Here is a 111,914-nt window from a genome sequence, read left to right as displayed (position 1 = left end):
AGCGCGCGTGCAGCCAGCGGAATGTCCTGGGTCACCACCAGGTCGCCTGCGGCCACCCGTTCGGCGATCGCGTCGTCGGCCGCGTCCGGGCCACCGGGCACCTGCAAGGCGCGGACATGGGGAAGGCTGGGTGTACTCAGATAGTGGTTGGCGATCAGAGTCACGGCAATGCCGGTGCGGGCGGCGGCGCGGAACAGGATGTCGCGGATCACCGCAGGGCAGGCGTCGGCATCGACCCAGATCTGCGCACGTGTGGGAACTTGAGGCGTATTCATCGGGTGATTGTGGATGGGGATGGGCCTGACAGACAGTCGGATTTGGCCTGACTGCAAAAGATTTGACCCAAGGTGTCGCTTTTTGCCGAAAACACGAGTACTGTGCACGCACTGTGTTTGCAAGGGTCACCGTGAATCGTGGCCTGGTGCAGCCGGATCGTTACAGATCTCGCTTCATCGTTCCGCTTTACCAACGCCTGCAACTCAGTCTCAGTTCCGGCTTTTCGGACGCTGCGATTTATCCATCTATAGTTCAGGAGTTTGTAAATGTCAGATCGTCAGAGCGGTACCGTGAAGTGGTTCAACGATGCCAAGGGCTTCGGCTTCATCACCCCGGAAAGCGGCCCGGACCTGTTCGTGCACTTCCGTGCCATCCAGGGCACCGGCTTCAAGTCACTGCAGGAAGGCCAGAAGGTCACCTTCGTCGCCGTGCAGGGCCAGAAGGGCATGCAGGCTGACCAGGTGCAGGCGGTCTAATCCGTCTGCAACCTTCGGGTTGCCAAAAACGCCGGTCGCGCAAGCGACTGGCGTTTTTTATTGTCGGCGCTTTTATTGTCCGGTAGTGATTCTGCGCCGGTGTGGTCGTGTGTGTCTCCACCCCACGGCTGGTCTGCATCCAGGTCGTGCCTTTCCTGTGTTGGATCTGCCGAGTTTCCCGGTCTCCCTGCCGCTTCCAGTCGTCCAACCACGTGAGGTGGCCAGCCTGCCTCTGCGGCGATTGCTCACCGCGTGCGTTGTGTGGGGCGATACGCAAGAACGACCAAGCGACAGACCGACGATTGCTCGGCGGGCGGCAGTGCTTGCGCGCGGCAATGACGTCCAGGTGGGTAGGATGGCGTTTTCCGTGTGCGGCCGCTTGTCATGATCACTGTTCACCACCTCAACAACTCCCGTTCCCAGCGCGTGCTGTGGCTGCTTGAAGAGTTGGCGCTGCCTTATCAGATCGTGCGCCATGAGCGCGATCCCAAGACCATGTTGGCCCCGGCAGAGTTGCGCGCGATCCACCCGCTGGGCAAGTCGCCGGTCATTGTCGATGGCGGCCTGACCATTGCCGAGTCGGGCGCCATTCTCGAGTATCTGACCGAGCGCTACGATACCGAATGCGCGCTGTCGCCGCCTGCGCGGCCGATCGACTCCCCGGAGCGTCAGCAGTTCCGGTACTGGCTGCACTACGCCGAAGGCTCGGCGATGCCGCCGCTGCTGATGACGTTGATCTTCGCTCGCATCCGTAGCGCGCCGATGCCGTTCTTCGCCAAACCCATTGCGCGTGGCATCGTGGACAAGGCGATGTCCGGCTTTGTTGGCCCGCAGGTGAAGTTGCATCTGGACTGGATGGAGCAGTCGCTGCAGGCCACCGCCTGGTTTGCCGGCGAACGTTTTACCGCTGCCGATATTCAGATGAGTTTTCCGGTGCAGGCTGCGGCCGCACGTGGTGGCGGGCTGGAGAACTACCCGCGCTTGCGCGCGTTTCTGCAACGGATCGAGGCGCGCCCCGCATACCAGGCTGCACTGAAGAAAGGCGGCCCCTACGCGCTGATGGGGCGCAACAACAACGACTGACCCCTGGCTTGGCAACGGCGTGTCGCTGGCAGCCACGTCGTTGCTGGATGCGTGATGCTTGTCGGGGTGGCAGCTGCTCAGTCAAGCATGACGGCCGCCAGCCCAGCCTCAGGGCGCCTTGCACTGCCGAAGGAACTGCAGGGTGTCGCGGAGTTGCGGCGAATCGGCCGGCGGCTTGCGGAAGGCGAGTACCAGACGCATATGGCCGAGACCGGGATAGAACTTGACCTGCACGTTTTCTCCCTTACTACGCATGGCTGCGGCCAGCGCAACGCTGTTTTGTGGCTCGACGACGCGGTCGGCGTCGCCGTGCAACAACAGCATCGGCGGCTCATTGCCGTCGACATAGAGAATCGGTTGCGACCTGGCTTGATCGGCTGGCGAGGTGCCGAAGATCTCGACCAGTTCGGGGTCGGTCATCGGAAGAAAGTCATACGGGCCGGCCAGGCCGATAAAGCCGCACAGCTGCTGCGGCTGCAGGCCTTGCGCCTGCAGCCAGTTGCGGTCGGTTGCCAGCAGCCCGGCGATGTGGGCGCCGGCCGAGTGTCCCATCACCGCCAGCCGCTTGGGGTCGCCGCCATACTCCTGTGCGTGCCGGTAGCTCCAGGCAGTTGCGCTGGCGGCGTCGGCCATGAAGCCTTGTAGTCCCACCTGCGGGTACTTGCGGTAGTCGGCCACCATCGCGACCACACCTTGACGGGCCAGCGCCTCACCCATCCAGCGATAGTTGGCGCGCTTGCCGCGTTTCCAGGTGCCGCCATAGAAGAACACCACCACTGGCGCATCGACCGCGCCGCGTGGCTGGTAGACATCCAGCGCCAGACCGTGTTCCGGATCGAACACCTGGTTGGGGTGTTCGACGACGCCATCGCGGCTGGAGACCGCATTGATACCGCTATAGAACACGCTGCTGCAGGCCGTCAGTGTGAGCGAGCCGAGCAGCAGGAGGGCGGGACGGATCCAGCGGAAGGTGCGAACAGGCATGGGAGATGTCGGTCAGGAAGGGGCGTGAGTCGGTCGGGTAGGAACAAGTGGTGCGCGCTGGATCGCATGCACGTCCATCGGCAACGATGTCCGCCAATTGCGCATTGCATCGGCGGCCGTGTGCCGATTGGGACGCGTATTGGCGGTGATCTGTTGTCGCCAGCATGTGCAGGAGTAGCTCGTTTGGTATCGATATGCGAATTGAACCTACGGTGCGTACGCACGCCCGGATGCGGCCCCCCTGCAAGTTCACCATTGGTGGCCTAGGCTTGGCGCATGACAGACCTGCACTTTGATAATCGCCTGCGCCAACAGTTGCCCGGCGACCCGGAACAGGGGCCGCGCCGTCGCGAGGTCAGCGCGGCCTGGTCGTCGGTGTTGCCGACCCCGGTCGCCGCACCGCGCGTGATCGCCTATTCGCCGGAGATGGCGCAGCTGCTTGGATTCGATGCGGCCGAGATGGCTAGTACGCGCTTTGCCGAGGTCTTTGGCGGGAATGCGCTGTATCCGGGCATGCAGCCATGGGCGGTCAACTACGGCGGCCACCAGTTCGGCCATTGGGCAGGTCAACTGGGCGATGGCCGGGCGATTTCGCTGGGCGAGGCGATCGGTGTGGATGGCGGGCGCTACGAGTTGCAGCTCAAGGGCGCCGGCCCAACGCCGTATTCGCGCGGCGCCGATGGCCGCGCCGTGTTGCGTTCGTCGATTCGCGAATTCCTGTGCAGCGAAGCGATGCACCACCTGGGCGTGCCGACCACGCGTGCGCTGAGCCTGGTGACCACCGGCGATGCAGTGGTGCGGGACATGTTCTACGACGGCCGGCCGCAGCGTGAGCTGGGGGCGATTGTGTGCCGGGTGGCGCCGTCGTTCATCCGTTTCGGCAATTTCGAATTGCCGAGCGTGCGCGGCGATGTTGTCCTGTTGCGGCAATGGGTGGAGTTCACCATCGCGCGCGATTTCCCCGAACTGGAAGGCGCGGGCGAGGCGATCTACGCGGCGTGGTTCGCGCAGGTCTGCGAACGCACTGCAGTGATGGTGGCGCACTGGATGCGGGTGGGCTTCGTGCACGGGGTGATGAATACCGACAACATGTCGATCCTGGGCCTGACCATCGATTACGGCCCGTATGGCTGGGTCGACGATTACGACCCGGACTGGACCCCGAACACCACCGATGCGCAGGGCCGCCGCTATCGCTTCGGCACCCAGCCGCAGGTGGCGTACTGGAACCTTGGCCGTCTGGCGCAGGCGCTGGCGCCGCTGTTCGCCGACCAGGCGCCGTTGCAACAGGGGCTGGACCGCTTTCGCGACACGTATCTGGCGTGCGACCGCAACGACACCGCTGCCAAGTTGGGGCTGGCCGACTGCCGCGACGAGGACCTGCAACTGATCGATGCGCTGCGCGCGCTGATGCGCGAGGCGGAAATGGACATGACCCTGACCTTCCGCGCGTTGGTCGACCTCACGCCTGAACAGCCGGACCCACCGCTGCTGCGCGATGCGTTCTACGACGACGACAAGCGGGTAGCGACTGCGTCGCAGCTGCACGACTGGTTGCAGCGCTATGCGGCCCGGGTGCAGCAGGACAGCCTGTCGCCGGAGCAACGGCGCGAGCGGATGCGCCTGGCCAACCCGCGTTACGTGCTGCGCAATTACCTGGCGCAGCAGGCGATCGACAAAGCAGAGCAGGGCGACCCATCGGGCGTGCAGGAAGTGCTGGAGGTCATGCGCCGGCCCTACGACGACCAACCCGGCAATGCCGCGTTCGCAGCCCGCCGGCCGGAGTGGGCACGCGATCGCGCCGGGTGTTCGATGCTGTCGTGCAGTTCCTGACGCGCTCAGACGCATGGACGCCGTAAATGCCGCGTCAAGCCCTGCGCAGCCTAGAATAGGGCGGTCCCCACCGGCAACGACGCCATCCCACCATGACAGACTGCACCCGCTGCGCCGGCACCAACTCCTCCGGCCCCAATCACTGGTCGGAACGGATTCGCGACATTGGCGACTTCCCCAAGCCGGGGATCGTGTTCAAGGACATCACCCCGCTGTTGTCCGACGGCCCGGATTTCGCCTCCGCGCTGGATGAGATGGCGCAGCCCTGGCGCACCACACCGTTGGACGCGGTGCTGGGCATCGAGGCGCGCGGCTTCATCCTGGGGGCGGCCCTGGCGCGCGAACTGCGCACCGGGTTCGTGCCGGTGCGCAAGCCGGGCAAGCTGCCGGGCCGCACCCTGATCCAGGAATATGCCCTGGAATACGGTACCGATCGCATCGAAATGCACGAAGACGCACTGCCGCGCGGCGCGCGCGTGTTGATTGTCGACGACGTGCTGGCCACCGGCGGCACGCTGCGTGCTGCGCTGGGGCTGGCCGCACAGCTGGAACTGGAGATTGTCGGCGCGGCGGTGCTGGTCGAGCTGAAGGCACTGCAGGGCCGCGAAAAATGGGCCAACGATGTGCCGCTGCTGGCGACCTTGGCTTACTGAGGTCGACCGTCTGGCCTGGCGCGCTTGCCGGTAGACAGGCGCGGGGGTGTTCGCAGTGCGCTTGCCAGCAGGCAGGCGCAACGGCCCCCGGGGTGCACAGCGAATGCGTCTGCATCGCAGCTCTCCGCCATGCTCCGGTGCCTGCCCAGAGCTGCGCGCTACGGGGTGTTGGCCGCGCCAATCGTGTATCGCGGCAGTCAATGCTGCGAGCAGGTGCACGCATCGGCGTAACGCCGGCAAGGCCCCGCATGCGGCCGGCATTGCACCGGCCGCCTATCGATCGCGTCTATCGCGTGAGACCCGCTGGACGCGGCCGACGCCGCATCCAGCTGCATGCGCTCGCGCAGGCTGTGACTGTTGCCTAGAGCTTGCTGACCCGGAACCGGCGTCCCTTGATCTTGCCCGCGTGCAGATGCGCCAGCGCCTTGGCGACGTGCGCGCGGGCGATGGCGACGTAGGAGCGCGTGGGGTAGATGGCGATCTTGCCGATGGCCGCGCCCGACAGGCCGGCTTCACCGGTGAGCGCGCCAAGGATGTCGCCGGCACGCAGCTTGTCGGTCTTGCCGCCGTCGATCCGCAATGTGGTCATCGCCGCCTGCGGCAGCTGCGCCGGGCGCGCGGTCGCCAACGGTGCACGCGACCACTTCAGCGGCTGGCCTTGTTCGGCTTCCAGCGCCTGTGTGCGCGCTGTTTCGCGTGAGGCCACCAGGCTGAGCGCAAGCCCACGCTTGCCGGCGCGGGCGGTGCGGCCGATGCGGTGGCGGTAGGTTTCGGTGTCGGTGGGCAGCTCGTAGTTGACCACGGCCGACAGGTCTTCCACGTCCAGCCCACGCGCGGCCACATCGCTGGCCACCAGCACGTTGCAGCTGCGGTTGACGAAACGCACCAGCACCTCGTCGCGGTCGCGCTGTTCCATGTCGCCATGCAGCGCGAGTGCGGAGAAACCGAACTCCTGCAGCGACCCGGCCACTTCATCCACTTCCTTGCGGGTATTGCAGAACACCACGCTGGATTCGGGATTGAAGCGCAGCAGCAGGCCGGCGACGGCCTTCTGCCGATAGGTCGGGTCGACCTCGAAGAACTGCTGATCGATTTCCGGCGCGTTGTCGGCGCCTTCGACGGTGATTTCGATCGGGTCCTTCAGGATCTCGCGCGCCAAGGTGCGGATGATGTCCGGGAAGGTGGCCGAAAACAGCAGGCTCTGACGGTGTTTGTCGCAGCAGCTGGCGATTTCGCGGATGGGTTCTTCGAAGCCCATGTCGAGCATGCGGTCGGCTTCGTCCAGCACCAGCGTGCGTACGCCGCCCAGATGCAGGGCGCGCTTGCGGGCCAGTTCCTGGATGCGGCCGGGCGTGCCGACCACCACTTGCGGGTCGTGCGCTTCCAGCGAGGCCAGCTGCGGGCCCAGCGGCATGCCGCCGGTGAGCACCACCAGCTTCATGTTGGGGATGCCGGTGGCCAGCTTGCGCAGCTGCTTGCCGACCTGGTCGGCCAGTTCGCGGGTGGGGCAGAGCACCAGCGCCTGCGCACGGGTCAATGCAGGGTCGAGCTTCTGCAGCAGGCCCAGCCCGAACGCGGCGGTCTTGCCGCTACCGGTCGGCGCCTGGGCGATGACGTCCAGCCCCTGCAGGATCGGCGGCAGGCTCTGTGCCTGGATGGGAGTAAGGACGGTGTAGCCAAGGGCGTCGATGCCGGGGGCCAGGGCCGGCGACAGCGGCAGCGCGGAGAATTCGTTCATGGCGCATTTTAGCCGGGAATCGGGAGTGGGAATCGGGAATCGCAAAGGCAGTGGCTGCGGCTTTTTCCATTCCCGATTCACCATTCCCGATTCCCGTACAATTGGCACATGCCTTTAATCACTCTGCAAAGCGTCGACTACAGCGTCGGCGGCCCCTTGTTGCTGGAAAAAACCGACCTCACGATCGAGCCGGGCGAGCGTATCGCCCTGATCGGCCGCAACGGCGCCGGCAAATCGACCTTGATGAAACTGATCGCCGGCGAGCTCAAGCCCGACGACGGCGAAGTGCGCGTGCAGCAGGGTGTGCGCATTGCACGGCTGGAGCAGGAGGTGCCGCAAGGTACCGGCGGCAGCGTGTTCGACGTGGTGGCCGATGGCCTGGGCGAACTGGGCCACTGGCTGGCCGAGTTCCATCAGCTCAGCCATGCCGAGGTGTTCGATGCCGAGGCGTTCGGCAAGGTGCAGGCCAAGATCGACGCGGCCGACGGTTGGGCGCTGGATCAGCGCGTCACCGAGACCCTGACCAAGCTGGAACTGGACGGCGATGCGGAGTTTGCGCGGCTGTCCGGCGGCATGAAGCGACGTGTGCTGTTGGCGCGCTCGCTGGTGTCCTCGCCGGATGTGCTGCTGCTGGACGAGCCGACCAACCATCTGGATATCGAAGCGATCGATTGGCTGGAATCGTTCCTGAAAGGCTGGAGCGGCAGCGTGCTGTTCGTGACCCATGACCGGCGCTTTCTGCGTGCGTTGGCGACCCGCATCGTCGAAATCGATCGTGGCCAGGTCACCAGCTGGCCGGGCGACTGGGCCAATTACGAGCGCCGTCGCGAAGAACGGCTCAATGCGCAGGCGCAGGAAAATGCCCGCTTCGACAAGATGCTGGCGCAGGAAGAAGTCTGGATCCGGCAGGGCATCAAGGCGCGGCGTACCCGTGACGAAGGGCGTGTGCGGCGTCTGGAATCGATGCGCAACGAGCGCGTGCAGCGTCGCGACCTGACCGGCAATGTGCGCATGGAAGTCTCGCAGGGCGAGTCGTCCGGCAAGAAGGTGATCGAGGCCAAGGAGGTCGGCTTTGCGTTCGGTGCGCGCACGATGGTCAAGGACTTTTCGACCATCATCCAGCGTGGCGATCGCATCGGTCTGATCGGCCCCAACGGCAGCGGCAAGACCACCTTGCTCAAGTTGTTGCTGGGCGATCTGCAGGCGCAGGAAGGCGAAATCCGCATCGGTACCAATCTGCAGATTGCGTACTTCGACCAGTACCGCTCGACCCTGCGCGAGGATTGGAGCGCGATTGAAAACGTGGCCGAAGGCCGCGATTTCCTGGAGATCAACGGCAAGCGCAAGCATGTGCATGCGTATCTGCAGGATTTCCTGTTCACGCCCGAGCGCGCACGCGCGCCGATCACGCGGCTGTCCGGTGGCGAGCGCAATCGCCTGCTGCTGGCGCGGTTGTTTGCGCAGCCGTCCAACCTGCTGGTGATGGACGAACCCACCAACGATCTGGACGTGGAAACGCTCGAGCTGCTGGAAGAGTTGCTTGGCGAATACACCGGCACCTTGCTGCTGGTCAGCCATGACCGCGACTTCCTCGACAACGTGGTGACCTCGACGCTGGTGATGGAAGGCGATGGTCTGATCGGCGATTACGTCGGCGGTTATAGCGATTCATTGCGTCAGCGGCGGACGCCGGCCACCAATGCGATGGCCGTCGCCAAGGCCTCGGCGACGGCGGCTGCGACGACGCCAACGGCGTCCGCTGCCGCATCAGCGGAAGCCGCGCCCAGGCGCAGGCTCAGCTACAAGGATGCGCGCGAACTGGAGCAGTTGCCGGCCTTGATCGACAGCCTGGAGCAGCAGGTCGCAGCGCTCACCAATGCGATGAACGACCCGGCCTTCTATCAGCGCGACAGCGCAGCGATGGCCGCGCATACCGCCGCGCTGGGAGATGCGCAGGCGCAGCTGGATGCGGCGTTCGCGCGCTGGAGCGAGCTGGATAGTTGATTGCCGGACCGGCGCGCGACTGCGTGCCGGTCTTGTGGGTTTGTAGGCGCGGCAAACACGCATCGCGAGGTGGGCGCGGCCTGCTTCGTGGTTCCATCAGGATTCGACCGCTCTAAGCTTTCAACCTAGGCTTCGACTCCATCTGAGCGCCTTTTTAAGTCGAAAACCCGGTTGTCTTGGAGTGATTGAACAGTGCTGATGGATCACTTGTGGAGCGGTTGATCTGCGGCCTGGTTGCGGCGTCCTTGCCCGCCTACGATCGCGGCGTGTCCCGCGGACGGGGAGCGCACCACACACTCGACCAACCAGGCTTTTGATTGCATCTGAATTTCGCTGCCATTCCCAACACTGCGTCATTTGTGGCCAAGACGTTGCCGCCATCGCAACGGCGTTCGAGAGGGTGTGTTAGCCGCTCTCAATCGCAAGCACTCGCAGGCGCCACAAACGCTGCAAATGTGAGCCCGCGAGCGGCCCAGGCAGTGGCGGCTTCATCGAGAATATCCAGCAAGGTATCGCGCTCGTTCGGCGCTGCCTGCGCCAATGCCTCGGCGCCGTCGATCAACAACGCATAGCCGTGCGGGGAGGGCAACCAGGCCAGATCGCGCAGCGCATCGCTCAATGCATCCCAGTTGCGGCCGAAGTTGGCGGGGAAATCCAGTTGGGTGGCCAGGCGCATCAACAGCATGCGTTTGTCGCTGCAGGTGGCCAGATCCACGCGCAGGATGCGCAAGCTGGCATCGCGCGCCAGCGCTGCCATGGTGTCCAGATCGGCGGTGTCGGCTTGATAGACGCCTGATTGCTGCGGGTCGGACAGGTCCAGCGCAAAGTCGCCCGCGCTCATGGCGCCTGCTCCGGTGTCGGGCCCTGGAACGATTTGAAGGTTTGGTAATGATCGTCGCTGTAGTACCAGGTCTGCGGCGGGGTGCCGCCAGTGACGATGCGGCGTGCGCCGCGATCGGCGCTGCCGGGTGTGTCGACGGTGTATTCGCGGTAATAGCCGCGCGGGCGCTCCGGTAGCCGGTGTTCGCGATTGCCGAACACGCTGCCATCCTGCGGATACGGAAACGGCCCGCCGCGCTGGATCAAGACGATGGTAGCCATGGCTTCGGTCGGCAGAAAGGCAGGCAAGTGCGGCACCCGACGGGCTGGCGATGCTGCGGCGATCGGTGCGTTGAGCTGCGGCGCAAACTGCGGCTTGGGCGTCTGCAGCGTCCGCATGCCCCATAAGCCGGCAATGAGCAGCACGATGGCGACGATCAGCAAAGCGGGCTTGCGCATGAAGACGATCCGGAAGCGAAGAATGTGCGGCAGAGCAAGTATGCCGCTGCGCGACTGTGTCGACTTTGAACGCGGCCGTGTACCTGCGCGATTCACGCCCAAGTAACCGGGGCCTGGTGCAAGGTGTGCAGCCAACAGGGCGCGGCACCCGATGCAATGGGATGAAGTTTCCCTGCCGCTACCCTTGGTAAGCGCCGTCGGCGTCCTTACCATCTACCCCGCAACGCCCGGTCTTCGCCGGGCGGCAAGTCCAGGAGACACCCATGGCCTACACCCTTCCGCAGTTGCCCTACGCCTACGACGCGCTGGAACCGAACATCGATGCGCAGACGATGGAAATCCATCACACCAAGCATCACCAGACCTACATCAACAACGTCAACGCGGCGCTGGAAGGGACCGAGTACGCCGACCTGCCGATCGACGAGCTGGTGTCCAAGCTGAAGAGCCTGCCGGAAAACCTGCAAGGCCCTGTGCGCAACAACGGTGGTGGCCACGCCAACCATTCGCTGTTCTGGACCGTGTTGTCGCCCAACGGCGGCGGCGAGCCCAAGGGCGAAGTTGCCAAGGCGATCGACAAGGACATCGGTGGTTTCGAGAAGTTCAAGGAAGCCTTCACCAAGGCTGCCGTCAGCCGCTTCGGCTCGGGCTGGGCATGGCTGAGCGTGACCCCGGACAAGAAGCTGGTGGTGGAAAGCACCGCCAATCAGGACAGCCCGCTGTTCGAAGGCAACACCCCGATCCTGGGTCTGGACGTGTGGGAACACGCGTACTACCTGAAGTACCAGAACCGCCGCCCGGAATACATCGGCGCGTTCTACAACGCGGTCAACTGGGAAGAAGTCGAACGCCGCTATCACGCTGCGATTGCCTGAGTCTTGAGCTGACGCTGTAACGCAGAAGGCCGGGAGCGATCCCGGCCTTCTGTGTTTGCTGCGGTCTGTCATGTAGGAGCGCACCTGGGCGCGAGAGGCTTTCTGGTGGAAAGCTTCGGTCGCGCCCGGGTGCGCTCCTACTGGTGCCGGCGCACCGGTTAGAACTTGGCGTCGAACTCGCGGGCGTAGCCGGTGTTGACGATGACCTTCTGCAGCGCGTCGCTGATCTTGATGTTGCCGGCCACGATCTGCTGAGTTTCCGGGCCCATGTTGTCCATGCGCGGCGGGGTGGCGCCCTTGTAGTCGCAGACGCGGCCACCGGCTTCGCGCACCAGCAGCACGCCGGCGGCGATGTCCCAGGCTTTGACGCCTGCTTCGAAGTAGGCATCGGCGCGGCCGCAGGCCACGTAGGCCAGATCCAGCGCGGCCGAGCCTGTGCGGCGCACGTCCTCGGCCTGCACCAGCACCGCATCGACGCACTTCAGCTGCGCACTGATGCGTGCGCGCTCGCGCGGCGGGAAGCCGGTGTGGATCATTGCGCCTTCCAGATCCTTGCGCTCGGCAATGCGGATGCGGCGGTCGTTGAGCACTGCGCCGGCACCGCGGCTGGCTGTGAACAGCTCGTTGCGCAGCGGGTCGAAGATCACCGCATCGGTGGGTTCGCCGTTTTCCACCAGCGCGATCGACACGCAGTAATGCGGAAACCCGCGCAGATAGTTGCTGGTGCCGTCCAGCGGGTCGATGACCCAGGTGTAGCGACCACTCTTGCCGCCCTGCACGCCGCCTTCTTCGCCGAACACCGCGTACTCCGGATATCCGCGCTTGAGTTCCTTGATGATGACCTTCTCGGCATCGGCATCGACTTCGCTTGCGTAGTCCATGCGGCCCTTCTGCACCACGTTGAGTGCATCCAGCTTGTTGATACCGCGCAACAGCACATTGCCGGCGAGGCGGGCGGCTTTGACCATGACGGTGACGGCGGGTTTCTGCATGGTTAAAGCTCCCGTGAAGGCAGAATCGGAAATGGCGAAGGTAAAAGAGCGGTCCGGCGCGAAAGCCGGCCGCGCAGTTTACCATCTACGGCCGAATAGCTCCCCAATCTCCGTTCATGTCCGTCAGCCAGCGCATCCGTTTTGTTCTTGTCGGTACCCAGCATCCGGGCAACATCGGCGCCGCCGCGCGCGCGATGAAGACCATGGGTATCTCGCGGCTGGTGTTGGTGGCGCCCGAGCGCGCACTCGATGAAGACGCGTATCGGCGCTCGGCCGGTGCCGAAGACGTGCTGGGCAATGCGCCGCTGTTCGCCACGCTGGGCGAGGCGGTGGCCGACTGCACGCTGGTGATCGGCTGCACCGCGCGCGCGCGCCGGGTGGCCCTGGAAGAATTGCTGCCGGACGCAGGCGCGCAGCGCGCGCTGGCCAAGGCGAGCGAACCGGCCGAGGTGGCGTTCGTGTTCGGCCGCGAGCGCACCGGCCTGACCAACGACGAACTGCAGCTCTGCCACGCGGCGGTGCATATCCCGTCCGACCCGCAGTTCAGTTCGCTCAATCTGGCGGCGGCAGTGCAGGTGCTCGCCTACGAAGTGCGGCGGGCGCAATTGGCCGCCGGCGATGGCGAGCCGGCGCCGACGGCTGCCTCCGGCCTGCGCGACGCGCCCGCCAGCCATGCGCAGCTGGAGGGGATGTTCGGCCAATTGGGCGAGACCCTGGACGAGATCGACTTCCACAAGGGGCGCGCGCCGGAGTCGGCGATGCGCAAGTTGCGGCGGCTGTTGTTGCGCGCGGAAATGACCGAGCAGGAGGTGCGGCTGATCCGCGGCATCCTGTCCGATGCGCAGCGCATGGCGATGCTGGCCAAGCGTGCCGGAAACTGACGTCTGTCACATCTTCACAGATTCGGCTAGGCTGTTGGCGGCTCTAGGGGAGTGTCCGTTTTGCGCGGTCTACAATGGTGTCTGATTGCCTGCTGGCTGTTGGCCGGGGCAGGTTTGGCCGCGACCGCTGCGGCAGCGCCCTCCTCGGTATTGGTACTTGGGCGGATTAGCGATGACCCGGCCACGCATTACGATCAACTCAAGCCGCTGCTGGACTATGTGGTGCCGCGCATGCGCGAGGTGGGCATCCGCCGTGGCGAAATCCTGATGGCGCCGGATGCGCGCCAGATGTCCAGCTATTTGCGGCGTGGCCGGGTCGACTGGGTCAGCGAGACCACTGGTGCGGCGATGTTGCTGGAGCGGCGCGGCGGCGCGCACCCGTTGCTGATGACCGAACGTGGCGGCGTGCGCGAGTTCCACACGGTGTTTTTCGTGCGCCGCGACAGCCCGATCCAGTCGCTCACGCAGCTGCGCGGGCATAGCCTGGCGTTGCAGAATGCATCGTCCACCAGCGGCTATCTGGTGCCGATGCTGGAGCTGGTCCGCAATGGCATCGCCTGCGATGTGCTGCTGTCGCCGGACGACCCGCAGGTGCCTGGCTCGGTGGGCTATCTGATGGTCGGCTCGAAATTGAACATCGCCGCCTTCGTGCACAAGCGCCTGATCGATGCGGGCGCTTTCAGCAATCTCGATTGGGACGACGAGCGGCATCTGCCGCCGGTGTTCAAGCGCGATTTCCGTATCGTGTACCGCAGCGCGCCGGTGCCGCGTGCGGTGGAAATGGTGCGCTCCGGCATGGACCCGGCAGTGGAGCGCCGCCTGCGCGCGGTGTTGCTGCAGGCCGCCTCCGACCCGAAGGCCGCACCGGCGCTCAAGCGTTTCTTCGGCACCACCGCGTTTCACCCGCTCGATAGCGAGAGCCGCAGGCGTCTGGATGCATTGAGCGCCGGCTTGCAGCACGTCAGGAATGAAATGGAATGAGCCAGGTGCGCTTCGGGTTGCAGGCACGTTTCCTGTTGGTCATGGCGTTGACCTTGCTGCTCGTCGGCGCAATCCTGGCGTCGCTGCTGCAACGCCAGAGCGCGATGCAGCGCGAGGTGCGCGTGCTGAGCGGGCAGATCCTGCACGAGCTGTTCGATCGCAGCCTGCGCACCCGCGGCGAGACGCTGGCCACCGAGCTGGCGTCCGGGCTGGCCAACCCGCTGTATTACTCCGACCTGGGCGCGGTGGGCGCGTTGGTGCGCAATGCCTCGCGCCAGCAGGTAGTGACGTATGTGCTGGTGTTCGACCGGCGCGGCCTGCTGGTGCACGACGGCACGCCCAATCTGCAGCGCTACGGCCAGCGCATGAACGACCCGCTCGCCGCCAAGGCGGTAGCGGCGCGGGCGATGTTGCTGCAATCCTCGCCCGAGGTGCTGGACGTGACGGTGCCGATCAAGATCGGCGATCAGCGCATCGGCGGTGTGCGCGTGGGCATGTCGCGCGAGCGCGTGCGCAAGATCGAATCCAGCGCCAACCTGACCCTGGTGCAGAACCTCAATGCGATCGGCAAGCGCGATCTGGGCTGGTTGCTGGTGCTGCTGGCCGCGTTGGTGGCGCTGGGCGTGCTGCTGGCGATCTATGTGCAGCGTACGCTGGTGGCGCCGGTGCGGCTGCTCGCGGCGGCGGCGCGGCAGATCGAGCGCGGCGACTACGCCGTGCAATTGCCGCCGCATCCGCGCAACGACGAAATCGGCGAGCTGATGTCCGCATTCGGCCGCATGAGCGAAAGCATTGCCCGGCACGACCGCGAAGTGCGTCATATGGCCTACACCGATGCGCTGACCGGGCTGACCAACCGCCTGGGTTTTCGCGAAGGTCTGGACTACCTGCTCAATACCGCGCGCAGCAGCAACAGCAAGCTGGCGCTGCTGTTTGCCGATATCGACGACTTCAAACGCGTCAACGATACGCTGGGGCATGAAGCCGGCGACGAGGCCTTGTTGCAGTTCGCCAGCCGGATCAGTCGCGCGGTTTCCGCGCTGGGCGGCGACGATGCGATCCTGGCGCGCTTCGGTGGCGACGAGTTCGTGATCCTGCTGCAAAGCGGGGATGTCACCTTGCTCGCCGCGCAGCTGGCGGACCGCCTGGTGCACGAGTTGAGCCGCCCGTTGAACGTACAGGGCCGCGAAGTGTTCCTGGGCACCTCGATCGGCATCACGTTGTTCCCCGACGATGCCAACGATGCCACCGCGCTGTTGAAGAACGGCGACATCGCGATGTACCAGGCCAAGGTCGCCGGCAAGAACTGCCACCGCTTCTACAGCCGCGCGGCCGACCATGCGGTGGAGCGTCGCGTGCATATGGAGCACGAGCTGCGCGGTGCCTGGGAGCGCGACGAGTTGCGGCTGGTGTATCAGCCGATCTACCGCACCAGCGACCGCCTGCTGGTGGGGGTGGAGGTGCTGCTGCGCTGGCAGCACCCGGCGCTGGGCACGATTGCGCCCTCCACCTTTATCGACATTGCCGAGCAGAGCGGGCTGATCGAGATGATCGGCCCCAAGGTGCTGCGCGCCGCCTGCCTGGAAGCGGCGCAGTGGCCGGAAGTTGGCGAGGGCCTGTTTATTTCGGTCAATGTGTCGCCGCGGCAGTTGCGCAGCGGCGACCTGATCGACACCGTGGCCGAGTGCCTGGCCGAGTCCGGATTGCCGGCCGCGCGCCTGCATCTGGAACTGACCGAGACCGCGGTGATCGGCGACGAGATGATGGCGGCCAGCCTGCTCGATCAGCTGCACCGCACCGGCGTGAAGGTGTGGTTGGACGATTTCGGCACCGGCTTCTCCGGCTTGAGCCATCTGCGCCAGGTGCCGGTGGATGGGGTCAAGATCGACAAGAGTTTCATCGCCGACCTGCAGCGCGACCCGGACGATCTGGCGCTGACCACCGCCATCATCAACATGGCCCACTCGCTGGGAATTACGGTAGTTGCCGAAGGCATCGAGCAAGAGGCGCAGTTCAACCTGCTGCGCGAGCGCGGCTGCGATCTGGGGCAGGGCTACTGGTTCAGCAGGCCGTTGAGCCCGGCAGATATGGTCAAGCTGATCGCGGCGGGCTAAGCACGGTAGGAGCGCACCTGGGCGCAATGTGGTGTTATCGGTAAGGCTTCGTCGCGCCCGGGTGCGCTCCTACGACGAGGAGTGTTTGGGTTTGCGCGGTTACAACGGCCATCGCTCGGCACTTCGCTCATTTGCCGCGTGACCCGATAGCACCGCAGGAGCGCACCTGGGCGCGATGTGGCGTTACCGGCAAGGCTCAGTCGCGCCCGGGTGCGCTCCTACGATCCATCGTGGTTGAGCTGGTTGGTTACAGCGGCCGTTTGCCGGTATCGCCGGGGAGTTCGCGTACCAGGCGCGGGACCAGATAGCCGGACAGGCGCGTGGCCAGTTCCGCATGCAGGGCGCGTGCGCGGGCGTCGTCCACTTCGAAATGCGCCACGCCGGCCACGCGATCGAGCTGATGCAGGTAGTAAGGCAGCACGCCGGCGGCAAAGCTGCGTTCGCTCAATGCGGCCAGCGCGTCCACGCTGTCGTTGACGCCACGCAGCAGCACCGCTTGATTGAGCAGTTGCACGCCGGCATCGCGCAAGGCGTGCATTGCGCTGTCCACGTCGGCATCGAATTCGTTGGCATGGTTGGCATGGATCACAAACGCCACCGGCCACGGCAGGTTGCGCAGCCAGGCCAGCAAGGGCGCGTCAACGCGTGCGGGCAACACCACCGGCAAGCGGCTGTGGATGCGCAGCCGCTTGAGGTGCCCGATGGCAGCCAGGGCGTCGGTGAGTTCAACCAGTTTGGGCGTGGCCAGCGACAGCGGGTCGCCGCCGGATAGCAGCACTTCGTCGATGTCCGGGTCGGCGGCGATCGCCTCCACCGCCTCACGCCAGCCATCGCGCGCGGCGGTTTCTTCCGCATACGGGAAGTGGCGACGGAAGCAGTAGCGGCAATGCACCGCGCAACTGCCGGTGGCGATCAGCAAGGCGCGGCCGCGGTATTTCTGGATCACACCGACGGCCGTCTTGGCGGCGGCGTCGCCCACCGCATCCAGGCCGAAACCCGGCACCGGCTGCATTTCTGCATCCAGCGGCAGCACTTGGCGCAGCAGCGGGTCGTGCAGATCGCCGTGCCGCATCCGTGCCACGAAGGCCTGCGGCACCCGTAGCGGAAACTGCGCGGCTGCGTCTGCACTGATGCCGGCCGCTTGCGCGTCCAGACCCAGCAGTTCCAGCAACGCGCGCGGGTCGCGCACGGCATCGCGCCACTGCTGCTGCCAGCGCGGCGGCTGCAGGGTGGAGGGCGGGGATGGCTGTAAGGCGACGGGGGCTGCGGTTATCATGTGCGGTCACAAAACCAATGCCCGCCGGTTGCGGCGGGCGCCCCATTCTAATCCGACCGGCCACCGTGTGGCGGGTCGTGGTCTTATCGAGGAGCTGCACCATGGCCACTGTTGGCATGAACGACGTCAAGAACGGCATGAAGATCCTGGTCAATAACGAGCCGGCGGTCATCACCGAGACCGAATACGTCAAGCCGGGCAAGGGCCAGGCCTTCACCCGCATGAAGTACCGCTTCATCAAGTCTGGCCGCGTGGTCGAAATGACCATGAAGGCGACCGATGACGTGGAAGTGGCGGACGTGGTCGATACCGACATGCGTTACCTGTACAGCGATGGCGAGTACTGGCACTTCATGGACCCGGAATCCTTCGAGCAGGTGCAGGCTGACAAGGCCGGCATGGGCGGTGCGGAAAAGTGGCTCAAGGGCGAGGAAGACTGCATCGTGACGCTGTGGAATGGCGCGCCGATCTGGGTGCAGCCGCCGAACTTCGTCGAGCTGAAGATCACCGAGACCGACCCGGGCGTGCGCGGCGATACCTCCGGCGGCGGCGGCAAGCCGGCCACGCTGGAAACCGGCGCGGTGGTGCGCGTGCCGTTGTTCGTCAATCAGGACGAAGTGATCAAGGTCGATACGCGTTCGGGCGAATACTCGGCGCGCGTCAAGTAAGCCGGATGTACCCGCGACGCCTGTCTGTTCGAACGGTACGCAGTGCCGGTGTCCTGGTGGGGCTGTGGGCTGCGCTCGTAGCGTGCCCGGCCTTTGCGCAATCGGCCGCCGCAACCTGCGACGCCGGTGACGTGGCCGCCGTTGCGGCCATTGCAACCTCCGGCGTCCTGGGCGGCGCTGCAGCCACGGTGCCGGTCGAGCGTGCGGTGGCGCAGACCTGCAAGCCGTGGCCGAACGATCCGGCGATCCGGCTGGCCGCAATCGCATTTGCCGCCGATGCGGAGAGTGTGCCTGGCGAGCGCGACCTTGAGTTGCGCGTGGCCATGCTCGATGCCGCCAGCGGCAAGGTGCTGGCGTTTTATGCGCAGGAAATGGGCGAGGACGCCGCCTTCGAACTCGCTGCCGACAGCCTGCGCCTGGATACGGCGCGCTACGACCTGACCAAGGGCGTGCGTGCGATCGGCCTGGTAGTGCATAGCGTTGCGCGTGGGCCCAGCTGCCCGGATTTTTACAGCAATCAGGCATTGACCTTGCTGGTACGCGAAGGGCGCAACTTGCGCCCGGTGCTGCAACGCGATCTGTATGCGTGGCAGCGTGTGAAAGGCGAGCCGTGCATGATGGGCAGGGGCGATGTCATCACCGAAGTCGCCAATCTGAGCCTGAGCATGGCGCCGCAGGCACATGCCGTCTATGCGGACATCGTGCTGACAGCTAACGTCGCTACCACGGAGAGCACTGCTGGCAGCGACACCGATACCGAACGCACCCGTCGCGTGCGCCAGGTGCTGCGCTACAACGGCCAGCGCTATGTGCCTGTGGCCGGTGGCGATCGCAGCTGGCCGTTCGACAACTAACCCTTTATGGATACGCTCATGACCAATGCCCCTCCCGAAGCGTGCGACCTGTTGATCGAAGCCGGTTACGTGGTGCCGATCGAACCGCATGCGGTGGTGCTCGAAGACCACGCGGTGGCGGTCAGCAACGGCGTCATCGTGGCGATCCTGCCGACTGCCGAAGCACGCACGCGCTTTGCGCCGAAGCAGACCGTCTCGCGCCCGGAGGCGGCGCTGATGCCGGGTCTGGTCAATGCGCATACGCACAACCCGATGACGCTGCTGCGCGGCATTGCCGACGATCTGCCGCTGATGGTGTGGCTGCAGCAGCACATCTGGCCGGTGGAAGCGGCGGTGATCGGCCCGGAGTTCGTGGCCGACGGCACCACGCTGGCCATCGCCGAGATGCTGCGCGGCGGCACCACCTGCGTCAACGAAAACTATTTCTTTGCCGATGTGCAGGCGGCGGTCTACAAACAACACGGTTTCCGTGCGCTGGTGGGCGCGGTGATCATCGATTTCCCCACCGCGTGGGCATCGTCGGACGACGAATACTTCGCGCGGGCCGGTGAGTTGCACGACCAATGGCGCGACGATTCGTTGATCGGCACCGCGTTCGCACCGCATGCGCCGTATACGGTGAATGACGCCAACTTCGAGCGCGTGCGCATGCTCGCCGATCAGCTGGACATGCCGGTGCATCTGCACACGCATGAAACCGCGCAGGAAGTGGCCGATTCGGTCAAGCAATATGGCCAGCGCCCGCTGGCGCGTCTGGATCGGTTGGGCCTGGTCAACGACCGCCTGATCGCCGTGCACATGACCCAGCTCACCGATGCGGAAATCCATCTGTGCGCCGAGCGCGGCGTCAGCGTGGTGCATTGCCCCGAGTCCAACCTCAAGCTGGCCTCGGGCTTCTGCCCGGCCTGCGCACTGCAACGCGCAGGGGTGAATCTGGCCATCGGCACCGACGGCTGCGCCAGCAACAACGATCTGGACATGTTCAGCGAAAACCGCACCGCCGCGATCCTGGCCAAGGCAGTCGCCAACGATGCCACCGCGCTGGATGCGGCCACCACGCTGCGCGCGGCCACGTTGGGCGGCGCGCGTGCGTTGGGCTTCGGCGACAAGATCGGGTCGATCGAAATCGGCAAGCAGGCCGATCTGGTCTGCGTGGATCTGTCTGCGCTGGAGACCCAGCCGCTGCATCATGTGCTGTCGCAATTGATCTATGCCGCCGGCCGTCATCAGGTCACCGATGTGTGGATCGCCGGCAAGCCCAAGCTGGTGCAGCGCGAGTTGATCGACATGGATACCGCTGCCCTGGTCGCCAATGCGCGGCAATGGCGCGAACGCATCCGCACCGTCCGCGCCTGACCGCGCGTTATCGCATCCCGGAGTTCCGCATGAATCCCACGACCCAATCCACCTCCAGCAATTTCCGTCAGGCCGAGCTGGACAAATTCGCCGCGCTGGCCAACCGCTGGTGGGACGCCGACGGCCCGCAGAAGCCGCTGCATGCGCTCAACCCGGTGCGCCTTGCCTACGTGTCCGCGCGCCAGGAACTGGCCGGCGCCCGCGTGCTGGATGTCGGCTGCGGCGGTGGCTTGCTCAGCGAGTCGATGGCGCGCCTGGGTGCGCAGGTCACCGCAATCGATCTGGCACCGGAGCTGGTGAAAGTCGCCCGGCTGCACAGCCTGGAATCGGGCGTGCAGGTGGATTACCGCGTGCAGTCGGTGGAAGACCTGGCAGCCGAGCAGCCGGGCAGTTTCGATGCGGTGACCTGCATGGAAATGCTTGAACACGTACCGGACCCGACCGCGATCATCCGTGCCTGCGCCAGCCTGCTCAAGCCGGGCGGCAAGCTGTTCCTGTCCACGCTCAATCGCACGCCGGCCGCATTCGCGCTGGCGGTGGTCGGTGCCGAATACATCGCGCGGTTGTTGCCCAAAGGCACGCATCACTACAAGGACTTCATCAAGCCGGCAGAACTTGCGGCGTGGTTGCGCAGCGCCGAACTGCAGCTGCAAGACGTCAGCGGCATGCTGTACGAGCCGTGGCGCAATCGTGCGCGGTTGTCCTCGCGCACCGAGGTCAATTATCTGGCGTACGCGGTGAGGCCGTGACGGGCGGGAATTGGGGCGTGGGGATTCGGCATTCGCAACCGCGGTTGGCTGCGATCTTGATGTCTTTCGATTCCTGCCGCGCTGCTTGTCGTTGGTCGCGGTTGGTGGGCGCGTGAGTTTTCCGCGTGCGGCGTTGTTCGATCTGGATGGCACCTTGCTGGATAGCGCGCCGGATATGCTGGCCACGGTCAACGCGATGCTGGCGGCAAGGGAGCGTGCGCCGATTGCGTTGGAGCAGCTGCGGCCGGTGGTGTCCAAAGGCGCGCGTGCGATGGTGGGTGTCGCCTTTGCCGAACTCGATGACGCTGCGCGCGCCTACCTGGTGCCGTAGTTCCTGCGTCGCTACGAAGGCTTGATCGGGACCCACTCGCAGCTGTTCGATGGTGTCGAAGCGCTGCTGTCGCGGCTGGAAGCGGCCGGCTGCATCTGGGGCGTGGTCACCAACAAGCCCGAATCTCTCGCGCGCCTGATCCTGCCGCAGCTGGGCTGGCAGCAGCGCTGCGCCGTGTTGATCGGCGGCGATACCTTGCCCGACCGCAAGCCGCATCCGCTGCCGTTGCTGACCGCCGCCGAACGCATCGGCGTTGCGCCTGCGCAGTGCGTCTACGTCGGCGACGACGAGCGCGACATTCTCGCGGCACGCTCGGCCAACATGCCGTCGGTGGCGGTGTTGTGGGGCTATCGCCTGCACGACGACGTTCCGGAACGCTGGCAGGCCGACGTGCTGGTGGACCAGCCGCAGCTGCTGTGGAACCCGGCCACGTGGCCGCAGACCTGATTCTTTTGAACTTATTTCTGGACCCGCCATGAGCCAATCCAGCGCTCTCGACAGTTTTCTCGACAAGTGGCGAACCCGCTGGCCGGAGTGGTCGGTTGCCGAGCCGTTCGTTCCCGCAGCGCAGCGCCACCTGACCGCGGCCTGGTTCGCCTTGCTGCAGGAATGGGAGGACATCATGAATATCCCCGGCGACCCGTTGCCGGCCGACGCCAAGCTGGCGTGGTGGCAGCAGGAGCTGCGCGATTGGTCCGGTCAACGCTCGCGGCATCCGTTGGGACGCGTGCTGGAGCCGGTGCGTGCGCCGTGGGCGCAGTTGGCCGAGACCTTGCCGGCGATGCAGGTGGCACGCGCGCAGCCTGCATCGCTGCAGCAGGCGCTGGATCAACTGCGTGGTTTTTCCGAGGCAGTGGTTGCAGTGGAAGCGGTGCTGTTTACGCGCACGGTGCCAAGCGATGCCACTGCGGTATCGGTGCAATGGCTGGACGCGCGGCAGCGCGTGGCCGGCGACAGCGCCGCGCCTGGCGGTGTCACCACGGTGGCCTGGCGCACGCAGCTGTTGCGTGCATGGCCACGCAAGCCGGCATTGGCGCGGCCGCATCGGGTGTGGTCGCGTCTGGCACGGCTACGCTTGCAACGCGAACTAGGCGGCAAGGAGGCCTATCCGCCGCCGGTGCAGCAGCTATGGCATAGCTGGCGCGCAGCCAGCGGCGCGGACTGAGCGCAACTGCGTGGGCCGCAAGCCCGTACCGTGCAAGCGCACTGGTGCGCGCCGCCGGCTGGCCGGGTGCGCGCCCGTTGACGTGTTGGTTTTGGACCGGTGGCTTGCTGCGATCGGTTGATCGCAGCAAGCGATGCATCAGCGTGCAACTGGTGTGCTGCAGCTCAGAGCATTCGACTCAGATCGGCGAATCCGGCAGCACCGAGTGATAGGCAATAAAGGCGTCATTGCATTGCAGTGGCGCGCCCGGGCCAGGTTTTCCTTGTAGCTGCACATCGTTGGGCACCGACTCCGTCAGCTGATCGTAAAAGCTCACCGGGCCGCCCTTGAAAGTGAAGTGCGTCGCGCCCGGGTTGCTCGCAGGCCCGCCGAAATGCGGCTGTGCGAAGCTGACCTTGCCGCCTTCCAGCACGACATTGTCCAGCGAGATGGTGATCGGCAGGGTGGTGCTGGCATCGCGATACCCATAGAAACTCAGTTCGCCGGCGCCCAACGTGGTCGAACCCAGCGAATGCACGTTGCTGAGCGCAATGCCGTTGAACTGCGGGAGCTTGTCGCGGGTGGCCGGGTTGGCGTAGTTGGCGTCGAACACCAGCGGCCGCGCAACGCCGCGCATGCAGATGTTCTCGAAGCTGATGTCGTAGACCTGGCCGCCACGTGAGGCATCGGACTTGATGCGCAGGCCATTGGCCGAGTAGGGATCGCGCTGTACATCGTTGGCGTTGAAGCCATCGATGCTCAACCCGCGCACGGCGATATGGCGCATGCCCGAATCGGTTTCGCTGCCGAGCGAGAACCCGTGGGTGTAGTAGAACTGGTTGTAGGCGAACAGCATGTTTTCCGAGGAAATGCTGCGCTTGCTGTTGGCATGCGCCTTGATCGCCACGCCGTCATCGCCGGTGCCGATGTACGAGTACGCCAGCAGCACATTCTTCGACTGACCGGGGTCGAAACCGTCGGTGTTTTTGGCGGTTTCCGGCGTAAAGCAGGTAGCGTGCGGATTGACGTCCGGGGTGCTGCCTGCCGGGCATTGGTAGCCGGGGCGCGAATAGACCAGGCTGGGTGCCAGGATCTTGATGCCCCACGCGGTCAGGCCCACCACGTTGTCGCTGATGACATGGAAATTGGGCGAGTTTTCCAGGGTGATGTCGTACAAGGTGACGTCGGTGCTGTTGTCGATCTGCAGCAGACGCGGCACATGCTGACTCAATCCTTGAGTAACGTTGAGGTACGCAAGATCCCACCAGCTGGCCTTGCCGGCATTGGGCCCGGCAGTGAGCGTGCTGCCGCCGCGGCCGTCGATCTTGCCCGTACCGACGATGGCGCTCTTGGCCGCATCGGAGATGTGGATCAGCGGATTGCACGACTTGGCCTTGTCGCTGGTGGCGGTGCCGCAGGTGCCCAGGCCGTTGTCGTAGTCCTGCGGATTACGCGAGCCGAATAGGGTGACGCCGCGGTCGATCCACAACGTGACTCCACTCTTGATGGTCAGAGGCCCGCTGAGCAGGCCGGACTCGCCGGCATCGCCGGGGATCAGATGCACGGCGCTGCCGGCAGGACAATCGTCGATGGCCGCCTGCAGGCGTGCGGTATCGCGCTTGGAGTGGGTGGGATCGGGATCCAGCGTGTCCAGCGAACCGGCCACAGGTACCAGCGCCGCCTTGAGCGTGGCGCAGATCTGCGTCGGCAAGCTCGGCTGCTGGACCACGCCCCAACGAGTGGAGATGCTGTGCGCGGTGTCGGGCACATCCTGTCCATGCGGTCGCGCCGCGCCGGCCTGGAAGGTCGTCATGCCGAACAAGGCGAGGGTGAGCGGCGCGATGGCTGGAAAGGGAAACGTAGCTTGCATTGAAGTGCTCCGATGGGGCGCGGCATCGATACGTTGCATGACAACTGGATGACCGTGCGCGGAAGTCACAGTGCATGCAGTGCGGGTATCGATGTCGTTACGTCGATCGCTTAGGGGAGCCGCAAGCGTGGCGCCTCGTGTCGGCTGCCGACGTCAGAGGGGCGAACTCGGCACCGCGTCTCCGAAGCCAACCAACGCGTTGCCTCATCCAGCAAGGCGCCGCCATCAGTGGAGCGGAGACGTGCCAAACAACATCGCCTGCTGGCAGGCCGCATACGCGGGTTGCCAACAGGCGACGAGTGCAGTGCTAAACGCAGGTTTTGCTGCGAGGCTGCTGGAGAGCGACGCAGCTGTCCTGGCTAACGCTCAGTCGGCGGCGCCCGCACCGCTATTGCCGTGCTCGTAAAAGCGGTTTGCCGAATTGGTGCAGCTGCTGCTGCAATAAGGGCGGCTTGCGGTGGAGGCATTCCAGGGTGTGGTCTTGCTGATATGGCTGCCCAGCGTGGAGTTGCGTACCGTCACCTGACCATTGGGCGAGGTGCCGTTGACATAAGCACCCAGATTGCTGATGCCTTCGTCCCAGGCGCGACCCAGATAGGTCTGGTTGTCGGGCGAACCGGACAGGCTGACGAAGGTGCTGTTGATGGCAAGAAAGCCGTACGCGCTGCCGGGGCGCGTGCTGGGTGCAAAGATATAGCCGCCTCGGCTGGTTCCCAGGCGCGCGCCGGTGGAGCGGATGTTGGCATTGTCGAACACGCCGACGCCGGAGCCGAAGATGAAATCCACATCGCCATCGATGGTGCTGTTCTTGAAATACGCACGAATGACATTGGCTGCATTTGTCGCACTGATCAGCAAGGTGTCCTGGTTGCCGGTCACCAGCACATCTTCGAAGCTCGCCTTGTCGCCGCGCACTGCCAGCGCGACAGCCGCCTGGTTGTTGTCCGCGTAGGTGCCTTCGACGTAATTGTTGTCCACACGCAGATGGCGTGCCTGGAAGTCGGCCGCGCGTACCGTCAGCGTGGCGCTGTTGGACGTCCCCACCGTGGTGGCCGAGGCATTGCTGGCACACGCATGGCTCGCCGTCCCGGTGGGCTTGGGCGTGGGGTTGGCATTGTTGAAGCGGATGATGGTATCGGCCTTGGCCGCACCCAGTCCGAACAAGGTCAACGGCGGCGCATTGGTCGGCACGCACACCAGTTCGGTATAGGTGCCCGCCTTGATGCTGATGTAGCGACGCGTGGTGCCGCCTGCGGTCACTGCCGCATCGATCGCCGACTGCACGGTGCGGTAGCGCGTGGAGCCATCCGCGGCCACCGCATAGTCCGCGCTGAGCAAGGCAACGCCGGCAGTGGGATTCCAGTTGTCGGTGACCAATGCAGTGATCGGCCCGGCCTTGGCCAGCGCTTTGGCGATCGTGTACGTGCTTGCTTCGCTGCTGGTGAGCTGCGGACGTGAAGCGGTGCCGGTGAGTGCTGCCGCATCAACGCTGACAAGACTCAATAGTGCAGCGGCGATGCAGGTCGTGCGGATGTGCGAGACGGACATGGTGTGGCGCTCTTTTGGGAAGGGACGCATACAGACACGTGGGGGCGCCGCAGATGTTGTGCGCTGCGTGAGTCGTCGAGCGCGGTTGCCTGCGATGGAGCAGGCGTCGTGGTCGGGTCGGAGTTCACGTCGGTGCCGCCTGCGGTGCAGAGCGATGGTACTGCCGGGGTCGCTTGTTGGCGCCGGCGGCGCCAGGCAATGTGCAGGATGTGCGTTGTGGTCACGCTTTACACCAGCTGCAGGTCGCAATGCGCGCCATTAGAGCGGCTCTCACAACGTAGCGAGTAGCCGTCAGGTGGATGCGGGCGGCGCGAATGAAATGGCGTGTACGCGTGATCCTTGCCTTACTTGGCACCGGTAGCACCCGTCTGGCGGCTGCGCAGTCATGTTGTTAGCCGCTCCTAGTCGTGTTGTCAGTCGAGCTTGGCCGCTGTCTCGATGCGGCTGCCTTGTGCCGATGCGTTGCCTGTGTGTCCTCACATGCCGTGGGCGTGCGGCCTTCCAGACTCAACGGCCCGCGTAAAAGCGCGTATGTCAGGAATCGAAATGGCAGATCCCAAAGAACTGCAGGAAAAATTCTGGAAGGCGTTGAAGTCCGACCGCACCGTGATGCTGGGCCTGGATGGCGTCGAAGACGGCCATGCGCGTCCGATGACCGCGCAGATCGAAGGCGACAGCGGCGGCCCGATCTGGTTTTTCACGTCCAAGGACAATGCATTGATCGCAATGCTGGGGCAGGGCCGTCGTGTCATCGGCGCCTTCAGCAGCAAGGGCCATGATCTATTCGCCAGCATCAGCGGGTCGCTGATCGAGGACACCGACCCGGCCGTGGTCGAGCGGTTGTGGAACCCATATGTCGCAGCATGGTACGAAGGCGGCAAGGACGATCCGAAGTTGGCGCTGTTGCGTCTGGACGCCGACCACGCACAAATCTGGCTCAACGGTTCCAGTCTGCTCGCCGGTATCAAGGTGCTGTTCGGTGTCGACCCGAAGAAGGATTATCACGACAAGGTAGCGGACGTCCCGCTGCGTTGATGTTCAAGCGCATCGGCGGCCGGCATGGCCGCGGACGCGCGCTGATTTCGCTGCATGATGGTCATCGGCACGCGCCGACAGTGCTGGCATCGCTCGCATGGCGTGACAGAATTGGAGCGCTTGGTGGTGCTGTCCGCTCGCTTGTCAGTCGATGCCATGGTGCGTGCACCTACGCGGCGCTGATCTGCGCTTCACCAGCGCAGAACACCGGGCGGCGCGATGATCGTCTACCCGCGATGATCGTCTACCAAGGCGCAGCGCGCTTGTGTCGCGGTGCCCGACCAGGAGATCGACATGCAACAGATCGAAATCGGCCAGATGGTATTCCTGCGCGACGGCGAAGTTGGCATTGGCGCGGTGCGCGAACTTCGCAACGACAGCGCCGAGCTGGTGATCAATATCGAGAACGGCGGCGATTTCGTCCTGCCGGCGTCGGTGGTGCGCGATGTGCATTCTGGCAAGGTGTTACTGGATGTGGATCGGTTGCCCGGGGAGGTGCGCACTGCGCTGCGTCATGTGCATGACAACGAGCTGCAGACTAGTACTTACGCAGCAAGCAATCCGCAGGATGGTGCGCTGAGGTAGACCTCCTGTAGACCCATGATTGCGTCACCGCGCGCTTGCGGCCTGGCGCTTGCCATGCGACGCGCTCGAGAAGGTGTACGTCACGCAGGCCGCATCGCGCACTGTTTGGCCAAGCGAGCGACCGGTTGGCATGGTGACTTCCGGGCGTAACGGACATTGCGCCGATCCGACATCGCGACTGCGACGCGCGCTGATCGATGAAAGCCTGGCGTTCCATCCACTCAAGGATGGATATGCCATCTTGTCGGGCCGCCACCGTTTCTACGTGCAGCAGCGCAATCAGCCAGAACGCCTGGACGGGCAAGCCGATTTCACCACCGTGTGAAAACTCGACGACGGGCACCGGCGCATGCATCGCGTGCTTAGCTATGCGCATGCGCCCGTTGCGTACGTGCCTCCATCTGTCACCGTAATGCTGCCGGCCGCGACCCTGGAGCGCTATGCCGGCCGTTACCATGCGAACCGTGTCGGGAATATTGTGGTCAGCATCGATGGCAACCACCTGAAACTTGTTGCGGGCAGCTTCGTGGCCACGCTTTATGCCGAATCGACCACGCGTTTCTTTGCGATCGAGCGCGATATCCGCTTCGACTTCGAAATAGACGATAACGGGCATCCAGCCACGTTGGCCATTGACGAAAACGGCGTCGTCAGTGAGCGGGCGTTGCGCGAAAAATAGTTGACTGCAGGCGCCAGCCGCGCTCTCGCATTAACCGGCCCGCAATGATCGCGTGTTGCATCTGGCAGGCGGCGGCAAGCGGGCTAGCAAGCACTCGTCATTGATGAGTCGCCTTGCTGACGACCCATCTCCGATCTATCGGCCAAAGCGTTATGCATCCGGTAACAGGAACGTGCGCGGCACCGCATCGGCAGGCGCCGCCGACGGCAATGCCGGTTGCTCCGCCTCATCCTTGAGTTGCACACCTGACAACTGACGGCGGAACGCTTCGCGCAACAGATACGCCAGCTTGTGCGTGGCGTCGGCGTAACTCAGTCCTTCGGCACGGATATTGGAGATGCAATTGCGTGCGGCATCGGTCAAGCTGACGCGTGGCGTGTAGGTGAGATACAGACCGAGACTGTCGGGCGAACTCAGGCCCGGCCGTTCGCCGATCAAGACGATCACCACGCGTGCCTTGAGCAGCTCGCCGACCTCGTCGCCAATCGCGACGCGCCCTTGTGCAACCAACACGACCGGCGCCAACGACCAGGCTTCATGCGCGGCCAAGGCATCGATCTGTTCGAGCATGTGCGCCGCATGCCGATGCACGGCCAGCGCCGAGAGCCCGTCGGCAACCACCACCGCGACATCATGCCCGCCGCCATGCACAGCGGTGAGCCCGCGCAGGTGCGTGGCAGCGTCGTCGGCCAGCCGGCGGCCCAGATCCGGGCGTTGCAGATAGGCATGCCGGTCCAGCGCAGCGCTGTGCAACAGAATGCTGCTGCGCCCACGTTGTTCCAGTGCGGCCTGCAATGGTGCCGGGTCGAATGCCAGATGCACCGCATCGCGCGCCTGCGCATGCGCGAGCTGGAAATCCAGATGCGCGGCAGTGGGCAGACTGGTGCCGACCCGCCCGAGTGCGATGCGCGCAGGGGTGAGCCGACGCAGTTGCGCCCAGGCATCGTGCGGGGGTGTCGTCGGGTCGCTCATTGCGGCGACCCACTGGGGAAGTGCTGCAGCGCACGGCGAAACGCCGCGGGCACCTCGCTACCCAATGCAAACCGCCCATCCTGCTGTAGCCGCAAGATGCCTTGTTGTTCCAGCCATTGCTCGAACTCGGGCGCTGCACGCAGGCCAAGTGCCTGACGCGCATACAGCGCATCGTGGAAAGAGGTTGTCTGGTAATTCAGCATCACATCGTCCGAGCCGGGAATCCCCATGATGAAGTTGATGCCGGCGGTGCCGAGCAGGGTCAGCAACACATCCATGTCGTCCTGGTCGGCTTCGGCATGGTTGGTGTAGCAGATATCGCAACCCATCGGCACGCCAAGCAATTTGCCGCAGAAATGATCCTCCAGCCCCGCACGAATGATCTGCTTGCCATCGTAGAGATACTCCGGGCCGATGAAGCCGACCACGGTGTTCACCAGCAGCGGCTTGAACTGTCGTGCCACCGCGTAGGCGCGCACTTCGCAGGTCTGTTGATCCACGCCATGATGTGCGTTGGCCGACAGCGCGCTGCCCTGGCCGGTTTCGAAATACATCACGTTGTCGCCGACGCTGCCGCGCCGCAAGGACAGCCCCGCCTCGTAGCCCTCCTGCAGTACCGCCAGGTTGATGCCGAAGCTGGCATTCGCAGCCTCCGTGCCTGCGATGGACTGGAACACCAGATCCACCGGTACGCCGCGATTGATGGCCTCGATGGTGGTGGTGATATGCGCCAGCACGCACGACTGCGTGGGGATCTGGTAGCCGGTGATCACCGCATCGAGCATGCGCAACAGCGCGGTGGTGGCCGCCAGGCTATCGCTTGCCGGATTGATGCCGATCACCGCATCGCCATTGCCGTACAACAGCCCGTCGAGCACGCTGGCGGCAATGCCGGTGGCATCGTCGGTGGGATGATTGGGTTGCAGGCGCGTGGATAGCCGCCCACGCAGCCCCAAGGTATTGCGAAAGCGCGTGACCACGCGGATCTTTTGCGCGACCAGGATCAGGTCCTGCACGCGCATCAATTTGGACACCGCGGCCACCATTTCCGGGCTCAGGCCGGGGGCCAGCGCGGCCAGTGCGGCTTCATCGGCCTGCGCGCTCAGCAACCAATCGCGAAACCCGCCGACGGTGAGGTGCGCCACTGCAGCGAATGCATGCGCGTCGTGCTGGTCGACGATCAGCCGGGTGACTTCATCGGTGTCATACGGCACCACGGCTTCATCGAGGAAATGCCGCAACGGCAGGTCTGCCAGCGCCGTCTGCGCCGCGACGCGCTGCAGCTCGGAATCGGCCGCAAGCCCGGCCAGTTGATCGCCCGAACGTGCCGGCGTCGCCTTGGCCAGCAACGTTTTGAGATCGGCAAACCGGAACCGCTCGCCGCCGGCCGTAAACGTAAAGCCGCTCATCTGCCGCCGGCCACGGTTGACGTCTGGCTGCGCAGGCTCAGCACGCAACACAGCGCGCCAAACAGCAGCAGGCCGACAAAGATCAACGCCACGATCGGGTTGAACCACACCATCGCCACCAGACAGACCAACGCGAGCAGCAGCGCAATCGCCGGCACCACCGGATACCCGGGTGCACGGAAGCTGCGCTCCAGCCCAGGTTCAGAGCGTCGCAGCTTGAACAAACTGAGCATGCTCATGACATACATCACGATGGCGCCGAACACCGACATGGTGATCATTGCCGCCGTCAGCGACATGCCCTGAATCTTCACCACGCTGTCGCTGCAGATTGCGGCAATGCCGATCGCGCCGCCGGCCAGGATCGCGCGGTGCGGCGTACGAAAGCGCGACAACTTGGCCAGCCCGTGCGGTAAAAAGCCGGCACGCGCCAGCGCGAAAAATTGCCGCGAGTAACCCAGGATGATGCCGTGGAAGCTGGCAACCAGCCCGAACAAGCCGATCCACACCAGCATGTGCAACCAGGTCGAACTGTTGCCGACCACTGCCTTCATCGCCTGCGGCAGCGGGTCGTTGATGTTGGACAGCTGGCGCCAGTCGCCCACGCCGCCGGCAAACACCATCACCCCCAGCGCCAACACCACCAAGGTGAGAATGCCGGCGATGTAGGCACGTGGGATCGTGCGTTTGGGGTCCTTGGCTTCCTCGGCGGCCATCGCTGCGCCTTCGATCGCCAGAAAAAACCAGATCGCAAACGGAATTGCGGCAAAGATGCCGGAGATGGCCGCCGGGCCGAACACGTCGCTGCCGGCCCAACCATTGGCGGCGAAGCGCGCCACGCTGAAACCCGGTGCCACCACGCCCATGAACACCAACAGTTCGATCACTGCCAGCAAGGTGACGATCAGCTCGAAGGCCGCCGCAATCGCCACGCCGACAATGTTCAAGCTCATGAAGATCACATACGCGCCGATGGCGGCGATGCGCGGGTCCAGCGTGGGGAACTGCACATTCAGATACGCACCGATCGCCATTGCGATGGCCGGTGGCGCGAATACGAATTCGATCAACGTGGCCAGGCCCGCCAGCATCCCGCCATAGGTGCCGAACGCGCGCAGGCTGTAGGCGAATGGCCCGCCTGCATTTGGAATGGCCGTGGTCAGCTCGGTAAAGCTGAAGATGAAGCAGGTGTACATCACAGCGACCAACACGGTGGTGACCAGAAATCCCAGCGTGCCGGCGGTGCCCCAGCCGTAACTCCAACCGAAGTATTCGCCGGAGATCACCAGGCCCACCGCAATGCCCCACAGCTGCCAGGTGCCGAGTGTGGGCTTGAGTTGCTCGTTGCGCATGTCGCACATCTCCTGCAGTCGGGGGAGGGGAGACCAAGCACGTCGGTTGCAAGGGCGTGATCGCCAGCGCGGAGTGACCGTCGCTGGCCGATCCGCCGCTGTCATCGGCAAGGATCGACGCTGTCCCGGTTATACCCCAAAGCCTGGCGACGGACACAAGCGCAACGGGTAGGTGTGTCAGAACGTGGTGGCGTTCCAATCTTTATTAACTTTCCCGATGCCTCCTGGTGATCGACGTACTTGCCGACCACCGCGATGGTGACCTGCGGTTCCGCAGAGACAAGCCCGCTCCCGGTTCCTGGTCTGGTCTGGTCTGGTTTGGTCTGCGAGTTCAGCATGTCTGCCCTGTGCTCGCGCAGTGGTACTGGCGTGTCATCGGCTCACGCTTTTAATGCCGCATAGCCTCGCATGCGCAGCAAGGCCATCCGATCAATCGACAAGTGGGTGGAATCGCCGACAGGCCGATGTGTGCCTGCAATCGCTGAAAGCCCCTCTCCCCTCGGGAGAGGGGTTGGGGTGAGGGTATGGTTACTCAGTTAACCAGCCGCCTCCGCACCCTCATCCGGCGCTACGCCCCACCTTCTCCCGAGGGAGAAGCGAAAGGCCGCCCAACTGCACTTACTTCCCGCGCTCAAGCACCAACAATGGATCGATACGCACATCGAACCAATTCATCCCCCAATGCAGATGCGGCCCGGTCGCCCGCCCGGTCGCTCCCACTGCAGCAATCACCTGGCCTTGTTCCACGCGATCGCCCACTTTGACGTCGATCCGCGACAGATGCAGAAAGTTGGAGCTGATGCCGAAGCCGTGATCGAGCAGCACCGTGCCGCCGGTCAGATACAGATCCGGCGCGGCAAAGGTGACGACTCCAGCAGCCGGCGCCTTGACCGGCGTGCCGCTTGGCACGGCGATGTCCATGCCCGAGTGCCCCGCGCCCGGCTGGCCGTTGTACACGCGCGCATTGCCAAAGCGGCCGCTGATGCGGCCTTGCACCGGCCAGATGAAGGGTTGTGCAAAATCCGTGCGGGCATCGTCGCGATCGCGTGCGGCGGTGACTTGCGCCTGCTCGCGCTTGATGCGCTCGGCAATGGCCGCAGGCGGGTTCACGGTCTTGGGCGGCACGCCGTTGACGCGCTCGGTGGGCCAATCGCGCGGCGTCACTGCGATGCTTCTGGTGCGCTGGGTGCCATCGGGCAGGGTGATGTGCACCTGCAGCGGGCCGGTCGCGTCGCGGCCGATGCCGAACACCACACTGCCGTAGCCACTGACGCGCAAGGTGCGCCCCGCATATTGCACGGTGCTGCCGGCAGGCACCTTGCCGATCACCATCGCTCCTTGCGAGGCGCTGGCCGGGAACACCACGCCAGCTTCGCTTATGGCCTGCGCCTGCACTGCGCCCGCACTCAGCATGGCCGGCACCAACGCCAGCCATGCACCAACCAGTGCTGCGCGCATCAGCGGTCGAAGGTCAGGCGCTGGCCAGCGGCACTGCCGACCAACTGCTCGCCGTCCCACACCTGCTGCCCGTTGACCCAGGTCGCGGCAATGCGCGAACGGAACGTGGTGCCCTCGAACGGCGACCAGCCGCATTTGGACAGCACCTGCTCGCGCTTCACGGTGAACGGGGTGTTGTCGATCATCACCAGATCGGCGAAATAACCTTCGCGCAGAAAGCCGCGCTCTTCCACATCGAACAACTGCGCCGGCGCGTGCGCGAACTTCTGCACGATACGGGTGATCGGCAGCTTGCCTTCATGCACCAGCTCCAGCGCGGCGACCAGCGCGTACTGCACCAGCGGCAGGCCGGACGGCGCCTGCGCGTAGGGCTTCTGTTTCTCTTCCCAGGTATGCGGGGCATGGTCGGTGGCGAGCACGTCGATGACGTCTTCGGCCAGCGCTTGGATCAGGGCCAGGCGGTCGTCGGCGTCCTTGATCGCGGGGTTGCACTTGATCAGGTTGCCCAGCCGCGCGTAATCGCTGCGGTCGAAGCGCAAGAAGTGGATGCAGGTCTCGGCAGTGATGCGCTTGCGCAGCTTGCCGTCGGCGTCCACCAGCGGGCCGGCTTCGAACAGCCCCAGCTCGTCGGCAGTGGAGATATGCAGCACATGCAGGCGGGTGTTGTGCTTGCGCGCCAGCGACACGGCCAGCTGCGAGGACTTCAGGCAGGCCTGCCGCGAGCGGATGTCCGGGTGCATGTCCGGGGTCAGCGCATCGCCGTACGTTTCCTTGTACTGCGCCATCGTCGCGTCGATGGTCGGGGTGTCTTCGCAATGGGTGATGATCGGCGTCGGCGCGTCGCGGAAGATCGCGTCCAGCGTCTGCGGGTTATCGACCAGCATGTTGCCGGTGGAGGCGCCCATGAACACCTTGATGCCCGGCGCGGTCTTGGGGTCCAGCGACTGAATCGCGGCCAGGTTGTCGTTGCTGGCGCCCATGTAGAAGCCGTAGTTGGCCCAGGCGCGCCCGGCGGCGGCATCGTACTTGGACTGCAGCGCGGCCGCGTCCAGCGTGGGCGGGTTGGTGTTGGGCATGTCCATGAAGCTGGTCAGCCCGCCAGCCACGGCGGCGCCGGATTCGCTGGCGATGTCGCCCTTGTGGGTCAGGCCCGGCTCGCGGAAGTGCACCTGGTCGTCGATCATGCCCGGCAGCACCCAGCGCCCGGCCGCGTCCACCACGGTGTCGCCGGCGGCGGGCGTGATCTTGCTGTCGATCCTGGCGATGCGGCCGCCCTCGATCAGGAGATCGGCGTCGAACTCCTTGCCTTCGTTGACCAGGCGGGCGTTGATGATGACGGTTCGGCTCATGGATGAGGTCCTTTGCAACTGCAGGAAGAAGGGGGGGACGGGGCGGCGGAGGCTGGCGCGTCGGGCACCGGATCGAAGCCGCCCGGATGAAAGGGATGACAGCGGCCGAGCCGGCGCGCGGCCAGCCAGCTCCCGCGTAGCGGGCCGAAGCGGCCGATGGCGGTCATCGCATACTCCGAGCAACTGGGCGCAAAACGGCAGCGCGGCCCGAGCAGCGGGCTGATGAACAGCTTGTAGAAGCGCAGCAGCGCGATGAGCAGGCGTCCGATCACTTGCCAATCATATGCCACTTGCATTAATAGGTGGTTGCCGGGGGTCCGTGGCGTACGTTATAAAGGCCCGCTTTCCCGGGCCCCGGGGGAACCAAGGATGAGCGTTTCGTGGCTGCTAAAAAACCTGCAAAAAAGGCCGTCGAGGCCGCCAAGAAGTCCGCCAAACCCGCTGCGAAGAAGGTAGCGGCGCCTGCTGCTGCAAAACCGGCTGCCAAGAAGGCGACTCCGGCTCCTGCGCAACCGGTTGCCAAGAAGGCAGCTGCGACCAAGACCGTTGCCAAGCCGGCGCCGGCCTCCAAGACCGCAGCGACCAAGGCAGCTCCGGCTGCCGCCAAACCGGCTGCCAAGCCGGTGGCGTCCAAGTCCGTACCGAAACCGGCTGCAAAGCCGGTTCCGGCCAAGTCAGTCCCGGTCAAGGCTGAGAAGCCCGCGCCCGCACCGGCCCCCAAGGCCGTCCCTGCGAAGCCGGCAAAGCCTGCGACCCCGTCACTTAAGAATCCCGTGCCCGTTTCGAAATCTTCCGCAAAAACGCCAACCAAAACCGAAGCCCCCGCCAAGCCCGCCGCGACCCGTCCGGTCGGCAAGGTGGCAGTGGCCGTGACTGCAAAGTCGTCCAGCCCGACGCCCAAGACCAAGTACAAGGTGGTCGACTACAAGATCGACGAGACCACCGGTCGCCCGATCCTCCCGCAGGGCTACAAGCCCTCGGCGGACGAGGAGTACATGAGCAAGCTGCAGCAGGAATACTTCCGTCAGCGTCTGCAGAGCTGGCGCAACGAGATGGTCGAGGAATCCAAGCAGACCATCGAAAACCTGCGCGAAGAAGTCCGCGATATCGGCGACGAAGCCGAACGCGCCACGCGTGAGACCGAAAACTCGCTGGAACTGCGCGCACGCGACCGTGCACGCAAGCTGATCTCCAAGATCGACAGCACGCTCAAGCGCCTGGAAGATGGCGACTACGGCTATTGCGTGGACACCGGCGAAGAGATCGGCCTGGACCGCCTGGACGCGCGTCTGACTGCCGAGCGCACCATCGACGCGCAAGAGCGTTGGGAGCATCTGCAGAAGCAGCAGGGCGACTGATCGTCTTCCGCCGTTCGCATAAAACCCCGCCATGTGCTGGGTTTTTTGTATGGGTGGCGGGTTGTTGCGGGACGTTGTCGTCATGCGCCGTTGCAGTGCGCCAGGCGACGCGGTGTGATGCGGAATCCGGTGGATCCCGTTGCATCGACCGTCGCGGCGCGAGTACGCGCAAGCGGCGCAGGGCACTGGCGGCATCTGCAACCAGCGCCTCGCCAGACTTGGCCTGGAGCGGCTGACAACACGTCGCGGGCACACCGGCAGCAGTTGCAGCCGATGCCTCGCCAGACTTGGCTTGAAGCGGCTGACAACACGCAGCGAGCAGTCATCAGGCAGACTTGGCCGTAGTGCTCAGAACCCACGTGCACACGTTGTACCTACCGTGCCGAGCACCGACTGCGCCCGTGTTGCAGTGAGCGCAGTCGTCTTGTCGGCTGCGCTTATTGCAGATCGCGCAAGTCCAGCTTGCGCAACCGCGGCGCCTTCCAGGCCGTGGTTGCCACCACGCCCAGGGTGACGCAGCCGCCGATGACGACCGCCGGCACCAGCCCGACCAGCCGTGCCATGACGCCGTCGTAGAACGCGCCCAGTTCGTTGGACGAGCCGATGAAGATGCCGTTGATCGACGACACCCGGCCACGCATCGCGTCCGGTGTGGCGAGCTGCAGGATGGTTTGCCGCACCACCACCGACACGCCGTCGCACATGCCGTAGACCAGCAGGATCGCCGCCGACAGCCAGAAGTGCCGCGACAGCCCGAAGGCGATGGTGCACAGTCCGAAGCCGGCCACCGACAGCATCAGGATGCGGCCGGCATTGCGCTGCAGCGGGTGCCGCGCCAGCCACACGCCGACCACGATCGAGCCCAGCGCCGGCGCACCGCGCAGGATGCCCAGTCCCTCGGGGCCGTAATGCAGGATTTCCTGGATGAAGGCGGGCAACATCGACACCGCGCCGCCCAGCAACACCGAAAACATGTCCAGCGCCATCGCGCCCAGCATGATCTGGTTGGAGAGCACGAACTGCGCCCCTTCGGCGATGCTGCGGAAGATCGGCGCACGCGGGCCGGCGTTGACCGGCTCGCTGACGCGCAACAACGCCAGGGCCAGGATCGCCACCAACGCCACGCCTGCGGCCACGCCATAGGCCAGGCCCTTGCCGCCCCAGCCGACCAGCACGCCGCCCAGCGCCGGGCCGATCACCATGCCGGCCTGGAAGGTGACGCTGCCGATGCTGGCGCCGCGTGCGAACGCTTCGCGCGGCAGCGCACGCGCGAACAAGGCGTTGTAGACCGGCGACAGGAACGAGCGCGCCGCGCCGGTCAATGCGATGGCGGCGTAGATCGGCCACACGCCTTGGATGGGCAGCCAGCCCTGCGCGACGGCCATCAACAGCAGCGCGGTAGCGACTAACCCCAGCACTGCGATCATGCCCAGGCGCCTGCGTGGCAGATGGTCGACCAGGTAGCCGGCAAACGGCGCGATGCAGAAGAACGGCAGGATTTCGGCAAGGCCGATCAGCCCGAGCGACAGCGGATTGCGCGTGATCTCATAGATGTGCCAACCGACCGTGACCGCCACGATCTGGTACGACAGCATCGCCGCGACGCGGTACAGCAACACCAGGCCGAAGCCCGGATGGGCGAACAGCGTGCGCAGCGAGTCGGTGGGCGAGGGCGTCGGTGTGCTCACTGTTGTGCGCGTGCGGTTTCACGGATGAAGGCCAACATGGCGGCCACACCGTTGCTGCGCGTTGGCGACAGATGCTTGGCCAGGCCAATGCCTGCGATGTAGTCCGGTTCGGTGGCCAGGATTTCCTGTGCGCTACGCCCGGAATACACGCGCAACGCCAGATAGATCAGCCCGGACACGATGGCCGAATCGCTGACGGCATGGAAGTCCAGCCGCTCGGCATTGCCTTCCGGCACGATCCACACCATCGACTGGCACCCGTGCAAGCGGTGTTCTTCGGTCTTCCACTGCTCGGGGAATGTGGGCAGCTTGCGGCCCAGATCGATCAGGTACTGGTAACGCTCGGACCAGTCGCCGAAGAAGGAGAACTCGTCGGCAATGGCGGCCTGCGCTTCGACGGCAGTGGGTTCAAGCGGGAAGGGGGTGGTGGTCATCAAAATTCCAGAATCGTTCGCAAAATCTAGGGGCATTCGGTCAAAGCCCCTCTCCCACCGGGGCGAGAAGGCGCGGTTTGCGCGCCATTGGCGCGCGTGCCTTGGAGCGCCCGCGCCGCCAGCGCGGGCCGGGGCGCGGAGCGGGGGTTGGGGTGAGGGTACGGGCGAAGCCTCGCTGGAATTCGATGCGGACTTCGTCCAGCCCTCAAAAAAGCGGTACACGCGGCTTCGCCTGCACCCTCATCCGCCCCTTCGGGGCACCTTCTCCCGCGCGCGGGAGAAGAAATCTGACGGACGCAGGCAAGAGGTCAGCTGCGCTTCCAGCGCACGCCTTGCGGGGTGTCTTCCAGCACGATGCCTTCGTCGGCGAGTTGCTTGCGAATGGCGTCGGCACGGGCAAAATCCTTGGCTTTCTTCGCCGTGCTGCGTTCTTCGACCAGGGCGGCGATGCGTGCATCGTCGCCGGCATCGGTGCCGCGCGAGAACCAGGCGGCCGGGTCTTGCTGCAGGAGCCCCAAGGCCAAGCCGGCGCCAAGCAGATCCGCCTTCTTAGAGCTTATTGCTGCATTTAATTCTGCTTTTAGCATCTCGAAAAAATCAAGTTCCGGCGTAAATTCCCGATCAACCCAGGCTTGTAACCTGAAGGGGTTAGTGAACTCTGGGAAACAATCTTTAAAATGTTGTTCGGCGTTGGGGCGTGACACTCGTCCTGATCGTTGGCGCTCTGCTAGTGCCGCACCAAGCGCAGCCTTGGAATAGCCCAGCTTGCCTCTAATGGATTTGGCGATTAGAGACAGTTCCGACAACGCAAGCGGAGTGTTGAGGTCGTCGTCCAAAGCAGTTTCTATCGGAGCTGGAATCACAGGTTCAGCAGTCACGTCTGCCAAGTCGCGCAGCGTCCCGTACAGGCCATCGAGCCGGGCGATCTGTGCCTGGATCAAGCCATCGGACCAATCCAGCGGCTGCCGGTAATGCGCGCTCAGCAACGCAAGACGCAGTGCTTCCGGCGGGTGTTTTGCGATCAGGTCGTGCACGGTCTCGATGTTGCCCAGCGACTTGCTCATCTTGGCGCCGCTGAAGTTGAGCATGCCGTTGTGTAGCCAGAAGCGGGCGAAGGTGGCGCCGCCATGCGCGCACTCGCTTTGGGCGATTTCGTTTTCGTGATGCGGAAACTGCAGGTCCACGCCACCGGCATGGATGTCGATGGTCGGGCTCAGGTGCGCGGCGGCCATCGCCGAGCATTCGATATGCCAGCCGGGGCGGCCGCGGCCCCACGGCGACTCCCAGCCGGGCAGGTCGTCGGTGGACGGCTTCCACAACACGAAGTCGCCGGGGTCGCGCTTGTACGGCGCCACGTCCACGCGTGCACCGGCCAGCATTTCATCGGGGTCGCGACGCGACAGCTTGCCGTAGCCGTCGAAACTGGCCACCGCAAACAACACGTGGCCTTCGGCGGCATAGGCATGGCCGTTGGCGATCAGCTGCTCGATCATCGCCACGATCTGCGGGATATGCGCGGTGGCTTCCGGTTCGATGTCCGGCGGCACCACGCCGAGCGCGGCCATGTCCTGGCGATAGATCGCCGCGAAGCGGTCGGTGATGGTGGAGATCGGGACGCCCTGCGCCTGCGCGGCGGCATTGATCTTGTCGTCCACGTCGGTGATGTTGCGTGCGTAGCGCAGCGCGCCATAACGGCGCCGCAACAGCGCGGCAAGCACGTCGAACACCACCGGGCCGCGGGCGTTGCCGATATGCGCGTAGTTGTAGACGGTGGGGCCGCACACATACAGCGTGGGGCAGGACGGATCGAGCGGCGCGAACGGTTCGACCCGCCGCGTCAGGTTGTTGTGCAGGCGCAGGCTCATCGGCATCTGAAAAAGGGTAACCACACGATTCTAGCCCCTTGCGGCAGGATGGCGAACCGGCACGCCGACACCGGCGACCGGATGGGCTGCGTTCAGCCCAGGAGATCGCAAGCTCCATACACTTACGTATTGCCTGGCTTCGCCACTTCGGTCCTGATGCGACTTCTTCTGTTCCCCACGCTGTGTGTGTTGGCCTGGCAGGCACTGCCGGCACATGCGGCAGAGCCCGATGCCAAGAACCGGGTCGTCGTCATCGAAAACGTCAAGCTGGACTACGCGCAGGTGCTCAATGTCGAGCCGGTCTATCAGACCCTGCGCGCCACGCGTATCGAAGAGCAGTGCGAGGCCGAACAGGCGACGCCGGTGCCGGTTGCGGCGATCGAGGACGAGGGCCGCATCAACCGCATGGTGGATTCGGTCAAGGAGATGTTCTCGCGGCGACCCGAGCTGGCCACGCCGGCGGCAGTGCCGCCGACCAGTACGCGCCGTAACTGCAAAGTGGTGGAAGTGCCGCGCGAGTTCCGGCGCCCGATCGCCTTCGACGTGGACTACGTCTACAAGGGCACCAAGTACCGCTCGCGGCTGCCGGAAGATCCGGGCAACCGGCTGCGCATCCGGGTGTCGGTGACCCCATACATTCCCGACGCCATCGTCGCGCCGCCGCGCTGAGGCGCATGGCGGTTGCGCCGTGCCCGCATGCATGCGAGGATTCGCGCCCTATGCAAGCAATCCCCTTTCAGCACGACACCAGCGCCGCCCGGATGGCCTCCGGCATGACCTCGCGTGCCCGCCGACCGGAATCCCACATTTTCGCTGGGTAACCGGGGCGTTTTGCTGTCCGTTCTGAAGACCCAGCCCACCGGCTGGGTTTTTTCGTTTTGGCGTCACAAAAGTTTCAACCGCAAGAAACGCGCATGTCGCGCACCCCGTCGCTCCTGGCGGACCACGCAGCAGAAGCACGCAGCAAAGGATCGATCGATGTCACTGAAGCACTTCTTGAACACCCAGGACTGGAGCCGCGCCGAACTGGACGCGCTGTTGACCCAGGCCGCGTTGTTCAAACGCAACAAGCTGGGAAGCGAGCTGAAGGGCAAGTCGATCGCGCTGGTGTTTTTCAACCCGTCCATGCGCACGCGGACCAGCTTCGAGCTGGGTGCGTTCCAGCTGGGCGGGCATGCGGTGGTGCTGCAGCCGGGCAAGGATGCCTGGCCGATCGAGTTCAACCTGGGCACGGTGATGGACGGCGATACCGAAGAGCACATCGCCGAAGTGGCGCGTGTGCTGGGCCGCTATGTCGATCTGATCGGCGTGCGCGCGTTTCCCAAGTTCGTCGACTGGTCCAAGGACCGCGAAGATCAGGTGCTGAAGAGTTTTGCCAAGTATTCGCCGGTGCCGGTGATCAACATGGAGACCATCACCCACCCGTGCCAGGAACTGGCGCACGCGATGGCATTGCAGGAACACTTCGGCACGCAGGATCTGCGCGGCAAGAAGTACGTGCTGACCTGGACCTATCACCCCAAGCCGCTCAACACCGCGGTGGCCAATTCCGCGTTGACGATTGCCACGCGCATGGGCATGGACGTGACCCTGCTGTGCCCGACGCCGGACTACATCCTGGATCAGCGCTATATGGACTGGGCAGCGCAGAACGTGGCCGAAAGCGGCGGCTCGCTGCAGGTGAGCCACGACATCGCAAGCGCCTACAGCGGCGCCGATGTCGTCTACGCCAAGAGCTGGGGCGCGCTGCCGTTCTTCGGCAACTGGGAGCCGGAAAAGCCGATCCGCGACCAGTACCAGCACTTCATCGTCGACGAAGCCAAGATGGCGCTGACCAACAACGGCGTGTTCTCGCACTGCCTTCCGCTGCGTCGCAACGTCAAGGCCACCGACGCGGTGATGGATTCGCCCAACTGTATCGCCATCGACGAGGCGGAAAACCGCCTGCATGTGCAGAAGGCGATCATGGCTGCCCTGATAGGCCGGGACCCGGGACCCGGGACCCGGGACCCGTAACAGCGTCGCTGGTGCGATCGCACTTTATTTTCAGTTCCAATCAATCGCCACAGGAGTTTTCTAATGTCGCAATCCAATGCTTCCCCGGGTCCCCGGTCCCCGGTCCCCGGTCCCGGCACCAAAGATATCGTCCTGGCGTTCTCTGGTGGCCTCGATACCAGCTTCTGCATTCCGTATCTGCAGGAGCGCGGCTATGCGGTGCACACGGTGTTTGCCGATACCGGCGGTGTGGATGCCGACGAGCGTGATTTCATCGAGAAGCGCGCCGCTGAGCTGGGTGCGGCCAGCCATGTCACCGTCGATGGTGGCCCGGCGATCTGGGAAGGCTTCGTCAAGCCGTTCGTGTGGGCGGGCGAGGGCTACCAGGGCCAGTATCCCTTGCTGGTGTCGGACCGTTACCTGATCGTCGATGCCGCGCTCAAGCGCGCCGAAGAGCTGGGCACGCGCATCATCGCGCACGGCTGCACCGGCATGGGCAACGACCAGGTGCGTTTCGACCTGGCGGTGAAGGCGTTGGGCGACTACCAGATCGTCGCGCCGATCCGCGAAATCCAGAAAGAACACACCCAGACCCGCGCCTATGAGCAGAAGTATCTGGAAGCGCGCGGCTTCGGCGTGCGTGCCAAGCAGCAGGCTTACACCATCAACGAGAACCTGCTGGGCCTGACCATGTCCGGCGGCGAGATCGACCGTTGGGAAGCGCCGGGCGAGGGGGCACGTGGCTGGTGCGCGCCGCGCAGTGCGTGGCCGATCGAAGCATTGACGGTGACCTTGAAGTTCGTCGAAGGCGAAGCGGTGGAACTGGATGGCAAGCCGCTGCCGGGCGCCAAGATCCTGGCCAAGCTCAACACCTTGTTCGCGCAGTACGGCGTGGGCCGTGGCGTGTACACCGGCGACACCGTGATCGGCTTGAAGGGCCGCATCGTGTTCGAAGCACCGGGCCTGATCTCGCTGCTCACCGCGCACCGCGCGCTGGAAGATGCGGTGCTGACCAAGCAGCAGAACCGCTTCAAGCCGGACGTGGCGCGCAAGTGGGTGGAGCTGGTCTACGAAGGCTTCTATCACGACCCGCTCAAGACCGATATCGAAGCGTTCTTGCAGTCCTCGCAGTCCAAGGTCAACGGCGAAGTGACGCTGGAAACCCGCGGCGGCCGCGTCGATGCGGTGGCGGTGCGTTCGCCGCACCTGCTCAACACCAAGGGCGCGACCTACGCGCAGTCGGCCGACTGGGGCGTGGAAGAGGCGGAAGGCTTCATCAAGCTGTTCGGGATGAGCTCGACGTTGTATGCGCAAGTGAATCGCTGAAGATCCAACGCCCCTCTCCTGCCAGGAGAGGGGTTGGGGTGAGGGGACGTGCGAAGCTCAGCAATGTTCGATTGCACGAAGCCTCGTTCGTCTGCTCATCCGCCCTTGCAACATCCGATTTCACCAGGCTTCGCCCGTACTCTCATCCGCTCCCTTCGGGGCACCTTTTCCCGCTGGGAGAAGTCGTTGTCGCAATGGAACCCATGACCGCACTGCGCATCAGCACCGACAAGCAGGAACTGGATCTGCCCTTGATCCATCACTTCCTCAGCGAGCAGGCCTATTGGTGCCTGGGTATCCCGCTGGACACGGTGCAGCGGGCGATCGCCGGTTCGCTGTGCGTCGGCGGCTATGTCGAGGGCGCAGGGCAGGTCGCGTTCGCACGGGCGATCACCGACGGCGCGACCTTCGCCTATCTGGCCGACGTGTTCGTGCTCGACGCGTACCGCAGCCGCGGCTACAGCAAGCAGTTGGTGGCAGCGATCATGGCCCACCCGCAGCTGCAGGGCCTGCGCCGCTTCATGCTCGCCACCTCCGACGCACATGCGCTGTACGCCCAGTACGGCTTCGCTGCGCCGACTCATCCGCAGTCGCTGATGGAAATCGCCCATCACGACCTCTACCGCACCAGTCCCCCGGCTGCCTGACCCACCATGACCGACCTGCTCCAATCCACCCTCGAACACCTGGAAACGCTGGTGTCCTTCGACACCCGTAATCCGCCGCGTGCGATCGCTGCCGAGGGCGGCATCTTCGATTATCTGCGTGCGCAGCTGCCCGGTTTCCAGGTCGAGGTGATCGACCACGGTGCCGGCGCGGTGAGCCTGTATGCGGTGCGTGGAAAGCCCAACTATCTGTTCAACGTGCATCTGGACACGGTGCCGGATTCGCCGCACTGGAGTGCCGATCCGCACGTGATGCGGCGCACCGACGATCGCGTGATCGGTCTGGGTGTCTGCGATATCAAAGGTGCGGCGGCGGCGCTGGTGGCGGCGGCCAATGCTGGCGATGGCGATGCCGCGTTCCTGTTTTCTTCCGACGAAGAGGCCAACGACCCGCGTTGCATCGCCGCGTTTCTGGCGCGCGGTTTGTCGTATGAGGCGGTGCTAGTGGCCGAGCCGACCATGAGCGAGGCGGTGCTGGCGCATCGCGGCATCAGTTCGGTGTTGATGCGCTTTGCCGGCCGTGCCGGGCATGCGTCGGGGAAGCAGGATCCGTCTGCAAGTGCCTTGCATCAGGCGATGCGGTGGGGCGGCAAGGCGCTGGATCATGTCGAGTCGCTGGCGCATGCGCGCTTCGGCGGCTTGACCGGCCTGCGCTTCAACATCGGCCGCGTCGACGGCGGCATCAAGGCCAACATGATCGCGCCGGCAGCCGAAGTGCGGTTCGGGTTTCGTCCGCTGCCGTCGATGGATGTGGATGGATTGCTGGCCACCTTCGCCGGATTTGCCGAGCCGGCTGCAGCGCAGTTCGAAGAAACCTTCCGGGGACCGAGCCTGCCGTCTGGTGATATCGCGCGTGCAGAAGAACGCCGCCTGGCCGCGCGCGATGTGGCCGATGCGCTGGACCTGCCGATCGGCAACGCAGTGGACTTCTGGACCGAAGCCTCGCTGTTTTCCGCTGGCGGCTATACCGCGCTGGTCTATGGCCCGGGCGACATCGCCCAGGCGCACACCGCCGACGAGTTCGTGACGCTGGAGCAGTTGCAGCGTTACGCCGAATCGGTCAACTGCATCATCAACGGCGCGCACTGACGCCGATTCCTGCGCCTGGCGCATCCTTCTCCTCTTTCGATCACGGCAATGTCCCTCTCCGCGCAGCCCCACAAACAGACCCGCCAGACCATCGTGCGCCTGCTTTCGAGCATGGCCAGCGCCAAGGAAATCAGCCAGTACCTCAAGCGCTTTTCGCAGCTGGACGCCAAGCGCTTTGCGGTGGTCAAGGTGGGCGGCGCAGTGCTGCGCGACGACCTGGACGCGCTGACGTCGTCGTTGTCGTTTCTGCAGGAAGTGGGCTTGACCCCGATCGTGCTGCATGGCGCCGGCCCGCAGCTGGATGCCGAGCTGTCTGCAGCGGGCATCGAAAAGCAGACCGTCAATGGCTTGCGGGTGACCTCGCCGCAAGCGCTGGCGATCGTGCGCAAGGTGTTCCAGGCGTCCAATCTGAAGCTGGTGGAAGCGCTGCAGCAGAACGGTGCGCGTGCGACATCGATTACCGGCGGCGTATTCGAAGCGGAGTATCTGGACCGCGACACCTACGGCCTGGTCGGTGAGGTCAAGGCGGTGAATCTGGCGCCGATCGAGGCCAGCCTGCAGGCCGGTTCGATCCCGGTGATCACCAGCCTGGGCGAAACCCCGAGCGGGCAGATCCTCAACGTCAATGCGGATTTTGCCGCCAACGAACTGGTGCAGGAACTGCAGCCGTACAAGATCATCTTCCTCACCGGCACCGGCGGGCTGCTGGATGCCGATGGCAAGCTGATCGATTCGATCAACCTGTCCACCGAATACGATCACCTGATGCAGCAGCCGTGGATCAATGGCGGCATGCGCGTTAAGATCGAACAGATCAAGGATCTGCTCGATCGCCTGCCGCTGGAATCGTCGGTGTCGATCACCCGGCCTGCAGACCTGGCCAAGGAACTGTTTACCCATAAGGGCTCGGGCACGCTGGTGCGGCGGGGCGAGCGCGTGCTGCGCGCGACTTCGTGGGCTGAACTGGATCTGCCGCGGTTGACGTCGCTGATCGAATCCAGCTTCGGCCGCACCCTGGTGCCGGATTACTTCGCCAACACCACGCTGCTGCGCGCCTACGTCAGCGAGAACTATCGTGCCGCGGTGATTCTCACCGACGAAGGTCAGTTCGGTGCAGGCCGGCTGACCTACCTGGACAAGTTCGCCGTGCTCGACGATGCGCAAGGCGAAGGCCTGGGCCGTGCGGTATGGAATGTGATGCGCGAAGAAACCCCGCAGCTGTTCTGGCGCTCGCGTCACAACAACCAGGTCAACATCTTCTACTACGCCGAATCCGACGGCTGCATCAAGCAGGAAAAGTGGAAGGTGTTCTGGTACGGGCTGGAGAATTTCGAACAGATCCAGCACTGTGTGGCGCACTGCGCGACGCGTCAGCCGACCTTGCTGGGCTGAGCGCAATGACACCCGCCGCCTTGCCACCGACTTGGAGCGAGATGCCCATCTTGCGCGGGCAGCACGCTACCCTGGAGCCGCTGCAGCCTGCCCATGCCGATGGCCTGCGTGCGGCGCTGGGCGACGGCGCGTTGTCGCGCTTGTGGTACACCGGCGTGCCGGCACCGGCCCAGGTCGATGTCTACATCGCGGCGGCAATGGCAGCCCGCGCCGATGGCACGGCGTTGCCGTTGGTGGTGCGCGATGTGGCAGGTGACATCGTTGGCTGCACGCGCTATTACGCGCTGGATGCCGCCGTGCCGCGGCTGTCGATCGGCTACACCTGGTACGCACCGCGTGTGCAACGCAGCGGCGTCAATACCGAAGCGAAGCTGATGCTGCTGCAGTACGCCTTCGAAACGCTGGGCTGCCTGAGCGTGGTGTTCGAAACCAGCTGGTTCAATCACACCTCGCGCGCGGCGATCGCGCGGCTGGGCGCAAAGCAGGACGGCGTCCTGCGCAATCACACCCGCCACGCCGACGGTACGCCGCGCGATACCGTGGTGTTCTCCATCATCGATACGGAATGGGCCGGGGTGAAACGCCACCTGCAGTTCCGCCTGGAAGCAAACGCATGAGTGTTCAAACAACAACCATCGGCATCGTTGGCGCCCGCGGGCATACCGGTTCGGAACTGATCAAGCTGGTCGTGGCGCATCCGCATCTGCAGCTGGTGTTCGTGTCCTCGCGCGAACTGGCGGGGCAGGCCGTGGCCGACCATAACGACGGCTATCGCGGCGATCTGCGCTTCGAGAGCCTGGGTGCCGACGCGGTGGCCGCCAAGGGCGCCGATGTGGTGATCCTGGCACTGCCCAATGGCAAGGCCGAGCCGTTTGTTGCCGCAATCGATGCGCGCCTGCCGCAGACGCTGCTGATCGATCTGTCGGCAGACTATCGCTTCGACCCTGCGTGGTATTACGGCTTGCCGGAGCTCACCCGTGGCAAGTATGCGGGGCAGCGCCGCATCAGCAACCCCGGCTGCTATGCCACTGCAATGCAGCTGGCGATCACCCCATTGCTGGATCAGCTGGCCGGCCCGCCGCAATGCTTTGGCGTGTCCGGTTATTCCGGCGCAGGGACGACACCATCGGACAAGAACAACCCCGAGCTGCTCGCCGACAATGTGATGCCGTATGCGCTGACCAACCACATGCATGAGCGCGAAGTGTCGGCGCAGCTCGGCGTGCCGGTGGAGTTCATGCCGCATGTGGCGCCGCATTTCCGCGGCATCACCATGACCGTCAACCTGTGGCTGCAGCAGCCGCTGACGCGCGAGCAGATACAGGCGCGCTATGCACAGCGTTACGCGGGCGAGCCGCTGATCGAGCTTGTCGACGAGGCGCCGTGGGTGAGCCGCATCGCCGGCAAACACGGCGTGCAGATTGGCGGCATCACCCTGGCGCCCGGCAACAAGCGCGTGGTGGTGGTGGCGACCCTGGACAACCTGCTCAAGGGCGCGGCGACCCAGGCCATGCAGAATCTCAACCTGGCATTGGGCTGGGACGAGTTGACTGCAATTTCGATGTGATTCTCGGGACCAGGGACCAGGGACCGGGGACCCGGGAAGAGCAAGGGCAAACGCTCTTAGCTTTTCCGGGTCCCCAGTCCCCGGTCCCCGGTCCCGCAAAAAGGACCCAAATGACTAATCTGTTGTGGCAAAAGCCCGGTGTTGCGGTGGACGCCAAAATCCAGACGTTTCTGGCCGGCGACGACGTGATCCTGGATCGCGAATTCTTCCTGCACGACATCGCAGCCAGCAAGGCGCATGCGCAGGGGCTGCAGCATATCGGCATCCTGTCGTTGCAAGAGCTGGGCGGCCTGAGCGAACAACTCGATCTGCTGGCGGCCGATTTTCGCAGCGGCGCGTTCGTGCTCGATGCGCAATACGAAGATTGCCATTCGGCGATCGAAGCGCGCTTGACCGAACGTCTGGGCGATGCCGGGCGCAAGATCCACACCGGGCGCAGTCGCAACGATCAGATTCTGGTCGCCACGCGGCTATGGTTGAAGGACAAGCTGCAGCGCGTGGCCGAGCTCAGCGGCGAGATCGCCAAGGTGGCGCTGGATCGCGCGCAGGCCGAAGCCGCATTGCCGGTGCCGGGGTACACGCATATCCAGCGTGCGGTGGTGTCGTCGGCGGGCATGTGGTGGGCGGGCTGGGCAGAGGCATTTATCGATAACGCCGTGCGCGCGACCGATACCCTGCACCTGGTGGACAGCAATCCGCTCGGCACCGCCGCCGGGTACGGCGTCAATCTGCCGCTGGACCGCGCGCATACCACTGCCGAGCTCGGCTTTGCACGTCTGCAGGTCTCGCCGATCTACGCGCAGCTGTCGCGTGGAAAATACGAGCTGGCCGCACTCGAAGCACTGGGCAGCGCCACGCTGGATTTGCGCCGTATCGCCTGGGATCTGTCGCTGTTCACCAGCGGCGAATTCGCTTTCGTCGCGTTGCCGGCGCAGTACACCACCGGCAGCTCGATCATGCCCAACAAGCGCAACCCGGACGTGATCGAACTGATGCGTGCCACCCATGCCAGCGTGGCAGCGGCGCGTACCGAGATCGAACAACTGCTGTCGCTGCCTTCCGGCTACCACCGCGATCTGCAGAGCAGCAAGGGCGCCATCGTGCACGGCTTCGGCCGTGGCCTGGCCGCGTTGGAATTGCTGCCTGCGTTGCTTGCCAATCTGGAGTGGCGCCCGGACAAACTGCATGCGGCGATAGACTCGGGCATGTACGCCACGGACGTGGCGGTGGAAGCGGCCGTGGCCGGCGTGCCGTTTCGCGATGCCTACAAGGCTGCCGCGGAAGCATCCGAGACCGCAGGACAGGGACGCACGCCGGAAGGCAGCCTGGCCGCGCGCGTCTCGCCTGGTGCCGCAGCCGATCTGCAACTGGATGTGTTGCGCGCGCGTTGGCAGGCGCTGCGCTGATGGCCATGATCAGCACCGACACGGCCGAGCATTACCCGTGGGGCGAGGCCTGCGAAGGCTGGCATCTGTTGCGCGACCCCAGCTTGAGCGTGCTCGAAGAACGCATGCCGCCAGGCGCCGCAGAGTTGCGCCATCGGCATAGTCGCGCACGGCATTTTTTCTACGTCGTGGCTGGTGAAGTGATGCTGCAGCTGGACGGTGCGCAACATGTGCTGCGCGTGGGGCAGGGCCTGCATGTGCCGCCGGGGTCTACCCATCAGATGCACAATCTCTCGGACGTGGAAGCGCGCTTTTTGGTGATTTCCGCACCGCATGGCCGCGAACGCACGTTAGCGGCCGCACGCATCAAGGACGCAGGCTGATGAAGACGCGCTATCTGGTGTTGGCGATCCGCAATGCCACGTTTCCCGCCGATGTGGTGGAGCCGCATCTGGTGTTTCTGGAGGAACTGCGAGCCACCGGGCAGCTGGAGTTGACCGGTGGTTTCAGCGATCGCTCCGGTGGAGCGTATGTGCTGGTCAACCTCGACAGTCTGGAGGAGGCCAAGCGGATCGTCGCGCGCGACCCCCTGGTGCTGCGCGATGCGTCCACACTGACCGTCTACGAATGGAACACGTTCTGAGCACCTTGGCCGCATGAGCACGCCCACCGGCACGTCATCGCGCTTTACCGAGCAACCGCTGCCGCCGTGGCGGCGTGCGGTGCTCAAGGTCGGCAGCAGCCTGCTTGCCGCCGATGGCGGCGGCCTGTCGCCGCGCTTTGCGCTGGGGTTGGCGCAGTTCGTCTCGGCCAATCTGGCGGCCGGGCGTGAACTGGTGATCGTGTCGTCGGGCGCGGTGGCCGCAGGCCGCGCAATCTTGCCGAAGGCTGCCGAGATCGGCGCGCCGATCGCAGCGCGACAGGCGCTGGCTGCGCTGGGTCAGGCGCAGTTGATTGCGCTGTGGCAACGCTTTTTCGAACGGCCGGTCGCGCAGGTGCTGCTCACGCACGACGACCTGCGCAACCGTCGTCGTTATCTCAATGCACGCGCCACCCTGGGCGAGTTGCTGCGGCTGGGCGCGCTGCCGGTGATCAACGAAAACGACACCGTGTCGGTGGACGAGCTCAAGCTGGGCGACAACGACAATCTGGCTGCAATCGTCGCCGCGCTGGTCGATGCCGATGCGTTGTTCATCGCCACCGACATCGACGGCCTGTACAGCGCCGACCCGCGCAGCAACCCGCTGGCGCGGCCGCTCGACGATGTTCCCGAGCTCACCCCACAGGTGATGGCGATGGCTGGCGGCAGCGGCAGCAGCGTGGGCACCGGCGGCATGCGCACCAAGCTCGAAGCCGCCGCAAAGGCCGGCGCGGCCGGCATCGAAACCTATCTGTTCAATGGACGCAGCAGCGAGGTGGTACGCGGGCTGGCGCAGGATCGCCTGTGCGGTACGCGCATCCACGCCGCACGCACGCGCATCGCGGCACGCAAATACTGGCTGCGTCATGCACCGGTGGAGGCGGGCGCCATCCTGATCGATGCGGGCGCTGCAACCGCGCTCAGCGACAAGGGCGCCTCGCTGTTGCCGGGCGGCGTGGCCGGTGCCGAAGGCGACTTCCGTCGCGGCGACATGGTGGAGATCCGTCTGCGCGATGCCGATGGCGAGCGGTGTCTGGCGCGCGGCGTCAGCCAGTATTCGGCGCTGGATATCCGCCGGATTGCGCGCCGCCACTCGCGCGAGATCGATGGCGTACTCGGTTACAGCTATGGCGAGAACGTGGTGCATCGCGACGATTTGGTGCTTTTGTAGCGGGGATTCGGGAATGGGCATTCGGGATTGGCAACAGCATGTGCATTGCATTTCTCAAATGCCGCTTCTACGTCCCAGCGACTGATTGCCTTGCGGTGATAAAACGATAGCCCTGCTTTTGCGAATCTTAAATTCCCAATCCCAAATCCCGGCCCCCAAATGACCATCAAAACGCTCGCCCTGCAATGCCGCGATGCCGCGCAGGTACTGTCGCAACTCTCTGCCGACGCAAAGCAGTCCTTGCTTGAAGCGATGGCTGCGGCGCTGGAAGCCGATGCCGCATTGATCCTGGCTGCCAACGCGCGCGATCTTGAGGCGGCGCGTGCGAAGGGAACGGCCAGTGCCATGCTCGATCGGCTGGCGCTGGACGACACGCGCCTGGCCGGCATCGCGGCGGCATTGCGCGAGGTGGCGCAGTTGCCGGACCCGGTCGGTCAGATCACGCGCGACGACACGCGCCCCAATGGCATCCGCGTGCAAAAGGTTCGTGTGCCGCTGGGGGTGATCGCGATGATCTACGAGGCCCGCCCCAACGTCACCGCCGACGCTGCGGCGTTGTGCATCAAGGCCGGCAACGGTGTGATTTTGCGTGGTGGCTCGGAGGCGATTCACTCCAACACCGCGATTGCGCGCGCACTGCAGAGAGCATTGCGCGAGGCCAATGTGCCCGAGGCCGCGTTGACGCTGGTCGAGGACCTGCGCCGCGAGACCATGCTGGAGCTGCTGCAACTCAGCGATATCGTCGACCTGGCGATTCCGCGCGGCGGCGAGGGCCTGATCCGTTTTGTCGCCGAACACGCGCGCGTGCCGGTGATCAAGCATTACAAGGGTGTGTGCCATCTGTTCGTGGATGCCTCAGCCGACGTGGACCTCGCCGTGCGTCTGCTGGTCGATGGCAAGGCGAGCCGGCCATCTGCGTGCAATTCGCTGGAGACCTTGCTGGTACATGCAGACATCGCCGAGCGTTTTCTGCCGGTTGCTGCGCAAGCGCTGCGCGAACGCCATGTGGAGCTGCGGGGCGATGCGGCAACGCGTGCATTGCTGCCCGATATCGCGGCGGCCAGCGACGAGGACTACGCCGCCGAATTTCTCGATCTGATCCTGGCGATCCGCGTGGTGCCGGATCTGGACACCGCGCTGGCGCATATCCGCCAATACGGCTCGGACCACACCGAAGTGATTGCCACCGAAGACGCCGCAAACGCCGAGCGTTTCGTGCACGCGCTACGCTCGGCGGTGGTGATGGTCAACGCCTCTTCGCGCTTCTCCGATGGTGGCGAGCTTGGCCTGGGCGCGGAGATCGGCATCTCGACCACGCGTCTGCACGCGTATGGCCCGATGGGCCTGGAAGCGCTCACCGTGGAGCGCTTTGTGGTGCGTGGAGAGGGCCAGGTGCGGCACTGACGTGGCGTCCGTTGCCGGTTAGTCGTGTGGCGCTGTTCATGGCAGCGCCACTGGCCGACATCGCCTCGATCATGTGGCCGTCTTTTCTCCTCCAAGCACCTTGCTCATCCATTCATCGCTTGTGGGGGAAACGAAGCCAGTTCCTGACAGCCACACCTGCTTTCCGGCGCGGTCCCACTTTTCCATCTTTTCTTTGAATTGGGCGGGATAGTCGTTTGCACTGCAGGCGATATTGCACCAGGGGTCGCACACATAGATGTCCGCGTTCCAATCTGTCATGTCCGGAGGCAAGGTGCCTGCGCGTGGCACTGGGCCGACGATCGCAGTGGCGTGGGCTTGTCCGCCGAAGAAGGCAAGGCGTGCGATCAGGTTATAGTCTTGCTGCAAATAGTGGACAGCCAGGGTAGCCAGTTCACCGCAGTTGTGCGCGTTGCCATCCATGGCCGCCGACACCACGTCCTCTTCCAGGTCTTCCACCTGCTGTCGCATCCGGGCGATCTCTGAGGTCGCGTTGTGGATTCGAAAGGCCTCCTCGAAGCCAGCGTTTCTCTTTTTGTTGCTCGATTTCAAGCGGGGCGCTTTGTAGTACTCGGCCCTGATGGAGCGCATGACGTCTCTGACAGCATTGAGGCTCGGCGAGAGTGGAGGCTGTTGTGAAGACGATCTACCCGCACTCCTGCTATGACTCACGTTGCTCAGTCCTGCCAACACGCCCGTTGTTTGGTCGTAGCTGTTGACGTGCTGCACAGTGCTGCCCGCTGGCAGCTGCTGGGCCGGAGAGCTTTCGGTATATGTGAGTCTTCCCGAATTGACACGATCGACGGAACCGCAAATACCCATGGATGAGCACCTGATTGTTGAAGTCCACTTCATGATGTGCGCGAACATCCTCTTCTAAAAATGGAAGCGCGAAGCGATTGACTTGTGTGCGAATCGTCGACATCAGCATGGCATCCAGCACGCAATCTGCGACCGATGGAACATTTCGCTACTTGGAGCGGCTAACAAAACGCAGCGAGCAGTCGTCAGGTGGGCGTGGGCGGCGCGGAGGAACCGGAGTGTACGCGTGGTACATGCCGCACCGAGCACCGGCCGCGCCCGCCTGGCGGTGAGCACAGTAGTTTTGTTAGTTGCTCTCAATTGTTGACTCTGATCGCCTGCGATCTGGCGAGGGTGATGGGCTGGCCACTGTTCTTACTAGGTCCACTGCGCTTCCGAGCTGAGCGATACTGGACTTTGGTGGTTCGCATGCCAGGCGTCGCCTGCTGCCGGTCTCGGTGGTCCCAACCCGCCCACCACGACCTTTGACACTCCCCCGGCAGCCCGCCACCTGCCTACAGTCGACAATTACCCCGCACGTTCCGGAGTCGTCGATGCGCAGCTTTGCCGCCTGCCTGCTTGCCACCGCCATTGCTGCCGCCACCGGCAGCGCCTTCGCTCAGACTTCGCCGATGACGCCGGACATCACCGGCAAGCCGTTCGTGGCAAGCGACGCCGCCAACGACTACATCAAGCGCGAGGTGATGATCCCGATGCGCGACGGCGTGAAGCTGCATACCGTGATCGTGGTGCCCAAGGGCGCACGCCATGCGCCGATGGTGCTGACCCGCACGCCCTACGATGCCAGCGGCCGTAGCGAGCGCCTGGCATCGCCGCACATGAAGGATCTGCTGCCGCTCGGCGACGATGTGTTTGTGGAAGGCGGCTACATCCGCGTGTTCCAGGACGTACGCGGCAAATACGGCTCCGAAGGCGACTACGTGATGACCCGCCCGCTGCGCGGCGCGCTCAATCCCAGCGCTGTGGATCACGCCACCGATGCGTGGGACACCATCGACTGGCTGGTCAAGAACGTCGCCGAATCCAACGGCAAGGTCGGCATGATCGGCTCGTCCTACGAAGGCTTCACCGTGGTGATGGCGCTGACCCACCCGCATCCTGCATTGAAGGTGGCCGCGCCGGAGAGCCCGATGATCGATGGCTGGATGGGCGACGATTGGTTCAATTACGGCGCGTTCCGCCAGGTCAACTTCGACTACTTCACCGGACAGCTCAGCAAGCGCGGCAAGGGCGCCGGCATCCCGCGCCAGGGACAGGACGATTACAGCAATTTCCTGCAGGCCGGGTCGGCCGGGGATTTCGCCAAGGCGGCAGGGCTGGAGCAATTGCCGTGGTGGCACAAGCTCACCGAACACCCGGCCTACGATGCGTTCTGGCAGGAGCAGGCGCTGGACAAGGTGATGGCGCGCACGCCGCTCAAGGTACCCACGATGTGGCTGCAGGGCCTGTGGGACCAGGAAGACATGTGGGGCGCGATCCACAGCTACGCGGCAATGGAGCCGCGCGACACGCGCAACACGCTCAACTATCTGGTGATGGGGCCGTGGCGGCACAGCCAGGTCAATGCCGAGGCCGGCACATTGGGTGCGCTGACGTTCGATGGCGACACCGCGCGTCAGTTTCGCCGCGATGTGTTGCGCCCGTTTTTCGACCAATACCTGGTGGATGGCGCGCCCAAGGCGAGCACGCCGCCGGTCTTCATCTACGACACCGGCGAGAACCGCTGGGATCGCCTGCAGTCCTGGCCGCGCAGTTGCGACAAGGGCTGCGCGTCGGCGAGCAAACCGCTGTATCTGCAGGCCGGCGGCAAGCTGTCCTTCGACAAGCCCGCTGCCGGGCAGAGTGCGTTTGAAGAATACGTTTCCGACCCGGCCAAGCCGGTGCCGTTCGTGCCGCGCCCGGTGGATTTTGCCGACCGCAGCATGTGGACCACCTGGCTGGTGCACGACCAGCGCTTTGTGGACGGCCGCCCCGATGTGCTGACCTTCGTCACCGAACCGCTGACCGAACCGCTACAGATCGCCGGTGCGCCGGATGTGCATCTGCAGGCGTCCACCAGTGGCAGCGACAGCGACTGGGTGGTCAAGCTGATCGATGTGTACCCGGATGAGATGGCGTCCAGCCCGAAGATGGGCGGCTATGAGCTACCGGTGTCGCTGGCGATCTTCCGCGGCCGGTATCGCGAGAGTTTCAGCGCGCCCAAACCGCTGGCGGCCAATCAACCGCTGGCGTTCGAGTTCGGCCTGCCGACGGCCAATCACACCTTCCAGAAGGGCCACCGGGTGATGGTGCAGGTGCAATCCAGCCTGTTCCCGCTCTACGACCGCAACCCGCAGACCTTTGTCCCGAATATCTTTTTCGCCAAGCCGGGCGATTATCAAAAGGCCACCCAGCGCGTCTACGTGACGCCGGAGCAGCCCAGCTACATCAGTCTGCCGGTGCGTTGACCGCACGGGCGCCGCGTGTCGGCGGCGCCCACAGGTCTTCTAGCAGCTGCGGGCGGCAGACCACCCAGGCGGCAGCCAGCTGCACCACGATGCAGATCACCAGAAACACGAACGGCGAGGTCCAGCCGCCGCTGTGCGCATGCAGCCAGCCGAACAGGAACGGCCCCAGGCAGCTCACCGCATAGCCCACGCCTTGCGAAAAACCCGAGAGCGCGGCCGAGCCGGCGGCGGTGCGGCTGCGTTGGTTGACCAGCACCAGCGCCAGCGGGAAGGTGCTGGGCCCCAGGCCGAGCAAGGTCACCCACAGGATCGGCGCCGCCAGCGGTGCCCAGCACAGCCCGGCGAACGCGACCAGATGGCAGGCCGCGCACAGCAGCACGATCGGGAACGGGTTGCGCATGCGCACTGCCAATGCCGGCATGGTCAACGCGCCGACCATGCCCAGCGCGGCGAACAACGCGACCATGGTGCCGCCGAACGCGGGCGAGGCGCCGGCCTCGCGCAGCAGCGTGGGCAGCCAGGTAAACATCGAATAGGTCACCAGCGAGGTCATGCCGAAGGTGATCGCCATGCTCCAGCCCAGGGCGGTACGTGCGACCCGGCCTTCGGCCTCGGGAGTCGGCGTGATCGGCGCCGGGCCGGTGGCGCGCAGACGGCCCTGATTGGTGTGCACCAGCGCCCAGGCCGCCAATGCGAGCAGCGCGGGCAGCACCCATACCACCATCGAGCTGCGCCAGCCCAGCGCGTCGGCCACCGGCACCGCCAGCAACGCAGGCAACAGGGTGCCGACCTGAAGCACGGTGATGTACAGCGTACTGACGCGGCCCACGCGGTCGCCGAAATAGCGCTTCACCAACGGGGGCAACACCACATTGCCCATGCCCATGCCGGCCAGCGCTACCAGCGAACCGGCCAGCAGCCCGCCAGTGCCTGGCAATAATGGCCGTAATGCCAGCCCGAGCGTGGCCAGCGCCATCGACGCCAGTGCGGTGCGCAGCAGGCCGAAGCGACGAAGGACCGCTGGCGTTGCAACGCCGGTCAACGCAAAGGCGGCAGTGGGCAACATGCCGAGCGCGCCCATGGTCGGCGCACCGAACGCGTATTCGTCGGCGATGCGTTCCAGCAGCGGAGTGAGCGAGGTCACTGCCGTGCGCAAGTTGAATGCGGACAACAAAATGGCGGCCAGTACCAGACCACGCCCACGCAATTGGGCAGACGGGGACGAGGCGGCGGTGACAACAGACATGACAGACCATCCGCACCGTGCACAGCCGTGCGACGGCGCCTGAAAACACAAAACCGGCACAAGGCCGGTTTTGTGTTTTGAAACTGGTCGGGGAGACAGGATTCGAACCTGCGACCTCTACGTCCCGAACGTAGCGCTCTACCAGACTGAGCTACACCCCGAAGGAGCCGCGTATGCTACATAGGGAATGCGGAATCGGCAAGCATTTGCCGCAATTATTTTTCCTGCGGCCGGTGCGCATGCTCGGGCTCGCGTGCTTCGAACCACATGCCGTTGAGCACCGCGGCCAATGCCGCCAGACCGGTGCCGAGAATCCAGGCGAAGTACCACATTAGTTGTGCTCCTGAAAAACGTTGAGAGAGTGGGAAGGCGAGCGCGGCTGCGACGACGTGCTGGCGTCGCAGCCGTTGCGTCAGCTAATACGCATTGGGAGTGGCTGAGAGTTCCGCGGCAGTGACCTTGCCTCTGAGCACGCGATACACCCACGCCGTGTAGGCCAGCACGATCGGCATGAAGACGGTGGTGGCCAGCAGCATGATCCACAGCGTGAGGCGACTACTGGAGGCGTCCCACAGCGTCAGGCTGGCGCTCGGTGCAGTGGACGACGGCAGCAGGAACGGGAACAGCGCAAACCCCACGGTAAAGACGATGCCGACGATGGCGCTGGCCGACGCAATGAACGCCAGTCCGCCGCGTCGCGCGCGCAACAGCACTGCGCTCATTGCGAGCCCGAGCAGGCCGAGCAGCGGCGCCATCAAGGTGGCCGGCATGCTGCTGTAGTTGTGCAGCCAGCCACCGGCGGCCGTGAGTGCTGCGGTCTTGGCCAGTGGATTGGTCTGCGCATCGGTCGCCAGCACCGATGTCACCGCATAGCCCGGCAAGCCAAGCGCCACCCAGACACCGGCTGCAGCAAACAACGCCACCGCCGCCATCGCGGCGATGCTGCCGATACGCGCTGCGCGTTCGGCCACCGGTCCATCGGTCTTGAGCACCAGCATCGCCGCGCCGTGGGCGATCAGCATCGCCACGCTGAGTAGACCGGCGAGCAAGGCAAACGGCGTCAGTAGCCCGAACAGATTGCCGGTGTAAAACGTGCGCATGCTGTCGTCGAAATGGAACGGCACACCCAACACGACATTGCCGACCGCCACGCCCATGATCAACGCCGGAACGAACCCGCCGACGAACAATGCCCAATCCCAGCTATTGCGCCAGCGTTGGTTCACCAGCTTACCTCGGAACTTGAAGCCGACCGGCCGCAGGATCAGCGCAAACAACATCACGAACATCGCCAGATAGAACCCGGAAAAACTCACCGCATACAGCGGCGGGAACGCGGCGAAGATCGCGCCGCCGCCCAGGATCAACCACACCTGGTTGCCTTCCCAGACCGGGCCGATGGTGTTGATCACCAGCCGGCGTTCGGCATCGTTTTTGGCAACGAACGGCAGCAGCGCGCCGACGCCCAGATCGAAGCCGCCCATCACTGCGTAACCGGACAGCAGCACGCCGAGCAGCAGCCACCAGATCACGCGCAAGCTTGTGTAGTCGAGCAAGATAAAATCCATCATGGTCTCTCCTGGGTTACGGTGCACTGCCGGCCATGACGCCCGAACTCAACGGTGCGTGATTCAACGAGGCATGAGCGTGCGGCAGGGAAGGCGACGCATTGGGTTGCGTCGGCGGGAACAGCGCATCCGGGCCAGTGCGGATGGTCTTGAGCGACAACTTGATCGCAATCACCAGCAGCGTGGTGTACAGCGCGGTAAAGCCCACCAGCGTCAGCACGATCTCGTACAGATCCAGACCCGATGCGGCGTAGAACGTGGGCAGCACGCCTTCCACCGCCCACGGCTGGCGGCCATACTCGGCCACGAACCAACCGCATTCGATCGCGATCCACGGCAACGGCAGCGTCCACACCGCCAAGGTCAGGAACCAGCGCTTCTCCTGGAAGTTGTGCTTGCAGGCGAACCAGAACGCAATGGCGAAGAAGGCGATGAGATAGATGCCGATGCCGGCCATGATGCGGAAGGTCCAGAACAGCGGCAGCACGCGTGGCACCGTATCCATCGCCGCCTGCGCGATCTGCTCGGGCGTGGCATTGCCGATATCGTCGCGATAACGCTTCAGCAGCAAGCCGTGGCCCAGGTCCTGCCAATGCGCGTCGAAGACCTTGCGCGCTTGGGCATCATTGGTGTCGGCGCGGATACGCTGAAGCGCGCCGTAGGCGATCTGCCCGCCGCGGATGCGATGCTCGGCGCGTCCAACGAGTTCCAGGATGCCGGGGATGGGCGTATCCAACGAACGTGTGGCGATCAGCCCCATCAGATACGGAATCTTGATCGCGTAGTCGTTGCGATGGGTCTGCTGATTGGGAATGCCGAAGGCAGTGAAATCCGCCGGCGCGGCTTCGGTGTCCCACATTGCCTCGATCGCGGCCAGCTTCATTTTCTGATGTTCGTTGGCGGCATAGCCGCTCTCGTCGCCCAGCACCACCACCGACAGCGACGACAGCAGGCCGAAGGCCGCGGCCACCGCAAACGAGCGGCGTGCCATCTCGGTGTGCTTGCCGCGCAGCAGGTAAAACGCGCTGATCGACATCACGAACACCGCGCCGAGCACGTAACCGGCACTGACGGTGTGCACGAACTTCGCCTGCGCCACCGGGTTGAACAGCACCGCCATGAAATCCACCACTTCCATGCGCATGGTGTCCGGGTTGAATACCGCGCCGGTCGGGTTCTGCATCCAGCCGTTGGCGATCAGGATCCATAGCGCGGAGAAGTTGCTGCCCAAGGCCACCAGCCAGGTGGTGATCAGGTGCTGCACCTTGCTCAGGCGATTCCAGCCCAGGAAAAACAGGCCCAGAAAGGTCGCTTCGAGAAAGAACGCCATCAGCCCTTCGATCGCCAGCGGTGCACCGAAGATGTCGCCCACGTAATGGCTGTAGTACGACCAGTTCATGCCGAACTCGAACTCCATCACGATGCCGGTGCCGACACCCATGGCGAAGTTGATGCCGAACAGCACGCCCCAGAACATGGTCATGCGCCGCCAGATCGGCTTGCCGGTCATGACGTAGACGCTTTCCATGATGCCGAGCAGGAACGACAGGCCCATGGTCAGCGGTGGAAAGATGAAGTGGTACATCGCGGTGACTGCGAATTGCAGTCGCGATAGTTCGACAACGGTCGAGTCGATCATGGCGGGGTGGCCTGGTTGAGTATCGGTGAGCAACGTGGCCGATCATCTGCCGTCGCCGCGTTGCGCGCGTTGATCCAAATCAATGCGGCCCCGATCGGGTGGGGCACACTGTCCATCCCGCAGTGGGCAGTGGCGACTTAGAGCAGCTAACAAAACTCCTGTGCAGCCGCCAGGCGGGCGCGGCCGGTGCTCGGAATCGGCATGTACCACCTGTACACTCCGGTTCCTCCGCGCCGTCCGCACCCACCTGACGACTGCTCGCTACGTGTTGTTAGCCGCTCTTACAATCGCCTGCGATGCACCGCCTGAAGAGAGCCATGTGAGCCAGCCCAGCGTGCAAGCCAGCGAAACGCCCGCCCAGCGCCGTCAACGCGGCCAATGGCTCGATGCGCTTGCCGCACCCGCTGCACGGGCCAGGCGGCTCTCCGGCGTGGCGGTGGCGCTGTCTGGCGTGTTGTTGCTTGCGCAATCGGCGGCCATTGCGTGGTTGGTGCAGGCGGTGCTGGTGCAGCACCTGGCGCTGGCGCCGCTGCGTCATGTGGGCATCGGGTTGCTGCTCGCAATGCTTGGGCGCGCCGTGCTCACGGCCTGGGCGCAAGCATTGACGGGCGAAGTGGCCGATGTGGCCAAGCGCGAACTGCGCATGCGCATTGCGCGTCGGCTTGTGCGGCACGGGCCGCTGTGGTTACGCCGGCAACGCAGCGGCGAACTGGGCGAGTTGAGCCTGGCGCATACCGATGCGCTGGACGGCTATTTCGTCGGTTATCAGCTGGCGCGCACCGAGATGACGCTGGTGCCGCCAGCGATCCTGATCGCGGTGTTTTCGGTCGACTGGGTGGTGGGCTTGGTGTTGTTGCTGACCGCGCCGTTGATTCCCTTCTTCATGATGCTGGTGGGGTGGGGTGCGGAGGCCGCAGGGCGCGAGCAGCTCGGCGAGCTGGCGCGGATGGGCGGGCACTTTGCCGATCGTCTGAAGGGGCTGGGCTTGCTGCGGGTGTACGGGCGCGGGGAGGCCGAATTGGGCGGTATCGCCGCAGCGGCCGAGGGCGTGCGCGAGCGCTCGCTCAAGGTGCTGCGCATCGCGTTCCTGTCGTCCACTGTGCTGGAATTCTTCGCCTCGGTGAGCGTGGCCATCGTGGCCTTGTACTTCGGTCTGAGCTATCTGGGCATGCTCGACCTGCACGGGTTGCCGTCGCTGGGCGCGGGCATGTTCTGCTTGCTGTTGGCGCCGGAATTCTTTGCGCCGTTGCGGCGTCTTGCAGCGCATTACCACGACCGTGCCAATGCGCTGGCCGCCGTGACCGAGGCCGAGCGGTTGCTGGAAGGTTTTGTGACCGAAGCCGATGCCAGTGCCCCAGTTGCAGCGCCGCCGCCGCGCGCTTTGGAGTCTGCGCAGGCGCATGCGCCGTTGCTGCAGGCACATGGTCTGGCGCTGCGTCCGCTTGGCGCGCCGCACACGGTGATCACGCAGTTTTCGCTGGACCTGCAGCCCGGTCAGCGCGTGGCGGTGATCGGTGCCAGCGGGAGCGGCAAGAGCACGTTACTGGAAGGGCTTGCCGGCTGGCTGCCACCGGAAGCGGGCAGTGTGGTGCTGCGCCCTGGCACGCGTGTGGGCTATGCCACGCAGCGGCCGTATCTGTTTCACGGCAGCATTGCCGACAATCTGCGGCTGGCCGATCCGCAGTCCAGCGATGCGCAGTTGCATGCAGTGGCCGATGCGGCGCAAGTCATGCGCTTTGCCGCGCAGCTGCCCGCGGGCCTGGATACGGTGATCGGCGAACGCGGCTTTGGCCTGTCCGGTGGCGAAGCACGACGTGTGGCATTGGCGCGGCTGCTGCTGCGCGCGCCGGATCTGCTGCTGCTGGACGAACCCACCGCGTTTCTCGACCCGGACACAGAAGCGGAATTGCTGCGCGCACTCGGGGTATTTGCACGCGGCCGTGCAGTGGTAGTGGCGACGCACAGCCCTGCAGTGATGCGCTGGGCCGATACGGTGATCGATCTGCGTGGCACCACCGTGACGGCGAGCGCGCCATGAACGACGCACGCCACGATCGTCTGAGCGAGGTGTTTCGCCGGCATGCCTGGCGCTTGCTGCTGTCCGCGCTGCTGGTGCTGGTCACCATGCTGGCCGGAGTGGGTCTGTTGAGTCTGTCCGGCAGCTTTCTCACTGCGGCGGCATTGGCTGGCGTTGCCGGCATGGGGGCAGGCTTCAATTTCTTCTCGCCGTCGGCAGGCATCCGCGCATTGACGTTTGCGCGCATCGTGTCGCGCTATGGCGAAAAATTGATCGGCCACGATGCCACCTTGCGTATCGCCCGCGATCTGCGGGTGTGGTTCTTCCGTCGTGCGTTGCCGCTTGCGCCGGGGCGGTTGTCGGCCACGCGCACCGGCGATCTGTTGGCACGGTTGATGTCCGACATCGGCGAAGTCGATGGCCTGAGCGTGCGCGCGCTTGCGCCGCTGACGGCGCTGCTCGGCATCTGGTTGGCCGGTGCGGGTGCCGCTGCGTTGATCTATCCGCCGGCCGCATGGTTGTTGCTGGCGCTTGGTGTGCTGATTGGCGGGCTGGTGCCCTGGCAGGTTGCACGTGGTGGCGCGCAGCGCGAGCAGCTGCGCGCGCAGCAACGCACGGCGTTGCGCACGCAGGCGTTCGAAGGCCTGGAAGGTGCGGCCGATCTGGCGGCGGTCGATGCGCAGGGTGCCTGGCTGCATCAACTCGACGCCACTGCGGCAGCAGTGATGGATGGCGACCGCGTGCAGCGCCGTCGATTGATCGCCGGCAACCTGCTACATGCGGCGTGCGGTGCCATCGGTCTGGCCGGCATGTTGTGGCTTGCTTTGAGCGCCGCCGAGCGTGGGCTGATTGCAGCGGACATGGCCGCAGGCCTGGTGTTTCTGACCATGGCGCTGCTGGAGGTATGGGCGGGTGCCGGGCTGGCCTTGCAGGCACTGCAAAGCGCACGCGTCGCAGCGCGGCGCCTGCAGTCCATCGTCGATCAAGCGCCGTCGGTCAGCGATCCGGTGCAGGCACTCGACGTGCCACGCACAGGCACGCTGCACCTGCAGCAGGTGTCGTTTACATGGCCCGGTGGCGTGCGGCCGGTGCTGCACGCGCTCGATCTGACACTGGCAGCTGGCGAACGCATCGCCATCAGCGGCGACAGCGGCAGCGGCAAGAGCACCTTGTCCGCGCTGCTGCTGCGGCTATGGGACCCGCAGGCCGGGCAGGTGAGCTACGCCGGCATCGATCTGCGTCACTGCGCGCAGGCGCAATGGCATCGACGCATCGCCTGGTTGCCGCAGAACGCGCCGGTGTTTGCCGGCAACGTGCGCGAGAATCTTGCAATCGGCGATGCCGATGCCGACGATGCCGCCATGTGGCGGGTATTGGAGCAGGTGCGCCTGCACGACTGGGCCAGCGCGCAACACGGTCTGGACACCTGGGTGGGCGAAAACGGCGCCACGCTCTCCGCAGGCCAGGCACGCCGCCTTGCGCTTGCGCGTGCGCTGTTACGCGATGCTGCCATCCTGCTGCTTGATGAACCCACCGACGGCCTGGACGTGGACACGGCGCATGCCCTGTTGCTCGATCTGTCCGCCGCGCTTGGCCAGCGCAGCCTGGTGATGATCACTCACGACAGCGTGCCTGCCGGCGTGGTGCAACGGCGCTATCGCATGCGTGCCGGGGTGCTGGAGCCGCTGCCGTGACAGGTATTTGATCGTGATCGGCGAGAGTTGTCGCCGCGCAACCGCTGACTGCGGTTTATAGGGCCTGCATTACGCGGAGCGATACACCGCCCATGCAAGCACCGCGCTGTTCGCGATCGCCGTGGCCCAGAAGGTGATCTGGAAAGAGGTCTTGCTGGATTTGTGCCGGAACAGCGACTGCGCCAACAGCGCGCCCGGCCAGCCACCGAGCACTGCAATGCCGTGCAAAGTGGTCTCCGGCGTTCGTCGCTGGCCGCGGGTTGCCGCGGTCTTGTCGCGCCGGTAAGCAATCAGCGCCACGCTGCTGGCAGCCGCGTACCAGACTGCCACCCAGACCGGCAGCAGACCTGCTGCGACGATGCTGGCCATGCTTACCGCAAACAGCGCGGTCAACGTCTTGCGCGGCACCACGCGGCGCGCGCCTGGCCTGGATCTGGAAATCAGCAGGCGTCCAGAAAAGCGCGCACCGCCGGGCCGAAGCGGGCGAAATCCACCAGAAACGCATCGTGGCCTTGCGGCGAATCCAGGCCGATAAAGCGCGCATCCGCGCCGCCTGCACGCAACCCTTCGGCAATCTGTTCCTGCTGCTGCACCGGGAACAGGATGTCGGTGTTGGCACCGATCGCCAGTGCGCGTTCGATGCGGATGTTCGCCAGGCCGGCCAGCACCTCGGCCTCGGTGGAGACGTCTGCAGCCGGCGTGCTGTCGGCGGCCTGCGCGGCAGCGATGGACGACGCATCCACATAATCGGCCAGATCGAACCAGTCCATCGAGCGGCTCAGATACAGATAGCAGTTGGGATCGAAGAAGCGCACGAAGCGACGCGCATGGCCTTCGAGATAGCTTTCGACCTGAAATTCCAGGCCGAACGGATCGTCGGCGGCCTGTTCGGAATCCAGCCGCACCCGGCCAAAGCGGCCGTCCCATTCCAGCGCCGAGCGGTAGGTGATCACGCCGAGTTTGCGTGCCATGCGCATGCCCGATTCCGGGTAGCGCGTGTCGTCGTAGTGGCCGCCGTTCCAGTGCGGATCCAGCCGGATCGCTTCGCGCTGCAGCGAGCGGATGGCAATGGAAAACGGCAACGCCTGTGCGCTGCCGGAGATGTTGATATGGCTGCGCGCAATGCCGGGATGCCGCAGCAACAGCGCCAGCGCGGTCATGCCGCCCATCGAGTTGCCGATCAGGCAGGCGAGCTGTCCGATACCCAGCGCACGCACGACATCGGCTGCTGCATCGGCAACATCCTCGATCGACAGGTCCGGGAAGGTCAGGCGATACAACTGCCCGGTTGCCGGGTCGATGGAGGCAGGCCCGGTGGAGCCCTTGCAGCTGCCCAGCGAATTGACGCACACCACAAACCAGCGCTCGGTATCGATCGGCTTGCCCGGCCCCAGCATCGCGTCCCACCAACCCGGCTCGGGGTTGGCCTGATTTGCAGCCGCATGCGCGTTGGGCGACAAGCCGGTGACGATCAGCACCGCGTTACTGCGATCGGCAGCCAGCGTGCCCCAGGTTTCGTAGGCCACACGGGCCTGGTATAGCTCACCACCGCGCTTCATCGGAAACGGCGAAGGCAGGGAGTGGAATAACGTGCCGGCAGGGATGAATTCAGTCATGTCGCAATTCTATCCGGCGTGGCGGCGGGCGGCGTGGTGAATCGGGATGGGGACTCGGTTTGAGTCCTTGCGTTGTGTGATGCCAGCTTTTAACGCAATTGATCTGCGGCTTCGTTGCAGGGCCCTTGCCCGCTCACCATCGCAGGACACGCTGCAAGTACGTCCATGTAAGCTCCTTGGCGGCATCCATGCCGCCAAGGGTCCTGCGACGGTGAGCGGGCAAGGGCCAGTCCAGACGGTCGGCGTGCCTGGTCAAGAGCCATGCGTGATGAGGCTTGTTTGCTCATGATGCGCCGGCCCAACCTTCGACGCATGTCGAGCGACAAGCAGCTTTTCACGCGACTGCCGACCAACTATCTGGCGTGGTGTCCTTGCCGATTACGGGCTCGTTGGCGGCATGGATGCCGCCAACGAGCCCCCAGGGATGGGTTTACGGCGTGTCCCGCGAGCGGCGAGGGCACTACGCCCTCGAGGTGTTTGCTTTTGCTGTAGGGCCCTTGCCCGCCCACCATCGCAGGACACGCTGCAAGTACGTCCATGTAAGCTCCGTGGCGGCATCCATGCCGCCAAGGGTCCCGCGACGGTGAGCGGGCAAGGGCCAGTCCAGACGGTCGGTGTGCCTGGTCAAGAGCCATGCGTGATGAGACTTGTTGACTCATGATGCGCCGGCCCAACCTACGAGGCATGCCGAGCGACAAGCAGCTTTTCACGCGACTGCCGACCAACTATCTGGTGCGGTGTCCTTGCCGCTTGCGGGACCGTTGGCGGCATGGATGCCGCCATCGAGTCCCCAGGGATGGGTTTACGGCGTGTCCCGCGAGCGGTGAGGGCACCGCGCCCTCGATGCTGCGGCCCCTTGCCCGCTCACCATGGAGGGACACGCTGCAAGTACGTCCATGTAAGCTCCTTGGCGGCATCCATGCCGCCAAGGGTCCCGCGACGGTGAGCGTGCGAGGGCCCGTCGAGATGGTCGTGCGCAGGTGCTGGCATGGAATGCAGTATGTGTCGAGCAATCAGCGCCCGATCACCAGTTCCACATCCGCCTTGGCGGGCAACTCCACCGTCACCGGGGCACTTTCCACATCGTCGGCCTGGCGCATGGCATTGCCGCTGCGCGACAAGCGCGCCAGCACTTGCACGGTGTCCAGCGACGACAGCGCACGCGTCGGCATCGGGCTGTCGCCATCGTCCAGGGTGATGGTCAACGGCAGCTCGCTGAGCGTGTGCTTTTCCACCGCAACCGGCATCGGCGTGCCGGCTGCGCGTGCGATCACGAATACGCTGGTGTCGCCAGGCAGGCCAGCACGCTGCGCGAACGCCGCATCCAGCGACACGCGCACGCTGATGCGCTTGCCGGCAGATGTGTCGGCGGTGGGCGAGGGTGTCAGCGGCGCAAGTTTGGCTTCCTGCCGCGCAGCGTTGATCTGTTCGAGCAGGCCGGGCCGGGTTGCGGCATCGACCACGCTCAGTAACGGCTCCCAGGTTGCGCTGGCCTTGGCCGGTTGACCGGCCTGACGCTGCACCACGCCGAGAAACCAGCGTGCGCGTTGATGGTCCGGTTGCACCACCAGCGCGTGTTCGAGCAGACGCATCGCCTCCGGGTCCGGGCGGCCGCTGTCGTCGGCGAGCATGCGCGACTGCGCGGCCGCCACCAGCACGTCCGGCTCGTCGGGGCGCAGCGCCACCGCGCGCGCAAACGCGTCGCTGGCCTCGGCGAATTTCTGCTGGCTGGACAACGAGCGCCCCAACAACACCCAGCCTTCGGCCTGATCGGGGTTGCGCGCCAGGGCGGTACGCAGCTGCACGATGGCCTCGTCCAGGGTGCGTGGCGTGGCCGGGCGGTCGGCGACCTGTTCGATCGCCGACGGTGTGCCGACCAGCCAGTACAGCGCCGCGCTTGCTGCCAACAGCAGCAGCGCAACGCTGGCGGTGACACCGCGTGCTTCGCGCCACAGCGGGCGCAGCGCCACGCCGAAGGCGAGCAGCGCGACCACCGCAACCGCAACGACAAAGCCGACCATCACCACTCCTGCTCATCGGCGGGCAACGCGGGCGCCGCCGCGCTGCGTCGACGCACCACCACCATCACCACCACCCCGCCCAGCAGCAACACCAGCAACGGGCCGAACCACAGCAGCCAGGTGCGCGATTCCACCTGCGGGCGATACAGCACGAACTCGCCATAGCGGGCGACCAGAAACTGCCGGATCTGCGCATCGCTGCGGCCTTCGTGCATCAAGGCCAGTACCTCGCGGCGCAGGTCCTGCGCAATCTGCGCGTTGGAATCGGCCAGCGACTGGTTCTGGCACTGCACGCAACGCAGCTCGGCGGTCAGCGCATGAAAGCGCGCTTCTTCGGCTGCCGAGCGGTATTGCAGCGGCGACGGATCGCCGACCGGCTGAGCCAGGGCCAGCCAGGGCAACAGCAGTAGCGTGAGCAGCCAGGCGCGCATCATTGGGGGGCGTGCAGGTCCGGTGCGGCGGTGGGCGAGCGCTCGATCTTGCTCAGCATCGGAATCAACTGGGTGTCGATAATGGATTGGGTGAGCATGCCGCTGTATTTCCAGCGCACCACGCCGCGTCCGTCGATCAGAAAGGTTTCCGGCGCGGCAGCGATGCCGAAGTCGATGGCGGTGCGCCCGTCCTTGTCTGCGACCACCAGCAGATACGGGTTGCCCAGCTGCTCAAGCCAGCGCAAGGCATCGGCGCGCTCGTCCTTCCAGTTGTAGCCGATCACGCGCACGCGCTTGGTCAACGCAAAGCGGCTCAATACCGGGTGTTCTTCGCGGCAGGCCGGGCACCAGCTGCCCCACACGTTGATGATGTACGGCGCGCCGCGCAGCTCGCGCGCACGCACCACGATGCTGGGGTCGTGCAGCAGCGGCAGCGCGAACTCCGGCGCCGGTTTGCCGATCAGGGCCGAGGGCAGGGCATCGCGATCGCCCTGACCGGAGCGCACCACCGCGTAGACCAGCAGCGCTGCAAGTGCGAGCAGCAGCACGATGGCGCCCACGAGTACGGCAGTGGGCAGGCGGGGCGAACGTGACTCAACCATCTTGGATCTCCGGAGAACGACGAAAACGCCGGTCGGCCGCGGTGACCAGGCCACCGAGCGCCATCAGCAAGGCCCCCAGCCAGATCCAGCGGACGAACGGTTTGAGGTGGACGCGCACCGCCCAGGCCTGATTGCCCAGCGGTTCGCCAAGCGCGACATACAGGTCGCCGAACGGGCCGGGGCGGATCGCCGCCTCGGTCAAGGTCTGCCCGCCGCTGGCATAGCGCCGTTTTTCTGCATGCAGCACGCCCACCGGCGTATCGTCCTTGAACACCTGCAGGTTGGCACGGTCGGAGACGTAATTGGGCCCGCGCAGTTCTTGCACGGTGTCGAAGTGCAGCGCGTAGCGACCGATCTGCACCTGCTGGCCAGGCGCCAGCGCGACTTCGCGTTGCAGGCTCAGCGACTCCACCAGCAAGGCACCGGCCAGAAACACCGCAACGCCCAGATGCGCCAGCACCATGCCCAGCATTTCGGCCGTGAATTTGCGCCCCTTGGCCGCGCGGCGGGTCCACAGAAAGCGCGCCGTGCCAAGCATCACCCAGGCCGCGCCGGCCACGCCGATGGCGGCTTTGAGCTGGCCTTGCGGCGCCATGAACCAGGCCAGCACGCCTGCGGCAAGCGCCAGGCCTGCCCACGGTGCCAGCATCGCCAGCGGCCGCGATGCCTGCTCACGCTGCCAGCGGGTGAGCGGGCCGAACGGCAGCAACGCCACCAGCGGTGCCATCAACACCACGAACAAGGTGCCGAAGTAGGGCGGGCCGACCGACAGCTTGCCCAGGCCCAGTGCATCGGCCAGCAACGGATACAGCGTGCCCAGCAGCACCATCGCGCAGGCGCAGGTGAGCAGCAGGTTGTTCAACAGCAGCAAGGTTTCGCGCGAGCTGCCGGCAAACGCGCGGCGCGGGTCGTTGCCGGCGGACATGCCCGGCGCGCGGAGGGCGTACAGCAGCAATGCGCCACCGACCACGATCAGCAGAAACACCAGGATGAACAGCCCGCGCGACGGGTCGGCAGCGAACGAATGCACGCTGGTCAGCACGCCCGAGCGCACCAGAAAGGTCCCCAGCAACGACAACGCAAACGCCGCAATGGCCAGCAACAAGGTCCAGCTGGAAAAGCTGCCGCGTTTTTCGGTGACCGCTTGCGAATGCAGCAACGCGGTGCCGACCAGCCACGGCATGAAACTGGCGTTTTCCACCGGGTCCCAGAACCACCAGCCGCCCCAGCCGAGTTCGTAATACGCCCACCAGCTGCCCAGCGCGATGCCCACGGTGAGCATCGACCACGCCACATTCGTCCACGGCCGTGTCCAGCGCAGCCAGCGCGCATCCATGCGGCCTTCCAGCAGCGCGGCGATGGCGAAGGCGAACGGCACCGCAAAGCCGACGTAGCCGCAATACAGCATCGGCGGATGGATGATCAGCCCCGGGTCCTGCAGCAGCGGATTGAGGTCGGCGCCTTCCAGCGGCACCGGCAGCAGCCGCGCGAACGGATTGGAGGTGAACAACAAAAATGCCAGGAAGCCGATGCTGATCAGTGCCATCACCCCCAGCACGCGCGCGATCACCTGCGCCGGCAACTGCCGCGACCACACCGCCACCGCGCCGGTCCACAGCGCCAGCACCAGCGTCCACAGCAGCAGCGAGCCTTCGTGTGCGCCCCACACCGCCGAGTAGCGGTAGATCACCGGCAACAGGCTGTTGGAATTTTCGGCGACATAGCGCACTGAAAAGTCCTGCACCAAGAACGCATGCGTCAGCAGCGCGAAGGCCGCGGCGATCAGGCCCAGCTGCACCAATGCTGCCGGGCGCGCCACCGCCATCCAGCTGCGGCGCCCGCGCTGCGCGCCAGCCAGCGGCAATGCGGCCTGCACCAGCGCGACCAGCAGGGCGAGGACCAGCAGAAAGGTGCCGAGCTCAGGAAGCATGGGGAACTCGGGATTGGGAGCAAAGACGCATAGACCGCTGCCGCGAACCGTCAATCAAGAAGCAGAGCAGGCCGGACACAGGGGCGTTACCGGAACACGTGTTTAATGTTGTGCTGCGACGTGTTGCCGGAACACGCAGCTCCCATCTCGCGGTGCCAGGTTGATTGGTGTGCGCGGCCGCGCGGCGGCGTGCTGCCTGGCGGAACTGGAGCGACAGCATCAAAGACGGGTAAGCCGTCAACGCGGCACCATCCGCGCCGATGTCAGGGCCCTCACTTGCCTGCGCTTGCCGGTGATCCGGTCTGCCGCCACTGCTTCCGACCGTCACTGCGTCACCTTGCCTGGGGCCACCTGGTGCTTGCGATGCGCGCTGCCCATCTTGTCGGCCACTTCCTTCGGCATATAGGTTTCATCGTGCTTGGCCAGCACGTCTTCGGCCACGAACACGCCCTGCTGCATGCGACCGGTGGCGACCACGGCCTGACCCTCGCGGAACAGGTCCGGCAGGATGCGGTCGTAGCGCACCGCCAGTTGCGCATCGCCGTCGGTGACGCGGAACTGCGCTTCCAGCGAACCGGAGGCGCGTTTGAACGAGCCTTTTTCCACCATGCCGCCGAGCCGGAACCGGGCGTGGTCGCCGGCATCGCCGCGCAATACCTCCGACGGCGTGTACAGATATGCCACGTTGCGCTGCAAGGCCATCGCCACCAGCGTGGTCGCCAGCCCGGCGGCCAGCACCAGCGCCAGCACCAGCCACAACCGGCGGCGACGTTGCGGGTTCATCGGGTCAGCTCCGCATCGCTGGGCAGCGTGCGCTTGCGCTCGCGCAGGCGGCGCGCCTGCGCGATCTTCAGCGCACGACGCACTTGCCAGCGGCCGGCGATCAGGTCCCACAGCAGCACCAGCACAAACACCGCGTAGGCGGCGATCACGTAAGGCAGATAGCTCATGCTGCGCCCTCGGCATCGCGCACGATCCAGGCCTTGCCGGCCTCGCGGCGCAGGTTGTCGGCGCGCGCGCGGGTCAGCAGCGACCCGGCGAACCAGAACTTGGTGCCGATCACCATCAACCACAGAGGCAGCAGCATGCTGGCATCGATGGTGGACGGGCCGAGCAGACGAATGCTCTGGCCCTGATGCAGCGAGTTCCACCACACCACCGAATAGCGAATCACCGGCAGCAGCGCCACACCGACGATCGCCAGCAACGCAGCCGCACGTGCCGCCTGGCGACGGTCGTCGATGGCGTGATACAGGCCGATCACGCCCAGATACAAGAACAGCAGAATCAGTTCGGTGGTCAGGCGCGGGTCCCAGTCCCACCAGGCGCCCCACATCGGCTTGCCCCAGATGCTGCCGGTGAGCAGCGTGATCACGGTGAATGCCGCGCCGATCGGTGCGCATGCCATTGCCAGGATCTCGCACACCTTGATGCGCCAGATCAGCGCGATCGCCGCATACAGCGCCATCAGCCCGAACACGAACAAGCTCATCCACGCGCTCGGCACATGGATGTAGAGAATGCGGAAGCTATCGCCTTGCTGGTAGTCGGCCGGCACCGCAAACAGCGCCTGCCACATGCCTGCGCCCAGCAGCAATGCCGCCAGCGCGTAGCACCACGGCGCCCAGCGCGCGGTAAATCGGTCGAAGATCGGAGGTGAGGCGACTTGGTGGAACCAGCGGACGACGACGTTCATGCGATGGCGATGGCTCTTGGCGTGGCGATGGCTTTTTGCATGGAGACAGCTCTCGGTACGACACCGCCGAACGACTTACGGTGTCCTATCAATGGCGCATCTGCAACATCGATCAGCTGAGCGAAATCCGGATCGCCGCCGCTGCCGCCAACGGCGCCAGCACAATGCCGATCACCAATCCGGCGCCCAACAACAACAACGCACCCACCGCATCCTGTCCTTGCCCGCTGGCCGCAACGCTGCCGGCGCCGAACACCAGCACCGGCACATACAACGGCAACGCCAGCAACGCCACGAGAATACCAGAGCGTTTCATCGTTACCGTCAGTGCCGCAACCACTGCGCCCAGCAGGCTCAATAACGGTGTGCCCAGTACCAACGATGCCAGCAGCACCGGCAATTGGTCATGCGGCAGGTGCAGCAATTCGCCCAGCAACGGCGTCACTGCGATCAGCGGCAAGGCGCTGGTCGCCCAATGCAGCAGCACGCGCACGGCGATCAACCACGCCAACGGCACCGGTGCCAGCAACCATTGCTCCATCGAGCCGTCTTCCACGTCGCTGCGGAACAGCGCATCCAGCGACAGCAGGCCCGCCAGCAGCACCGACAGCCACAGCACCGCCGGCGCCGCCTGCGCCAGCAGGTCCGGGCGGCCACCCAGGCCCAGCGCAAACAACACCACGATCAGCAGCGCGAACAAGGCCGGCTGCAGCGCGTCGCTGCGACGACGCCACAGCAATTGCAGATCGCGACGCAGCAGCGCGCGCGCGGCCTGCAGCAACGACGGTTGTGGCGAGGGCGTGCTCATGCTGCGGCCTCCAGGGTGAGCATGCGGGTGCGCACCGGCGGGGCCGCGTAGGCGCCATGGGTGGTGACCAGCGCCGCGCCGCCACCGCGCAGATGCGCGGAGATCATCCGGTTGACCAAGGTGATGCCATCCAGATCGAGGTTGGCGTAGGGCTCGTCCAGCAGCCACAACGGCGCAGGCGACAACCACAGCCGCGCCAGTGCCAGCCGCTTGCGTTGCCCGGCCGACAACTGCCGCACCAGGGCATCTTCGTAGCCGGCCAGGCCCACGATGGCCAGCGCGCTGCCGGGCATCTGCTTGGCCCGCCGGCCATGCAGGCCACACAGAAAGTGCAGGTTTTCCAGGGTGCTTAGATCGGCCTTTAGGCCGGGCAGGTGCCCCAGGTAGGCCATGAAGCGACTGCGGTCGCTGCGCCGGGCGGTCTTGCCGTCGATCTGGATTTCGCCGTGATCCACATGCAGCAGGCCGGCCAGCACCCGCAGCAAGGTGGTCTTGCCGGCGCCGTTGTCGCCCTGCACCAGCAGGGCTTCGCCGGCATCGACATGGAAATCCAGCGGGCCAAAGACCGGCTCCTCATTGCGGCTGAAGGCCAGCGCGCGCGCCGCCAGCAGCGGGGGCGCAGTGTGCAGCGGTTCGATCATCGGCGCAGCGGGCTCCCGTCGCAGGACGGCATGGGGAAGGGCGGGACAGGGCGCGCATTGTAGCGACGATGGCCGCGGCACGGGCGCATCGCAGCGGCGCGATGTGTCCGGGAACGCTGTTTTGCGGTGAGTCTGGCGCAACCGCGCGGTCGCTTTGCGTACACTCGCGGTCCCCCGTTTCTTGTTCCGGACAGGCACGATGCCCCTCACGACCAAGCTGCCCAAGGTGGGCACCACCATCTTCACCGTCATGTCGCAGCTGGCGGCCGAACACGGCGCGGTCAACCTGGGACAGGGCTTTCCCGATTTCCCGGTGCCGCAGCGCCTGGTCGATGAACTGGAAGCGGCCATGCGCGCCGGCCACAACCAGTACCCGCCGATGACCGGTGTTGCGTCGCTGCGGCAGGCCATCGCCGGCAAGGCCCAGCGCTGCTACGGCGCACAGGTCGATGCCGACACCGAAATCACCGTCACCAGCGGCGCCACCGAAGCGATCTTCAATGCCATTCACGCCGTGGTGCGGGTCGGCGAAGACGTCATCGTGCTGGATCCGGCCTACGACTGCTATGAGCCGGCGATCGATCTGGCCGGCGCGCGTGCGGTGCATGTGGCGCTGCACCCGCAGACCTTCGCGGTCGATTGGCAGGCGCTGCGTGCGGCGATCACACCGAAGACGCGGCTGCTGATGATCAATTCGCCGCACAACCCGTCCGGCGCGATGCTCTCGGCCGAGGACATGCAGACGCTGACCGAACTGCTGCGCGGCACCGAGATTTTTCTGCTCTCGGACGAGGTCTACGAGCACATCGTGTTCGACGGCCGCCGTCACGAATCGGTATTGCGCTGGCCGGAACTGCGCGAGCGCGCGTTCGTGATTTCCAGTTTCGGCAAGACCTACCACTGCACCGGCTGGAAGATCGGCTACGCCATCGCACCGCCGGCGCTCACCGCCGAATTTCGCAAGGTGCATCAGTACAACACCTTCACCAGCTTCGGCCCGGCGCAGCACGCGTTCGCCGCGATGATCCGCGACGAGCCCGAGCACGACGAGCAGCTTGGCGCGTTCTATCAAGCCAAGCGCGACCGCTTCCGCGAACAGCTGCTGACCACGCGCCTGCTACCGCTGCCGGTGCCCGGCGGCTATTTCCAGCTGGTGGACTATTCGGCCATCAGCGATCTGCCCGACACCGAATTCGTAAAGTGGCTGACGATCGAAAAGGGCGTGGCCGCGATTCCGCTCTCGCCGTTCTACGAACAGGCACCAGCCGGTCAGCGACTGGCACGGCTGTGCTTCGCCAAGAACGATGCAACGTTGGATGCGGCGATCGAACGTTTGCAGAAGCTCTGAGGGCCGGGAATGGGGAATCGGGATTGGGGAATCGTAAGAGCGTTACTGGACTCCTTCTCGATTCCTGCCGGCCCGGGAAAGGGAATCGTGAGCGCGTCGCGGGTGTCCTGCTCGCCCCTCCGACTTTGTCACCCACTTAGCGCACAGACACCACCACAGCCGCTCTACCCATTCCCGATTCCCGACTCCCCATTCCCGAGCCTCATATGCACGACCTCCGCATCTCCCTGATCCAAGGCGACACCCGTTGGCATGATCCGGCCGGCAATCGCGATTATTACGGCGCGTTGCTGCAGCCGTTGGCCGGGCAGACCGATCTGGTGATCCTGCCGGAGACCTTCACCAGTGGGTTCTCCAACGAGGCCATCGACAAGGCCGAAGGCATGGATGGGCCGACCGTGGAGTGGGTGCGTGCTCAGTCGGCGCGGCTGGGCGCTGCGGTTACCGGGAGCGTGCAGTTACGCACGCCCGAAGGCGTGTTCAACCGGCTGCTGTGGGCCACGCCGGACGGGGCGCTGCAGTCTTACGACAAACGCCATCTGTTTCGCTTCGGCAACGAGCATCTGCGCTACGCGGCCGGGCGCGATCGCCTGTGCGTGGACTGGAAGGGGTGGCGGATCAATCCGCAGATCTGCTACGACCTGCGCTTTCCGGTGTTCTGCCGCAACCGCTTCGATGTCGAGCGGCCGGGCCAGCTGGATTTCGATCTGCAATTGTTCGTCGCCAACTGGCCGTCTGCGCGCGCGTATGCCTGGAAGACGCTGCTGCGCGCACGTGCGATCGAAAACCTGTGCTTTGTGGCTGCGGTCAACCGCGTCGGCGTAGATGGCAATCAGCTGCACTACGCCGGCGACAGCGCGGTGATCGATTTCCTCGGCCAGCCGCAGGTGGAAATCCGCGAGCAGCCGCAGGTGGTCACCACCACCCTCAGCGCCGTCGCACTGGCCGAGCACCGCGCACGCTTCCCGGCAATGCTGGATGCGGATCCGTTTTCGTTGACCGAGTAGGGCGGAGTCGGCGGTCGGGATTAGGAATGAGAGATTAGGGATTCGCCACAGCGAGCATGCTGCCGCCTGCGCCAATATCGCTTACGCCAATCCCGACTCCCCAATCCCTGCTACTCAGCCAACCGGATTTCGTAAATCTTCGGCCAACGCTTGCCGGTGACGAATAGCCGATCGTGCTTGGCATCGTAGGCGATGCCGTTGAGCACATCGTTGCTGGGGTCGGTCAAGCTGTCGGCATCGGGAACCAGCGCCTTCAAGTCGATCCAGCCGATCACCTTGCCGCTAGCCGGGTCGATCCGCGCGATGCGGGTGGTGAGCCAGACATTGGCCCACAGCTCGCCCTTGACCCATTCCAGTTCGTTGAGATTGTCCAACGGCTTACCGCGCGCGGTGACCTTGATGGTGCCGGTCTGCTGCAGCGTTTGCGGGTCCAGCCGGCGGATGCGGGCAGTGCCATCGCTCATGTACAGGCTGCGCTCGTCGCTGGTCAGCGCCCAACCTTCGCCGGCATACGCGAAGTGCGAGCGCGGTGTCAGCGTAGCCAGGTCGTAGACGAAGCCCCGCTGGTTACGCCAGGTCAACTGGATCAGCCGGTCGCCCCAGGCCACGATGCCTTCGCCGTAGTAGGGCGCAGGCGTATCGGCCTGCTGCAGCACGCGGCCGGTTTCCAGCTCGACCTTGCGCACGCTGGAGTGGCCCAGCTCGCCGGTGCTCTCGTACAGATGCCCGTTGAGATAGAACAGGCCTTCGGTAAAGGCGGCGGTGTCGTGCGGATAACTGTTGACGACGGTAAAGCCCCGGGTCGGAATTGTCTCGGCGCAATGCGCGAGCGACGGCAGCAACAGGGCGGCGAAGAGCAGTCTGTGGGCGATGCGTGACATGCCCGAATGATCCCATGTCGGGGCTGCTTGTGCAGCGCGCTGCCATGCGCGCGCCGAGATAATCATTCGCTGAACGCGCGTTGGAGAGGTGCGTTGACCTTGTCGCGGCTGCTACGCCGGCGCTGCTAGTCTCGCGCCACGTCCACCACCGGCAACGCACACATGATCAAGTCACTGTCTCTTTTTGCCCTGCTCGGCGCGGCAACGCTGGCTCCGCAGGCGCAGGCCGCCGGCAATATCGATTGCCAGTTGAAGTTCAACCTGTCGGGCTGGTCGGTGTTCTACAAGACTGCCAGCGGCACCGGCACTATCACCTGCGATAACGGGGCGGTCATTCCGGTCAAGATTTCCAGCAAGGGCGGCGGTTTGACCGTTGGCAAGTCCAAGATCACCGGTGGTCGCGGTTCGTTCACCGGCGCCTACAGCCTCAACGATCTGTTCGGCACCTACGCCGCGGCCGAAGCGCATGCGGGTGTGGTCAAGTCCAGCACCGCACAGGTGGTCACCAAGGGCGATATCTCGCTGGCCCTGGCGGGCACGGGCGAGGGCATCGATCTGGGCATCAACGTCGGTAACTTCGTCATCGAGCGCCGTAAGTAAGCGCAGCCCAGAGATCGCTGCGCTCAGCGTCATGTGGGTGCAGCAGCTGAGCAGTGTCGGCAGTGTTGTGCGGGGCTTCGCGCCATCGAGACCCGTTTGACCGTTGCTCGCGATGCGCCGTCGGCCAGCCCATGCGGTCGTGCATCGTGCCAGTGCCGCATGGCGTCTGGATGCCGCTTCCTGGATGCGAAGCGCTTTGGGCGCTTGATCGCCGCTGGGTAGTGCGAGGTCGTCGTCGCTTGCACTACAGCTGCAATCGATCGTGATGCTCGGAGCAATCTGTTGTACAAACAAAAACGGCCCTTTGCAGGGCCGTTTTTTATTGCGCGTGCCGCATCTTAGCGACCGCGATTACCGCCACCGGGCGGGCGACGATTGCCGCCGCCCGGCGGGCGCCCACCGGGACCGCCGGCACCGCGCGGTGCGCCACCCGGACCACCGGGACCGCGATTGCCGCCCGGACCACGGTTACCACCGGGGCCGCCTGCGCGTGCGCCGGTCGGGCGACCTGCCGGACGCGCCGTGCCATAGGGGCTGAAGCCCGGGTTGGCGTGATCGGACGGGAAGCTCGGTGCATTGCCCGGATGTCCATACGGGTGCTTGCGCTGGCCTTGTCCCTGACCTTGCGACTGGCCCTGTCCGCCACCGGCACCGTCACGCCCTGGCCCGCGAGCACCGGGACGTGCATTGCCTGGGCCTGGGCCGCCGGCGCCTGGACGCACACCACCCGGACCTTTCTTGGCATAAGGACGCGCCTGACCGGTGCCTGGACCGCTGGGGCCGGCATTGCGGTGACCGCTCGGGCCGGTGCTCACGCCATCGGGCACGTACCAGCTGCGGAACGCGGCCGGGTTGCCATCGGGCAACGAGCGGTCGCCCTTGGCCGGGCCACGCTGTTTGAACGGGCGTTGCTGCGATTGCTTGGCCGCCGCTTCGCCGCTGACGGTGAGGCCGCCCTTGAAGCCGCCCGGCTTGCCGCGACCGCGGCCGCCGCGATCGTCACGCGGGTTGTCGAAGCGACGCAGCTCGCGGCCTTCATCGGCGCCGGAAGTCTGCCCATTGACGTAGGCATTGCTGCGACCATCGCGCGAGACATGCACGGTGGACTTGGCAGCACGCCGCTGGCCGATCACCGGTTGCAGGGTCAGTGCAGAAGGCGCGCCTTCTTCCAGCTTGAGCTCGGCGCGCAGGGTGTCGACCTTTTCCTGTGCCACTTCCACCGACTGCCCACGCAGCAGTTCGCGCGGCAGCGAGATCTTGCCGTAGCGGCTGCGCTTGAGGCGACTGACCTGGCAGCCCTGCGATTCCCACAGACGGCGCACTTCACGGTTGCGGCCTTCCTTGACCACCACGCGGAACCAGTCGTGCGAATCGGTGCCGCCGATGCGCTCGATCTCGTCGAACTTGGCGCCGCCGTCTTCCAGCAGCACACCGCGCGACAGCCGTTCGATGATGGCGTCGGACACGTTTTCTTCGCCTTCCGGGGCGCGCACGCGCACCACGTATTCGCGTTCGACCTCGTAAGAGGGGTGCATCATCGCGTTGGCCAGCTCACCGTCGGTGGTCAGCAGCAGCAGGCCGGTGGTGTTGATGTCCAGGCGGCCGATGGCGATCCAGCGCGAGCCCTTCAATGCCGGCAGCGACTCGAACACGGTCGGGCGGCCTTCGGGATCTTCGCGCGTGGTCACTTCGCCTTCGGGCTTGTTGTAGATCAGCACGCGCGAGGGCTCGGTCAGCGCGCTGGCCACGAAACTGCGGCCGTCCAGCTCGATCTTGTCGCCGCTGCGCACCGACATACCGGTCTGCGCGACGGCGCCATTGACCTTGATCAGGCCATCGGCAATGCGCTGCTCGAGCGCGCGGCGCGAGCCCAGACCGGCCTGGGCCAGCACCTTGTGCAGGCGCTCTTCCAGCTTCGGCACTTCGGGCGCGCTGTCGCGCTTGAGGGAAAGCTTGTTCAACGACAGCTTGCGGGGGGTGTCACTCATGTGTCTGGCTCCGGCCGACGCGTTGCGGGTCGGCCTCTGGGTCGGAATCGGCTTCGTCAACAGCCACGGTCGTCGTCGCGACGGCGTTGTCTTCGTCTTCGTTCACTGCATCCGCGCGCGTGCCCGGCGCGGTGTCGGGGTCGCCCTCGCGGGCGCTGTCTGGGTCTTGCATGTGGTGCATGTGTTGCGCCGAGGAATCCTCGGGGTGCTGCGGTGTGTCGGCGCTCGGCGCGTCGGCGGTGTCGTCTGCCGTGCCGACGTCGGCTGCTTCTGTATCGGCGTCGTCGGCGTCGGCGCTGGATGCCTGGTCGTCGTCGGTGCTGTCGCTGCCGACATCGCCATCAACATCGGTGCCGGCATCGATGTCGTTATCTATTTCAAATAAACGATGCGAATCCGCTGCAACATCCGAGTCGCTTTCGCTTTTGCTGTCGCTTTTGCTGTCGGTCGGCGCACTAACGCTTGCTTCAACGGCGGTTTCGGCATCTGCATCGGACGCAGCGGCAAGCGCCGTCTCCGTCTCCGTCTCCGACGCATCCGATGCATGCTCAGCGGCATCGGCATCGGCATCGGCATCGGCGTTGCCACCATCCGCGTCGGACGCCCCTGCATCGGCCTGGTCTTGCGCCGCATCCATCGCTGCCGAGGCCGGCACCACGCCATCCAGCTGACCATCGCGGTCCAGCGGCAGCTGCGGCTCCAGTTCGGCAATGTCCTTCAACTCAGACAATGGCGGCAGCTCGTCCAATCGCTTGAGCCCGAAGTAATCCAGAAAGCCTTTGGTGGTGCCGAACAGGGCGGGCTTGCCGGGTACGTCGCGGTGGCCGACAACGCGGATCCACTCGCGTTCTTCCAGGGCCTGGATGATATTGCTGCTGACCGCCACCCCGCGCACCTGTTCGATCTCGCCACGCGTGATCGGCTGGCGGTAGGCGATCAACGCCAGGGTCTCCAGGGTGGCGCGGGTGTACTTGGTGCGGCGCTCGGTCCATAGACGGGCGACCCAGCCGTGCACATCGGCCTTGACCTGGAAACGGAAGCCCGAGGCTACCTCGACCAGCTCCACGCCGCGCTCGGCGCAGCCCTCGCGCAGCAGTTCCAGCGCGCGTTCGACGCTGCCGGGCGGTGCCGGCTCTTCTTCCGGAAACAGGCCCTGCAGCTGCGCCAGCGTCAGCGGCTGGCTGCTTGCCAACAGGGCGGCTTCGATAATGCGGGTGATCAGCGCTTGATCCATTCGGTGATCGGCTTCAGATAGGTTCGTTGGCAGCGTCGCTGTCATCGAATTCGCTGGAGAATTGCAACGGCGCATTGGTGTTGCCCAACGCCAGCGACTTCACGTAGATCGGCGCCAGCGGCGCCTCCTGCACGATGTCCAGCAACTGCTCCTTGGCCAATTCGAGCAGCGCCAGGAAGGTGACCAGCACGCCGAGCTTGCCTTCTTCGGCAGTGAACAGCGATTCGAAGCGGTAGAACTTGCCGTCGTCCAGGCGGCTCAGCACATCGCCCATGCGCTGGCGCACACTCAGCGCCTCGCGCTTGATCGCGTGGCCGGTGAACAGCTCGGCGCGCTTGAGCACGTCGTACAGCGCCATCAGCATTTCTTTCAGCTCCACCGGCGGCGGCAGCTTGACCGCTGCACGCTCGGGCAGATGCGCCTGCACCGGCGCGCTGTCGCGGCCCATGCGGGGCAGGGTGTCCAGGTCTTCGGCGGCCTGCTTGAAACGCTCGTATTCCTGCAGACGGCGCACCAGCTCTGCGCGCGGGTCGTCCTCTTCGCCTTCCTGGCTGGGTGGGCGCGGCAGCAGCATGCGCGATTTGATCTCGGCCAGGATCGCAGCCATCACCAGATATTCGGCCGCCAGTTCGAAGCGCAGCTCCTGCATCACGTTGATGTAGTCCACGTACTGCCGGGTGATCTCGGCGACTGGGATATCCAGGATGTCCAGGTTCTGACGGCGGATCAGGTACAGCAATAAATCGAGCGGACCTTCGAACGCGTCCAGAATCACTTCCAGCGCATCCGGCGGGATATACAGATCCTGCGGGATCTGCAGCACCGGTTGCCCATGCACCACCGCCAGCGGCATTTCCTGCTGCTGTGGGTGAGCGCTTGCGGCTGGCGGAGTCGCGACGTGCGCGAGTTCGGAATTCATCAGGTGGACATCGGGTCTTACGGTCGCCGGCCGCGGTCTGAGCCGCGCCTGCAGGGCTTTGCCTTGAGTTATTGCGATCAATGTCGTGCCTGCTTCGGCACGCTCCCACAAATCCACAAACGCCGGTCCGCGTACCATCGGGCGCCGCGTGGCAGGCGGCGACGGAACAGCGAGGAGGTCGTCTACGCGAACCGGCGGTGGGCAGCGAATCGGTCGTCGAATGAGGCGTGGTGCCTGGGCCGACGGGCCGCTGCGTCCGGTTGCGTCTGCAGTAAGCCTTAAGGGTAATGCGTGCGCGGGGGCGGTGTCCAGCGCTGACGCGGCTAGAATCCCTGCGGTGATCTTCAAGTCCTGGGTGAGGTGGCATGTGTGGTACGTAATCGAAGGGTATGACCGGGCCGATGCACTGGCCGCTCGGCAGCAGGCGCGGCCGGCGCATCTGGCGCGTTTGCAGGCGCTGGCCGCTGCGGGACGGTTGCTGGTGGCAGGCCCGTGCCCGGCCATCGATGCGGAAGATCCGGGTCTGGCCGGTTTCAGCGGCAGCGTGGTGATTGCCGAGTTCGACGCACTGGAAGACGCACGCGCCTGGGCCGATGCCGATCCCTATGTGGCTGCGGGCGTCTACGTGCGCACCGAGGTCCGGCCGTTCCGCCGGGTGCTGCCATGAGCCGGGTCGAGCGGATTCGCCAGGCGCTGCAATCGGCGTTGTCACCCACCGAGCTGGAGGTGGTGGACGACAGCCATCGGCATGCCGGCCACGCCGGTGCCCGCGATGGCCGCGGACATTTCAATGTGCGGGTGGTCAGCGCGGTCTTCGTCGGCAAACCGCCGCTGGCCCGTCACCGTGCGGTCTACGCTGCGGTGGGAGAGATGATGCAGACCGACATCCATGCCTTGTCGATCGAAGCGATCGCGCCCGGGTGCGCTCCTACGTGGTGGGTCCAACACAGCAGCCCGAACCACTCAACCGTGATCACCGCCACCTCTCGGTTGTGGACACGTGGGCGCAGGTTTGTTGCGCTGCAGCACATCCATTCACGTACTCATCACCTGCAGATGCTTGATCTGTAAGCGTTTTCATAGGCGTGAAGATAGGGGTTTACGCCCGCTTATGAAAACGCTTACAGTCCGCGCCAGTTTTGGGAAGCCGGTCGCGGAGGGCGACACGAATGGCCAAGGGTGCGGTCACCATCAAAGATGTCGCTCGGGAAGCACAGGTCTCTGTCGCTACCGTGTCGCGTGCGCTCAACGGGCACGACAACGTTGCCGGGCCGGTGCGCCGGCAGGTCATGGAAGTGGCCGAGCGGCTGCGTTATAGCCCGCATGCAGCAGCCCGCAGCCTGAGTAGCCGGCGGTCCCAGACCCTGGGCGTGGTGCTGCCCGACCTGTATGGCGAATTCTTTTCCGAGTTGATCCGCGGCATCGATGGCGCGGCGCGCGCTGCCGGCCAGCACTTGCTGGTGTCCAGCTATCACGGCGACCCGGAAGCCCAGGGCAGAGCGCTGCGGTCGATGCGTGGACGCGTCGATGGCTTGCTGGTGCTCTCTCCCTACGCCGAGCAGCCGGGCTTTCTCACCGATAACCTGCCGCCGTCGCTGCCGACGGTGCTGATCAATGCGCATCTGCCCGGCGCCGGTTATCCGGTGCTGAGCATCGATGACCATGCCGGCGCCATGGCCATGACCGAGCATCTGCTGCGCGCCGGCCATCGGCGTATCGCCTTCATCGGCGGGCCGGCGCTCAATTTCGATGCGCGCGAACGCCTGCGCGGTTTCCGCGACGCGATTGCCGGGTTCGGCGACCAGGCGCAGGGAATGGAATATGCCGGCGACTTTGATGAAGCCTCCGGCCATCGCGCCGGGCTGGCGATGCTGGCCGCCGGCACCTTGCCTGATGCGGTGTTTGCCGCCAACGACATGACCGCGCTCGGCTGCCTGTACGCGTTTGCGCAGGCCGATGTGTCGGTACCCGGCGATGTGGCGCTGGCCGGGTTCGACGACATCCCGCTGGCACGCTTCGTCCATCCGGCGCTGACCACGATGCGGGTCAGCATCGCGCGCCTGGGCGAGCAGGCGATGACCCGATTGATGCGGCTGGTGGAACTGCCCGGCCATGACGACGGTATCCGCCAACTGCTCACGCCCGAGCTGGTGATCCGTACTTCCTGCGGTGCCGGCGAGCCCGGCCCCTGACTTTCGCGGACGTTCTGTCCGCTCCCGCTGCTCCCCCGCAGCGGTCGTTCCTGCTGGTTTGCAACGCCACAACAACAATCTGTACCGATCCCTGGAGGGACCAATGCGCCACCACCACCCCCATTCCGCCCGCCCGGCGCGCAAGCTGCTCAGCTGTGCCCTGGCCAGCTGCCTGCTCCTGGGCGCCGCGCCTGTATTTGCGCAGAGCACTGCCGCGACCATCCGCGGCCAGGTCAGCGTGGACTCCGCACCTGCGGCGCAGGCCCAGGTGACCGCGACCAATCTTGCGACCGGCCTGACCCGCACCGTGCAGGTCAGCAATGGCAGTTATTCGGTCGGTGGTCTGCCGCCGGGCTCGTACCGCATCGACGTCACCGCCAACGGCCAGACCAGCACGCAGAATGTGACCGTGCAGGTCGGCCAGACGGCCACCTTGAACCTGGGCGTCGGCGGCGAGCAGGCCACGGCCGAAGGTGGTAACGCCACCACGCTGGACGCGGTGCAGGTCAAGGCACCGCCGGTACTGGTGGAGACGCGCACCTCCGAAAACGCCACGTATATCTCCAACGTGCAGATCCAGAACCTGCCACGTGCCACGCGCAACTTCCTGGAACTGGCCGACACCGTGCCGAACGTGCAGTTCACCCGCGACGCCAACGGCACTACCAAGGTGCGCACCGGCGCCACCTCGGCCGAAGGCACCAACGTTTACATCGACGGTGTGAGCCAGAAGAACTACGTGCTGACCGGTGGCGTCAGCGGCCAGGATTCCAGTCGAGGCAATCCGTTCCCGCAGTCGGCGATCGGCGAGTACAAGGTCATCACCTCCAACTACAAGGCGGAGTTCGACCAGGTCAGCGGTGCGGCCATCGTGGCCTCGTCCAAGTCCGGCACCAACGATTTCCACGGCAGCTTCTTCTGGGACACCAGCAATGACGGCTGGCGCGAGGAGAGCCCGCTGGAGAAGAAGGCCGGCGTGCGCGACGACTTCGAAGAAACCCAGTACGGCGCCACCTTCAGCGGCCCGATCCTCAAGGACAAGGCGCATTTCTTCATCGCCTATGAAGCCAAGGAATACACCACCCCCAACGTGGTGATTCCCGGCTCGATCTATTCCGACCGCATCGACCAACTGCCCGCGCAGTTGCAGCCGTTGGTGGCCACCTACAGCACCCCGTTCAAGGAAGACCTGTACTTCGGCAAGATCGACTGGACCATCGGCGACAACAACCTGTTCGAGCTGACCGGCAAGTACCGCAAGGAAGACGAGCTCAACGACGTTGGCGGCACCTCGACCCTCGAGCACGGCAGCGTCAACGGTCAGGAAGAAAAGCGCGCCAACCTGCGCTGGCAATACAGCGGTGCCAACTTCCTCAACGAAGCCAATCTGAGCTACGAGAGCGCGTTCTGGAACCAGGCGCCGCGCAACAATGGCAGCGGCTACGTGCTGAGTTATGCGCCGGTACGCGGTATCGAGGACGAAGTGCTGTCCGCCGGTGCCGGTGGCAGCTTTCAGCGCAAGGGCCAGAAGGGCTGGACCTTCCAGGACGATCTGACCTTGAACAGCCTGGAATGGCACGGCGCACACACCGTCAAGATGGGCGTGAAGTTCAAGAGCATCGATCTGGATTCGACCCAGTTCAACCCGGCCAATCCGCAGTACTACTACAACATCCTCAGCGATGTCGAAACGCCTTACCGTGTGCGCTTCGGCGCGCCGTTGACCGAAGGTGGCGGCTCGGTGGTGTCCACGAACAAGCAGTACGGCATCTATCTGCAGGACGACTGGGAGGTCAACGAGCACTGGACCCTCAACCTGGGCGTGCGCTACGACTACGAAGAAACCCCGGCGTTCCTGGACTTCGTCACCCCGTCCGATGTGGCCGGTGCGTTGCAGAACTGGCCAAACCTGCGCAACGCCAACTACAACATCAACAACTTCATCAGCACCGGCAACAACCGCAAGGCATTCAAGAATGCCTGGCAGCCGCGTCTGGGTGCCTCCTACGACCTGTTCGGCGACCAGGCCCACGTGATCTACGGCGGTGCCGGCCGTGCCTACGACCGCAACATCTTCGATTACCTGGCACTGGAGCAGCTCAACAACTCCTTCAACTCCTATAGCTACTACTTCACCAGCGCCAACAACGGTGCCTGCCTGGGCGACCCATGCACGGCGTGGAATCCGGCGTACAACAATCAGGAAGGCTTGAACACACTCACGGCCAACAGCACTGGCGGTGGCGGACGTGAGGTCTACCTGATCGATAACAACCTCAAGACCCCGTACTCCGACCAATTCAGCATCGGCATGCGCAACATGGTGCCGTTGTGGGGCCAGGACTGGTTCACCGATGTGACCCTGAGCCGTATCGAGAGCCATGACGGCTTCGCCTTCGTGCGCGGCAATCGCTTGCCGGACGGTTCATTCTTCCAGCCGGGCACCACCTCCGGTGCGCCGACCGATGGCCCGAACGGCTATAGCGCCATCGTGCTTGGCACCAACGGCGTGGAGACCCGCAACAACCAGCTCGCGTTGCAGATCGAAAAGCCCTTCGATGAAGAATCCGGTTGGGGCCTGACCGTGGCCTACACCTATTCCGATGCCAAGGAAAACCGCCAGTTCGGCGAGCACTACGCGCTGGATCGCGAGCGCATCGAAGACTATGGCTGGCGTGAAGCCGGCGGCATCGCCAAGAACCGCCTGGTGGTCACCGGCATCTACGAGCTGCCCTACGAGGTCAAGCTGTCCGGCAAGCTGTCGCTGGCCAGCCAGACTGCGCGCTACGGCCAGAATTGCCTTGCCGGCAACGACCAGTGCGACATCATCCAGTTCAAGCCGGATGGCACGTTGGGCTACAAGGAGTTCAGCATTGCCGCCAACAAAGAATGGGATACCGGTGCAGGTGTCAAATTCAACGTGCGTGCGGATATCCTCAACGTGTTCAATTGGGTGAACTACGCCGACTTCAACGGCGACACCGGGACACTGGACGACTTGAACACGGCTTACGGCACACCGACCGGTGTGCTGGCGTCGCCGATGCGTACCTTCCGCCTGGCCTTCGGCCTAAACTGGTGAGGTACTCGACCGCCCTGGCATGAGGTCAGGGCGGTCGAACTCGGCGCTTGGATAGGGTAGGTTGGCGTGCGAGATGTAATCGATTACACAAGTGGGGGGCGGATGGACAGGGGCAACACGTCGCGTTGGTTGACGATTCCACTCTTGCTGGGCGCGCTGGTGCTGGCGTCCTGCAAACAGGCCGAGGAGCCCAAGGTGGCCGAAAAGAAGGCACCAGTGAAAGTGATCCTGATCGAGGCGCAGTTGCCGCCCAAGCCGGTCAAGCCACCGTTGCCGCCGCTGTTTTCGGACATCGAACGCCGCACCTTCCAGTTTTTCTGGGACACCACCAACGAGCTCAATGGATTGGCGCCGGACCGGTTTCCGTCGCGCCCGTTCGCCAGCATCGCCTCGGTGGGGTTTGCATTGACCGCATATCCGATCGGCATCGAAAACGGCTGGGTCAGCCGCAATCAGGCGATCGATCGCACCCTGACCACACTGAAATTCTTCCGCGATGCGCCGATGGGGCCGCAGCGGACCGGTAGGGCCGGCTACAAGGGCTTCTACTATCACTTTCTGGATATGCAGCAGGGCAACCGTTACGACAGCTGGGTCGAGCTGTCGAGCGTGGATACCGCGCTGCTGATGATGGGCGTGTTGTTCACCCAGTCGTATTACGACGGCGACGACCCGCGCGAGAAAGAAATCCGCCAGATCGCCGACACGCTGTACAAGCGCGTGGACTGGCGCTGGCTGCAGCAGCGTGCGCCGCTGATCTCGATGGGCTGGTTCCCGGAGAGCGGCTTCATCGACCACGACTGGATGGGCTACAACGAGGCGATGATGCTGTACATCCTCGCGCTCGGCTCGCCCACCCACGGCGTCGACCCGGAGGCGTGGACCAGCTGGACGCGCACCTACAACAACGACTGGGGCGTCTACCAGGGCCAGGAATATCTGTCCTTCGGCCCGCTGTTCGGCCACCAATACAGCCATGTCTGGATCGACTTCCGCGATATCCAGGACCAGTACATGCGCGAACGCGGCATCGACTACTTCCTCAATAGCCGCCGCGCCACCCTGGCGCAGCGCGACTACGCCATCGACAACCCGATGAAGTGGAAGGACTACGGCGAAAACGTCTGGGGCCTGACCGCCGGCGACGGCCCGCAGAACACCAGCCAGGAATACCGGGGCGAGCAGCGCCAGTTCCGCCACTACTCTTCGCGCGGCGCCGGCCTGCGCGAGAACTTCGACGACGGCACCATCGCACCGACCGCGGCCATCTCCTCGATCGTGTTCGCCCCGGAAGTGGTGATCCCGGCCACCGAAGAGATGCACAAGCGCTACGGCGACTTCCTGTATTCCAGCTATGGCTTTCTGGATTCGTTCAACCCCAGCTTCAACTACGACATCCCGCTCAAGACCGGGCGCATGGTGCCGGACCGTGGCTGGGTGGCCAGCGATTACATCGCCATCGATCAGGGCCCGATCCTGGCGATGATCGCCAACTACCAGAACGAATTCGTCTGGACGGTGATGAAAAAGAACGCCTATATCCGCGCCGGTCTGGAGCGCGCCGGGTTCACCGGTGGCTGGCTCACGCCTGAGGGTGAGCCGCAGCCGCTGCCGCAGAAGGACGAGCAAAAGGCCGCCGCACGTGCGCTGGGCATGGCCGAATCGCGTGCCGCCGCCGCCCAGGCCCAGCAAGACCCCTCGCAACGCCAAAAACCCGAGTAATCCGTGCGCCTTTTGAAACTGTTGATGTTGGCCGCCGCCCTGTGTGCAGGTGCGGCGGGATGTAACCGCTCCGATCCCGCCAAGACCACCGTGCGCTTCTGGGCCATGGGCAAGGAGGCCGAAGTGGTGGCCGAACTGGTGGCCGACTTCGAGAAGCAGAACCCGGACATCCAGGTCGATGTGCAGAACATCCCGATGACCGCAGCGCACGAAAAACTGCTCACCGCCTTCGCAGCCGACGGTTTGCCGGACGTGTGCCAGCTGGGCAACACCTGGCTGCCGGAATTCGCCCTGCTGGACACGCTGGAGCCGATGCAGCCCTACGTGGCGCGATCGACCATCGTGGACCCGGCGGACTACTTCCCCGGCGTGTGGGACACCAACGTGGTCGATGGCACGCTGTACGGGGTGCCGTGGTATGTGGACACGCGGCTGCTGTTCTACCGCAAGGATCTGTTGCGCGAGGCCGGTTACAGCGAAATGCCCAAGACCTGGGCCGAGATGGAACAGGTAATGGCTGCGATCAAGCGCAAGGTCGGCCCCGACCGTTACGCCATCCTGATGCCGCTCAACGAGTTCGAGCAGCAGCTCTCGTTCGCGCTGCAGCAGGACGACCGCCTGCTGCGCGACCACGATAACTACGGCAACTTCCGCGGCGAAGGGTTCCGCAAGGCGCTGGCGTTCTACGACGGCATGTACCAGAAGGGCTGGGCGCCGAAGGTGTCCGAAACTCAGGTCTCCAACGTCTGGTACGAGTTCTTCAACGGCTACTACGCGTTCTATCTGTCCGGGCCCTGGAACGTGCGCGAGTTCAAGCTGCGCCAGCCGCCGGGCATGGAAGGCAAGTGGGGTACCGCAGCGTTACCCGGCCCGAATGGCTTGGGCGCCGGTATTGCCGGCGGTTCCAGCCTGGTGATCTTCAAATCGTCGCAGCACAAGGACGCGGCCTGGAAGCTGATCGAATATCTGTCCCAGCCCACGGTGCAGGCGCGCTTCCACGCCATCATCGGCGACCTGCCGCCGCGGCGCAGTACCTGGAAGCTGCCGTCGCTGGCCAACGACGAACTGGCGCATGCCTTCGGCGACCAGCTGGAACGGGTCAAGGCCACGCCCAAGGTGCTGGAATGGGAGCGCATCGTGCAGGAAATGCGCCTGGTCACCGAGCGCGTGGTGCGTGGCGGTCAATCGCACGAAGCCGCCGTGCAGGAACTGGATAAACGCGTGGACGACATCCTGGCCAAGCGCCGCTGGATCTTTGAACAGGAAGGCGGGCATGTTGGGCCGGCTGGCACGTCGGGCGCGCCTGCCACCGGGCCCACGCCGGACGCAGCAGCGGCTGCAGGCAGCGGCAAGGGAGCGGCACGATGATGAAGCGCAATTCCGTTGCCGGCTGGGTGTTCGCCGCGCCGTCGATCATGGTGCTGGGCATGTTCTTCGGCGTGCCGGTGTTCGCCGCGCTGGTGCTCAGCGTCACCGACTTCGACCTGTACGCGTTGGCCGACAGCAGCCACCTGCGCTTCGTCGGCCTGGGCAATTACATTGAGCTGCTGCAGACGCCGCTGTTCTGGAAGTCGTTGTGGAACACGACCTACTTCGTGCTGCTGGGCGTGCCGATGTCGATCGGCGTGTCGCTCGGCGCAGCGTTGCTGCTCAACGCCAAGGCCTCGCGTTTGAAGGCGGTGTTCCGCACCGCACTGTTCGCCCCGGTGGTGACTACGCTGGTGGCGGTGGCGGTGATCTGGCGCTACCTGTTCCATATCAAATATGGCCTGGTCAACTTCGGGCTGAGCCATCTGGGCATCGCCCCGATCGACTGGCTGGGCGATCCGCGTTGGGCGATGCCCACCATCATGCTGTTCGCGGTATGGAAGAACTTCGGCTACAACATGGTGATCTTCCTGGCCGGCTTGCAGGCGATTCCGCAGGACCTCTACGAGGCCGCGCGCATCGATGGCGCCTCGCGCTGGAAGCAGTTTCTGCACATCACCTTGCCGATGCTCGGCCCGGTGCTGATGGTGGTCGGGGTGATCACCATTTCCGGCTACTTCCAGCTGTTTGCCGAACCGTACGTGATGACCCGCGGCGACCCACTGCAGAGCACCGTCAGCGTGCTGTATTTCATGTTCGAAGAAGGCTTCAAATGGTGGAACCTCGGCCGCGCGTCGGCAGTGGCGTTCCTGTTGTTCCTGATCATCCTGGCGGTGACCACCGTGATGCTGCGCTTCGGCCGCAAGAGGGACCTGATATGAGTCGTGATGTCGGCGAGTCGCGCTGGAACGCCGTCCTGATCAATGGCGGCTTGCTGGTGCTGGCCTTGATCAGCCTTGCGCCGTTGCTGTGGATGCTGTCGGTGTCGTTCATGCCCACCGGCGAGGCCAGCCGGTTCCCACCGCCGATGCTGCCATCGGCGTTCACCCTGGCCAACTACCACGAGCTGTTCGCGCGCACCGGCATGGCGCGTAACTTCGCCAACAGCTTGCTGGTGTCCGGGCTGATCACGCTGGGCTCGCTGCTGATCAACACCATGGCCGGCTATGCCTTCGCCAAGCTGCAGTTCGTCGGCCGCGAGCGCATCTTCAAGATCCTGATGGCCGCGCTGGTGATTCCCGCGCAGGTGGCGATGCTGCCGCTGTTTCTGCTGATGAAGCAGCTGCATCTGGTCAACAACATCGGCGGGGTGGTGGTGCCAGCGCTGGCGACGGTGTTCGGCATTTTTCTGGTGCGCCAGTACGCGCGCAGCATTCCCGATGAGTTGATCGAAGCCGCGCGCATCGATGGCGCCAGCGAGATGCGGATCTTCTTCCAGATCGTGCTGCCGATGCTCAAGCCGGTGCTGGTCACCTTGACCATCTTCACCTTCATGGGCTCATGGAACGACTTCATGTGGCCGCTGATCGTGCTCACCGACCAGGAGCAATACACCTTGCCGGTGGCGCTGGCGGCGCTGTCGCGCGAGCACATCATGGACGTGGAACTGATGATGGCCGGCGCGGTGGTGACGGTGATTCCGGTGCTGCTATTGTTCCTGGCGCTGCAGCGTTACTACATTCAAGGTCTTCTGCTGGGGAGTGTGAAGGGGTGAAACCAGTGTTCCTGCGACTATGTGCCATGGCCGCTTTCGTCACGTCTGCGGGCGCGGTGCAGGCGCAGGAGCGCGTGCTCGACGGCTTCAACGACATCGGCGCCTGGCGCCTGGTGGTGTCCAACCAGGTCAGCGGCTCGTTGCGCCCGGTGGCGACGCCCTCCGGTGGGCATGCGCTGTGCCTGGATTACAACTTCAACGGCGTCTCCGGCTATGTCGGCATCCGCCGCGCGCTGCCGCTCGAATACCCCGAGAACTACCGCATCGGGTTTTCGCTGCGCGGCGAATCGCCGTCCAACGATCTGCAACTCAAGCTGATCGATGCCAGTGGCGATAACGTGTGGTGGGTCAACCGGCCGGGCTTCAATTTCCCGAAGAACTGGACCACGTTCAACTACCGCAAGCGCAACATCGAAAAGGCCTGGGGTCCGGGTGCGGACAAGCAGCTGCGCAGCAGCGCGGATGTCGAGTTCACCATCTACAACAAGGTCGGTGGCAAGGGTTCGGTGTGCTTCGACCGCCTGACGCTCACCCCATTGCCGCCGGAAGACACCTCGCCGCTCAAGGCCGAGGCCATCACCGACACGGCGCCGGCGTTGGAGCAACGTCTGGCCGATGGCAAGCCCGACACCTTCTGGCTCAGCGGCGCGGTCAAGCAACAGACCGTCACGCTGGATCTGGGCAAGGTGCGCGAATTCGGTGGCGCGGTGGTGCAGTGGGTGCCCGGCCTGCAGGCTTCGCAGTACGCGGTGCGTGCATCGGCCGATGGCCGCAGCTGGCGCGATCTGCGCACGGTCACCGCCGGTGCCGGCGGCACCGACTGGCTGGCCTTGCCCGATACCGAAGCACGCTATCTGCGTTTCGATCTGAAGGACGGCCCGAACTGGCGCTACGGCATCAAAGAGGTGCAGTTGCAGCCGCTGGCGTTTGCGGCAACGCCCAACGACTTCATCAAATCGCTGGCCGGTCAGTTGCCGCGTGGCAGTTATCCGCGCGGGTTTTCCGGCGAGCAGCCGTACTGGACCATCCTCGGTCTTGACGGCGGCACCGAGCAGGGCCTGATCGGCGAAGACGGTGCGGTGGAAGTGGGCAAGGGCGGTTTCAGCATCGAGCCGTTCGTGGTCACCGGTGGCAAGGTGCTGCACTGGTCCGACGTCAGCAGCGAGCAGAGCCTGCAGGACGATTACCTGCCGATTCCCAGCGTCGACTGGCATCACGACCTGATGAATCTGCGCGTCACCGCGTTCGTGCAGGGCACACCGGATCAGGCGCAACTGGTCGCGCGCTATCAGCTGCACAACACCGGCAAGGAGGCACGTGAGTTCACCCTGGCCCTGGCGGTGCGTCCGTTCCAGGTCAACCCCCCGTCGCAGTTCCTCAACACCCTGGGCGGCGTCAGCCGGATCGAGCAACTGGCGGTGGATGGCAGCCAGGTCAGCGTCAACGGCAAGCCGCGCGTCTTCGCCGCGCAACGTCCCGATGCCGGCTTCGCCAGCGCCTTCGACAGCGGCATGGATGTCAGCCATCTCACCGCCGCCACGGCGCCGACGGTCACCCAGGTCAAGGACGAAACCGGCCTGGCGTCGGGCGTGCTGCTGTATCGCTGGAAGCTGGAACCCGGCCAGAAGCGCGAAGTGGCGCTGGTGATCCCGCAGACCGGCGCGGCGCAATTGCCCGCCGGCTTCGATGCCGACGCCGCGCAGCAGCAGGTGGCCCAGCAGTGGCGCGGCAAGCTCGATCGCGTGCGCATCAGTGTGCCGGCCGAAGGCAAGCCGGTGGTCGATACGTTGCGCACGGCGCTGGCGCACATGCTGATTTCGCGCATCGGCCCACGCCTGCAGCCGGGAACGCGCTCGTATTCGCGCAGCTGGATCCGAGATGGCGCGATGATTTCCGAAGGCCTGCTGCGGCTCGGCCGCGAAGACGTGGTGCGCGACTACGTGGATTGGTTTGCGCCGTATCAATTTGCCGACGGCATGGTGCCGTGCTGCGTGGACGACCGCGGCAGCGACCCGGTGCCTGAAAACGACAGTCACGGCGAACTGATCTACAACATCGCCGAGTACTACCGCTACACCGGCGACAGGCCGTTCCTGGAGAAGATGTGGCCGCATGTGACCGGCGCCTTCGACTACATGGAAAAACTGCGCGCCAGCGAGCGCACCGAAGACAACTTCATGCGTAACCCGGCGTTCTACGGAATGATGCCGGTGTCGATCAGCCACGAAGGCTATTCGGCCAAACCGGTGCATTCGTACTGGGACAACTTCTGGGCGCTGCGCGGTTACAAGGACGCCACGATGCTGGCCGGCGTGCTCGACAAGCCGGAGGACGTCACCCGTTTCAGCGCTGCACGTGACGAATTCAGCGGCGACCTGATCGCTTCGCTGGGTGCGGCGGTGCGCGAGCACACGCTCGATTTCCTGCCCGGTTCGGCCGAACTCGGCGATTTCGACGCGACCTCCACCACCATCGCGCTGACACCGGGCGGCGAGCAGCAGCGCCTGCCGCAGGAGCTGCTGACCAATACCTTCGAACGCTATTGGAAAGAGTTCTCCGATCGCCGCGACGGCAAGCGCGAGTGGAAGGACTACACCCCGTACGAATGGCGCAACGTCGCCGCGTTCGTGCGGCTGGGCTGGCGCCAGCGTGCTTGGGATGCCACCGCATTCTTCTTCAAGGATCGCGCGCCGCAGCCCTGGAATCAGTGGGCCGAGGTGGTCTCGCGCACGCCGCGTACACCGTTCTTCGTCGGCGATCTGCCGCACGCCTGGGTCGCATCGGACTTCGTGCGTTCGGTGCTGGACATGTTCGCCTACACGCGTGAATCCGACCAAAGCATCGTCATCGCCGCTGGCACGCCGACCCGCTGGTTCGAAGGCAAAGGCAAGGGCATCGGCATTGCCGAATTGCGCACGCCGTACGGCCGCCTCAACTACACGCTGCAGCGCACCGAAAAACAGCTATCGCTGCAACTGCAACCCGGCCTGTTGCTGCCGCCGGGCGGCGTGGTGTTTGTCTGGCCGTATCAGGGCGAACCCGGCAAGACGAGCGTCAACGGCGAAACGGTGGAGTGGCAGAACGGTGAGCTGCGTATCCAGCAGATGCCGGCCACCGTGCAGATCGATGTGCCCAGCGCGGTGCGGCGGGCCGAGCGCGCCACGCAATGACGGCCGTGCCTTGGCCGGTACGGGCAGGGCAACACTGGCGTCGCGCTGGCCGGTGTGCAGCCGTTGTCGCACTGGCGCTGTGCTGCGCGCACGCGCAGGCAGGCCAGCCTGGTCAGGCTGGGCCGTTACGTGCTGCAGTGCAGTCCAAGCAGAACGGCGCTGCAGCGGTCAGTGACCCGGCAGGGCAGGTCACCCCAGCTCCGTCTGCCCGCGGCCTGACCCTGGTCACGCTCAACCTGCATCACGACCGCGAAGACTGGCCGGCCCGCCGCGCCTACATCGCCAAGGAGCTCAAGCAACTGGCACCCGATGTCATTGCGTTGCAGGAGGTCATCGAGCGCCGCGGTAGCGTGGAAAACCAATCCACCTGGCTGGCGCGCAAGCTGGGCTACGCGGTGATCTTCGCCTCGGCCGATCCCCCTGGTGCCGCCAAGCGCTATGGCAATGCGTTGCTGAGCCGGCGCAAGGTGCTGGCGCGCCACGAGCGACTGCTGCACCCGTTGGACGACTACCGCGTTGCGGCGCATCTGCAGGTGGATATCGATGGCCAGCCGGTCAATGTCTACGTCACCCATCTCAACGAACGCGCCGATGCGCGCGGCACCGCAACGCGCACGCGCCAGGTCGGCGACCTGCTGGAGTTCATTGCCTCCACCAGCGCGCAGGCGCCGGTAGTGATCGCAGGCGATTTCAATACCGCCGCCGACGCGCTGGATCTGGAGGCGCTACGCAAGGGTTATGGCGACAGCTATGGCAGCGTGCACCGCAACAGCGATGCCACGGTCAGTACCTTGAATCTTCATGTCTTCGACACGCCGGCGCGCATCGACCACGTGTTCTTCCAGCAGAACCGTCTGCTTGCCCGCGAAGCCCGCATTCTGTTCGACACCCCATATGCCGAAGGGCGCTGGGCATCGGATCACTATGGCGTGTGGGTGCGTTTGCAGCTTGCACCGGATCAGTCCGCCGCTCCGTAACGCCAACCACGTAGGAGCGCACCCGGGCGCGACGGGCTTTACCGAGAACGTCCAATCGCGCCCAGGTGCGCTCCTGCAAGGCGTCGGGATACCGCAGCTTGCCGACTGCCTTCTCAATCACCCATGCAGGCGATTGAAGATCTGCACGCCTGCCAGCCACACTCCTGCCATGCTGCCGAAGTTAGTCAACAGAAACGTCAGCACCACGCGCGATACGCGATTGCGATACCAGCCGCGCAGGGTCTGCGCATCGTCGCGCAGCGACAGGAAATCCCCGTAGGCTGGCTTGCGCATATGCACTTCGACCAAGGCCGCGAAGGCACCGGTCGGTACGCTCAGACGGAACGGCTTGAACGGCGCCACCACCGCCGCGGTCAGGATGCTCAACGGGTGGCTGCCGGCCAGCAGGCAGCCCAGTGCGGCCAGACCGCCGGTGTACATCGCCCACTGCAGCAACAGGTCGGCGCCCATGCTCAGGCCGCCGCGCCAGAAGCCGATGCCGATCCCGGTAATGATCACCGCCAAAATGCCCAACGTGATCCAGGGCACGCGCTTGCGCTGCTGCACGTATTCCAGCGACTCGCGTAGCGGGCCGAGCGCATCGGTGTCCTGTTCCAGGTGCCGCGCAAGCCCGGCCAGATGTCCGGCGCCGACCACCGCCAGCACTTCATACTGCCCGGCACCGGCTTCTTCGCGCAGGCGCGTGGCCATGTAGCGATCACGCTCGGCAATCACCGTCTCGTACAGCTCCGGGCTCTCGCTGGCGAAATCGCCGAAGCTCGCTTCGAGCATGTCGCCTTGCTTGAGCTTTTCGATTTCCTCTTCGCCCACTTCGTCGGCGGCGAACAGGCCGCTGAGCAGACCGCCGGCAAGTTTCATCTTGCCGAAGAATCCCAACCGCCCGGACGCACGCTTGAAGGTCAGCCCGACTTCGCGGTCGATCAGATAGACCGGCAGTCCCTGCGCACGGGCCAGATTCACCGCCTCCTTCAACTCCGCGCCCGGCTCGATGCCCAACTGCTTGGCCAGGCGGCGCTGGTAGGCCGCCAATGCCAGATTGGCCGCAAACAGGGCCACGCGCCCCTTGCGGATCACCTGCACCAGATCCAGGCGGGCGAGGGCATCCGGGTCGCTGAGCGCCTGCAGGCGTTGCGCGTCCAGCTCCACCGCCACCGCGTCGTAACGGCCGCTGCCGATCGCCCGCTGCACCGCGGCGACGCTGGCCAGCGAGACATGGGCAGTTCCCAGCAAGGTGTAGCGCACGCCATCGCGTTCGACGATGCGGTGCGGCTGGCCGGACAGCGCATCGTCCAGAACGTGGGTGGTCTGCTCAGTCATGGGGTCATTCATCAGAAGGAGGGGCGGTGTTACCGGAGCCGAGTTGGCGCTGCATCTGCACGCCGTCCAACCAGCGACCTTGCTTGCGGCCGATACCGGTGAACACTCCGACCGTGCGAAATCCAAAACGTTCATGCAGCCGCAGCGATGCCTGGTTGCTCGCATCGCCGATCACCGCAATCATTTGCCGATCGCCGCGCTGCTCGCAGCGCGCGATCAGTTCGCCCAACAGGGCCTTGCCGATCCCGCGGCCCTGCATGTCGGCGGCAAGATAGATCGAATTCTCCACCGTCCAGCGGTAGCCCGCACGTGCGCGATAGGCACTGGCATAGGCATAGCCGGCGACAGCGCCGGCATGTTCTGCAACCAGATACGGGTAGCCGGCATCCACGATCACGCGCATGCGGGCGTGCATGTCCGCGCTCGACGGCGCGCTGTATTCGTAGGTATTGAACCCGGCGATCTGCTCCGCATAAATCGCGGTGATCGCCGGGATGTCCGTATCGCGGACTGCACGCAGCTCGACGGCCATGCGATCAGTCGATGTAACGCTTGAGCAGGTCGCCGTACGCATCGATGCGACGGTCGCGCAGAAACGGCCAGATGCGCCGCACATGTTCGCTGCGCTGCAGGTCGACATCGCAGATCAGCACGGTCGGCTCCTGGCCGGCTTCGGCGATGAACTCGCCCTGCGACCCCAACACATGGCTGTTGCCCCAGAACTGGATGCCGGACGCGCCCAGCGGCGAGGGTTCATGCCCGACGCGGTTGCACGACAGCACCGGCACGCCATTGGCGACCGCATGCCCACGATGGCTCAGGATCCACGCATCGCGCTGACGCTCCTGCTCGGGCTGCTGATCGTCCGGGTCCCAGCCGATCGCGGTAGGATAGAGCAGCAGTTCCGCACCGGCCAAGGCCATCAAGCGTGCCGCTTCCGGGTACCACTGATCCCAGCACACCAGCACGCCCAGGCGGCCCACCGAGGTATCGATCGGCGTAAACCCCAGATCGCCCGGCGTGAAATAGAACTTCTCGTAGAAGCCCGGGTCGTCGGGGATGTGCATCTTGCGGTACTTGCCGAGCAGACGGCCGTCCTTTTCGAACACCACCGCAGTGTTGTGATACAGGCCGGCGGCGCGGCGCTCGAACAACGAGGCGACCAGCACCACACCATGTTGCTTGGCAAGCGCACTCAGGCGCTCGGTGCTCGGGCCGGGTATCGGCTCGGCCAGATCGAATTCGTCCACCGACTCGTGCTGACAGAAATACGCGCCGTTATGCAGCTCCTGCAGCAGCACCAACTTGGCGCCCTGTGCGGCAGCCTCGGCCACGCGCGATTCGATGATGGCCAGATTGGCCTCGGCGTCGCCGTGGTTGCGCTCTTGAATCAGCGCGACGGAAAGAAGGTGACGGGACATGGCATCTCATCCTGCAAAGGTGCGCACTAAGGTAGCGCGCCATGGCATAACACCGGCCTGCCGGCCGGAACAAGAAACGACGCGCCACTGACGTAGCCGCGTCGAACGCACTGGTCAGGCGGCGAGCAGGCCGGCCGGCAACTGCATGGTCAGGCAATGCAGGCTGCCGTTCTGCCAGATCAGCGCACGGCAGGGAACCGGAACGATTTCGTGGTGCGGAAACGCTTCGGCCAGCACCGCCTGCGCGGTCGCATCGGCCGGATCGCCATACGCCGGCATCAGTACCGCGCCGTTAACGATCAGGAAGTTGGCATACGACGCAGCCAGGCGACGGCCCTGATCCAGGATCGGCTCGGCCCACGGCAGCACGAACAAACGGTAAGGCTGCCCGTCGGCGGTGCGCAGCGCGGCCAGCTCGTTGCCCATCGCCTGCAGTTCGGCGTAATGCGAATCGCCGGGCACATCGCAGCCCTGGTAGACGATCGTGTCCGGGCCGGCAAAGCGCGCCAGCGTATCGATATGCGCGTCGGTGTCGTCGCCTTCGAGATAGCCGTGGTCCAGCCACAGCACCCGATCCTGCGATAGCCATGCCGCAAGATCGCTGCTGAGCGATTCGCGCGTGCGCTGCGGATGCCGTTCGTGCAGGCAGGTCCAGGTCGTCAGCAGCGTGCCGGCACCATCGGTTTCGATCGCACCGCCTTCCAGCGCAAAATCCACCGTCTGCACCGGGGCGGGCACGAAGACCTGCGCCGCATCCAGCGAACTCACCAATTGGTCGTCCAGGCTGGCCTCGAACTTGCCGCCCCACCCGGTGAAGCGGAAATCCATCAGGCGGAAACCGTCATTCTGGCGCAGCGTGATCGGGCCGGAATCGCGCAACCAGGTGTCGTTGTAGGCGGCGATCACAAAGCGCACCCGCGTCATGTCCACGCGCGCCGAACGCAGCCGCGCCTCGGCATAGATCTGCAGATCGTCATCGGCCGCGCAGATGACCACCGGCTCGAAGCGGGAGATCGCGGTAATCAGCGCGATGTAGGTCTCTTCCACATCGGCCAGGCGCTCGGCCCAATCGGTGCCGGCATGCGGCCACGCCATCAACACGGCGGATTGAGGTTCCCATTCGGCGGGAAAGCGAAGACGGTCGGTCATGCGAGGCAATACTCATCTTGGTGTCCGGACAGCGGCCCAAACGTTCATCGATACCCCGCACTCGAGTGCAGGCTCTTGCGATCCTGGCGCACGTTGCCGCGCCAGGCTTGATGCAGATTCGCAGCAACGCATGTCCGAGTGCTGACGGACCACACACATGGTGCTGCGAGCGTTGGCCAGACGTGCAGCGAACGATGTCTGCACGCGCTGGCCGGGGTGATGTCGCGTCTTACTGGATCGGCGGTTTCGGCCCGATCTCGTTGGCATCGGCCTGATTGGCCACCACGTCGATCACCTTGCTCTTTTCGAAGTACACGGTGAATGCCGGATACACCCAGCGGTGGATCGTCGGCCACTGGCGCTTCTGGCCACCGCGCGGGTCGAGCTTCTGCTGCGGCGCACCGTAGCGGCCTTCGACCTGGCTCATGCTGTCGCCGCGCAAGGGCAGGGCGGCGGCGGGCTTTTGCTGTACACGATCGACCAGCAGCGTTTCGGCAGAAGCGGCGGCACTGATCCCCATCAGCGCGATTGTCAGCACGATCGGCGGCATCACAAACAAACGGTTGCGCATGTCATCTACTCCCCAGTGGACAAGATTCGGATGGTGATTACAGCAAAAAACCAGGACAAACGTCGGCGCGATGCGCACCATTCGGGCGGTCGCACCAGCATGTGGCTGCAGATCGCTTCCTAAAGCGCCACGCACGGCAGCGCATCAAGCATCGGCCAAGAAAAAACCGCCCGAAGGCGGCTTTCTCGGGTCTTGCACGCGCAGCAACTACTTAGCGCTGACGCGCCTTGAAACGCGGGTTCGACTTGCAGATCACGAAGACCTTGCCGCGGCGGCGGACCACCTTGCAGTCGCGGTGACGGGTCTTCGCAGACTTCAGGGAGGACAGGACTTTCATGGCACACCTCGGCGTAAACGGTTGGATTCGATGGGAGAGTGCGCGCAATCGAGGCTGCACCCGCAATTAAGCCGGCAATTCTAACCGGCTTTTCGTCGTGCTTTCAAGTGGTTGCATCCGAATCGCTGCGAGCGGCGCTACACTAGCGCCTGATGACCTTCCGGAAACCTGAATGACCGACCTTTCGCCCGTTCTCACCATCGATGGTCCCTCCGGCGCCGGCAAGGGCACAGTCAGCCGCATCGTGGCTGCCCGGCTGGGCTGGCACTACCTCGATTCGGGCGCACTGTATCGCGCGGTGGGTGTGGCGGCGAGCTGGGCCGATCTGGATGTGTCCGACCCGGCTGCGCTGGTGCGCTGCACCTTCGACACCAAGGTCGAGTTCGATGACGCTGGCGAAGCGGGCCTGCGAGTTTTGGTCAACGGCGAGGACGCAACCGGCGAACTGCGCCTGGAAACCACTGGCGCCCTGGCCTCGGCGATTGCGGCCATTCCCGAGGTGCGCAGTGCCCTCAAGGAGCGCCAGCGCGCATTCAGACGTGCCCCTGGCCTGGTGGCCGACGGGCGCGATATGGGCACGGTGATCTTTCCGGATGCCGCATTTAAGGTTTTCCTGACCGCCAGTGCCGAAGAACGTGCGGGCCGTCGTCATAAACAGTTGATGGAAAAGGGTGTTTCGGTTATCTTTGACGACCTGCTGCGCGAGATCATGGCCCGAGATGCCAGGGATGCCCAGCGGGTGGTGGCGCCATTACGGCCGGCCGAAGACGCCGTGCTGATCGATACCAGCGGAATAGGGATCGAGGATGTCGTCCAGCGTGTGGTCGGGGTGTTGTCCGACCGCACGTCGTCGTAAGCGTTCCGCAAGCGGGCAGGTCCCGCCGACCGTAAGGCGTTCCAAAGCTCCGTTGCGCATCCTGCGTGGCGGTTCTACTACTTCATAAACCGACTCGTTGTTGGGGTCGACCAACAGGCTGGGCGGTCCGTCTCTGTCGCAACCCGACGACCGGCGCCCGTGTGTTCAACTGAGTAAAATCCAAATGACAGAATCTTTTGCTGAACTGTTCGAAGCCAGTCAAGCCAATCTGGCCAAGCTGAAGCCGGGCTCGATCGTCACCGGTACCGTCGTGGAAGTGCGCGGCGACGTGGTGGTGATCAACGCTGGCCTGAAGTCCGAAGGCATCGTGCCGATCGAGCAGTTCCGTAACGACGCTGGCGAGATCGATGTGGGCGTGGGCGACCAGGTCAAGGTTGCGCTGGACTCCATCGAAAACGGCTTCGGCGAGACCGTGTTGTCGCGTGAGAAAGCCAAGCGCGCGATGGTGTGGGACGAGCTGGAAGAAGCGTTGGAAAAGAACGAAACCATCACCGGCCGCATCAGCGGCAAGGTCAAGGGTGGTTTCACCGTGGACATCAAGGATGTTCGCGCGTTCCTGCCTGGTTCGCTGGTGGATGTGCGCCCGGTGCGCGACCCGGCCTACCTGGAAGGCAAGGAGCTTGAGTTCAAGCTGATCAAGCTGGATCGCAAGCGCAACAACGTTGTGGTGTCGCGTCGTGCAGTGGTCGAGAGCGAGCATTCGGAAGAGCGCGAGCAGCTGATGGACAAGCTGCAGGAAGGCGCAATCCTGAAGGGTGTCGTCAAGAACCTGACCGATTACGGCGCATTCGTGGACCTGGGCGGTATCGACGGCCTGCTGCACATCACCGACATGGCCTGGAAGCGCGTGCGCCATCCGTCCGAAGTCGTGAACGTCGGCGACGAGCTGGACGTGCGCGTGCTGAAGTTCGATCGCGAGCGTAACCGCGTCAGCCTCGGCCTGAAGCAGCTGGGCGAAGATCCGTGGGACAACATCGCGCGTCGTTACCCGGCCAACAGCCGCGTGTTCGGCAAGGTCTCCAACGTCACCGATTACGGCGCATTCGTCGAAATCGAGCCGGGCGTCGAAGGTCTGGTGCACGTCTCCGAGATGGATTGGACCAACAAGAACGTCAACCCGTCCAAGGTTGTGCAGGTTGGTGACGAAGTCGAAGTGATGGTGCTGGATGTGGACGAGGAGCGTCGCCGCATCTCGTTGGGCATGAAGCAGGTCGCCGCCAATCCGTGGGAAACCTTCGCTGCGACCCACAAGAAGAACGACAAGGTGTCCGGTCAGATCAAGTCGATCACCGACTTCGGCATCTTCATCGGTCTGGACGGCGGCATCGACGGTCTGGTGCACCTGTCCGACATCAGCTGGAACACCACCGGCGAAGATGTCGTGCGCAACTACAAGAAGGGCGACACGCTGGAAGCCGTCGTGCTGGCAGTGGACCCGGAACGCGAGCGCATCAGCCTGGGCGTCAAGCAGCTGGAGCAGGATCCGTTCGGTCAGTACATGGCGTCCAACCCGAAGGGTTCGAAGGTCGAAGGCGTTGTGCGTGAAGTGGATGCCAAGGGCGCCACGATCGACCTGGCCGAAGGCATCGAAGGCTACGTCGCTGCACGCGATATCGCCAACGAGCGCGTCGACGATGCGACTCAGCACCTGAAGGTCGGCGACAAGATCGAAGCCAAGTTCGTGGGCATGGACCGTAAGGGCCGCACCCTGCAGCTGTCGATCAAGGCCAAGGACGATGCCGAAATGCGCGAGACGCTGGAGGAATATCAGTCCTCCGCTGCGTCGGGCGGCATGACCCAGCTGGGCGCGCTGCTGCGTGCGCAGTTGAACAGCAACAAGTCCGAGTAAGCGCGTAGCGCTCTCGCGAGCGTGATGGATCGGCCCGGGCTTGCCCGGGCCGATTCCGATGTGTCAGTCGAAAAAAGCAAGTTCCCATGACCAAGTCCGAATTGATTGAAATCCTGGCGCGACGCCAAGCGCATCTGAAGTCGGACGACGTGGATCTGGCGGTGAAGTCACTGCTGGAAATGATGGGGCAGGCGCTCTCCGATGGTGATCGGATCGAAATCCGCGGGTTTGGCAGTTTTTCTCTGCATTACCGTCCGCCACGTCTGGGCCGCAATCCCAAGACCGGCGAATCGGTTGCACTGCCGGGCAAGCATGTTCCGCATTTCAAGCCGGGCAAGGAATTGCGTGAGCGTGTCAGCTCCGTGGTCCCGGTCGATCTGGCCGATGCCGCCGAGTGACGACGGCTCTACCGCTGCGTTTATGTCGGCTCGGTTAAGCTAGGCGCCTTCCCGACGGAGTCGCGCGATGAAGGTGTTTCGCTTGCTGGTGATGCTGGCTTTCCTATTGGTCGGCCTGATTATCGGTGCGGTCAATTCCCAGGACATCACTCTTGATTTTCTGTTTTCCAGTGTGCACACGAGTTCCGGGGTAGCGATCATTGTCGCGCTGCTGGTCGGTGTGTTGATCGGTGCGGGCATGGTGCTGGTCAGTGTGGTCATTCCTCTCTATTCCAAGCTGCGTCAGGCCAACAAGGCTGTTGCGGTCAGCCGCGCCGATGCCAGGCCGATCACGCCTGCCGCAGTCGAGCCGCGCCCTCTCGATGGACTCTAAGCACGTATGGACTTCCTGACCGAGTGGTTCTGGTTTTTCCTGTTTTTACCGCTGGCAGCGCTCAGCGGCTGGATCGTCGGCCGCCGTGGTGGCCAGCGTCATGGCGATACCCAGGTCAGCCGATTGTCCAGCACCTATTTCCGTGGTCTGAATTACCTGCTCAACGAGCAGCCGGACAAGGCGATCGAGCTGTTTCTGCACATCGCCGAGCTGGATAAGGAAACTTTCGAGACGCAGGTCGCGCTGGGTCACCTGTTTCGCCGCCGCGGGGAGGTCGATCGCGCCATCCGTCTGCATCAGGGCCTGGTGCAGCGTGCCGACCTGACCGACCAGCAGCGGGTCCAGGCCCTGCTTGCGCTGGGCGAGGACTACATGAAGTCCGGTCTGCTGGATCGCGCCGAAACGGTATTCACCGAGCTTGCGCAGCTGGATCAACGCGCGCCGCAGGCGCTGCGCCATCTGATCGGCATTTATCAGGCCGAGCGCGACTGGGAAAAGGCGATCGACAACGCCACCCGTTACGAAGAAGTCACCGGCGAGCCGATGGGCAAGCTGATTTCGCAATTCGAATGCGAGTTGGCCGATCGGTACCGCGGCCTGGGCAAGGCCGATGAAGCCTTGCAGGCGATTGCGCGTGCGTACCAGGCCGACGGTACGTCGGTCCGCGCCGGTATTCTGGAAGGGCGCATCGAAGCCGAGCGCGGCCATGACGAGGCCGCCGTGCGGGCCTTCGAGCGTGCTGCACGCCACGATCCGGAATACCTGCCGGAAATCATTCCTGCCTTGATGGCCGCCTATCGACGGGTCGGCGATATCGCCGGTGCACGCAATTTCTTGTCGGAGATGACCGAGCACTATCGCGGTATCGCACCGGTGCTGGCGCTGACTCAATTGATGGAAGCGCAGGACGGAGTTGCGCCCGCGCTGGCCTATCTCGGCCGTCAGCTCAAGGACCGGCCATCGGTGCGCGGCGAGTCGGCGCTGATCGACCTGACGCTTGCCGAGGGCAGCGACCCGGTCGGTACCTTGAACGATCTCAAGCACATCACCGACCAGCTATTGGTGCGTAACCCCAGCTACCGCTGCACCCGTTGCGGTTTCGGCGCAAAGACCCACCATTGGCAATGCCCGAGCTGCAAGGAGTGGGGCACCGTCAAGCCGCTGTTGAACTACGCGGTGGTGTAAGGCGTGTCTTTGTCTTTTTGGCAATTTGCAGTGAGTCCGACCGACTCTGGGGTGGTGCGCCGTCGCAGCTTGCGTCGGCGTCGATCAGACTGTGGCGTAAGCTGCAGCTTCGCAGCGGCGCAGATGCAGCCAGGATTGCCACGCCGTGATCTGCCCAATGGCTTCGTTCTCGGCCGGGCCGGCTTGCCGCCGCGCCTTTTTGCTTTGCCCGCGTCGAACATGCGCCGAACCTGTGCCGATGTTTTCCAGAACGGTGATCCGCGCTGATGCCTCAGATCTGGCTCTGGTGCGCTTTGCACGTGACCGTTGCGGCGCTTGGAACTGGGCTGCTGCGGCGCTATGCCTTGCATCGTCGTCTGCTCGACGAGCCCGGCGAGCGACGCAGCCACGTGGTCGCAACCCCGCGTGGTGGTGGTATGGCGATCGTGGCGGCGATCCTGCTCGGTTGCATCGCGACCAGCCTGCTGTGGCCGGCTGTACGCCTGGTGGTCGGCTGGTTCGCCGTCGGCTTGATCCTGGTAGCGGGCGTGGGCTGGTGGGACGACCATCGGCCGTTGTCGGCCAGGTTGCGGTTTGCGATCCATCTGGCCGCGTCGGCATCGCTTGGATCGCTGGTCATCTATTCCACAGGTAACGTCGTGGACGGCATTCTCAGCGCGGTCGCGTCGGTCGTGCTGATCAATGTCTGGAATTTCATGGATGGCATCAACGGCCTGGCCGCGAGCCAGGCCGCGTTGGCCGCGTTGGCATTCGCTTTGGTGGTTCCGGCCGGCTGGTCGTTGGCCGGTCTGGCGGTGGCGGCAGCATGTCTGGGCTTTCTTCCATTCAATTTTCCGCGCGCGCGCATCTTCCTCGGCGACGGCGGTAGCGGTGCGTTGGGGTATGTGCTGGCGGCGCTGCTTGCACTGAGTGTTGGGGCCGGGCAGGTGAGCTGGTGGATCGGCTGGCTTCCGCTGACCGCGTTTCTTGTGGACGCCGGCTTCACGCTGCTGTCTCGCATGCTCGCGGGGCAGCGCTGGTGGGAGCCTCACGCCCAACACGTCTATCAACGTTTGGCACGACGGCTTGAGACGCACGTCACGGTAACCGCTGTTTATTTCGCTTTCAGCGTCGCTGCCGTCTGCTTGTATGTGCTACTTCGTCATGATGTGTTTGGTCAGCAAGTCTGGGCAGCGGTGGTGTGGGGCCTGGGCGCGAGTGCCAGCTGGTATTTTCTGCGCGATGGACTGCGCAATTCCTGAGTAACGGATTCTTATGATTTCCTGGCGTGACCGTTTGACCAATGCGCTGCCGCAAGTGGCAGTTGTGGTACACGACCTTCTGATGGTCTGGGTGTGCTGGCAGCTGCTGCATGCCGGCCGCTACTCGATGTTGCGCGAGCCGCCCGCTCTTCCGCTGTGGGACTGGCGCACCGCCGTGGTCCTGGTGGCACAGGGCCTGGTGTTCTGGAAGATGGGGCTGTACCGGGGGCTGTGGCGCTTTGCGTCGGTGCCTGACCTGTGGAATATCTTCAAGTCGAGTTTCCTCGGCTTGGTGGCCATCGTGCTGGCGTTGTCGTACGACCGCCTGGACGGCGTGCCGCTCTCGGTACTGGTGGTCTATCCGTTCGCGCTGTCGGCGCTGCTCGGGACACCGCGGCTGCTGTATCGCGCCTGGAAGGATTATCAGATTGCGCACTCCGGCGATGCGGCGCAGCGCGTGCTGATCCTGGGCGCCGGGCGTGCTGCCGAAGGTCTGGTGCGCGACCTTCGCCGCACCGGTACCTTCGTGCCGGTCGGCTTTCTGGACGATGCCAACAACCTGCACGGCGCCAAGATCCAGGGCCTCAACGTGCTGGGCAATCTGGATCAGGCCGCATCGATTGCGAAAGAGACCGCCGCCAAACTGCTGGTGATCGCGATTCCCTCGCTCGATGCCTCCGGCATGCAGCGCGTGGTGGCGATCTGCGAGAGCACCGGTCTGCCGTTCCGGATGGTACCCAAGCTGATCAATGTGCTGGAAGGGCGCTCGCTGCCGGGCGAATTGAAAGAGGTCGCCATCGAGGACCTGCTCAATCGCAAGCCGGTGACGCCGGACTGGCGACTGATCCGCGATTGGCTGACCAACAAGACCGTGATGGTGACTGGCGCTGGCGGCTCGATCGGCTCGGAAGTCTGCCGTCAGTGCGCGCGCCATGGGGCGCGTCGTATCGTGCTGCTGGAAATCGACGAGCTGGCATTGCTGACCATCGATTCGGATCTGCGTCGTCTGTTCCCGGATATCGAAGTGGTGCGGGTGCTTGGCGATTGCGGCGACCCGGCCGTGGTGGCGCATGCATTGAACACCGCTGCTCCGGATGCGGTGTTCCATGCCGCTGCGTACAAGCAGGTGCCGTTGCTGGAAGAGCAGCTGCGCGAGGCCGTACGCAACAATGTGCTGGCGACCGAGAACGTGGCGCGTGCGTGTCAGCGTGCACGCATCGAAACCTTCGTGTTCATTTCCACCGACAAGGCGGTCGAGCCGGTCAATGTGCTGGGCGCAAGCAAGCGCTACGCAGAGATGATCTGCCAGAGTCTTGACGCGCGCGATGCGCCAACGCGCTTCATCACCGTGCGCTTCGGCAATGTGCTGGATTCGGCTGGCAGCGTGGTGCCGTTGTTCCGCGAGCAGATCCGCCAGGGCGGGCCGGTCACGGTGACGCATCCGGATGTGACGCGCTACTTCATGACCATCCCCGAGGCCTGTCAGTTGGTGATCCAGGCAGCTGCGTCGGCGTCGCATGGCGCGATCTATACGTTGGACATGGGCGAGCCGGTGCCGATCCGCTTGCTTGCCGAGCAGATGATTCGGCTTGCCGGCAAGCAGCCGGGCAAGGATGTGGCGATTCTCTACACCGGTCTACGTCCGGGCGAGAAGCTGCACGAGACGTTGTTCTATTCCGACGAAGACTACCGCCCGACTGCGCATCCCAAGATTCTGGAAGCCGGTGTGCGCGAGTTCTCGCACGAGCAGGTACTGCAGCTGGTGACGCGTCTGCGTGAGGCGGTTAATCGCTATGACATCAACGCAATGGAGACTGTGTTGGGCGGCCTGATGCCGGATTTTGCGGCTGCTCGACGGAAAGTCGACGCGCGATCTGATACGGTCGTTCCATTCCCCGCACGTGAGGTCAGAAGACTGTAATGAGCCAGCGTATTCGCAAGGCCGTATTCCCCGTCGCAGGTCTTGGGACCCGCTTTCTTCCGGCGACCAAGACGGTGCCGAAGGAAATGCTGCCAATCATCGACAAACCATTGATCCAGTACGCCGTCGACGAGGCCATCCAGGCCGGCTGCGATACGTTGATCTTCGTGACCAATCGGTACAAGCATTCGATCGCCGACTACTTCGACAAGGCTTACGAGCTGGAGCAGAAGCTTGAGCGTGCAGGCAAGCTGGAGCAGCTTGAACTGGTGCGTCATGCATTGCCGGAAGGCGTTCGCGCCATTTTTGTGACGCAGGCCGAGGCACTCGGCCTGGGCCATGCGGTGTTGTGTGCCAAGGCCGTGGTCGGCGATGAGCCGTTCGCTGTGCTGCTGCCGGACGATCTGATGTGGAATCGTGGCGCCGCCGCGCTGACCCAGATGGCCGATGTGGCCGAAGCATCTGGCGGCAGCGTCATTGCCGTGGAAGACGTGCCGCACGACAAGACCGCCAGCTACGGCATCGTGTCCACCGACGCATTCGACGGCCGCAAGGGCCGCATCAATGCGATCGTCGAAAAGCCCAAGCCGGAAGTGGCGCCGAGCAACCTGGCCGTGGTCGGTCGTTATGTGCTCAGCCCCAAGATTTTCGAGTTGCTCGAAGCGACCGGAGCAGGCGCCGGTGGCGAGATCCAGCTGACCGATGCGATTGCCGAGCTGTTGAAGAAAGAGCAGGTGGACGCATTCCGCTTCGAAGGCCGTCGTTTCGATTGCGGCGCGCACATCGGCTTGATCGAGGCCACCGTGCACTTCGCGCTTCAGCATGAAAAGCATGGTGGGCCGGCGAAGGAAATCTTGCGCAACGCATTGGCCCAGGCCGACGCGCGCGGCTGATCGCTTCGCCACTGTTCCATCGCGAACGACGCCACCCGGCGTCGTTCGTCGTTTGGGCCTCCCGATCAAAGCGCGAGGCCTTGGCGGAAACGATGGCGTCTAGACGGGTCGGTGCAACAAGCAAGCAGATGCAGGGCGTGGGCGCGTACGTGTCGTTAGAATCCGGGCGTGAGCCAGCCTGCTCATTCCAGTGAATTGATCAACGTGGTGGCTCTACTGGGTGCTGCGATGGTGGCGATCCCTCTGTTCCGACGGCTGGGCCTGGGCTCGGTGCTCGGGTACCTGGCAGCAGGGCTGGCGATCGGGCCATTCGGACCGGGCCTGTTCGACGACCCGCAGGCGATCCTGCATGTCGCCGAATTGGGCGTGTTGATGTTCCTGTTCGTGATCGGTCTGGAGATACGGCCTTTGCATCTGTGGAGCCTGCGCAAGGAAATCTTCGGCCTGGGCACCGTGCAGATCTGCGTGTGCGCACTGGTGCTGACCGGGATCGGCATGTTGCTGAGCTTGTTCTTCCTGGGCATGGGCATGAGCCTGGACCTGCGCGTGGTTGCGGCCGATTGGCGGCTGATCCTCGTCGGTGTGTTGGCGCTGATGCTGGGCAAGGCGGTGTGCATCTATGCGGTGGCGCGGGTGATGCGCAGCGATCGTCGCCAGGCACTGGACCGCGGCGTGCTGATGGCGCAGGGCGGCGAGTTCGCCTTCGTGCTGTTTGCGGCGGCCGCGGCATCGGGCGTGATCGATGCGCAGGTCAATGCCACCCTCACCACCATCGTGGTGCTGTCGATGGCGCTGACGCCGTTGTTCGTGCTGGTGCAGCGGCGTTTGATGCCCGCGCCGGAGGTATCGCTGGACGGTGTGGAATCGGCCAACGGTCAAACCGGCAGCGTGCTGGTGATCGGCTTCGGACGCTTCGGTCAGGTGGCCAGCCAGTCGCTGCTGGCGCGCGACGTGGATGTGACCATCATCGATAACGACATCGAGATGATCCAGAGCGCGGAAGAGTTCGGTTTCAAGATCTATTACGGCGACGGGATCCGGCTGGACGTGTTGCATGCTGCCGGTGCGCACACTGCACAGGCGATTGCGGTATGCATCGACAATCGCGAAGCGGCCAATCGCATCGTCGAGCTGGCAACGCGCGAGTTCCCGCATGCGCGCCTGCTGGTGCGCTCGTTCGATCGTGAGCATTCGCTGCAGCTGATCGCGGCCGGTGTGGATTATCAGATCCGCGAAACCTTCGAGTCGGCGGTGACCTTCGGCCAGATGGCGCTGGTCGAGCTGGGCGTGGACGAGGATGAGGCCGGCATGATCGGCCGCGAGATCCGCCGCCGCGATGCGGAGCGGCTGGAGCTGGAAATCGCTGCCGGGAATGTGCGTGCCGGTGCAGGGTTGATGTTCGGCAACATCACGCCGACGGTGCCCAAGCCCACGCCTTTTACGCCGCCGCGCCGGGAGAGCCGGTCGCTCAACCGCTATGCGTTGACGCAGGCCGATGAAGAGACTGCGGAAGAGACCAAGAGCGGCTGACAACGCGTCGTGATCGTCAGGTGGGTGTGGGGCTGCGCAGGCATCGAATGTGCAGGTGGGTGCAACTGGCGGCAGTGCAGTCTTTTGGCGCCTGTTGCCGTCAGCGGGTGGTCAGGTCGCGTCTTCGAGCGCGCGGTGCCCTCACCGCTTGCGGGACACGCTGTGAATCCATCCATGGACGCTCCGTGGCGGCATCCATGCCGCCACAGGGTCCCGCAAGCGGCGAGGGCACCGCGCCAGAACGTTGGTCGGTGAGCAGGTAAACAGCTGGCCTTACTGCACTTCCACTTGGCGATGAAAGGTCAGTAACTAAACGGCGGTGCGCGTGCCTTGCTTGCAAGCGTGCACACCGACCATCTCTACCGGCCCTTGTCCGCCTGCCGGCACGGGCCCTTATGCGGCATGGATGCCGCATAGCCAAGACATTGGTCGGTGAGCAGGTAAACAGCTGGCAGTACTGCACTTCACTTGGCGATAAAAAGTCAGTAACTAAACGGCGGGGCTGGTGCCTTGCTTGCAACCGTGCACACCGACCATCTCGACTGGACCTTGTCCGCCTACCGGCGCGGGACCTTATGCGGCATGGATGCCGCATAAGAGCCTTATCTGTTCGGAATCTGGCAGTTTAGGTGTCGAGAGCCGGCGTGGGCT

The 111,914-nt window shown here is 64.7% G+C and carries 100 protein-coding genes, 1 tRNA gene, 3 other RNA genes and 2 pseudogenes (1 of these 106 running past the window's edge); 59 read left to right on the top strand and 47 right to left on the bottom strand.

From position 1 onward, the window contains the following. Positions 1–275: the 5' portion of a YaiI/YqxD family protein gene (locus XdyCFBP7245_RS05165; RefSeq protein WP_104614687.1), read on the bottom strand. The gene continues 211 nt to the left of window position 1, outside the view; only the first 275 of its 486 coding nucleotides appear in the window; its start codon is at positions 273–275; its stop codon lies beyond the left edge, outside the window. Between the two features lie 267 nt (positions 276–542). Between XdyCFBP7245_RS05165 and XdyCFBP7245_RS05160 the strand changes: the two genes are divergently transcribed. Beyond that, entirely contained in the window at positions 543–752 is a 210-nt protein-coding gene (locus XdyCFBP7245_RS05160) for a cold-shock protein (RefSeq protein WP_006451993.1), read from the top strand. 384 nt (positions 753–1,136) lie between these two features. After that, a complete protein-coding gene (locus XdyCFBP7245_RS05155) occupies positions 1,137–1,835 on the top strand; it encodes a glutathione S-transferase family protein (protein WP_104614686.1) in 699 nt (232 codons plus the stop codon). A gap of 108 nt (positions 1,836–1,943) precedes the next feature. Here the strand turns inward: XdyCFBP7245_RS05155 and XdyCFBP7245_RS05150 are convergent, their stop codons facing one another. Further along, entirely contained in the window at positions 1,944–2,819 is an 876-nt protein-coding gene (locus XdyCFBP7245_RS05150; RefSeq protein ID WP_104614685.1) for an alpha/beta hydrolase, read from the bottom strand. A 276-nt stretch (positions 2,820–3,095) separates the two neighbouring features. On the opposite strand from XdyCFBP7245_RS05150, the gene XdyCFBP7245_RS05145 reads away from it, so the two are divergent. Together XdyCFBP7245_RS05145 and XdyCFBP7245_RS05140 are read left to right on the top strand one after the other, a co-directional pair. Continuing rightward, positions 3,096–4,652, top strand: coding sequence for a protein adenylyltransferase SelO (locus XdyCFBP7245_RS05145; protein ID WP_104614684.1), 1,557 nt, complete (start codon positions 3,096–3,098; stop codon positions 4,650–4,652). A 92-nt stretch (positions 4,653–4,744) separates the two neighbouring features. Then, on the top strand, positions 4,745–5,305 hold the full coding sequence (locus tag XdyCFBP7245_RS05140; protein WP_104614683.1) for an adenine phosphoribosyltransferase: 561 nt from the start codon (positions 4,745–4,747) through the stop codon (positions 5,303–5,305). Between the two features lie 361 nt (positions 5,306–5,666). On the opposite strand, the gene dbpA is transcribed toward XdyCFBP7245_RS05140, so the two are convergent. Beyond that, positions 5,667–7,043, bottom strand: a complete 1,377-nt coding sequence (gene dbpA / locus XdyCFBP7245_RS05135; RefSeq protein WP_104614682.1) for an ATP-dependent RNA helicase DbpA — start codon at positions 7,041–7,043, stop codon at positions 5,667–5,669. Between the two features lie 108 nt (positions 7,044–7,151). Here dbpA and XdyCFBP7245_RS05130 point away from each other — a divergent pair, with 108 nt between their 5' ends. Continuing rightward, positions 7,152–9,047, top strand: coding sequence for an ATP-binding cassette domain-containing protein (locus XdyCFBP7245_RS05130; RefSeq protein WP_104614681.1), 1,896 nt, complete (start codon positions 7,152–7,154; stop codon positions 9,045–9,047). Between the two features lie 415 nt (positions 9,048–9,462). Here XdyCFBP7245_RS05130 and XdyCFBP7245_RS05125 read toward each other — a convergent pair whose 3' ends face one another. Beyond that, the gene (locus XdyCFBP7245_RS05125) at positions 9,463–9,888 is read right to left on the bottom strand and encodes a barstar family protein (protein WP_104614680.1); all 426 of its coding nucleotides are present in this window, start codon (positions 9,886–9,888) and stop codon (positions 9,463–9,465) included. Next, a complete protein-coding gene (locus XdyCFBP7245_RS05120; protein ID WP_104614679.1) occupies positions 9,885–10,325 on the bottom strand; it encodes a ribonuclease in 441 nt (146 codons plus the stop codon). The genes XdyCFBP7245_RS05125 and XdyCFBP7245_RS05120 overlap by 4 nt, the downstream gene beginning before the upstream one ends. A gap of 263 nt (positions 10,326–10,588) precedes the next feature. Between XdyCFBP7245_RS05120 and XdyCFBP7245_RS05115 the strand changes: the two genes are divergently transcribed. Continuing rightward, positions 10,589–11,200 (top strand): superoxide dismutase, encoded by a 612-nt coding sequence (locus tag XdyCFBP7245_RS05115; RefSeq protein ID WP_039434654.1) that lies wholly within the window; start codon positions 10,589–10,591, stop codon positions 11,198–11,200. 158 nt (positions 11,201–11,358) lie between these two features. Here XdyCFBP7245_RS05115 and XdyCFBP7245_RS05110 read toward each other — a convergent pair whose 3' ends face one another. Beyond that, complete coding sequence (locus XdyCFBP7245_RS05110; RefSeq protein ID WP_005994417.1) at positions 11,359–12,192, bottom strand: inositol monophosphatase family protein; 834 nt, start codon at positions 12,190–12,192, stop codon at positions 11,359–11,361. A gap of 116 nt (positions 12,193–12,308) precedes the next feature. Between XdyCFBP7245_RS05110 and XdyCFBP7245_RS05105 the strand changes: the two genes are divergently transcribed. From XdyCFBP7245_RS05105 to XdyCFBP7245_RS05095, 3 genes are read left to right on the top strand one after another with little or no spacing between them, the layout of a single operon-like run. Continuing rightward, the gene (locus XdyCFBP7245_RS05105; RefSeq protein ID WP_104614678.1) at positions 12,309–13,073 is read left to right on the top strand and encodes an RNA methyltransferase; all 765 of its coding nucleotides are present in this window, start codon (positions 12,309–12,311) and stop codon (positions 13,071–13,073) included. Positions 13,074–13,124: 51 nt separating this feature from the next. Next, positions 13,125–14,054: a phosphate/phosphite/phosphonate ABC transporter substrate-binding protein gene (locus tag XdyCFBP7245_RS05100; RefSeq protein WP_170068525.1), complete on the top strand. Its 930-nt coding sequence runs from the start codon at positions 13,125–13,127 to the stop codon at positions 14,052–14,054. Then, a complete protein-coding gene (locus tag XdyCFBP7245_RS05095) occupies positions 14,051–16,168 on the top strand; it encodes a putative bifunctional diguanylate cyclase/phosphodiesterase (RefSeq protein WP_104614676.1) in 2,118 nt (705 codons plus the stop codon). Before XdyCFBP7245_RS05100 ends, XdyCFBP7245_RS05095 begins: the two co-directional genes overlap by 4 nt. A gap of 247 nt (positions 16,169–16,415) precedes the next feature. Here the strand turns inward: XdyCFBP7245_RS05095 and epmB are convergent, their stop codons facing one another. After that, entirely contained in the window at positions 16,416–17,444 is a 1,029-nt protein-coding gene (epmB, locus tag XdyCFBP7245_RS05090) for an EF-P beta-lysylation protein EpmB (RefSeq protein WP_104614675.1), read from the bottom strand. Positions 17,445–17,545: 101 nt separating this feature from the next. On the opposite strand from epmB, the gene efp reads away from it, so the two are divergent. The 6 genes and pseudogenes from efp to XdyCFBP7245_RS05060 all read left to right on the top strand — a co-directional run bounded on the left by efp (position 17,546) and on the right by XdyCFBP7245_RS05060 (position 22,567). Continuing rightward, positions 17,546–18,112: an elongation factor P gene (efp, locus tag XdyCFBP7245_RS05085; RefSeq protein ID WP_039407624.1), complete on the top strand. Its 567-nt coding sequence runs from the start codon at positions 17,546–17,548 to the stop codon at positions 18,110–18,112. Between the two features lie 131 nt (positions 18,113–18,243). After that, positions 18,244–18,966 (top strand): PA3715 family protein, encoded by a 723-nt coding sequence (locus XdyCFBP7245_RS05080; RefSeq protein WP_449361607.1) that lies wholly within the window; start codon positions 18,244–18,246, stop codon positions 18,964–18,966. A gap of 18 nt (positions 18,967–18,984) precedes the next feature. Further along, positions 18,985–20,322 (top strand): TRZ/ATZ family hydrolase, encoded by a 1,338-nt coding sequence (locus XdyCFBP7245_RS05075; RefSeq protein WP_170068524.1) that lies wholly within the window; start codon positions 18,985–18,987, stop codon positions 20,320–20,322. Positions 20,323–20,351: 29 nt separating this feature from the next. Beyond that, on the top strand, positions 20,352–21,071 hold the full coding sequence (gene ubiG, locus XdyCFBP7245_RS05070) for a bifunctional 2-polyprenyl-6-hydroxyphenol methylase/3-demethylubiquinol 3-O-methyltransferase UbiG (protein ID WP_104614734.1): 720 nt from the start codon (positions 20,352–20,354) through the stop codon (positions 21,069–21,071). A gap of 112 nt (positions 21,072–21,183) precedes the next feature. Beyond that, positions 21,184–21,849, top strand: a pseudogene (locus XdyCFBP7245_RS05065) (phosphoglycolate phosphatase). 28 nt (positions 21,850–21,877) lie between these two features. Continuing rightward, the gene (locus XdyCFBP7245_RS05060) at positions 21,878–22,567 is read left to right on the top strand and encodes an isoprenoid biosynthesis enzyme family protein (RefSeq protein ID WP_104614672.1); all 690 of its coding nucleotides are present in this window, start codon (positions 21,878–21,880) and stop codon (positions 22,565–22,567) included. A 178-nt stretch (positions 22,568–22,745) separates the two neighbouring features. Here the strand turns inward: XdyCFBP7245_RS05060 and XdyCFBP7245_RS05055 are convergent, their stop codons facing one another. The 3 genes from XdyCFBP7245_RS05055 to XdyCFBP7245_RS05045 all read right to left on the bottom strand — a co-directional run bounded on the left by XdyCFBP7245_RS05055 (position 22,746) and on the right by XdyCFBP7245_RS05045 (position 26,305). Then, positions 22,746–24,416, bottom strand: a complete 1,671-nt coding sequence (locus tag XdyCFBP7245_RS05055) for a glycoside hydrolase family 28 protein (RefSeq protein WP_104614671.1) — start codon at positions 24,414–24,416, stop codon at positions 22,746–22,748. A 366-nt stretch (positions 24,417–24,782) separates the two neighbouring features. After that, entirely contained in the window at positions 24,783–25,964 is a 1,182-nt protein-coding gene (locus XdyCFBP7245_RS05050) for a putative acyl-CoA thioester hydrolase (RefSeq protein WP_104614670.1), read from the bottom strand. Between the two features lie 265 nt (positions 25,965–26,229). Beyond that, positions 26,230–26,305: non-coding RNA, sX9 sRNA (locus tag XdyCFBP7245_RS05045), on the bottom strand. A gap of 190 nt (positions 26,306–26,495) precedes the next feature. Between XdyCFBP7245_RS05045 and XdyCFBP7245_RS05040 the strand changes: the two genes are divergently transcribed. The 4 genes from XdyCFBP7245_RS05040 to XdyCFBP7245_RS24435 all read left to right on the top strand — a co-directional run bounded on the left by XdyCFBP7245_RS05040 (position 26,496) and on the right by XdyCFBP7245_RS24435 (position 28,263). Beyond that, positions 26,496–26,999 (top strand): pyridoxamine 5'-phosphate oxidase family protein, encoded by a 504-nt coding sequence (locus XdyCFBP7245_RS05040; RefSeq protein ID WP_211287640.1) that lies wholly within the window; start codon positions 26,496–26,498, stop codon positions 26,997–26,999. A 294-nt stretch (positions 27,000–27,293) separates the two neighbouring features. After that, positions 27,294–27,584: a hypothetical protein gene (locus tag XdyCFBP7245_RS05035; protein WP_104614733.1), complete on the top strand. Its 291-nt coding sequence runs from the start codon at positions 27,294–27,296 to the stop codon at positions 27,582–27,584. Positions 27,585–27,714: 130 nt separating this feature from the next. After that, on the top strand, positions 27,715–27,909 hold the full coding sequence (locus XdyCFBP7245_RS24440) for a hypothetical protein (protein ID WP_104614668.1): 195 nt from the start codon (positions 27,715–27,717) through the stop codon (positions 27,907–27,909). A gap of 24 nt (positions 27,910–27,933) precedes the next feature. Continuing rightward, positions 27,934–28,263 (top strand): DUF3471 domain-containing protein, encoded by a 330-nt coding sequence (locus tag XdyCFBP7245_RS24435; protein ID WP_244907767.1) that lies wholly within the window; start codon positions 27,934–27,936, stop codon positions 28,261–28,263. A gap of 150 nt (positions 28,264–28,413) precedes the next feature. Here the strand turns inward: XdyCFBP7245_RS24435 and eutC are convergent, their stop codons facing one another. The 6 genes from eutC to yidD all read right to left on the bottom strand — a co-directional run bounded on the left by eutC (position 28,414) and on the right by yidD (position 35,099). After that, the gene (gene eutC / locus XdyCFBP7245_RS05020) at positions 28,414–29,235 is read right to left on the bottom strand and encodes an ethanolamine ammonia-lyase subunit EutC (RefSeq protein ID WP_104614666.1); all 822 of its coding nucleotides are present in this window, start codon (positions 29,233–29,235) and stop codon (positions 28,414–28,416) included. After that, a complete protein-coding gene (locus tag XdyCFBP7245_RS05015) occupies positions 29,232–30,644 on the bottom strand; it encodes an ethanolamine ammonia-lyase subunit EutB (protein ID WP_104614665.1) in 1,413 nt (470 codons plus the stop codon). Before XdyCFBP7245_RS05015 ends, eutC begins: the two co-directional genes overlap by 4 nt. Beyond that, a complete protein-coding gene (eat, locus tag XdyCFBP7245_RS05010) occupies positions 30,641–32,005 on the bottom strand; it encodes an ethanolamine permease (RefSeq protein ID WP_104614664.1) in 1,365 nt (454 codons plus the stop codon). Before eat ends, XdyCFBP7245_RS05015 begins: the two co-directional genes overlap by 4 nt. Before the next feature lie 609 nt (positions 32,006–32,614). After that, a complete protein-coding gene (locus tag XdyCFBP7245_RS05005; RefSeq protein WP_170068523.1) occupies positions 32,615–33,454 on the bottom strand; it encodes a M23 family metallopeptidase in 840 nt (279 codons plus the stop codon). Continuing rightward, complete coding sequence (locus XdyCFBP7245_RS05000; RefSeq protein ID WP_104614662.1) at positions 33,454–34,803, bottom strand: dihydroorotase; 1,350 nt, start codon at positions 34,801–34,803, stop codon at positions 33,454–33,456. The genes XdyCFBP7245_RS05005 and XdyCFBP7245_RS05000 overlap by 1 nt, the downstream gene beginning before the upstream one ends. Further along, positions 34,800–35,099, bottom strand: a complete 300-nt coding sequence (yidD, locus tag XdyCFBP7245_RS04995) for a membrane protein insertion efficiency factor YidD (RefSeq protein WP_170068522.1) — start codon at positions 35,097–35,099, stop codon at positions 34,800–34,802. The genes XdyCFBP7245_RS05000 and yidD overlap by 4 nt, the downstream gene beginning before the upstream one ends. Positions 35,100–35,183: 84 nt before the next feature. On the opposite strand from yidD, the gene dksA reads away from it, so the two are divergent. Continuing rightward, positions 35,184–36,161: an RNA polymerase-binding protein DksA gene (dksA, locus tag XdyCFBP7245_RS04990; protein WP_104614661.1), complete on the top strand. Its 978-nt coding sequence runs from the start codon at positions 35,184–35,186 to the stop codon at positions 36,159–36,161. 437 nt (positions 36,162–36,598) lie between these two features. On the opposite strand, the gene XdyCFBP7245_RS04985 is transcribed toward dksA, so the two are convergent. The 3 genes from XdyCFBP7245_RS04985 to cysS all read right to left on the bottom strand — a co-directional run bounded on the left by XdyCFBP7245_RS04985 (position 36,599) and on the right by cysS (position 40,148). Beyond that, complete coding sequence (locus XdyCFBP7245_RS04985; RefSeq protein WP_104614660.1) at positions 36,599–37,849, bottom strand: MFS transporter; 1,251 nt, start codon at positions 37,847–37,849, stop codon at positions 36,599–36,601. Continuing rightward, on the bottom strand, positions 37,846–38,283 hold the full coding sequence (locus tag XdyCFBP7245_RS04980; protein ID WP_104614659.1) for a SufE family protein: 438 nt from the start codon (positions 38,281–38,283) through the stop codon (positions 37,846–37,848). The genes XdyCFBP7245_RS04985 and XdyCFBP7245_RS04980 overlap by 4 nt, the downstream gene beginning before the upstream one ends. 308 nt (positions 38,284–38,591) lie before the next feature. Then, positions 38,592–40,148 carry a cysteine--tRNA ligase gene (gene cysS, locus XdyCFBP7245_RS04970; protein WP_170068521.1) on the bottom strand — a complete coding sequence of 519 codons (1,557 nt, stop codon included), beginning with the start codon at positions 40,146–40,148 and terminating at the stop codon, positions 38,592–38,594. 156 nt (positions 40,149–40,304) lie between these two features. Between cysS and XdyCFBP7245_RS04965 the strand changes: the two genes are divergently transcribed. From XdyCFBP7245_RS04965 to XdyCFBP7245_RS04905, 13 genes are all read left to right on the top strand, one after another. Then, a complete protein-coding gene (locus tag XdyCFBP7245_RS04965) occupies positions 40,305–40,817 on the top strand; it encodes a hypothetical protein (RefSeq protein ID WP_104614731.1) in 513 nt (170 codons plus the stop codon). A 309-nt stretch (positions 40,818–41,126) separates the two neighbouring features. Continuing rightward, a complete protein-coding gene (locus XdyCFBP7245_RS04960; RefSeq protein WP_104614658.1) occupies positions 41,127–42,164 on the top strand; it encodes an N-acetylornithine carbamoyltransferase in 1,038 nt (345 codons plus the stop codon). A gap of 63 nt (positions 42,165–42,227) precedes the next feature. Beyond that, positions 42,228–43,469 carry an argininosuccinate synthase gene (locus XdyCFBP7245_RS04955; RefSeq protein ID WP_104614657.1) on the top strand — a complete coding sequence of 414 codons (1,242 nt, stop codon included), beginning with the start codon at positions 42,228–42,230 and terminating at the stop codon, positions 43,467–43,469. Between the two features lie 194 nt (positions 43,470–43,663). Next, positions 43,664–44,116: a GNAT family N-acetyltransferase gene (locus XdyCFBP7245_RS04950; protein ID WP_104614656.1), complete on the top strand. Its 453-nt coding sequence runs from the start codon at positions 43,664–43,666 to the stop codon at positions 44,114–44,116. A gap of 6 nt (positions 44,117–44,122) precedes the next feature. After that, positions 44,123–45,223, top strand: coding sequence for an acetylornithine deacetylase (locus XdyCFBP7245_RS04945; RefSeq protein WP_104614655.1), 1,101 nt, complete (start codon positions 44,123–44,125; stop codon positions 45,221–45,223). Positions 45,224–45,271: 48 nt separating this feature from the next. Beyond that, positions 45,272–46,615: an acetylglutamate kinase gene (locus tag XdyCFBP7245_RS04940; protein ID WP_104614654.1), complete on the top strand. Its 1,344-nt coding sequence runs from the start codon at positions 45,272–45,274 to the stop codon at positions 46,613–46,615. A 5-nt stretch (positions 46,616–46,620) separates the two neighbouring features. Then, positions 46,621–47,232: a GNAT family N-acetyltransferase gene (locus XdyCFBP7245_RS04935; RefSeq protein ID WP_104614653.1), complete on the top strand. Its 612-nt coding sequence runs from the start codon at positions 46,621–46,623 to the stop codon at positions 47,230–47,232. Then, positions 47,229–48,182 (top strand): N-acetyl-gamma-glutamyl-phosphate reductase, encoded by a 954-nt coding sequence (argC, locus tag XdyCFBP7245_RS04930; RefSeq protein WP_104614652.1) that lies wholly within the window; start codon positions 47,229–47,231, stop codon positions 48,180–48,182. The genes XdyCFBP7245_RS04935 and argC overlap by 4 nt, the downstream gene beginning before the upstream one ends. Positions 48,183–48,292: 110 nt before the next feature. Further along, positions 48,293–49,588 (top strand): argininosuccinate lyase, encoded by a 1,296-nt coding sequence (locus XdyCFBP7245_RS04925; RefSeq protein ID WP_104614651.1) that lies wholly within the window; start codon positions 48,293–48,295, stop codon positions 49,586–49,588. After that, positions 49,588–49,950 (top strand): cupin domain-containing protein, encoded by a 363-nt coding sequence (locus XdyCFBP7245_RS04920; RefSeq protein ID WP_170068520.1) that lies wholly within the window; start codon positions 49,588–49,590, stop codon positions 49,948–49,950. Before XdyCFBP7245_RS04925 ends, XdyCFBP7245_RS04920 begins: the two co-directional genes overlap by 1 nt. Then, positions 49,950–50,210: a YciI family protein gene (locus tag XdyCFBP7245_RS04915; RefSeq protein WP_104614650.1), complete on the top strand. Its 261-nt coding sequence runs from the start codon at positions 49,950–49,952 to the stop codon at positions 50,208–50,210. Before XdyCFBP7245_RS04920 ends, XdyCFBP7245_RS04915 begins: the two co-directional genes overlap by 1 nt. Positions 50,211–50,223: 13 nt before the next feature. Continuing rightward, complete coding sequence (proB, locus tag XdyCFBP7245_RS04910) at positions 50,224–51,378, top strand: glutamate 5-kinase (protein ID WP_104614649.1); 1,155 nt, start codon at positions 50,224–50,226, stop codon at positions 51,376–51,378. 159 nt (positions 51,379–51,537) lie between these two features. Further along, positions 51,538–52,782 (top strand): glutamate-5-semialdehyde dehydrogenase, encoded by a 1,245-nt coding sequence (locus XdyCFBP7245_RS04905; RefSeq protein ID WP_104614648.1) that lies wholly within the window; start codon positions 51,538–51,540, stop codon positions 52,780–52,782. A gap of 69 nt (positions 52,783–52,851) precedes the next feature. Here XdyCFBP7245_RS04905 and XdyCFBP7245_RS04900 read toward each other — a convergent pair whose 3' ends face one another. Further along, positions 52,852–53,391, bottom strand: a complete 540-nt coding sequence (locus tag XdyCFBP7245_RS04900; protein ID WP_104614647.1) for a hypothetical protein — start codon at positions 53,389–53,391, stop codon at positions 52,852–52,854. 390 nt (positions 53,392–53,781) lie between these two features. Beyond that, a non-coding RNA gene (locus XdyCFBP7245_RS04895) (sX9 sRNA) lies at positions 53,782–53,857 on the bottom strand. Positions 53,858–54,155: 298 nt separating this feature from the next. On the opposite strand from XdyCFBP7245_RS04895, the gene XdyCFBP7245_RS04890 reads away from it, so the two are divergent. Beyond that, on the top strand, positions 54,156–56,069 hold the full coding sequence (locus XdyCFBP7245_RS04890) for a CocE/NonD family hydrolase (RefSeq protein WP_104614646.1): 1,914 nt from the start codon (positions 54,156–54,158) through the stop codon (positions 56,067–56,069). Here the strand turns inward: XdyCFBP7245_RS04890 and XdyCFBP7245_RS04885 are convergent. The 5 genes from XdyCFBP7245_RS04885 to XdyCFBP7245_RS04865 form a co-directional block, all read right to left on the bottom strand. Beyond that, on the bottom strand, positions 56,050–57,276 hold the full coding sequence (locus tag XdyCFBP7245_RS04885) for a CynX/NimT family MFS transporter (RefSeq protein WP_170068531.1): 1,227 nt from the start codon (positions 57,274–57,276) through the stop codon (positions 56,050–56,052). The genes XdyCFBP7245_RS04890 and XdyCFBP7245_RS04885 overlap by 20 nt on opposite strands. Before the next feature lie 123 nt (positions 57,277–57,399). Further along, positions 57,400–57,476 (bottom strand) — tRNA-Pro (locus tag XdyCFBP7245_RS04880). A gap of 54 nt (positions 57,477–57,530) precedes the next feature. Beyond that, on the bottom strand, positions 57,531–57,647 hold the full coding sequence (cydX, locus tag XdyCFBP7245_RS04875) for a cytochrome bd-I oxidase subunit CydX (RefSeq protein WP_104614644.1): 117 nt from the start codon (positions 57,645–57,647) through the stop codon (positions 57,531–57,533). A gap of 84 nt (positions 57,648–57,731) precedes the next feature. Further along, entirely contained in the window at positions 57,732–58,883 is a 1,152-nt protein-coding gene (cydB, locus tag XdyCFBP7245_RS04870; RefSeq protein WP_104614729.1) for a cytochrome d ubiquinol oxidase subunit II, read from the bottom strand. 16 nt (positions 58,884–58,899) lie between these two features. Next, positions 58,900–60,522 carry a cytochrome ubiquinol oxidase subunit I gene (locus XdyCFBP7245_RS04865; protein WP_104614643.1) on the bottom strand — a complete coding sequence of 541 codons (1,623 nt, stop codon included), beginning with the start codon at positions 60,520–60,522 and terminating at the stop codon, positions 58,900–58,902. Between the two features lie 201 nt (positions 60,523–60,723). On the opposite strand from XdyCFBP7245_RS04865, the gene XdyCFBP7245_RS04860 reads away from it, so the two are divergent. From XdyCFBP7245_RS04860 to cydC, 3 genes are all read left to right on the top strand, one after another. Beyond that, positions 60,724–60,799, top strand: a non-coding RNA gene (locus XdyCFBP7245_RS04860) — sX9 sRNA. 9 nt (positions 60,800–60,808) lie between these two features. Continuing rightward, complete coding sequence (cydD, locus tag XdyCFBP7245_RS04855) at positions 60,809–62,560, top strand: thiol reductant ABC exporter subunit CydD (RefSeq protein WP_211287643.1); 1,752 nt, start codon at positions 60,809–60,811, stop codon at positions 62,558–62,560. After that, positions 62,557–64,233: a thiol reductant ABC exporter subunit CydC gene (gene cydC, locus XdyCFBP7245_RS04850; protein WP_104614641.1), complete on the top strand. Its 1,677-nt coding sequence runs from the start codon at positions 62,557–62,559 to the stop codon at positions 64,231–64,233. Before cydD ends, cydC begins: the two co-directional genes overlap by 4 nt. A 69-nt stretch (positions 64,234–64,302) precedes the next feature. Here cydC and XdyCFBP7245_RS04845 read toward each other — a convergent pair whose 3' ends face one another. The 11 genes from XdyCFBP7245_RS04845 to ccmA all read right to left on the bottom strand — a co-directional run bounded on the left by XdyCFBP7245_RS04845 (position 64,303) and on the right by ccmA (position 73,978). Next, on the bottom strand, positions 64,303–64,626 hold the full coding sequence (locus XdyCFBP7245_RS04845; protein ID WP_244907766.1) for a DUF1294 domain-containing protein: 324 nt from the start codon (positions 64,624–64,626) through the stop codon (positions 64,303–64,305). A 47-nt stretch (positions 64,627–64,673) separates the two neighbouring features. Further along, positions 64,674–65,849 carry a homoserine O-acetyltransferase MetX gene (metX, locus tag XdyCFBP7245_RS04840; protein WP_104614640.1) on the bottom strand — a complete coding sequence of 392 codons (1,176 nt, stop codon included), beginning with the start codon at positions 65,847–65,849 and terminating at the stop codon, positions 64,674–64,676. Positions 65,850–66,862: 1,013 nt separating this feature from the next. After that, positions 66,863–67,870 (bottom strand): tetratricopeptide repeat protein, encoded by a 1,008-nt coding sequence (locus tag XdyCFBP7245_RS04825; RefSeq protein WP_170068519.1) that lies wholly within the window; start codon positions 67,868–67,870, stop codon positions 66,863–66,865. Continuing rightward, a complete protein-coding gene (locus XdyCFBP7245_RS04820) occupies positions 67,870–68,304 on the bottom strand; it encodes a cytochrome c-type biogenesis protein (RefSeq protein WP_055852113.1) in 435 nt (144 codons plus the stop codon). The genes XdyCFBP7245_RS04825 and XdyCFBP7245_RS04820 overlap by 1 nt, the downstream gene beginning before the upstream one ends. Beyond that, a complete protein-coding gene (locus XdyCFBP7245_RS04815) occupies positions 68,301–68,903 on the bottom strand; it encodes a DsbE family thiol:disulfide interchange protein (RefSeq protein ID WP_104614636.1) in 603 nt (200 codons plus the stop codon). The genes XdyCFBP7245_RS04820 and XdyCFBP7245_RS04815 overlap by 4 nt, the downstream gene beginning before the upstream one ends. Further along, positions 68,896–70,833 (bottom strand): heme lyase CcmF/NrfE family subunit, encoded by a 1,938-nt coding sequence (locus tag XdyCFBP7245_RS04810; RefSeq protein ID WP_104614635.1) that lies wholly within the window; start codon positions 70,831–70,833, stop codon positions 68,896–68,898. The genes XdyCFBP7245_RS04815 and XdyCFBP7245_RS04810 overlap by 8 nt, the downstream gene beginning before the upstream one ends. Positions 70,834–71,157: 324 nt before the next feature. Next, a complete protein-coding gene (gene ccmE / locus XdyCFBP7245_RS04805) occupies positions 71,158–71,616 on the bottom strand; it encodes a cytochrome c maturation protein CcmE (RefSeq protein WP_055852120.1) in 459 nt (152 codons plus the stop codon). After that, entirely contained in the window at positions 71,613–71,783 is a 171-nt protein-coding gene (locus XdyCFBP7245_RS04800) for a heme exporter protein CcmD (protein WP_104614634.1), read from the bottom strand. The genes ccmE and XdyCFBP7245_RS04800 overlap by 4 nt, the downstream gene beginning before the upstream one ends. Continuing rightward, positions 71,780–72,529 carry a heme ABC transporter permease CcmC gene (ccmC, locus tag XdyCFBP7245_RS04795; RefSeq protein ID WP_104614633.1) on the bottom strand — a complete coding sequence of 250 codons (750 nt, stop codon included), beginning with the start codon at positions 72,527–72,529 and terminating at the stop codon, positions 71,780–71,782. Before ccmC ends, XdyCFBP7245_RS04800 begins: the two co-directional genes overlap by 4 nt. Before the next feature lie 112 nt (positions 72,530–72,641). Next, positions 72,642–73,337 (bottom strand): heme exporter protein CcmB, encoded by a 696-nt coding sequence (ccmB, locus tag XdyCFBP7245_RS04790; protein WP_104614632.1) that lies wholly within the window; start codon positions 73,335–73,337, stop codon positions 72,642–72,644. Further along, positions 73,334–73,978 (bottom strand): heme ABC exporter ATP-binding protein CcmA, encoded by a 645-nt coding sequence (gene ccmA / locus XdyCFBP7245_RS04785; protein ID WP_104614631.1) that lies wholly within the window; start codon positions 73,976–73,978, stop codon positions 73,334–73,336. Before ccmA ends, ccmB begins: the two co-directional genes overlap by 4 nt. A 199-nt stretch (positions 73,979–74,177) precedes the next feature. Between ccmA and XdyCFBP7245_RS04780 the strand changes: the two genes are divergently transcribed. After that, on the top strand, positions 74,178–75,326 hold the full coding sequence (locus tag XdyCFBP7245_RS04780) for a pyridoxal phosphate-dependent aminotransferase (RefSeq protein WP_104614630.1): 1,149 nt from the start codon (positions 74,178–74,180) through the stop codon (positions 75,324–75,326). A 206-nt stretch (positions 75,327–75,532) separates the two neighbouring features. Next, the gene (locus tag XdyCFBP7245_RS04775) at positions 75,533–76,333 is read left to right on the top strand and encodes an amidohydrolase (RefSeq protein WP_104614629.1); all 801 of its coding nucleotides are present in this window, start codon (positions 75,533–75,535) and stop codon (positions 76,331–76,333) included. A 110-nt stretch (positions 76,334–76,443) separates the two neighbouring features. Here the strand turns inward: XdyCFBP7245_RS04775 and XdyCFBP7245_RS04770 are convergent, their stop codons facing one another. Beyond that, positions 76,444–77,214 carry a glutaminyl-peptide cyclotransferase gene (locus XdyCFBP7245_RS04770; RefSeq protein ID WP_104614727.1) on the bottom strand — a complete coding sequence of 257 codons (771 nt, stop codon included), beginning with the start codon at positions 77,212–77,214 and terminating at the stop codon, positions 76,444–76,446. 162 nt (positions 77,215–77,376) lie between these two features. Here XdyCFBP7245_RS04770 and XdyCFBP7245_RS04765 point away from each other — a divergent pair, with 162 nt between their 5' ends. Continuing rightward, positions 77,377–77,814, top strand: a complete 438-nt coding sequence (locus XdyCFBP7245_RS04765) for a hypothetical protein (RefSeq protein ID WP_104614628.1) — start codon at positions 77,377–77,379, stop codon at positions 77,812–77,814. Between the two features lie 338 nt (positions 77,815–78,152). On the opposite strand, the gene XdyCFBP7245_RS04760 is transcribed toward XdyCFBP7245_RS04765, so the two are convergent. The 3 genes from XdyCFBP7245_RS04760 to XdyCFBP7245_RS04750 are packed head-to-tail and all read right to left on the bottom strand — an operon-like array spanning position 78,153 to position 81,955. After that, entirely contained in the window at positions 78,153–79,802 is a 1,650-nt protein-coding gene (locus XdyCFBP7245_RS04760; RefSeq protein ID WP_104614627.1) for a pseudouridine synthase, read from the bottom strand. Then, a complete protein-coding gene (gene scpB / locus XdyCFBP7245_RS04755) occupies positions 79,795–81,036 on the bottom strand; it encodes an SMC-Scp complex subunit ScpB (RefSeq protein ID WP_244907765.1) in 1,242 nt (413 codons plus the stop codon). The genes XdyCFBP7245_RS04760 and scpB overlap by 8 nt, the downstream gene beginning before the upstream one ends. 13 nt (positions 81,037–81,049) lie before the next feature. Then, the gene (locus XdyCFBP7245_RS04750; RefSeq protein WP_104614626.1) at positions 81,050–81,955 is read right to left on the bottom strand and encodes a segregation and condensation protein A; all 906 of its coding nucleotides are present in this window, start codon (positions 81,953–81,955) and stop codon (positions 81,050–81,052) included. Between the two features lie 367 nt (positions 81,956–82,322). Between XdyCFBP7245_RS04750 and XdyCFBP7245_RS04745 the strand changes: the two genes are divergently transcribed. From XdyCFBP7245_RS04745 to XdyCFBP7245_RS04700, 10 genes and pseudogenes are all read left to right on the top strand, one after another. Next, a complete protein-coding gene (locus XdyCFBP7245_RS04745; protein WP_104614725.1) occupies positions 82,323–82,622 on the top strand; it encodes a YciI family protein in 300 nt (99 codons plus the stop codon). Next, positions 82,619–82,876 (top strand): annotated as a pseudogene (locus tag XdyCFBP7245_RS04740) (BolA family protein); the annotation flags it as partial. The gene XdyCFBP7245_RS04745 and the pseudogene XdyCFBP7245_RS04740, both read left to right, overlap by 4 nt. Before the next feature lie 248 nt (positions 82,877–83,124). Continuing rightward, complete coding sequence (locus tag XdyCFBP7245_RS04735; RefSeq protein ID WP_104614625.1) at positions 83,125–84,147, top strand: LacI family DNA-binding transcriptional regulator; 1,023 nt, start codon at positions 83,125–83,127, stop codon at positions 84,145–84,147. Between the two features lie 103 nt (positions 84,148–84,250). Continuing rightward, positions 84,251–87,229, top strand: a complete 2,979-nt coding sequence (locus XdyCFBP7245_RS04730; RefSeq protein WP_104614624.1) for a TonB-dependent receptor — start codon at positions 84,251–84,253, stop codon at positions 87,227–87,229. 102 nt (positions 87,230–87,331) lie between these two features. Further along, the gene (locus tag XdyCFBP7245_RS04725) at positions 87,332–88,951 is read left to right on the top strand and encodes a glucoamylase family protein (protein WP_104614623.1); all 1,620 of its coding nucleotides are present in this window, start codon (positions 87,332–87,334) and stop codon (positions 88,949–88,951) included. 3 nt (positions 88,952–88,954) lie between these two features. Further along, positions 88,955–90,319: a sugar ABC transporter substrate-binding protein gene (locus tag XdyCFBP7245_RS04720; RefSeq protein ID WP_104614622.1), complete on the top strand. Its 1,365-nt coding sequence runs from the start codon at positions 88,955–88,957 to the stop codon at positions 90,317–90,319. Then, positions 90,316–91,200: a carbohydrate ABC transporter permease gene (locus tag XdyCFBP7245_RS04715; protein WP_104614621.1), complete on the top strand. Its 885-nt coding sequence runs from the start codon at positions 90,316–90,318 to the stop codon at positions 91,198–91,200. Before XdyCFBP7245_RS04720 ends, XdyCFBP7245_RS04715 begins: the two co-directional genes overlap by 4 nt. Beyond that, positions 91,197–92,033, top strand: coding sequence for a carbohydrate ABC transporter permease (locus XdyCFBP7245_RS04710; protein WP_005992271.1), 837 nt, complete (start codon positions 91,197–91,199; stop codon positions 92,031–92,033). The genes XdyCFBP7245_RS04715 and XdyCFBP7245_RS04710 overlap by 4 nt, the downstream gene beginning before the upstream one ends. A 26-nt stretch (positions 92,034–92,059) precedes the next feature. Continuing rightward, a complete protein-coding gene (locus XdyCFBP7245_RS04705) occupies positions 92,060–95,203 on the top strand; it encodes a discoidin domain-containing protein (RefSeq protein ID WP_170068517.1) in 3,144 nt (1,047 codons plus the stop codon). Between the two features lie 137 nt (positions 95,204–95,340). Continuing rightward, positions 95,341–96,180, top strand: coding sequence for an endonuclease/exonuclease/phosphatase family protein (locus XdyCFBP7245_RS04700; RefSeq protein ID WP_386261258.1), 840 nt, complete (start codon positions 95,341–95,343; stop codon positions 96,178–96,180). Between the two features lie 117 nt (positions 96,181–96,297). On the opposite strand, the gene XdyCFBP7245_RS04695 is transcribed toward XdyCFBP7245_RS04700, so the two are convergent. The 6 genes from XdyCFBP7245_RS04695 to ykgO all read right to left on the bottom strand — a co-directional run bounded on the left by XdyCFBP7245_RS04695 (position 96,298) and on the right by ykgO (position 100,996). Then, positions 96,298–97,530, bottom strand: coding sequence for a TraB/GumN family protein (locus XdyCFBP7245_RS04695; protein WP_104614619.1), 1,233 nt, complete (start codon positions 97,528–97,530; stop codon positions 96,298–96,300). Continuing rightward, positions 97,523–98,050 (bottom strand): GNAT family N-acetyltransferase, encoded by a 528-nt coding sequence (locus XdyCFBP7245_RS04690; protein WP_104614618.1) that lies wholly within the window; start codon positions 98,048–98,050, stop codon positions 97,523–97,525. Before XdyCFBP7245_RS04690 ends, XdyCFBP7245_RS04695 begins: the two co-directional genes overlap by 8 nt. A gap of 4 nt (positions 98,051–98,054) precedes the next feature. Next, positions 98,055–98,939 carry a carbon-nitrogen hydrolase gene (locus XdyCFBP7245_RS04685; RefSeq protein WP_104614617.1) on the bottom strand — a complete coding sequence of 295 codons (885 nt, stop codon included), beginning with the start codon at positions 98,937–98,939 and terminating at the stop codon, positions 98,055–98,057. A gap of 114 nt (positions 98,940–99,053) precedes the next feature. Next, on the bottom strand, positions 99,054–100,088 hold the full coding sequence (locus XdyCFBP7245_RS04680; protein WP_170068516.1) for an agmatine deiminase family protein: 1,035 nt from the start codon (positions 100,086–100,088) through the stop codon (positions 99,054–99,056). Between the two features lie 229 nt (positions 100,089–100,317). Continuing rightward, the gene (locus tag XdyCFBP7245_RS04675; protein ID WP_104614615.1) at positions 100,318–100,659 is read right to left on the bottom strand and encodes a hypothetical protein; all 342 of its coding nucleotides are present in this window, start codon (positions 100,657–100,659) and stop codon (positions 100,318–100,320) included. Positions 100,660–100,870: 211 nt separating this feature from the next. Then, positions 100,871–100,996, bottom strand: coding sequence for a type B 50S ribosomal protein L36 (gene ykgO, locus XdyCFBP7245_RS04670; RefSeq protein ID WP_005913193.1), 126 nt, complete (start codon positions 100,994–100,996; stop codon positions 100,871–100,873). Between the two features lie 172 nt (positions 100,997–101,168). On the opposite strand from ykgO, the gene cmk reads away from it, so the two are divergent. From cmk to XdyCFBP7245_RS04625, 9 genes are all read left to right on the top strand, one after another. Then, entirely contained in the window at positions 101,169–101,852 is a 684-nt protein-coding gene (gene cmk, locus XdyCFBP7245_RS04665; RefSeq protein WP_104614614.1) for a (d)CMP kinase, read from the top strand. 184 nt (positions 101,853–102,036) lie between these two features. Then, entirely contained in the window at positions 102,037–103,722 is a 1,686-nt protein-coding gene (gene rpsA, locus XdyCFBP7245_RS04660; RefSeq protein WP_104614613.1) for a 30S ribosomal protein S1, read from the top strand. 86 nt (positions 103,723–103,808) lie between these two features. Further along, complete coding sequence (locus XdyCFBP7245_RS04655; protein ID WP_046962676.1) at positions 103,809–104,120, top strand: integration host factor subunit beta; 312 nt, start codon at positions 103,809–103,811, stop codon at positions 104,118–104,120. A gap of 67 nt (positions 104,121–104,187) precedes the next feature. After that, positions 104,188–104,493 carry a lipopolysaccharide assembly protein LapA domain-containing protein gene (locus XdyCFBP7245_RS04650; RefSeq protein WP_104614612.1) on the top strand — a complete coding sequence of 102 codons (306 nt, stop codon included), beginning with the start codon at positions 104,188–104,190 and terminating at the stop codon, positions 104,491–104,493. A gap of 6 nt (positions 104,494–104,499) precedes the next feature. Further along, positions 104,500–105,678, top strand: coding sequence for a lipopolysaccharide assembly protein LapB (gene lapB, locus XdyCFBP7245_RS04645; protein WP_039409755.1), 1,179 nt, complete (start codon positions 104,500–104,502; stop codon positions 105,676–105,678). 266 nt (positions 105,679–105,944) lie between these two features. Further along, entirely contained in the window at positions 105,945–106,919 is a 975-nt protein-coding gene (locus XdyCFBP7245_RS04640) for an MraY family glycosyltransferase (RefSeq protein WP_104614611.1), read from the top strand. A 13-nt stretch (positions 106,920–106,932) separates the two neighbouring features. Beyond that, entirely contained in the window at positions 106,933–108,840 is a 1,908-nt protein-coding gene (locus XdyCFBP7245_RS04635) for a polysaccharide biosynthesis protein (RefSeq protein ID WP_170068515.1), read from the top strand. Further along, positions 108,840–109,733 carry a UTP--glucose-1-phosphate uridylyltransferase GalU gene (gene galU, locus XdyCFBP7245_RS04630; protein ID WP_104614610.1) on the top strand — a complete coding sequence of 298 codons (894 nt, stop codon included), beginning with the start codon at positions 108,840–108,842 and terminating at the stop codon, positions 109,731–109,733. Before XdyCFBP7245_RS04635 ends, galU begins: the two co-directional genes overlap by 1 nt. A gap of 168 nt (positions 109,734–109,901) precedes the next feature. Beyond that, the gene (locus tag XdyCFBP7245_RS04625; RefSeq protein ID WP_104614609.1) at positions 109,902–111,263 is read left to right on the top strand and encodes a cation:proton antiporter domain-containing protein; all 1,362 of its coding nucleotides are present in this window, start codon (positions 109,902–109,904) and stop codon (positions 111,261–111,263) included. Positions 111,264–111,914 lie beyond the last annotated feature (651 nt).

Source organism: Xanthomonas dyei (assembly GCF_002939865.1).
GTDB classification, from domain to species: Bacteria; Pseudomonadota; Gammaproteobacteria; order Xanthomonadales; family Xanthomonadaceae; genus Xanthomonas; species Xanthomonas dyei.
This window is presented reverse-complemented; position numbering and strand designations above follow the sequence as displayed.

Bases quoted from the DNA above. Each gene is read 5' to 3' on its own strand.
- XdyCFBP7245_RS04920 (WP_170068520.1), top strand. From the start codon at position 49,588: ATGGCCATGATCAGCACCGACACGGCCGAGCATTACCCGTGGGGCGAG.
- cysS (WP_170068521.1), bottom strand. From the start codon at position 40,148: ATGAGCCTGCGCCTGCACAACAACCTGACGCGGCGGGTCGAACCGTTC.
- XdyCFBP7245_RS05050 (WP_104614670.1), bottom strand. From the start codon at position 25,964: ATGTCCGTCTCGCACATCCGCACGACCTGCATCGCCGCTGCACTATTG.
- XdyCFBP7245_RS04800 (WP_104614634.1), bottom strand. From the start codon at position 71,783: ATGAGCTATCTGCCTTACGTGATCGCCGCCTACGCGGTGTTTGTGCTG.
- XdyCFBP7245_RS04865 (WP_104614643.1), bottom strand. From the start codon at position 60,522: ATGATCGACTCGACCGTTGTCGAACTATCGCGACTGCAATTCGCAGTC.
- XdyCFBP7245_RS04695 (WP_104614619.1), bottom strand. From the start codon at position 97,530: ATGAATGACCCCATGACTGAGCAGACCACCCACGTTCTGGACGATGCG.
- XdyCFBP7245_RS04820 (WP_055852113.1), bottom strand. From the start codon at position 68,304: ATGATGCGCGCCTGGCTGCTCACGCTACTGCTGTTGCCCTGGCTGGCC.
- XdyCFBP7245_RS05035 (WP_104614733.1), top strand. From the start codon at position 27,294: ATGCAACAGATCGAAATCGGCCAGATGGTATTCCTGCGCGACGGCGAA.
- XdyCFBP7245_RS04655 (WP_046962676.1), top strand. From the start codon at position 103,809: ATGACCAAGTCCGAATTGATTGAAATCCTGGCGCGACGCCAAGCGCAT.
- XdyCFBP7245_RS04965 (WP_104614731.1), top strand. From the start codon at position 40,305: ATGCGACTTCTTCTGTTCCCCACGCTGTGTGTGTTGGCCTGGCAGGCA.
- XdyCFBP7245_RS05000 (WP_104614662.1), bottom strand. From the start codon at position 34,803: ATGAGCCGAACCGTCATCATCAACGCCCGCCTGGTCAACGAAGGCAAG.
- XdyCFBP7245_RS04915 (WP_104614650.1), top strand. From the start codon at position 49,950: ATGAAGACGCGCTATCTGGTGTTGGCGATCCGCAATGCCACGTTTCCC.
- ccmA (WP_104614631.1), bottom strand. From the start codon at position 73,978: ATGATCGAACCGCTGCACACTGCGCCCCCGCTGCTGGCGGCGCGCGCG.
- epmB (WP_104614675.1), bottom strand. From the start codon at position 17,444: ATGATAACCGCAGCCCCCGTCGCCTTACAGCCATCCCCGCCCTCCACC.
- XdyCFBP7245_RS04890 (WP_104614646.1), top strand. From the start codon at position 54,156: ATGCGCAGCTTTGCCGCCTGCCTGCTTGCCACCGCCATTGCTGCCGCC.
- XdyCFBP7245_RS05040 (WP_211287640.1), top strand. From the start codon at position 26,496: ATGTCAGGAATCGAAATGGCAGATCCCAAAGAACTGCAGGAAAAATTC.
- XdyCFBP7245_RS05105 (WP_104614678.1), top strand. From the start codon at position 12,309: ATGTCCGTCAGCCAGCGCATCCGTTTTGTTCTTGTCGGTACCCAGCAT.
- XdyCFBP7245_RS05140 (WP_104614683.1), top strand. From the start codon at position 4,745: ATGACAGACTGCACCCGCTGCGCCGGCACCAACTCCTCCGGCCCCAAT.
- XdyCFBP7245_RS04765 (WP_104614628.1), top strand. From the start codon at position 77,377: ATGATCAAGTCACTGTCTCTTTTTGCCCTGCTCGGCGCGGCAACGCTG.
- ccmC (WP_104614633.1), bottom strand. From the start codon at position 72,529: ATGAACGTCGTCGTCCGCTGGTTCCACCAAGTCGCCTCACCTCCGATC.
- XdyCFBP7245_RS05150 (WP_104614685.1), bottom strand. From the start codon at position 2,819: ATGCCTGTTCGCACCTTCCGCTGGATCCGTCCCGCCCTCCTGCTGCTC.
- XdyCFBP7245_RS04675 (WP_104614615.1), bottom strand. From the start codon at position 100,659: ATGCGCAACCGTTTGTTTGTGATGCCGCCGATCGTGCTGACAATCGCG.
- XdyCFBP7245_RS05145 (WP_104614684.1), top strand. From the start codon at position 3,096: ATGACAGACCTGCACTTTGATAATCGCCTGCGCCAACAGTTGCCCGGC.
- XdyCFBP7245_RS04815 (WP_104614636.1), bottom strand. From the start codon at position 68,903: ATGGTTGAGTCACGTTCGCCCCGCCTGCCCACTGCCGTACTCGTGGGC.
- lapB (WP_039409755.1), top strand. From the start codon at position 104,500: ATGGACTTCCTGACCGAGTGGTTCTGGTTTTTCCTGTTTTTACCGCTG.
- XdyCFBP7245_RS05075 (WP_170068524.1), top strand. From the start codon at position 18,985: ATGACCAATGCCCCTCCCGAAGCGTGCGACCTGTTGATCGAAGCCGGT.
- XdyCFBP7245_RS04725 (WP_104614623.1), top strand. From the start codon at position 87,332: ATGGACAGGGGCAACACGTCGCGTTGGTTGACGATTCCACTCTTGCTG.
- XdyCFBP7245_RS04685 (WP_104614617.1), bottom strand. From the start codon at position 98,939: ATGTCCCGTCACCTTCTTTCCGTCGCGCTGATTCAAGAGCGCAACCAC.
- ubiG (WP_104614734.1), top strand. From the start codon at position 20,352: ATGAATCCCACGACCCAATCCACCTCCAGCAATTTCCGTCAGGCCGAG.
- dbpA (WP_104614682.1), bottom strand. From the start codon at position 7,043: ATGAACGAATTCTCCGCGCTGCCGCTGTCGCCGGCCCTGGCCCCCGGC.
- XdyCFBP7245_RS04980 (WP_104614659.1), bottom strand. From the start codon at position 38,283: ATGACCACCACCCCCTTCCCGCTTGAACCCACTGCCGTCGAAGCGCAG.
- XdyCFBP7245_RS04690 (WP_104614618.1), bottom strand. From the start codon at position 98,050: ATGGCCGTCGAGCTGCGTGCAGTCCGCGATACGGACATCCCGGCGATC.
- XdyCFBP7245_RS24435 (WP_244907767.1), top strand. From the start codon at position 27,934: ATGCATCGCGTGCTTAGCTATGCGCATGCGCCCGTTGCGTACGTGCCT.
- XdyCFBP7245_RS05160 (WP_006451993.1), top strand. From the start codon at position 543: ATGTCAGATCGTCAGAGCGGTACCGTGAAGTGGTTCAACGATGCCAAG.
- XdyCFBP7245_RS04940 (WP_104614654.1), top strand. From the start codon at position 45,272: ATGTCCCTCTCCGCGCAGCCCCACAAACAGACCCGCCAGACCATCGTG.
- galU (WP_104614610.1), top strand. From the start codon at position 108,840: ATGAGCCAGCGTATTCGCAAGGCCGTATTCCCCGTCGCAGGTCTTGGG.
- XdyCFBP7245_RS04780 (WP_104614630.1), top strand. From the start codon at position 74,178: ATGCCCCTCACGACCAAGCTGCCCAAGGTGGGCACCACCATCTTCACC.
- cmk (WP_104614614.1), top strand. From the start codon at position 101,169: ATGACCGACCTTTCGCCCGTTCTCACCATCGATGGTCCCTCCGGCGCC.
- eat (WP_104614664.1), bottom strand. From the start codon at position 32,005: ATGTGCGACATGCGCAACGAGCAACTCAAGCCCACACTCGGCACCTGG.
- XdyCFBP7245_RS05005 (WP_170068523.1), bottom strand. From the start codon at position 33,454: ATGCGCGCAGCACTGGTTGGTGCATGGCTGGCGTTGGTGCCGGCCATG.
- argC (WP_104614652.1), top strand. From the start codon at position 47,229: ATGAGTGTTCAAACAACAACCATCGGCATCGTTGGCGCCCGCGGGCAT.
- proB (WP_104614649.1), top strand. From the start codon at position 50,224: ATGAGCACGCCCACCGGCACGTCATCGCGCTTTACCGAGCAACCGCTG.
- XdyCFBP7245_RS04650 (WP_104614612.1), top strand. From the start codon at position 104,188: ATGAAGGTGTTTCGCTTGCTGGTGATGCTGGCTTTCCTATTGGTCGGC.
- XdyCFBP7245_RS05120 (WP_104614679.1), bottom strand. From the start codon at position 10,325: ATGCGCAAGCCCGCTTTGCTGATCGTCGCCATCGTGCTGCTCATTGCC.
- XdyCFBP7245_RS04810 (WP_104614635.1), bottom strand. From the start codon at position 70,833: ATGCTTCCTGAGCTCGGCACCTTTCTGCTGGTCCTCGCCCTGCTGGTC.
- XdyCFBP7245_RS05095 (WP_104614676.1), top strand. From the start codon at position 14,051: ATGAGCCAGGTGCGCTTCGGGTTGCAGGCACGTTTCCTGTTGGTCATG.
- ccmE (WP_055852120.1), bottom strand. From the start codon at position 71,616: ATGAACCCGCAACGTCGCCGCCGGTTGTGGCTGGTGCTGGCGCTGGTG.
- XdyCFBP7245_RS05125 (WP_104614680.1), bottom strand. From the start codon at position 9,888: ATGAGCGCGGGCGACTTTGCGCTGGACCTGTCCGACCCGCAGCAATCA.
- XdyCFBP7245_RS04935 (WP_104614653.1), top strand. From the start codon at position 46,621: ATGACACCCGCCGCCTTGCCACCGACTTGGAGCGAGATGCCCATCTTG.
- XdyCFBP7245_RS04680 (WP_170068516.1), bottom strand. From the start codon at position 100,088: ATGACCGACCGTCTTCGCTTTCCCGCCGAATGGGAACCTCAATCCGCC.
- cydC (WP_104614641.1), top strand. From the start codon at position 62,557: ATGAACGACGCACGCCACGATCGTCTGAGCGAGGTGTTTCGCCGGCAT.
- eutC (WP_104614666.1), bottom strand. From the start codon at position 29,235: ATGAGCGACCCGACGACACCCCCGCACGATGCCTGGGCGCAACTGCGT.
- XdyCFBP7245_RS04900 (WP_104614647.1), bottom strand. From the start codon at position 53,391: ATGCGCTCCATCAGGGCCGAGTACTACAAAGCGCCCCGCTTGAAATCG.
- XdyCFBP7245_RS04710 (WP_005992271.1), top strand. From the start codon at position 91,197: ATGAGTCGTGATGTCGGCGAGTCGCGCTGGAACGCCGTCCTGATCAAT.
- ccmB (WP_104614632.1), bottom strand. From the start codon at position 73,337: ATGAGCACGCCCTCGCCACAACCGTCGTTGCTGCAGGCCGCGCGCGCG.
- XdyCFBP7245_RS05110 (WP_005994417.1), bottom strand. From the start codon at position 12,192: ATGCAGAAACCCGCCGTCACCGTCATGGTCAAAGCCGCCCGCCTCGCC.
- XdyCFBP7245_RS04640 (WP_104614611.1), top strand. From the start codon at position 105,945: ATGCCTCAGATCTGGCTCTGGTGCGCTTTGCACGTGACCGTTGCGGCG.
- efp (WP_039407624.1), top strand. From the start codon at position 17,546: ATGGCCACTGTTGGCATGAACGACGTCAAGAACGGCATGAAGATCCTG.
- yidD (WP_170068522.1), bottom strand. From the start codon at position 35,099: ATGCAAGTGGCATATGATTGGCAAGTGATCGGACGCCTGCTCATCGCG.
- XdyCFBP7245_RS04735 (WP_104614625.1), top strand. From the start codon at position 83,125: ATGGCCAAGGGTGCGGTCACCATCAAAGATGTCGCTCGGGAAGCACAG.
- XdyCFBP7245_RS04715 (WP_104614621.1), top strand. From the start codon at position 90,316: ATGATGAAGCGCAATTCCGTTGCCGGCTGGGTGTTCGCCGCGCCGTCG.
- XdyCFBP7245_RS05015 (WP_104614665.1), bottom strand. From the start codon at position 30,644: ATGAGCGGCTTTACGTTTACGGCCGGCGGCGAGCGGTTCCGGTTTGCC.
- XdyCFBP7245_RS04730 (WP_104614624.1), top strand. From the start codon at position 84,251: ATGCGCCACCACCACCCCCATTCCGCCCGCCCGGCGCGCAAGCTGCTC.
- XdyCFBP7245_RS24440 (WP_104614668.1), top strand. From the start codon at position 27,715: ATGGTGACTTCCGGGCGTAACGGACATTGCGCCGATCCGACATCGCGA.
- rpsA (WP_104614613.1), top strand. From the start codon at position 102,037: ATGACAGAATCTTTTGCTGAACTGTTCGAAGCCAGTCAAGCCAATCTG.
- XdyCFBP7245_RS04760 (WP_104614627.1), bottom strand. From the start codon at position 79,802: ATGAGTGACACCCCCCGCAAGCTGTCGTTGAACAAGCTTTCCCTCAAG.
- ykgO (WP_005913193.1), bottom strand. From the start codon at position 100,996: ATGAAAGTCCTGTCCTCCCTGAAGTCTGCGAAGACCCGTCACCGCGAC.
- XdyCFBP7245_RS04960 (WP_104614658.1), top strand. From the start codon at position 41,127: ATGTCACTGAAGCACTTCTTGAACACCCAGGACTGGAGCCGCGCCGAA.
- XdyCFBP7245_RS04925 (WP_104614651.1), top strand. From the start codon at position 48,293: ATGACTAATCTGTTGTGGCAAAAGCCCGGTGTTGCGGTGGACGCCAAA.
- XdyCFBP7245_RS04770 (WP_104614727.1), bottom strand. From the start codon at position 77,214: ATGTCACGCATCGCCCACAGACTGCTCTTCGCCGCCCTGTTGCTGCCG.
- metX (WP_104614640.1), bottom strand. From the start codon at position 65,849: ATGACTGAATTCATCCCTGCCGGCACGTTATTCCACTCCCTGCCTTCG.
- XdyCFBP7245_RS04950 (WP_104614656.1), top strand. From the start codon at position 43,664: ATGGAACCCATGACCGCACTGCGCATCAGCACCGACAAGCAGGAACTG.
- XdyCFBP7245_RS04945 (WP_104614655.1), top strand. From the start codon at position 44,123: ATGACCGACCTGCTCCAATCCACCCTCGAACACCTGGAAACGCTGGTG.
- XdyCFBP7245_RS04825 (WP_170068519.1), bottom strand. From the start codon at position 67,870: ATGGTCGGCTTTGTCGTTGCGGTTGCGGTGGTCGCGCTGCTCGCCTTC.
- XdyCFBP7245_RS04955 (WP_104614657.1), top strand. From the start codon at position 42,228: ATGTCGCAATCCAATGCTTCCCCGGGTCCCCGGTCCCCGGTCCCCGGT.
- XdyCFBP7245_RS04750 (WP_104614626.1), bottom strand. From the start codon at position 81,955: ATGAATTCCGAACTCGCGCACGTCGCGACTCCGCCAGCCGCAAGCGCT.
- XdyCFBP7245_RS05130 (WP_104614681.1), top strand. From the start codon at position 7,152: ATGCCTTTAATCACTCTGCAAAGCGTCGACTACAGCGTCGGCGGCCCC.
- XdyCFBP7245_RS04905 (WP_104614648.1), top strand. From the start codon at position 51,538: ATGACCATCAAAACGCTCGCCCTGCAATGCCGCGATGCCGCGCAGGTA.
- XdyCFBP7245_RS05055 (WP_104614671.1), bottom strand. From the start codon at position 24,416: ATGCAAGCTACGTTTCCCTTTCCAGCCATCGCGCCGCTCACCCTCGCC.
- scpB (WP_244907765.1), bottom strand. From the start codon at position 81,036: ATGGATCAAGCGCTGATCACCCGCATTATCGAAGCCGCCCTGTTGGCA.
- XdyCFBP7245_RS05155 (WP_104614686.1), top strand. From the start codon at position 1,137: ATGATCACTGTTCACCACCTCAACAACTCCCGTTCCCAGCGCGTGCTG.
- XdyCFBP7245_RS04775 (WP_104614629.1), top strand. From the start codon at position 75,533: ATGCACGACCTCCGCATCTCCCTGATCCAAGGCGACACCCGTTGGCAT.
- cydX (WP_104614644.1), bottom strand. From the start codon at position 57,647: ATGTGGTACTTCGCCTGGATTCTCGGCACCGGTCTGGCGGCATTGGCC.
- XdyCFBP7245_RS05060 (WP_104614672.1), top strand. From the start codon at position 21,878: ATGAGCCAATCCAGCGCTCTCGACAGTTTTCTCGACAAGTGGCGAACC.
- XdyCFBP7245_RS04635 (WP_170068515.1), top strand. From the start codon at position 106,933: ATGATTTCCTGGCGTGACCGTTTGACCAATGCGCTGCCGCAAGTGGCA.
- XdyCFBP7245_RS04705 (WP_170068517.1), top strand. From the start codon at position 92,060: ATGGCCGCTTTCGTCACGTCTGCGGGCGCGGTGCAGGCGCAGGAGCGC.
- cydB (WP_104614729.1), bottom strand. From the start codon at position 58,883: ATGGATTTTATCTTGCTCGACTACACAAGCTTGCGCGTGATCTGGTGG.
- XdyCFBP7245_RS05115 (WP_039434654.1), top strand. From the start codon at position 10,589: ATGGCCTACACCCTTCCGCAGTTGCCCTACGCCTACGACGCGCTGGAA.